The sequence below is a fragment of the Pantoea sp. RCC30.1 genome (assembly GCF_058148845.1).
The window spans coordinates 1-112223 of the sequence record NZ_JBXUHX010000002.1 but is presented as its reverse complement, the minus strand read 5'-3'; the positions used below and the strand labels follow the sequence as shown (position 1 = coordinate 112223).

Sequence of the window (112223 nt, the reverse complement as noted above, 5' to 3'; positions counted from 1 at the left end):
CTCCTCCTGCATAATCGCCATCTCCTGACGCACATGGGTTAGCAGCGTAGGCTGAAAGAAGAAGCCCTTATCCCCGGCGCGCTTGCCGCCCAGCACCACGTTAGCCCCGGCGGCGACCGCATCCGCCACTTTCTGCTCAACCCGATCCCGGGCTGCGGCTGTAATCAGCGGCCCCATGTCGATATCGCTGAGTTCGGCCGGATCGCCAAATGTCACCTGCTGAAACGCGGTGGTCAGCGCGCGGATAAAACGATCGTAAATACCTTCCTGCACATAGACCCGCTCTGCGCAGTTACAGACCTGGCCGCTGTTAATCATCCGCGAACTGACAATTGCCCGCACCGCCAGATCGAGATCCGCATCATCCATCACGATGGCGGGGGCTTTGCCGCCCAGTTCCAGCGACACTTTTGTGACGTTTTTAGCGGCGGCTTCCATGGTGGCGATACCTGCTCCGACGCTGCCGGTCAGGCTCACCAGCCCGACTTTTGGGTTTGCTGCCAGTTCCTGTCCCACTTCCGGCCCCAGTCCATAGACAATGTTGATCACGCCCGCAGGCAGGCCAATCTTTTGAATGATGTCGGCAAACAGGGCCGCATTATTCGGCGTCAGCTCACTGGGTTTAATCACGATGGTGTTGCCGGTGATCAGGGCAGGCGCCGCTTTGCGGGCAATAAGAAAGAAAGGGAAGTTCCACGGCAAAATCCCGGTGGTGACCCCTATTGCCTTTTTAAACAGGAAGATATTTTCGTTGGGGCGGTCGCTGTTAATGATCTCGCCTTCATAACGCCGCGCCCACTCTGCCATGTAATCGTGATAGTCAGCAGTAAACAGCACCTCCGTCTTCGCCAGTCCTTGCGTTTTGCCGCCCTCAGCCACGATGGTTGCCGTTAGTTCCGGCTCGCGGTCACGGATGGCGGTGGCGATTTTGTGCAGCCATAGACCGCGTTCAACCGCGGGCAGCGCTTCCCATCCCGGCTGAGCCGCCTCTGCGGCGTCGATGGCAAGGCAGGCATCCTGACGAGTGCCTTCGGGAATACGTGACAGTAGTGCCTCAGTGGCAGGATTGATCACCTCAATCCACTGGTCACCCTGATGGGCGGCGAACCCGCCATTAATGTAATGTTGATGATGTGTTGTCATTCGCTTAGCTCTCCGCTATCGATACGTTGCAGTAATGTAATAGCAGGGTGAAACAGAATGCTCAGCGTGACCTTTGGCCTATTGCCAGCTTGCAAGTCCGGCTGGCAGCCAATCACAGATATCGGTGAGTTCTGCGGCAAAAACGTCAATCTGTTGTAGATTTAAAGGAGTAAAGTCGTGAAAAAGGGGTTAAATAATGGCAAGCGGATGGGCGGCAGAAGGCGCAGTACAGGAACAGATTGATAGCACCGTTAACGACGGAATCGAGCGGGTAAGACAATCAATCGGGCAGGGTGAAAGCTCCACCGAATGTGAACTTTGCGGCGAACCGATTCCGGAAGCGCGTCGTCAGGCGCTGAAAGGGGTGCACTACTGCGTGACGTGTCAGGAAAAAATCGATAAACAGCAGCAGACCAGCAGCTTGTATAATCGTCGGGGCAGTAAAGATAGTCAGCTGCGCTAACGCTCAGGAGCCTGGCATCGCCAGGCCGCTGCCAATAAACCACGCCAGAAAGCCCACGCCCGCCACGATGATGGCGATCGGAAACAGAATTCCAATTCTCATATTCAACCTGCTGCAAACAGCGATTTCAGGGGCCACGATCTTATCATGAGATCTGGAGGACTGCGCGGTGGGTTTTCAGCAGGGTAAAGAGCTGGAACTGTGTGGCATCGTTCTCCTCTCGCAACACCTCGCCTTTTTTATAAAGAATATGACGCACATGGCCGAGCTGACGCCAGACCACAATCGCTGAGGCGATAAGCGCACAATGTTTCTCCGCCTGCAGACATTCAATGGTGGCGTAGTGCGTTTCATCCATGCCATTCACAAACACCTTTATCGCCTCTGCGGGTAATATCGCCCGCAGATCATCCAGCATCACCCGGCTGACTGACTGCGAAAGAAACAGTGTTAACCACTTTGATGTCATCCCAATCCCTGAATTAATTAATTTTCCCCAGTTTATACGGCCTTGCCCGCGTTAATAAAAGGCTTCTTTGCAGATTTGCCACCATACCAGCATCAATGGCAGCCAGATCAGAATTGTGCTGGGCCACACGGCAGAACGGTGAAAAATAGTGAATAATAAGGGAGTTAGCTAATTAATGGTCCGATTTTACAACAACTGTGAAATTGTGATCCCTGACGGGAATAACGGTCAGAAATTGCCACTTCGCTCCGGCTTCCGGCATTTATCCAAAGGCTGAGGAATTCCTGCAAAACGTAGACTGCCTGCTGAGCGGAAGCAGACAGGTTTCCGACAGGCCTCAACCTAACCGGGGAATAACAATGAACAGTGCCATTATTGCGGGTATCTTCTGGCATTTTGTCGGAGCTGCCAGCGCCGCGTGCTTTTACGCGCCTTTTAAGCAGGTGAAAAGATGGTCATGGGAAACTATGTGGTCGATTGGCGGCCTGATGTCGTGGCTGATCCTGCCATGGGCGGTGAGTGCCATTTTGCTACCGGACTTTATGGCCTATTACAGCAGTTTTACGCTGTCGCAGCTGACGCCGGTATTCCTGTTTGGCGCGATGTGGGGCATAGGCAATATCAACTACGGCCTGACCATGCGCTATCTCGGGATGTCGATGGGCATCGGTATCGCGATTGGTATTACCCTTGTGGTCGGCACGCTGATGACACCGCTGTTACAGGGGCGCTTTGGTGAGCTGTTCGCCTCGGCGGGTGGCCGGTTAACGCTGCTGGGCGTGCTGGTAGCGCTGATTGGCGTCGGGATTGTGTCACGCGCCGGGCTGTTAAAGGAGCGCGCGCTGGGGATTAACGCGGAAGAGTTTAATCTCAGGAAGGGACTGGTGCTGGCGGTGATGTGCGGCATTTTCTCGGCCGGTATGTCGTTTGCGATGGATGCGGCTAAACCGATGCATCAGGCCGCCGCTAATCTCGGCATCGATCCGCTTTATGTGGCTTTACCCAGCTACGTGATCATCATGGGCGGCGGGGCGCTGGTTAATCTGGCCTTCTGCTTCTGGCGGCTGGCCACCCGGCCAGAGCTGTCGGTGCGTAAAGACTTCTCCGTCGGGAAGTCGCTGCTGATTGCTAATACGGCTTTTGCCGTGCTCGGCGGCACCATGTGGTATCTGCAGTTCTTTTTCTACGCCTGGGGTCATGCCCGCATCCCGGCGCAGTATGACTATGTCAGCTGGATGCTGCACATGAGCCTTTACGTTCTGTGTGGGGGGCTGGTAGGCCTGCTGATGAAAGAGTGGAAGTCAGCGGGACGTCGCCCGGTGAGCGTATTATCTATCGGCTGTGTGGTGATTATCATTGCCGCCAATATCGTTGGTCTGGGTATGGCGGCCTGAGTGCTAATGCAGGTACTGTCTTTGTTTAGAACGGGCCTGCTAAGCAGGCCCGTTGCGTTAGCTGACCAGCGGTGAGGGCGAGCCCGCTTAGGGAGCACGGTCAGATCGGGAAACCGCAAAAGCCGCCATCCCTGGCACGCCTGGCGTTTTTGTCCATGTCGCGGGATGCTTTCATCTTCTGACCGTCTTCATGCGCTTTTTGGCTGATTTATTGCTGCTAATTTTGTGCAGTTAATGGCTCGTCGGCCTCAACCCAAGCCCGCTTTATTCAGACTCGGCACTCTTAATCGTCTGCCGTGGCGCAATAAAACGCTGACGCCAGGCGCTGGGCGTTAAACCGGTATCACGGGTGAAGACCACCGAGAAATAGTTACTGTCATCAAAGCCGCAGCGGGCGGCGACCTCACTAATCAGACAATCCTGGGTGCGCAGCAGATATTTAGCCTGACAGAGTTGCAGCTGACGCAGGTAATGACCAATGGTCATACCGGTCTGCTGACGGAAAAGCTGCCTTAGTGCCCGCTCGCTAAGCTGATTCTGCTGACAAAACGCTGCCAGATCGAAGGGGCGGGCAATCGCGCCCTGTAAGGCTGACATCAGCAGATCCAGCTGTTCGCCCTCTGGCAACGCCCACGGACGGTCGGCGGCATAGCCGTGACGACGCAGGATCAGCGCCAGCTGTAAAAAAAGCGCTTCTGACAGCTGAACCGACAGCGGATCGCTTTTACGGCTCTCACGCTCCAGCTGGCTGATCACGCCCCGGGCCAGCGCCATCCCTCGCGTGGTCAGCCGCCAGCAGCCCGGAACATCCGTGCCCTGTTGCGGCAGCAGCTGATTCCAGTCAAGGGCAAGACCAAAGCGGTCACGGCAGTAGAGGATGTTATCCAGCACCAGATCGTTAACGCTGTCGTAGCTATGGCAGTCACTGTCGCGGATATAAAAAACGTCGCCACAGGTAATCAGCCAGGGGCGATCGTTGAGGACGTGCAGGCCATTGCCGCGCCAGACAATCACGATTTCACTGAACTCGTGTCGGTGCGGCGGGAAAGAGGGTTGTGGCATCCTTTCGGCTACCGCCACCGGCAGAGTAGCGGCGGGAAAATAGTCATCCCGACTGAGTATCAACGCCATGTTCGACTCCTTTACATCATCTGCTGGCGCTCCGCTCGCGGTGCGCAGCCAAATTCGCGCCTGAACAGGGTTGAGAAATGGTTGCTGTCACCAAATCCACACTGGAAGGCGATATCAGTAATACGCATATCACTGTGACGCAGCAGATGACGAGCCTGCAAAAGCCGCAAACGGTTCAGATAGCGCTGCGGCGTACTGCCGGTCTGCTGTTTCATCTGCCGATGCAGAGTACGCAGAGAGAGCGAAAAGCGATCGGCCAGCTCATCCCAGACGATCTCGTCACTGTAATGATCACCCAGCCAGTCGAGCAGGCGATGCAGTCGCGCCTCCTGGTCCTGACTCTGTCCATCAATGCACGTTTCACGCAACAGCACCAGCAACTGTAAAAAAAGCTGTTCCTGCCGCGCCTGCTTTTCCAGCGACCAGGCATCATCGGGCTGCATCTGCGCCGCCACGCTCAACGCCTGCGCCATCACTTTTTGATTGATGCGCCAGTGAGAGCTGTATTGCCCATCCTGATCGCTGGGCAATAAAGCCTGCAGCCCGGAGAGAAAACGAAACGCGCCGGGGCTGCGATAAAGCACGTTGGTCAGGCAAAGATTATCGGTCTGCTCATAGAGATGACGATCGTGATCGCGAACAAAGCAGACACAACCTGCGCAGAGCGTTTGTGGCTGACCATTAAACACATGAATGCCGGAGCCTTGCTCAACCAGCACAATCTCATGGAAATCATGATGATGTTCCGGAAAGGCTGCCTGCGGTATCCGGGGTTCAATCGCTATCGCGTAATCGCCTTCGGGGAAGAAATCCGCACTGTGCAATATGGTCATGATCTTCTCTCGCTGATTAACAAAACCGTAACGCAGTCTAATCAGCACGTCGTCACCTTACCTTGAAATTTCAGCCTGACTCAGCAGGAATCCTGCTGATTTTTCAAGAAATCCTCAGCAGTTAACAGTTTTGCGGCAGGGGTCACATCCTCCTCACTGCTGCCTCTGTGATCTCTCTCACGAAGTTCTTTGCAAGTCTGCCAGGGCTGATTCGCCGCTGGCACTCCGGGGAAGGTGTTAAAGCGGCAAGGTTTTTACTCTGTGACCACTTAATCACAGGGAATTCTCGCCATGACCAGGAGAAACATTGTTGCTATCGATCTCGGCGCATCCAGCGGACGGGTCATGCTCGCCCGCTGGGATGCCGCACAGCGCCAGCTCGCACTGCGTGAGGTCCGGCGCTTTAAAAACAGGCGGCAGCGTTGTGCCGGTTATGACTGCTGGGATCTGACGATGCTGGAGCAGGAGATTCGAGCCGGGCTGAGTCAGTTAGATCAAGAAGGGATCGTGCCGGACAGTATCGGGATCGATACCTGGGGCGTGGACATGGTGCTGCTGGATGCACAGGGCGAGCCGGTGGGTGAGGCGGTCAGCTACCGCGATGCGCGCACCCATGGCCTGATGGAGCAGGCACAGCAGGAACTGAGCCGCAGTGCCATCTACGCCCGAACCGGCATTCAGTTTCTGCCGTTCAACACGCTCTATCAAATGCGCGCCCTGCATCAGCAGCAACCCGACTGGCAGGCCCGCGTGGCGCATGCGCTGATGATCCCGGACTACCTGTATTATCGCCTGACCGGCAAGCTCAACTGGGAATACACCAACGCCACCACCACGCAGATGCTTAATATTCACAGCGGCGAGTGGGATCGTGATTTGCTCGCCTGGGCGGGGGTTGATGCGCAGTGGTTCGGACAGCCGCAGGCTCCGGGCAATACCGTCGGCCACTGGATCACTAGTGCGGGCATCCCGGTTCCGGTGATCGCCGTCGCCACACATGACACGGCCAGCGCCGTGCTGGCAACGCCGCTGATGCAGGAGGATGCCGCCTATCTCAGCTCCGGAACCTGGTCGCTGATGGGCTTTGAAAGTCTTCAACCCTATGCCAGCGACGCTGCGCTGCGCGCCAATATCACCAATGAGGGCGGCGCAGAAGGCTACCGGGTACTGAAAAACATCATGGGCTTATGGCTGTTGCAGCGCATCTGCGGCGAACTGCAAATTGACGATCTCAGCGCGCTGATTGAAGAGACGGCCCGCCAGCCTGCCTGTGAGTCACTGATCAATCCCAACGATGCCCGCTTTATCAATCCCGACAGCATGGTCAATGAGATTCAGAATGCCTGCGCAGAACAGGGTATGCCAGTTCCGCAGTCTGCCGCTGCGCTGGCGCGCTGCATTTTTGACAGCCTGGCGCTGCTCTACCGCGAAGTCATTCACGAACTGGCCGCGCTGCGCGGCAAGGATTTCAGCCAGCTGCATGTGGTGGGCGGCGGCAGCCAGAACCGTTTTCTTAATCAGCTCTGCGCCGATGCCTGCCAGATTCCAGTCCTGGCCGGTCCGGTTGAAGCCTCCACGCTGGGTAACGTCGGTTGCCAGCTGATTGCGCTGGGCGAACTCATCGATGTGGCTGATTTCCGCTGCAGCGTCATCAACAACTTCCCACTCGAAAAATTCGAACCGCAAACTCACAGCGTCTTCGGTGCCAGTCAGGCACGCTTCACGACGCTGAGTCAACCCGCTAAGGAACCCGCTTATGACTAAGCAGATTGAACAGGCTTTTGAACTGGCTAAACAACGCTACGCCGACATTGGGGTTGATGTTGAACAGGCTATCCGTCAGCTGGACCGCATCCCGGTCTCGATGCACTGCTGGCAGGGGGATGATGTCCGGGGATTTGAGAATCCACAGGGCGCATTAACCGGCGGTATTCAGGCGACGGGTGACTATCCAGGGCGGGCAAGGAATGCCAGTGAATTACGCAGTGATATCGACAAGGCAATGTCGCTGATCCCCGGCGCAAAACGCCTGAACCTGCACGCCATTTATCTGGAAAGCGATAAGCCTGTAGATCGGGATGCCATTGAACCTGCCCATTTCGCCAACTGGGTCGCCTGGGCCAAAGAGCATAATTTAGGGCTCGATTTTAACCCCAGCTGCTTCTCGCATCCGATGAGCGCTGACGGCTTTACGCTGTCGCACAGTGATAAAACCGTGCGTCAGTTCTGGATCGATCACTGCAAAGCCAGTCGCCGCATCTCCGCGTATTTTGGTGAGCAACTGGGGACGCCGTCAGTGATGAATATCTGGGTGCCGGATGGCATGAAAGATATCACCGTGGATCGGCTTGCTCCGCGTCAGCGTCTGATGAGCGCGCTGGATGAGGTCATCTCAGAAAAACTCAACCCGCAGCATCATATCGATGCGGTAGAGAGCAAGCTGTTTGGCATTGGTGCAGAGAGCTATACCGTGGGCTCTAATGAGTTTTATCTCGGTTACGCAGCCAGCCGCCAGACGGCGCTTTGCCTGGATGCGGGGCATTTCCATCCTACCGAAGTGATCTCCGACAAAATTTCTGCCGCCATGCTCTATGTGCCACGCCTGCTGCTGCACGTCAGCCGTCCGGTGCGCTGGGACAGCGACCATGTGGTGCTGCTGGATGATGAAACCCAGGCAATCGCCAGTGAAATCGTCCGCCACCAGCTGTTCGGCAAAGTGCACATCGGACTCGACTTTTTTGACGCCTCGATCAACCGGATTGCCGCCTGGGTTATCGGCACGCGTAATACCAAAAAAGCGCTGCTGCGTGCCTTGCTGGAGCCGACCGACCGTTTGCGTCAGGCTGAAAACAGCGGTGATTACACCGCGCGTCTGGCCCTGCTGGAAGAGCAAAAATCGCTGCCTTGGCAGGCGGTATGGGAAGCCTGGTGCCTGCGCCATGACGTCCCGGCGGATGCCAGCTGGTTAGGCGATGTCCGTCATTATGAACAACAGATCTTGAGCCAACGTTAAGGATTTCACTATGCAAAGCATTCTTTCTTCCGGGTTTGTTAAGGGAATGGTCAAAGCGACCAGCGACATGTGGCTGAAGGGCTGGGACGAACGTAATGGCGGCAACGTCAGCCTGCGTCTGCTGGAGGAGGAGGTCAAACCCTTTGCCGCCGACTTCTGCAAAGCGCCGCGCTGCATTGAGCTGACACAACCCGCACCAGAACTGGCGAACGACTGGTTTCTGGTGACCGGATCAGGGAAATTCATGCGCAACGTCCAGCTGGATCCGGCGGATTGCCTGGCGCTGCTGCAGGTCGATGACAAAGGTCTTTCTTATAAAATTCACTGGGGGCTGTCGAATGGGGGCTTGCCCACGTCCGAGCTGGCGTCACACTTTCAGTCTCATGCGGTGCGTAAAGTGGTCAGCAAGGGCGCAGATAGGGTGATCATGCACTGTCACGCCACCAACTTTATGGCCCTGAGCTATGTGGTGGAGATGGATTCTGCCCGCTTCACCCGCCTGTTGTGGGAAGGCAGCACCGAATGTCTGGTGGTCTTCCCCGATGGCGTAGGTGTTTTGCCCTGGATGGTGCCTGGCACCGATGAAATTGGCACCGCAACAGCCGGTCAGATGCAGTCGCACACCCTGGTGATGTGGCCGTTCCACGGCGTCTTTGGTACAGGCCCGACGCTCGATGAGACTTTTGGTCTGATAGACACAGCGGAGAAATCGTCCGAAGTGATCGTCAAAGTGCTGTCGATGGGTGGGATTCGCCAGAGCATAACGACAGAACAACTGGTCGCGCTGGGTGAGCGCTTCGGCGTGAAGCCGTGGCAACAGGCGCTGGATGTGGGACCGGCTAATGCTGCGTAAAGCCTTTGTTATGCAGGTGAATGCCGACTGTCATGCGGAGTATGAGCGTCGCCACTCACCGATCTGGCCTGAACTGGCCGAAACCCTGAAAGCGCACGGCGCGCACAACTATGCCATCTGGCTGGATGCCGAACGGCATCTTCTGTTCGCCAGCGTTGAGATTGAATCAGAGGAGCGCTGGAACGCGGTGGCAAAGACAGAGGTGTGTCAGCGCTGGTGGGCCTCAATGAAAGATCTGATGCCATCGAATGCGGATAACAGCCCAATCAGTCAGCCGTTGAAACCGGTTTTCTTTCTGGAATAGAAGAGTATCAGGGCGGCAACGCCGCCCTGATACTCTACCGCTTAGCCTGACACAGGCCGGTCAGCGTCGGCCACATCGCCATCAGCGTATCAATAATGCTCTCCAGATCGTCTCGATCCACACCTTCACGCGCCCGCACCGACATGCCCTGCAGCATACAACCCAGATATCGGGACAGCGCCGGAATGTTCACGGACGCACTCAGTTCGCCACGCTGCTGACGCGCCAGCAGAAAATCTCTTAATACATGCTCCTGCGACTGATGCTGCTGGTGCAGCATGGTGGCAATCTCTTTCGACGCCGCCGACAGGGCGGTTGAGGTGCAGATAAAGAAACAACCGCCGGGAGAGTCGCGTTCGGTAAAACAGGCTGCGGTGGCGCGGAAATAGCCTTCAATCGCGCGATCCACCGGTAACTGGTCATCGCCTAACGCCGCTTCACGCCATGCGCTGAACTTCTCCACATAGCGCTCCATTGCCGCGCGAAACAGCCCCTCTTTATTCACAAACTCTGCGTAAAGGGTCGGCGCTTTAGCACCGGTTGCGGCGACAAGATCGGACAAAGAGGTGCCCTCATAACCGTGTGTCCAGAACAGAGTCAGTGCTTTATCGAGCGCAGCTTCGCGATCGAACACTTTGGGTCGGCCACGGCATTTCTTAACATCGTAATCCTGAACCTGACTCATACACCCTCACTGACAGTAAAACACCCTATTAAATTACCGATCATTATAAAAATGTGCAAGGGCCGCTATGGATGTCGCCAGCAGGGGTTGCCATTTTGTGCGCCAGCGCAATCTAACCGCCCCTATGGTTAAGTCTGAAAAGGGGGTGAAGCCCATAATCACGCCACTTCGCGATTAAAATAACGCTCATTAAATAAATATTGACGACAAGCCGCATCGGGGTCTATCATTTGTTTAACGGTCGTTAATTAAATAGCGGCAACCTGATTCAGTCCAACCGAATTCAATTACGGAATAGAGAGAATATTATGAAAACCATCAAAACCACCCTGGCAGCTCTGGCACTGACTACCCTGACTTTTGGCGCTTATGCCGCTGACCTCGTCACCAGCGAACCTTCTAATCAGCAGCCAGTAGGCACCATCTCTGTACAGGGCGGCACCAACCTGACCTCCCTTGAATCACAGCTAAGTGCCAAAGCGGATGAAGCCGGTGCGAAATCGTTCCGCATCACCTCAACCAGCGGCCAGAACAAACTGCACGGCACGGCTGTGATTTATCAGTAATTGTGGTTTTTCAACAGATAAAGTGAGAAGGGGTTCGTTATGAAACGTATCAACATGATGGTGGCGGCGGCTGTACTTAGCGGCCTCTCATTTGCCAGCGTGGCGGCCCAGCAGGTCAGCAGCACGCCACTGGATCAGCAAAAAATCGGCGTCATCAGCGCAACGGGCAGTACTAATCTGACCTCGCTGGAGCAGCAACTGTCAGAAAAGGCCAGCGATGTCGGGGCAAAGTCTTTCCGCATCACTTCGACCTCTGGCAGCAACAACCTGCATGGCACAGCCGTTCTATATAAGTAAAAGCACGATAAATATTCATAAACAGGCTTCAGATAAACCCACTTATCTGAAGCCTTTTTTTATTCTTAAGTCACGGCCTTATCCGTTGCTCCGCAACTGGGGATAACGACGGAAGATGTAAACACACCAGAGTAACGCCACCAGACCAATCATCCCGCCGACGTTCCCGACTTCCGCCATGCTCAGATGCAGACTGACCTGATTGCCCAGCAGCGCGCCCGCGCCAATACCGATATTGTAAATACCAGACATTAGCGACATCGCCACATCCGTGGCATCCGGTGCCAGCGATAACACCCGCACCTGCATCCCCAGTCCGATCATCATCATCGCCATGCCCCAGAAAATGCACAGCGTTGAAATAGCGGCAGGTCGGACGGCAGCAAAAATCAACAGTCCCATGCACAGGGTGATCAGCGCGATGGCGGCAATCAGCAGCCCGGAGGGGAATTTATTACCGAGGGTACTGAACAGCACGCTGCCCACAATACCGGCTGAGCCAAACAGCAGCAGCAGCAGGGTCGTGAAGTTGCCACTGGAATGAGCGACGTTCTGCATAAACGGTTCTATATAGCTGTAAGCGGTGTAATGTGCGGTCACCACCAGCGTCACCAGCAGATACATGCTAACCAGCGCAGGACGGCGGAACAGCATCGGCACACTGCTCAGCGAGCCGGTATGCTCACTCGGCAGACGCGGCAGGATCCGCACCAGCATAATCATCAGCACCAGCGCCGAAAGGCCAATCGCGCCGAAGGTGGTACGCCAGCCCAGATACTGACCGACCACGCGGCCAATCGGCACGCCGAGCACCATTGCCAGCGCGGTACCCGTCGCCAGCATACTCAGTGCCTGCGTTTTTTTACCGGCTGGCGCAACGCGAATCGCCAGCGAGGCGGTGATCGACCAGAACACCGCGTGAGACAGGGCGATGCCCACGCGGGACACCATCAGGGACCGGAAATCCCAGGCGACGGTTGAAAGCCCGTGGCTGACGATAAAGATCAGGAACAGCACACCCAGCAGCAGTCGTCGCTCAACATTGCGCGTCAGCAGCATCAGTGGCAACGAGAGCAGTGCGACCACCCAGGCGTAGATGGTCAGCATGATCCCGACATCCGCCGTCGGCATAGAAAAGTCCGCCGCGATATCGGATAGCAGGCCAACCGGCACAAATTCGGTGGTGTTGAACACAAAGGCGGCGATAGCCAGCAATACTACGCGTAGCCAGGCAGTTTTACGTGAAACAGTTGTTGATTGCATGAGGAGTCAAGTCAGTCAGAAAAGCGAATTTGGATGTCGCAGAAACACCCAGCGAAAGTGACCTGCGTCACAAATTAACCGCTATTGTAGTAAATAAACTGGGAAGAGAAACCTTATAAACGCCTTTTAATGCCGAATTTTTATTAACGCCCTGTTACAGGGCGATAGCCTGAGATTATTGAGCGCGATGACGAGTGCGATTCAGTCGCAGCAGGAGTTTGCCTTTACGCAGAAAGAGGCTGGACAGCGCAGCGGGAAGCGTTTCACCACTGCGTTGCCCAATGGTTTTAACGCGGCGTCTGAGTGTGCTTCAGGGCCACACTGAGCTGAGGGGCCTGCTGTCCGGTGTTATTGAGCGGACAGCAGTTTTCACAGCCGATTGCGCCTGCATAATATTTTTTTGCCTGCAGAATGGCGGCATTCACGTGATAAAAACTGCCCAGAAACAGCCTGTTATCCACGTTGGGAAGATGGGGGCACCCTGCCGCATGAACCACATGATTATTGTTATATCCCGATTGTTTATTGACGTAGTAGTAGAGAGCCACAGGCGTTCCTTGTTGCCGTGTTAAAAGGCAAAGCAGATGAATTATTACAATAAAAATGATTATAGCGGGAAACAGGCGTTTTGTTTTTTGTGGATCTGAATGAAATGTTCAGTGTGATGCGTCGCCAGGCCCGGTCAGGCCTGGCGAAAGAAGAGGTTGTCAGAGTTTTTTACTGTGCAGACGCCAGGCAACGGCCAGGGCCAGAATCAGCAGGATGCTGATAAACAGCGTAATCCCGCTCCAGCCAAAGTTATGCCAGAACAACCCGCCCAGTGTGCCCGCCACGCTGGAACCCACGTAGTAGCTGAACAGATAGAGTGAAGAGGCCTGGCCCCGCGCCCGGCGAGCACGCGGGCCAATCCAGCCGCTGGCGACCGCATGTGCAGCAAAAAAACCGGCGGTAAACAGCATCATCCCGGGCAGGATCAGCCAGAGGGAGTTAAAGGCCGTCGCCAGCAAACCCAGCAACATGATGGCCGTTGCGCCCAGCATCACTGGTCCGCGTCCGAGGCGGCTGGTCAGCGCGCCCGCTTTAGGCGAACTCCAGGAGCCGGTGAGATAGACCACTGACAACAGCCCGACCATGGCCTGACTGAGATGCCAGGGCGCGTCCAGTAAGCGATAGCCAATGTAATTGAACAGAGTGACGAAGGCGCCCATCAGCAGGAAGCCTTCGGCAAACAGCCATGGCAGGCCCGGATCACGCCAGTGCAGCCGGAAGTTAATCAGCAAATTACGCGGACGCAGAGTGATAGGTCTGAAATGCCGCGATGCCGGCAGAATTTTCCAGAACATCAGTGCCGAGGCCAGCGAGAAACAGCCGATCACCGCCACAGCGATCCGCCAGGAGAAAAGGTCGGTCAGCACACCGCTCAGCAGACGTCCGCTCATCCCGCCTATCGAATTACCGCTGATATACAAACCCATCGAAAAGGCGACGACTCGCGCATCTATCTCTTCGCTGAGATAGGTCATTCCCACCGCCGCCACACCGCTGAGCGACAGGCCCATCAGCCCCCGCATAATCAGAATGCCGTGCCAGCTGGTCATTGTTGCCGAGATCAGCGTGCAGATGGCGGCCAGCATCAGGGCGGTCACCATCACCGATTTACGCCCGACAGCATCAGAGAGCGGACCGGTGACCAGCAGGCCCAGCGCCATCAGGCCGGTAGAGATGGAGAGTGACAGGCTGCTGGTCGCAGGAGAAACACCAAACTGCTGAGAGAGCACCGGCAGAATCGGCTGCACACAGTAGAGCAGGGCAAAGGTTGCCAGTCCGGCGGAGAAAAGGGCCAGCGTCACACGCATAAATTTGGGTGTTCCCCGGCGGATATAACCTGAAGCGGCAGTGGACTCAGACGCGGCAGGCACCGCTTCCTCATCCACTGTTGCCTGTATTGAGCGACTCACACATCTTCCTCTATGTCAGAAAACCTGTCGTCAGCTTAGGAAAGCGGCATTATGATGTCTAATATATTAATAATCTCAAATAAGACGTTTTAAATATGAATATTGAGCTGCGTCATCTGTGCTACTTTATTGCGGTCGCAGAAGAGTTACATTTCGGGCGTGCAGCCCAGCGGCTGAACATTTCTCAGCCGCCGCTCAGCCAGCAGATTATTCAGCTGGAATCGGAGACAGGCGCAAGGCTGTTTAACCGTACCAACCGCAGTGTACAGCTCACCGCAGCCGGACATCAGTTGCTGAATGATGCCCGCGCGATTCTGTTACAGGTTGAGCAGGCCGCCAATCGCGCGGCCCGGTTGCATCGTGGTGAAGAGGGAGAGCTGCGGATCGGCTTTACCTCTTCGGCTCCGTTTACCGCCGTGGTTTCCGATGCGCTGTTCCGCTTTCGTCAGCGCTGGCCGCAAGTGCATATTCAGATGCAGGAGATCAATACCCGCCAGCAGCTGGCACCATTGCATGATGGACGGCTCGATCTCGGCGTAATGCGCAACACGCCGCTGCCAGCCGATCTGCGACATCAGCTGCTGCTGAGCGAGCCGCTTTATGCTGTGGTGCATAAGGCGCATTCGCTGGCTGACGCCGACAAAATCTCTGTAACTGCCCTGGCGACGGAACCCTTTGTCTTCTTCGATCCTCAGGGCGGAACCGCGCTCTACAGCGATATTCTGGCGCTGCTGCACCGCTATCACATCAAGCCCTATATCACCCAGGAAGTAGGTGAAGCGATGACCATCCTGGGGCTGGTAGCAACCGGTCTGGGCGTATCCATTCTGCCTGCCTCATTCCGGCGAGCGCGGCTGGCCGATCTGGTCTGGCTGCCGTTAACGGAAGAGGACGCCATTTCAGAGCTGTGGCTGGTCTGGTCAGCCGGACGCGAAATGAATGCCCAGATGGAGAACATGATGGCGTTGCTGCGGGAAAATCTGCCCTGAAGCTTCCGGTTCACCGCATCAATCTGTGCGATAAATCACATATTTAATCAAATATTTGACGCTGTCGCCTGATCTGCCTCACCATGGCGCATGTTTATTTAGAAGCGCGAAAATAACCGGGAGCAGGGTTGTGAATCCGGACAGTCAACCTGGCCACATTGACCAGATCAAGCAGACCAATGCAGGTGTCGTATATCGATTAATTGACCGTCACGGTCCCATTTCGCGTATCGAACTTTCCCGCCGTGCCCAGCTCGCCCCGGCCAGCATTACTAAAATTGTGCGTGAAATGCTCGACGCGCATCTGGTGCAGGAGACCGAGTATCAGGATCCCGGCAGTCGTGGCCGTCCGGCGATAGGCCTGATACTGGATACTGACGCCTGGCACTATCTGGCGATCCGTCTTCATCGCGGCGCAATGACTTTTACGCTGCGCGATCTCAGCAGCCGGGCGCTGGTGGAAGACAGCCTGCCGCTGCCTGATGAGTCCTCGCAGCCGTTACTCACCGCGCTGATTGAACAGGTTGATGCCTTCTTTATCCGTCATCAAAAGAAGCTGGAACGCCTCACGGCGATTGCCATTACGCTGCCGGGGCTGATCAACGCCGCGTCAGGTGTAGTGCATCGGTTGCCGGGTTACGAGGTGCGTGATATGCCGCTGGGCGATGCGCTGGCGGCGCGAACCGGCTTACCGGTGTTTGTGCAGCATGACATTTCAGCCTGGACGCTGGCGGAGTCGCTGTTTGGCGCCTCACGCGGTGCACAGGATGTGATTCAGATCGTGATTGATGAAACTGTGGGCGCTGGCGTCATCAGTGGCGGTCAGCTGCTGCATAAAAGTGGCAGGGCGCTGGTCGAGATTGGCCATACCCAGATCGATCCGTATGGTCAGCAGTGCTACTGCGGAAACCATGGTTGTCTGGAGACAGTGGCCAGCACCGGCAGCCTGTTGGCGCTGGCGGCACAACGTCTGCCTGCTCAGCCTGACAGTCTGCTTAATAATCAACCGCTGACGCTGGAGTCACTGTGCGCGGCCGCGCAGTCCGGCGACCGTCTGGCGCGCGATACCATCGCCAGCGTCGGTCATCACGTTGGACGGATTCTGGCGATGATGGTCAACATCTTCAATCCACAACATATTCTTATCGGTTCCCCTCTTAATGCCGCCGCTGATGTACTGTTTCCGGCTGTGAGCAACACCATTCTGCAGCAGTCACTGCCCGCCTACAGCGCGAGCATCCAGCTGGCACCTACTGAATTTAGCGAGCCGGGAACGCTGGGCGGTGCCGCGCTGATCAAAGACGCGCTCTATAACGGACATCTGTTAGTGAAACTGTTGCAAGGTTAAGCAGACCTGAACTTGCGCTAACGCAATCCGTTCTTATCCTCCATTCCTTAAAATGCCGTTACGCAGCAAGGTTAATCACCGATTAACCGCAACGGTTTGAGAGGAGAAGTTGAGTGAACAGACTATTCGTTACCGGTACCGATACCGCAGTGGGGAAAACGGTGGTGTCACGCGCCCTGTTACAAAGTTTTATCCAGACCCGACTCAGTGCAGTCGGCTACAAGCCCGTCGCGCGCTGTGCGGTCAAAACCGCTGACGGCCTGCGTAACAAAGATGCACAGGTTCTGCAAAGCGCTTCCTCCATCGACTTGCCCTATGAGGCGATCAATCCATTGGTTTTCCAGGAAGAGGAGATCTGCACCCATCCGGGGCAGAACATCGATTATGGTTTGCTGACCCGCGGATTAAGCAGCCTGACACAGCAGGCCGATCGCGTGGTAGTGGAGGGCACCGGCGGCTGGCGGAGCCTGATGAACGATGGCCGTCCGCTCTCCTGCTGGGTCGTTGAGCAGCAACTGCCGGTGGTACTGGTAGTCGGTATTCAGTCGGGCTGTATCAGTCACGCCCTGCTGACGGCAGAAGCGATAGCCCTGGATGGACTGCCGCTGGTCGGTTGGGTCGCGAATCGCATTAATCCGGGACTGGCACAGTACAGCGACATCATTGAAATCCTGCGCGAAAAAATCGGGGCGCCGCTGCTGGGTGAACTGCCTTATCTGCCGCGGGCAGAACAGCGTGATCTAACGCCTTACATCGATATTTCCCTGCTGGAGCCAGACACGCTGCACGCTGTGAGTGCAAAGATCGCCTGATTATGAAACAAAAAAGTCATCTGAGTCAGCGTTGAGCCTAAAGTTTCAGGTTCGCCGCTGGCTCTCTGTATAAATTTCCCCTTATATTTTAACGGCCTGGCTCGTAATACGCGAAAGAGGGACGGTATGGCGCAGAAAATGCATTAACTCCGCTTATCACACAGAGCTGGAGTTCCACCATGTCGCACTCACACGAGAAAGGTTTGTTATATGGGCTTGAAGCCCGCATTGGCCCCATCCCGGCATTTTTCGCTGCGCTGCAACATCTGCTCGCCAGCGTGGTGGGCATCATCACGCCACCGCTGATCATTGGTTCAGTGCTGGGGTTGCAAACCTATCTTCCTTATCTGATCAGCATGTCGCTGTTCGTCTCCGGCTTAGGCACCTTTATGCAGGCCAGACGCTTTTATGGCGTCGGGGCGGGGATGATCTGCCTGCAGGGCACCAGCTTCGCGTTTCTGGGCGTGATCCTCTCCGGTGGCCTGATGGTGAAAGGGCGCGGCGGTTCGCCGGAAGAGATTATGGCGATGCTGTTTGGCTGCAATCTGGTGGCGGCTCTGATTCCGGTTCTGATCAGCCGCTGCGTTGGCTCGCTGCGCAAGGTACTGACGCCGGTCGTGACCGGCACGGTGATCACCCTGATTGGCATCAGTCTGATCAAAGTGAGCATCACCGACTGGGCTGGCGGTCACAACGCCACCGATTTTGGCTCGCCGGGGAATCTGGCTCTGGGCGCGCTGACGCTACTGGTGATCGTGGCGCTAAACCGTTCGCGTAATCGCTGGGCGCGGCTTGTGGCGGTAGTGGCTGGCATCGCGGTGGGCTGTATTGCGGCAGCCTTAACCGGTCATCTGCAACTGAAAGTCGCGCCGGAGAGCAGCTGGCTGGTGCTGCCTGCCTTCTTCCGGTTTGGCTTCGCCTTTGACTGGACCATTTTCCTGCCGATTGCGCTGGTATCCGTCATCGCGGTGATTGAAGCGGTCGGCGATCTCACCGCCAACTGCCTGATTTCCCAGCAGCCGATCACCGGCAAGCCTTTTCAGCAGCGGCTGCAGGGCGGCATCGTCGCCGATGGCCTGAGCTGCGTGCTGGCAGCGGTGTTCTCCGCCTTTCCTAACACCACTTTTGCGCAGAATAATGGCGTGATTCAGATGACCGGCGTCGCCAGTCGTTATGTCGGTATGCTGCTGGGAATTATGCTGGCGCTGCTGGGACTCTTTCCCTTTGTTGGCTCGCTGCTGCAGCAGATCCCGCCTTCAGTGCTGGGCGGGGCAACCATTGTGATGTTTGGCAGCGTGGTCGCTGCGGGTATCCGGGTGATGACTCAGACACCGCTAGGCCGCCGTGAGATGCTGATTGTCGCCATTTCATTCGGGATTGGTCTGGGCGTGGAAGCGGTGCCGGAGGTGCTCAGGCAGTTCCCGCCGCTGATTAATAGTCTGTTTGGTCATGCGGTGACGACCGGCGGCATTCTGGCTATTGTGCTCAATCTGGTACTGCCAGACGAGGCACCTTCGGTGGAAGAGGTTGAGGCGGAAACACTGACTGAAAGCTAGATAATGCACAAGGCCGAAGTTGCTCTGACAGCCGGCTCAGAAATTCAAAGCGATGGGGGCATCCGCCTGTAGCAAAGCATCGCGGGCCAGGGATGGGCTACGCTGTCCCGGCGTGGGACGCTTTCCTCCTCTGACCATGTTCCCTTCGGGTTGAAATTTTGTATTGCTGTCAGCCTCACCCAGGCTGGGGTTATTCTTCGAAAAAAAGGGCCTGAGTGGCCCTTTTTGTCTGACTTATATCACTATGACGAAATTACGGATTCAGACGACGACGGGTTCGACCCGAGCTGAGGTAATCCGCAATATAATCCTGCGAAATCTCCCCGCTATAGCGACCCTCTTCATCGACAATCGGCATCCAGACCGTGTTGTGCTCATAGAGTTTTGACAGCACCACGCGAAGGTTCTCTTCGGCTTTACCGGTCACCTTAAAGGTGTGCAGCTTCTCTTCACAACGGCCACTCGCGTTACGCGCCTCACGACGTTTCACGAAGCCCAGCGGTTTGCCATCCTCATCGACCACGGTAATCGACCGCATGTCGTTATCATCCATCATGCCAAAAGCTTCATCCAGCGGGGTCGAGCGGCGCACGGTGATGGTCGGCTGCTGATCGGTCACGTCGCCCGCCTGCACCAGTAACAGACGCTTAAGCGTGCGGTCCTGACCGACAAACGAGCCAACGAAATCATTGGCTGGAGTGGCCAGCAACTCATCCGGGCTGGCGCACTGCACGATCTTACCCTGACCAAATACTGCGATGCGGTCGCCCAGCTTCAGCGCTTCGTCAATATCGTGACTCACCAGCATCACGGTTTTCTTCAACTGACGCTGCATGTCGAGAAATTCGTTCTGGATCACTTCTCGGTTAATCGGGTCAACGGCACCAAACGGCTCATCCATCAGCAGCACCGGTGGGTCCGCGGCCAGGGCACGAATCACGCCGATACGCTGCTGCTGACCACCGGACATCTCACGCGGATAGCGATGCAGGAATTTGGTCGGGTCCAGCGCGACCATGCTCATCAGCTCGGTTGCCCGCTCACGGCACTGCTTCTTGTTCCAGCCCAGCATGCGCGGCACCACGGTAATGTTCTCCTCGATGGTCATGTTGGGAAACAGACCTATCTGCTGGATAACATAGCCGATGTTGCGGCGCAGGGTGGTGGTGTCCTGGGTGCTGGTATCTTCACCATTAATCAGGATCCGGCCGCTGGTAGCGGGAATCAGACGGTTAATCATCTTCAGCGTGGTGGTCTTACCGCAGCCGGATGGCCCCAGCAGCACACACATCTCACCGGCTGGCACATGCAGGCTGACGTTATCGACGGCTTTATTGGTGGTGCCGTTTTTCTGAGTAAAGGTTTTCGTCAGGTTTTCCAGCGTAATCATTATCGAATCCCCTTTGGAGTGAGCGCCTGCTGCAAACGGTGCAGCAGCCAGTCAAGAAAAATAGCCAGCAGACAAATCATCAATGCCCCGGCAATCAACATACGAATATCACTACCGCTGATACCATCCAGCAGCAACTGGCCCAGACCGCCCGCGCCAATCACGGCGGCAATCGCCATCACGCCAACGTTCATCACCACGGCGGTACGGATGCCGCCGAAAATCACTGGCAACGCCATCGGGATTTCAACCCAGCGCAGACGCTGCCAGAAGGTCATGCCGATGCCCCGACCCGCTTCACGCAGACCGTCCGGCAGATTCTCCAGCGCGGTGTGGGTATTGCGCACAATCGGCAGCAGCGAGTAGAGGAACACGGCGGTAATCGCCGGCAGCGCGCCGATGCCCTGACCGATCAGTGAAAACACCGGAATCATCAGACCAAACAGCGCAATGGTAGGAATGGTCAGCACCACGGTGGCGATACCGAGAATCGGCGTTGCCAGCCATCTGACGCGTACAATCAGAATGCCAAGCGGTACGCCAATCACAATTGCCAGACCGACCGCCACCAGCACCAGCCAGCTGTGCTGCCAGCTCAGGGTGAGCAGGGTGCTCCAGTTATCCATGATGTAGTGAAGGGTATCCACAGTGCCTCCTTACAGCATGTTTTTGGATTGAAGGAAGTCACGCGCCACTTTTTCCGGTGACTCATGATCGATATCGACCCGCTTGTTCAGCTCCGTGATCGCCTCATCGGTGATCTGCGCAGAAAGCTGATTCAGTGCGGTATCCAGCCCAGGATGGCTCGCCAGCACATCCTGACGCACAACCGGCGTCACGTTGTAGCTCGGGAAGAAGTGTTTATCATCCTCCAGCACTTTCAGGTCGAAGCCTTTAACCCGGCCATCGGTGGTGTAGATCAGTCCGGCATCCACGAATCCGTCGCGAATGGCGTTGTAGACCAGTCCCGGATCCATCTGGCGGATTTGCGGACGGTCGAGTTCCAGGTTATAGGTCTTCTGCAGCGGCTTCATGCCGTCAGAACGACCGGAGAACTCCAGGTCCAGCCCCAGACGCCAGTTATGATCCGGGTCAGATTTCCGCACCTGCTCAATCTTCGCAACCAGCTGCGACATGGTGCTGATGCCTTCTTTCTCGGCCCGTTTACGGGTCATGGCAAAGGCATAGGTGTTGTTCATGGGTGCCGGGTTAAGCCAGACCAGCCCCAGTTTGGCATCCAGCCTTTTCACCGTCTCATACGCCTGCTGTGAAGACATGGGCTGATTGATATGGTTAAAGATGATCAGTGAAGTACCGGTATATTCCCAGACCATATCAATCTGCTTATTCAGCAGCGCATTACGACCAATAGTGGTGGCGATATTACGTTTAGGGACCACCTCAAAGCCTTTCTTCTGCAGCCACAGCACCGTCATCGCTGACAGGATATGCTGCTCGGTAAAACTCTTGGTTGCCATCACCAGCGGGGCAGCAGCCTGTGCCGTCTGGCTTAGCAGAAGCGTCGCGGTCAGCGCGACAACGCTTTTCTTAATCCACTTCGTTAGCATTACAAAGCTCCTTGTGGTCAGGCCGCAGCGTGCGGACTCAGAAAGCGGCCCAGCGCGGCCAGCATCATATCCAGTACCAGCGCCACCAGCGCGGTGGCAACGGCGCCCAGAATCAGCGTCGGGAAGTCATTCAGATAAATACCGGGGAAGATCAGCTCACCAAAGCTGCTGGCACCAATCAGGAAGGCCAGTGGAGCGGTACCGACGTTGATGGCGGTGGCGATGCGCACGCCTGCAAGGATCACTGGCATGGCATTGGGCAGCTCAACCTGACGCAGACGTTGCCATTTGGTCATGCCGATACCGTTGGCGGCCTCAATCAGCGAAGGAGGCACCGCGCTCAGACCAGAGAAGGTGTTGCGGACAATAGGCAGCAGCGACGCCAGAAACAGCGCAATCAGCGCCGGACGATCGCCAATGCCGAGAATCACCATCGCCAGCGCCAGCACGGCAAGCGGTGGCAGGGTGTTTCCCACATTGAAAATCTGCATCACATACTCGGCCCAGCGACGCGCAAACGGGCGACTGAGCAGGATGCCGCTGGGAATACCAACCAGCAGAGCGAACAACATTGACCAGAAAACTAAGAAGAGGTGTTGCTGCCCGAGATAGAGCAGATCGACTTTACGTGCGACCAGCTGATCCCAGCCTAAGCCCCAGATCAGTACTGCGATCACCGCGACCACTGCAAGCAGTGCCAGACCGGCGCGTTGGGCCAGTGAAGCATTTTGCATAGGAGAATCTCCCTGATGACGATCTCAATTGTTATAACAACCATAAACAGCCCGACAGGTGCGACAAAAATTGCCGCCGCGCCCAAAACCGAAACTGCGATAAAATGTAGATAAACTGACTGTTTATCCACTCTTTTCCAGCGAATACCGAATAAGATGGGGTAATGCTATAGCAGGCCTTTTTTGCACAAGCCAGCTTTTAAGCCATATATCAGTCAGATAGAAACAGGTTAAAATGGTGTTAAAGCCGCATAGCCGCTGGGCTAATGCGACAATAAAAAAAATTCATCGACTTTTAGTGACACCGTCACAGATGGCGCAGAAGATGCGCACGCGCGGGAAACTGCTTCGGCTGTTTTTGAGCTAGCCTTGCAGATTAAAAAAGGAACCCTATGACTGAAAGCGCACAACTCCAGACCGGACATCGCCACTGGATCTTAATTGCCTGCATGCTGGCGATGTTTATGGCGGCCATTGAAGTCACCATTGTGGCCACCGCGATGCCCACCATCATTGCTGACCTCGGCGGTTTTTCGCAGTTTGGCTGGGTCTTCTCCATCTATCTGCTGACTCAGGCGGTCAGCGTGCCGCTTTACGGGCGGCTGGCGGATATGGTGGGGCGCAAAACGATGTTTTTTGTCGGCACCTCCATCTTCCTGGTGGGATCGGTACTGTGTGGCTTCGCCCATACCATGACCTGGCTAATCCTGTTCCGGGCGTTTCAGGGCCTGGGAGCAGGCGCGATCATGCCGCTCAGCTCCACCATCGTGGCGGATATCTATTCGCCGCGCGAACGCGCCAGCGTGCAGGGCTGGCTCTCCAGCGTCTGGGGCGTGGCGGCGATAGTGGGGCCGCTGACCGGCGCCTGGCTGGTGCAGCATTTTAGCTGGTCGGTGATTTTCTGGGTCAATCTGCCGATTGGCCTTATCAGCATGCTGATGCTGGCGCGCTGGTTACCGGCGCACCAGAAGGAGGAGAAATCGCAGCCGCTGAATCTGGCAGGTAGCGGCTGGCTGATGCTCTGCGTGACCGCGCTGCTGGTTGCGCTGTTACAGGCAGAACAGCTGGGCGTCTGGCTGGTGCCGTTCCTGATTTTCTCACTGTTCGCGGGCTGGCAGCTTAAGCGCCATGAGCAGCGTTCAGCAGCACCGCTGTTTCCGCTGATCATCTGGCGCAGCCGGCTTATCGTGGCCGGTAATGCGGGCAATTTGATTATCGGGGCGGCCATGATGGGCATCAGCGCGTTTCTGCCCACCTGGATTCAGGGGATCCGCGGCGGCTCACCGCTACAGGCGGGCAGTGTGCTGGCGATGATGTCGATTGGCTGGCCGCTGGCCAGCACCCTCAGCGGCAGACTGATGCTGCACACCTCCTATCGCTTCACCGCCCAGCTCGGCGCGCTGTTGCTGGTCACCGGCAGCGCCTTGCTGCTGTTCTTACAGCCCGCAAGCTCTCTCTATCAGGCGGGCTTCACGGCGTTTCTGATCGGTACCGGCATGGGGATGACCAGCACCACGTTCCTGGTTTCCGTGCAGAACCAGGCGGACTACCAGATTCGCGGCATCTGTACTGCATCAATCATGTTCAGCAGGATGATCGGCTCGGCAGTGGGGACGGCAATTATGGGCGCGGTGCTGAATCTGAATCTGCAATGGCGACTGCCGCAGGTGCAGGATCCGGTGCAGCAGATTATGTCCGAACCCAGTCGTCAGCAGTTGCAGCCGGAAACCCTGCAGCAGATGGTGGCGGCGATAGCAACATCACTCCACTGGGTGTTCGTGGTGGCATTGGTGATTGCACTGTTTGCGGTGGGTGTGGCATGGATGATGCCGCGTCAGCGGCCGGAACAGGCGGACTAGCAGGCAGGGCGACAGGATGTCGCCCTGATGTGAATCTGACTACTGTGCAGGCGCGTCCTGCGAACTGCCGGCACTGGCGGGGACGCTTGCTTCGTCGTCACGGCCAGTGCGCTTATAAACAATTTTTTGTGTGTCGTTTTCACAATGTCCGACAACCTGACCGCCCGCCTGATCAACCTGATCGTTGGCGACGACGTCGAGACTAAAACCTGATTCAGGCACACCGTTCTGAATGATTTTCTGGCTGATATCGGCTTTCACCGATTCACAGGATGCCTGTGCCATCAGCGGCAGAGCTAAAAACGCCGCGCTTAACAAAACCCTCTGTAGCTTCATCACGTCTTCCTTATGTTAGTCGTCCGTCATTACTATAGCTCAAATTTACGGCGCTACCGGGCGACCTGAACGACGATCCAGGCAACGCAGGGTGTTAGGTTCCCAGTAGGCGTTGAGATTGAGGCTCTGCTCGCATTTATCGCGGGTATCAAAGGCGCGGTCGGTCTTATCAAACTCTTTTTCGACGCGGGTATTCACTTTATTACGCAGCATGCGCGTGTCATTCCATTGCTCTTTATCCTGGCGCGCTGCTTCATTGCCCAGCGCGGTGCTGCCATCTTCAATGATCAGACGATTCGTGTTCGCAGTGGCAGTCAATGCCGCAGAGGAGAGCAGAACCAACAGCACGGCAGGGATCATTTTTTTCATCACAATATCCTTTAGTTAACGCAAACATCGCCATCTGCGACGGCTGTTACAGCGAGTACTCTTAGAGCCTATCCCATCAGGCGTCATTGTTGCAGTCAGTCTGGACATGGTCAGCGCGGTACAATCCGGCGTGCATGCAGTACGTGAGGATTTTGAGCACTGCCCGGGTTCAGAGTGGTAAATAAAATAGCCTGATGGCATAAGTTCTTAGTATATCATCGCCGTTTCTTAGCTCACCAGTGGTGAGACGTTTGTTTACGTTCAGGAGAGGTAAGGGTGCTGATTAAGACCGCCTTGCTGTTTTTTGTTACCGCACTGGCGGAGATCACTGGCTGCTTTCTGCCATGGTTGTGGCTGAAAAAAGGCGGCTCAGCCTGGCTGTTACTGCCCGCAGCGGCCAGTCTGGCGCTGTTTGTCTGGCTGCTGACTCTGCATCCTGCTGCCAGCGGACGGGTTTACGCTGCCTATGGTGGCGTCTATGTGCTCACCGCACTGCTCTGGTTACGGGTGGTGGATGGCGTGAAGTTAAGCGCGTGGGACTGGAGCGGGGCACTGATCGCGTTCAGCGGCATGCTGATTATCGTCATGGGCTGGGGACGCGGCTAGCGCCAGCCGGGCGGGCTGGCGCTGTAGAGAATTACGGCTTGTGGACTTTCAGGCCCGCCAGCGTCTGACTGACCGGCATCATCTCAAGGCTATTGATGTTGACATGCTTAGGCAGCGTGGCGACCCACCAGACCGCTTCTGTCACATCTTCCGGCGTCAGCGCTTTAGCACCTTCATAAACCTGACCCGCTTTGTCATCATCGCCTTTAAAACGTACGTTGGAAAATTCAGTGCCGCCAACCAGACCCGGCTCGATGTCGGTTACGCGCAGCGCGGTGCCATGTAAATCGGTGCGCAGATTAAGGCTAAACTGACGGACAAAGGCTTTGGTCGCGCCATAAACGTTGCCACCGGCATAAGGCCAGCTACCGGCAATCGAACCGATGTTGATGATATGACCGACATCACGCTCCACCATTTGTGGCAGCAGGGCGCGAGTCATGTAGACCAGACCTTTGGTATTGGTGTCGATCATGTTTTCCCAGTCTTCAACGTTGGCCTTGTGCGCAGGCTCAATGCCCAGCGCCAGACCGGCGTTGTTAACCAGCACATCGATATTGCGCCATTCGGCCGGTAACTGTGCCACCGCCTCTTCAATGGCGGCACGGTTACGCACATCCAGCTGCACGGTATACAAATTCTCGCCCAGCTCATCCTTCAGCGCTTTTAAACGTTCGGCGCGGCGTCCGGTGGCAATCACTTTGTGACCATTCTCAATAAAGCGGCGGGTGATGCTTTCACCAAAACCGGCGGTCGCGCCGGTGACAAAAATAATCATCTCACTGTTCCTTATGCCATTTTCAAAGTCGATGGCTTCACCATAGCATTTCATTTCCGCTTCTGCGCGTGGAAAAGCGACCCGGCCTGTAAACGGATTTTACTATGCTATCCGCTGCGCCTTTTCGGGGCAGCCTGCACCTTAAAAGGGCAAATTTGCGGGCAGCAGGCCATACTCAGAATGATCAATGTGCCCCGGTTTCTTTAGCAACCGTTTGCATCGACTCCGCAAACGGTTGCTAAGCTACCAGAAGCCAGCTTTGTTGCGCAATGCCCTCTGTCCGGGGTTATTTTATTGATAAATAAGCAATTTATTTCATTCCGGTTCTGGCACGCAGGTTGCAAGGTTTTATAAAGATATCAGAGAGAATCACCGGCAAAATTAAATCGCGCATTCAGAAAGGACATACCCATGCTATCAGCAACCGACACGGCGATACGCGCCAGCTTCTTTGACTTTACTGGCGTGGTGGATCGTCCCGACGACCTGGCCGGGCAGGCGCGCTATCTGGAGGATGGGCTGCTGCTGCTGCGTGATGGACATGTGGCAGGGCTGGATAGCTGGGAGAACAGTGAAGCGATGCTGTCGGGTCATCTGGTGACCGATCTGCGCGGCAAACTGATCGTGCCGGGTTTTGTCGATACCCACATTCATTATCCGCAGACAGAAATGATTGGCGCTTTCGGGGAACAGCTGCTGGAGTGGTTGAATCACTACACTTTCCCGGTCGAAGCGCAGTATCACTGCCCCGATCACGCTGCAAAAATGTCCGCCTTTTTCCTGCATCAGCTGCTCTCTAACGGCACCACCAGCGCGCTGGTGTTTGGCACCGTCCATCCGCAATCGGTGGAGGCGCTGTTCAGCGCGGCCGAAGCCCTGAACATGCGACTGATCGCCGGTAAAGTGATGATGGATCGCAATGCGCCCGATAATCTCATCGAAACTCCGGAACAGAGCTACCAGCAGACACGGGCGCTGATTGAGCGCTGGCACCAGCGTGGACGGCTGAGCTACGCCCTGACGCCGCGCTTTGCGCCGACCTCATCCCCGCAGCTGCTGGCAAAAGTACAGCAACTGCGTCAGGAGTTTCCGGATACCTGGCTGCACACCCATCTCAGCGAAAACCCGCAGGAGGTCGCCTGGGTGAAAGCACTGTTCCCGGAGCGCGAGGGCTATCTGGATGTTTATCATCATCACCAGCTGACCGGCCGCCGCAGCGTCTTTGCGCACTGCCTGCACCTGGAAGAGAAAGAGTGGCAGTGTCTGCACGATACCGATTCTTCTATTGCCTTCTGTCCCACCTCGAACCTGTTCCTCGGCAGCGGCCTGTTTAACATTAAGCGCAGCTGGCAGCAGGGCGTGAAAGTGGGGATCGGCACCGATGTCGGTGCAGGTACCACCTTTAACATGCTACAGACCCTGGGCGAAGCTTACAAAGTCGGTCAGCTACAACACTACCGGCTCAGCGCCGCCGAAGCCTTTTATCACGCCACACTGGGCGGCGCGCGCGCACTGGATCTCGACCACGCGATCGGGAATTTCAACATCGGCAAAGAGGCGGACTTTGTGGTGCTCGACCCGGCGGTCTCTGCGCTGCAGCAGTTGCGCATCAGCAACAGCAAAGATATCTGGGAAAAGTTGTTTGTATTAATGACGCTGGGTGACGACCGCAACATTGCCCAGACCTGGGTCGGTGGTCGCCCGGTCTGGCAGCGCGATGCACAGGAGCAAGCCGCATGATCCAGTTTCTGTTAAACAACCAGCTGGTCAGCGAAGACGCGCTCGACCCTAATCTCACAGTACTCAACTACCTGCGCACCCGTCAGCATCGTCCAGGCACCAAAGAGGGCTGCGCTTCAGGCGACTGCGGCGCGTGCAGCGTCACTCTCGGCAAAGCCGTCGGGGGAGAGATGCAATATGAAACGGTCAACAGCTGCCTGACGCTGATCTCTGCGTTACAGGGCAAACAGCTCATTACGGTTGAGGATCTGCGTCATGGTCGCGCACTGCACCCGGCGCAGCAGGCGATGGTCGACTGCCACGGCTCGCAATGCGGATTCTGCACGCCAGGTTTTGTGATGTCGTTGTTCAGCCTGCAAAAAAATGCAGCGGGCTGGGATCGTCATCAGGCGGAGACCGCGCTGGCGGGCAACCTCTGCCGCTGCACCGGCTACCGGCCAATCATGGCTGCCGCTGAACAGCTCTGTTCGCAGCCGGTCACGGACCAGTTTGATCACAGCGCTGCCGACACTGTGCAGCGGCTGGAGGGGCTGGCAACCCCGGATATGCAGGAGATAGGCGGTGAGGGTCGCCGCTGCTTCCTGCCCAAAACCCCGTCTCAGCTGGCAGATATCTATCTGGCGCATCCTGATGCGAAGCTGATTGCCGGTGGCACCGATCTCAGCCTGCAGATTACCCAGCAGCATAAGAGAATACCGCTGTTGATTGCGCTGGAGCAGGTTACCGCGCTGAAAGTCTGCAGCGAATTTGACGACCACTACCTGCTGGGCGCAGGCGCATCGCTGCAGCAGGTCAGCGAGTTTCTTGCCAGCCGCATTCCCGGTGTAAGCGAGATGCTGCAACGCTTTGCTTCACTGCAAATCCGCCTGCAGGGCACACTCGGCGGTAACATCGGCAACGCCTCCCCGATAGGTGATGCCTCGCCGGTACTGCTGGCCCTGAATGCCAGCCTGTTGTTACAGCGGGGTGAGCAGCAGCGCAGCCTGCCGCTGGACCAGTTCTTTACCGGCTATCGCCAGACGCAGCTGGAAAAAGGGGAGTTTATTCGCGCCATTCGCATTGATAAGGTGACGGTGTCACCTGACTTTGTCGCCTGGAAGGTTTCTAAACGGCTGGATGATGATATCTCTGCTGTGTTCGCCGCCTTCAACCTGCAAATCGAACAGGGCGTGGTGAGTTCCGCCCGCATCGCCTTTGGCGGCATGGCGGCCACACCGCAGCGCGCCCGTCACTGTGAACAGGCACTCATCGGTCAACCGCTGAATGCCGTGACGGTGTCACGTGCTGCCGCCGCACTGGAAGCCGATTTCCAGCCGCTTTCCGATTTCCGCGCCAGCAGTGACTACCGCCTTCAGGTGGCAAGAAACCTGCTACGCCGCTACTGGCATCGCCACAACGGCGAAATCACCTGCCTGGAGGTCTCCCGCTATGTCTCATAACCGTCCTGAACTCAACGAAGAGGTGATCAAGGCGCAATATGCCGCGGATTTACAGAGCGGCGTGGGTCGCAGTAATCGCCATGAGAGCGCGGAAAAACATGTCTCCGGCGAGGCGCGTTTTATCGACGACAAGCCAGAACTGCCGGGACTGCTGCATCTCTGCCCGCGTCTGAGCGAGCACGCTCACGCGCGCATTCTGCATATTGATGTGCAGCCGTGCTATGCCATTCCCGGCGTCGTCAGCGTCCTGACCTGGCAGGATGTGCCGGGCATCAATGATGTTGGGCCTCTGGAGCCAGGCGATCCGCTGCTGGCCCATGACAAAGTGGAATATCTGGGACAGATCGTGATCGCGGTGGCGGCGGAATCCCCCGACGCTGCGCGTCTTGGCGCGGCCGCTGCGGTGATTGAATATGAGGTACTGGAACCGCTGCTGGATGTGGAACAGGCGCTGGCACAGGGCAGCTTTGTGCAGGAACCTCACATTCACCAGCGCGGTGATGTGGAAGCGGCACTGGCGCGTGCGCCGCATCGGGTCAGCGGGTCGTTTCATATTGGCGGCCAGGAGCATTTCTATCTGGAAACCCAGACGGCAATGGTCATCCCTGGCGAAGATCAGCAGTTGCAGGTCTTCTCCTCAACCCAGAATCCTACTGAAGTGCAGAAGCTGGTGTCGGAAGTGATGGGCATCAGCCTGAATCAGGTGACGATTGATATGCGCCGGATGGGCGGCGGCTTTGGTGGCAAAGAGACGCAGGCGGCCGGTGTCGCCTGTCTCTGTGCGATCGTGGCGCGTCAGACCGGCCGGGCGGCGAAGATGCGGCTCTCGCGCCGCGACGATATGCGCGTTACCGGCAAACGCCATCCGTTCTTTGTGCGCTACGACGCGGGTGTTGAAGAGGATGGTCGTCTGTGTGGCATCAAAATCGATCTGGCCGGAAACTGCGGTTATTCGCTGGATCTTAGCGGATCGATCGTCGATCGTGCCATGTTTCACGCCGATAACGCCTATTATCTCGGCGATGCGCGGGTAACCGGCTATCGCTGCCGTACCAACACTGCCTCGAACAGTGCCTATCGCGGCTTTGGCGGGCCACAGGGCATGGTGGCGATTGAACAGATCATGGATCATATCGCCCGTGAGCGCGGGCTGGATCCGCTGGCGCTGCGCAAGCGTAATTACTATGGCAAGCAGGATCGCAACATCACCCATTACCACCAGCAGGTCGAGGACAATCTGCTGGATGAGATCACTGAACAGCTGGAGCAGAGCAGCGACTATCAGGCGCGCCGCACGGAAATCACGGCGTTTAACGCCTGCAGTCCGTTGCTGAAACGTGGTCTGGCGCTGACGCCGGTAAAATTCGGCATCTCCTTTACCTCCAGCTTCCTCAATCAGGCGGGTGCGCTGATCCTGATCTACACCGATGGCACGGTACAGCTGAACCACGGCGGCACCGAGATGGGTCAGGGGCTGAACACCAAGGTGATTCAGATTGTGGCTGAAGTGCTGCAGATTGAGACCGATAAGATTCAGATCACCCCCACTGACACCGGCAAAGTACCCAACACCTCGCCGACAGCGGCCTCCAGCGGCGCTGACCTCAACGGGAAGGCGGCGCAGAATGCGGCTGAAATCCTGCGCGACCGCATGACCGCGATGCTTTGCGAACTGCATCAGTGCGACGCAGCGGCGGTGAGCTTCCGCAACGGCGTGGTGCGTGCCGGAGAGAAACATTATACCTTCGCCGAAGTGGCGAAGCTGGCCTGGCTGAATCAGGTGCCGCTCTCGGCCACCGGTTACTACCGCGTGCCCGGCATTCATTACGACCGCGTGGCCGGGTGCGGCACGCCGTTCTATTACTACGCCTATGGTGCGGCCTGCTGCGAAGTGGTGATCGATACTTTAACCGGTGAATCCCGCCTGCTGCGTGCCGACATCCTGCATGACGTTGGAGCGTCGCTGAATCCGGCCATCGACATCGGCCAGGTCGAAGGGGGCTTCGTGCAGGGCGTCGGCTGGCTCACCTGCGAAGAGCTGGTGTGGAGTGATAAAGGTCAGCTGCTGACCGATGGTCCGGCAAGCTACAAAATTCCCGCCATCAGCGACGTCCCGGCGGACCTGCGGGTGACGCTGGTGGAGAACCGCAAAAACCCGAAGGATACGGTGTTCCACTCCAAGGCCGTGGGCGAACCGCCGTTTATGTTAGGGATAGCCGCCTGGTGCGCACTGCAGGATGCGGTCGCCAGTGTGGCCGATTACCGGCAGCATCCGCTACTGGATGCGCCCGCGACGCCGGAGCGCATCTTCTGGGGCGTGCAGCGTCTGACGGGAGCCATTAATGATCTATCATGACTGGATCGGTGTACTGCATCAGCTGCGCGAAAAACGCCAGAGCTGCGTATTAATCACCGTGCTCAGTGATCGTGGTTCGGTGCCGCGAGACAGCGGCAGCAAAATGGTCGTCACGCAGCAGGAGAGCTTTCTTACCATCGGAGGCGGTCATCTGGAGTTTGCGTGCATCGCCCAGGCCAGGGCGATGCTGCAGAGCGGGGCAACCGCGCCACATACTGAGGATTTCAGCCTTGGCGCCAGACTCGGACAGTGCTGTGGCGGCAAAACCACGCTGCTGTTTGAGCCGCTGCTTCAGGCGCAGCCGGAAATATATCTGTTCGGCGCGGGCCACGTCGGACAGGCAGTCGTGAATCTGCTGGCGACGTTACCCTGTCACATAAACTGGATCGATAGCCGTCCGGGGCAGTTCAGCAGCGTTCCCGCTGGCGTGGTGACCTGGCAGCCGGAGGACCCGCTAGACTGCGTGACGCAGGCGCCTGCGGGTAGCTATTTTATTATCATGACCCACCATCATCCGCTCGACTTTGAACTGTGCGAAGCGGTGCTGAAACGCGGCGATTTCCGCTATGCCGGGTTGATCGGTTCTGAGACCAAAAACCAGCGTTTCCGCTACCGGCTGGCAGGCAAGGGCGTTCAGAGCGAACCGCTGGCACGCCTGCGCTGTCCGGTTGGCCTGCCAGATGTTAAAGGCAAGCTGCCCGCCGAGATTGCGGTGGCGATTGCCGGTGAAATCATCAGCGTTTATCAGCAGCAAATCGCCTGAGTTGTCGCCTGCGCGGCAACCTGTCAGGATAAGACTTTGCGATGCCCATCAGGAGCGAACCATGAACGCCCGTCAGAATCCCTTCTTTAGCGTCAGCACATTGCCTTACCAGGCACCTCCCTTTGACCAGATTGAGGAGCAGGATTTCCTGCCTGCGCTACAGGCGGGCATCGAGGAGAAGCGTCAGGAGATCGAGGCGATCGCCCTGAACAGCGAAGCGCCCACCTTTCTCAACACCTTTGAGGCGCTGGAGAAAAGCGGCCAACTGCTCAACCGGGTGAATCTGGTTTTCGGTGCCATGACCTCGGCTCACACCAGCCCCTGGCTGCAGCAGGTGGATGAGGAGGTCGCACCCCAACTTACCGCGCTCAACGATGACATCATGCTAAACCGCCCGCTGTTTTCACGGCTCGATGCGGTCTATCTGCAGCGCGCCAGACTGGATGCCGAATCAAAACGGCTGGTTGAGGTGATCTGGCAGCGCTTCCAGCTGGCGGGCGCCAATCTGCCGGAGGCGCAGAAGCAGCAGCTTAAAGCGTTGAACCAGGAAGCCGCCCGGCTCAGTACCCGTTTCACCAATAAACTGCTGGCCGCCACCAAAGCGGGCGGTCTTGTGGTCGATGATTTGCAGCAGCTGGCGGGGCTGTCACCGGCCGACCTTGCAGTGGCGCAGGCGGAAGCGCAGGCACGCGGTCTGGAGAAAAGCTGGCTGCTGGTGCTGCAGAACACCACTCAGCAACCCGCGTTGCAGAGCCTGACCGATCGCGCAACCCGTGAAGCGCTGTTCAAGGCGGGTGTGACACGCACGGAAAAAGGCGATGAGAACGACACCCGCGAGCTGGTGTTACGGCTGGCGCAGGTCAGGGCGGAGCAGGCGCGGCTGCTGGGATTTGCCAGCTATGCTGAGTGGAAACTGCAGGATCAGATGGCAAAAACGCCCAAGGCCGCGCTGGCGTTTATGCATAACATTGTGCCAGCCGCGCGCGCCCGTGCCGAACGTGAATCGGCGGACATCCAGCAAACTATCGACCAGCAGCAGGGTGATTTTACGCTGCAGGCCTGGGACTGGCGTTTTTATGCCGAACAGGTGCGGCGCGCCCGCTACGATCTCGCTGAGAGCCAGATTAAGCCCTACTTTGAACTGAATTCGGTGCTGCAGAATGGGGTGTTCTGGGCGGCGACGCAGCTCTATGGCATCCGTTTTACCGCGCGACAGGATCTGCCGGTTTATCATCCTGACGTGCAGGTCTATGAGATTTTCGATGCGGATGAGACACCGCTGGCGCTCTTCTACACCGACTTCTTCAAACGCGACAGCAAAGGCGGCGGTGCCTGGATGAGTAACTTCGTCAACCAGTCAACGCTGCTCGACAGCAAACCGGTGATCTACAACGTCTGTAACTACACCAAACCGCCAGCCGGTGAACCGGCGCTACTGAGCTGGGACGACGTCATCACGATGTTTCATGAGTTCGGCCACACGCTGCACGGGCTGTTTGCCAGCCAGCGCTATCCGAGCCTGTCGGGCACGGAAACCCCGCGCGATTTCGTCGAGTTTCCTTCGCAGATCAATGAGCACTGGGCCAGCGAGCCGGCGGTGTTCCGCAATTACGCCCGTCACTATCAGACTCACGAACTGATGCCCGCTGAGCTGCATGAAAAGATTGTCCGGGCTGCAACGTTCAACAAAGGCTATGAGATGAGCGAGTTGCTGGCTGCCGCGCTGCTGGATCTGCACTGGCATAGCCTTAACCGTGATTCCGCGCCGCAAAGCGTGGAGGGATTCGAGCAGCAGGCGTTGCAGGGCGACAATATGGCGCTGACAGCGGTGCCGCCGCGCTATCGTTCCAGCTATTTCCAGCACATCTGGGGCGGTGGCTATTCCGCAGGTTATTACGCCTATATCTGGACGCAGATGCTTGCCGACGATGGCTATCAGTGGTTTACGGAACAGGGCGGACTGACGCGTGAAAACGGCGACATCTTCCGGCAGAAGATTCTGTCGCGGGGGAACAGCAGCGATCTTAAAACGCTGTATGAAAGCTGGCGGGGCGCACCACCGCAGCTGGAGCCGATGCTGAAGAATCGCGGTCTGGCAGATTAATAATAACAAGGGCTGTCACGATGACAGCCCTTGTTTTTGGGGTTAACCCAGCGGGCCACCTTCAATGGTTTCGCACATTCCGGCCAGCACCCGCTCACCGGTTTCGTTTTTCAGTGACTGATACCACTCCGCCGTGACCGCCGGGTCGCGAGCATGGGTAACATCACAGCGTTTGCGTGCTTTCAGCACCAGATCTTTTACCCGCTCAACGCGACGCGCCTGATAGCGTAGCAGCGCATCTTCGATGCCCAGTGAATGGGACGCCAGCGTGGCGGCCAGCACCACGGCATCTTCCATCGCCGCGCAGCCTCCCTGACCAATATCGGGCGTGGTGCTGTGAGCCGCATCACCCAGCAGGGCAACACGTCCTTTGACAAAGCGGCTGAACGGTTCGATGTCGTGGATCTCTACCCGGTTGGTGGTGTCCGGATTAATCGCCGCGATCAGCTGCTGCACCGGCGCTGCCCAGCCCTGGAAATAGCCGGTTAAGTCCGCTTTCACGGTGCTGCGATCCTGCGGCAGTCCCTTCGGTAGCGGCACATCAAAGAAGAAGTAGAATCGATTGCCGCTGACCGGCATCAGTGACACGCGCTTGCCGTCACCGACAAACGTGGTCCACTGGTCGGCGGGCGCAATGCGCTCGTCAACGGTGACCAGACCATTCCAGTTAACGTAACCGGCGTAGCGGCGCTCCAGCTTCTCTTCCAGCACATACTCGCGGATCACCGAATGGGTGCCATCCGCGGCAATCAGAAAATCACCGCTGGCCTGACTGTTATCGGAGAAAGTGGCGATCACGCCGTCTGCGGTCTCTTCGACCTGGATCACCCGCTTACCAAACTGCACCCGCTCACGGCCAAAAGTATCAATCAGCATCGCCTGCAGTTCTGCGCGCGCCACCGGACAGGGATATTCGCCAACCTGTTTCACCATCGGCTCCATGCTGAAGCGGGTCAGGGGGGCACCGGTGGCGCCGTCGTGATAGGCCATAAAGGCCATATTGCCGCCCAGTTCGCGCAGTGCGGTTTTCATTCCCAGCGCATTCAGGCATTTAACCCCGTTGGGCCAGATGGAAATCGCGGCACCGACGGGCTTCATTTCCTGAACGGCTTCATAGACTTCCACATCAATTCCGGCTTTCTCCAGCGCAATGGCGCTGCTCATTCCGCCAATACCGCCACCAATCACGATTGCTTTCATAATGCTCTCCTGTCTGCATATCGTATTCCTGCAACTTTTGTACCAGAGAGGCGCTTAACAGGGAGGTTATGGTTAAAATCAATAAAATCATTAGATTGGATGGTATCGGTTACGTTACTGCCCACGTTGGGTTTCTGAAGTGATGCACTTAATTGTGGCAAATAAACGAGCTAAAAAGGTGCAGAGGCGAATAAGCTGCATCTTTCGTTTCATGCTTTAAGTCATTAACAGTGGACTATTTCAGGGCCAGTGATCCGTCAGAAGGCGCTATCGAACCCCTGTGCGTCTCACCCGGTTTCTTACGTTAAAAGTTATAAACTAAATTACCGTTTCGCTTTAATATAATTCCTGACAAATAATAAAACATTTACATAACAACTGGCGCGAATATTGTCTGAAGCATTCTCGCTATATTCAACAGTGAGTTAGCCAGACACAGTTACACACACCTGTTAATAAAAAACGCATATTCATAATCAGACACAACTATGACTGTTTTATCACCGGGCGTAATCATTAGAAAAACTGTCGAAGGCGCATCGGAAGGGGCTTTTAGGATATTGCTCAAACGTATCCACAGCGATCGCGTGATATAGATCACTCTGGACATAAAGGACTCTGGAAAACGATCATGAAAATTGGAATCACAAATAACCAGTATCCGGAGCAACGTAATATCTTAGTTAATCCGGATAACCAATATATCAATCTGAAAAAGAGCAATCTGTTCTACTTTATTAATCCGTTACGGACCCGATTGCTTAAAAAGAATAAAACCTTTGTCTTTCAGCCTGTGCCTTTTTCAGGGGCATCACGGGCTGACATCCTGCATCTGTTTAACGAAGTCGCGATCACCCAGCAGAAGTGGGTAGCGTCGTTCGAAACGGAGCTGCCGCGTGTGCTGCCGGTGGCGGGTGTTGCCAAGCAGGATAACCCTGAGCTGAAACGCCTGATCCCTTATCTGTTAAAAGATAACTGCCTGGGGCTGATTGCTATCTCGGACGCCACGCTGAACATTCAGATGAAACTGTTCAAACCGGATATCGCCCAGCAAATCCGCCGTAAAACCCTGGTGCTGCATCCGCCACAGAAGCTGTTCGTTCAACATAAAGCGCCGCGCCAGTCGGATGTGCTGAAACTGATTTTTGCCGGTAACGAGTTCTACCGTAAAGGCGGGGCCGAAGTGGTGCTGGCGATCAGCGAGCTGATTGAAGAGCGCAAAGTAGACGAGTCGCAGCTGGATGTGCAGCTGATTGGCGATCTCGCCAAGCGTCGTAACGTGGCTCATCGCCAGTTCCAGGATGATGACGCTTTTTACACGGACATTGAGAACCGCATCAAACGCTATCGCTGCTTCACGCATCATTCACAGATGGAAAACAGTACGCTGCTGCAGCTGTTCCGCCAGAGCGATGCCGGACTGTTACCGACCTGGCAGGAGACCTACGGTTTCTCGGTGCTGGAGATGCAGGCTAGCGGCTGCCCGGTGATCACCAGCAACGTTCGCGCATTGCCAGAGATCAATCCTGCCAGCGCGGGCTGGGTGATTGCGAGCCCGCTGAACGCTGACCGTGAATACAGTATTACCTCGGCAGAGCTGAAAATGCAGCTGCGCCAGTCGCTGGTGGAGGGTCTGAAATCAACGATCCTCGCCATCATCGAACGTCCTGAGATGCTGCAGGAGAAAGGCGAAGCGGCCATTCTGCGTATCAAAGAGCAGCATGATACCGATCGTTATATTGCCCGGCTCAACGATATCTACAGCCGTGGTGTGGTAAATGTCACTCAACATCCCCCTGTTGTCTCAATTTGATTAGATTTCTCTGACGGAGCGCGCCAGACTGGCCATACTTATGTGCTGCGTCCCACTGGAGAAATGTTATGAAAATTATCCTCACGCTGCTGCTGTCCGGATTACTGGGCAGCAGCGCTTTTGCTCAGCCCGCTCCGCTTTTTCCGGCCCGCGCGCCACTGGCCCAGCTAACGCCTGTCGCTGCACGCTGCGATCTCTCCGCCTGCCAGACCAACTGCTACACAGAACAATCCCACTGCAACACCCGGGACAACGGTGCCTGCAGTTCACAGGCTCAGATGTGCGTACAGGCCTGTGCCAGCCAATGTAAATAATCCGATTCCGTGAAGAAACCCTTAGTTGCCAATGAAAAAGTCTTTGTTTTACCTTGCGTTATTCTCTGTCTCTGCCAGCTGTGTTGCCGCCGATCTCTCTTCACAGCAGGTTACTTCTCTGGTTAAAACCGCGATCGAACCGCTGATGGAGCAGCAGGAGATCCCCGGCATGTCGGTGGCGGTACTTTATAAAGGCCGGGCGCAGTTTGTGAACTTCGGCGTGGCCGATCTCGGGTCAGGCCGCCGGGTCACGGAAAACACGCTGTTTGAGCTGGGTTCGGTGAGTAAAACCTTTACCGGCACGCTGGCCGGGATCATGATCCGTAACGGCGAAATGCGTCTTAACGATCCGGTACAGAAATACTGGCCGCAGCTGACCGGTGAGCAGTGGCGTCCGGTGCGAATGCTGCATCTGGCGACCTATACCGCGGGCGGCCTGCCTTTACAGCTGCCGGATGAGGTCACCGATCAGGCTTCGCTGCTCAGCTTCTATCAAAACTGGCAACCAGAGGCCACGCCGGGCACGCTGCGTCAGTACTCTAACGCCAGTATCGGTCTGTTTGGCTCGCTGATGGTGAAGGGTAATTATGAGCAGGCGATGGAGCGAAATGTGTTTCAGCCGTTGCGGCTGACGCGCACCTATATCACCGTGCCGCCATCAATGATGCCGGATTACGCCTGGGGCTATAAAAATCGTCAGCCGGTTCGGGTTTCCCCCGGCATGCTGGATGCCGAAGCTTACGGCATTAAATCCACCGCGCGTGACATGCTTACTTTTATGCAAGCCAACGTCGATCCCAACCGCTTATCCTCGGGCAATACCGTGCTGCGCAATGCCATCCGCACCGCGCAGTCGCGTTATTTCAAAGTCGGGAGTCTCTATCAGGGGCTGGGCTGGGAGATGTACGACTGGCCTGCTACTGCTGATACGGTAATCAGCGACAGTGACAATGGTGTGGCGCTAAAACCGCGTCCGGCGACCCTGATCAATCCGGTCAGGCCGTCGCAGAGCGCCAGCTGGGTGCATAAAACCGGTGCCACCAATGGATTTGGTGCCTATATCGCCTTTATTCCTGAGCAGAACAGCGGCATCGTGATCCTCGCCAATAAGAATTACCCCAATCCGCTGCGCATCAGGGCGGCGTGGCAGATTCTGCAGGCATTACAGCAGGGTGCGCCTGAATAACCCGCATCACGCCTGCTCATTGCGGGGCAGGCTGGCACCTTTTGTTCATTTGCGCTAAAATAAAAATCAAATGAACAGGAGGGCTGCTATGTCCATCGCCATCTATACACCCGCTCAGCATCGTCGCGATACGTCGCTGCTGCATGCCCTGAATCTGCCGGAAACACTTCCCGATGCACACCAGCGTATTGTGGTGGGGTTCAGCAGCGGCGTGATCAAACGCACGGCGTCATTGTCCACCTTTGATGAGGGCTGGTTATGCCGTCTGGCGGGCATCGATCGCACCACCTACAACCGCAAAGTGAAAGATCCGGAGCAGACTTTTTCGCCCGATCAGAGCGGACGCATCTATATGCTGATCCGCGTTCTCTCTGCTGCCAGCAAACTGTTTCGCGACGACAGAGAGCGTCTGGTGCAGTGGCTGGAAACGCCCGCCAAAGCGCTGGGCGGTAAAAAACCGGCGGAGATGACCACCACGGTGGCGGGTGCAGAAGCGGTGATTAACCTGATTGGTCAGCTTGAGCATGGCGTGATCACTTGATGGCGGTGCCTTTCTTTCGCTTGGTGAAAAGCGAATATGCGATGACCGCGTTTGATGGTTTTGGTGCCCGCACCTATGGCGGGCGCTGGAATTCTGTCGGAACGGTTTGTGTCTATATGGGATCGAGCCGGGCGCTCTGTGTGCTGGAGGCGCTGGTGCACCTCACCATTCAGGATCTGGCGCACGACTATTCGATGCTGGCGATTAGCGTCCCTGACTCGCTGATCACCGAGCTGTCGCTGGCGGCGTTACCTGATGACTGGCAGGCGGATCCTGCGCCCGCATCCACCCGGCAGATCGGCGACGACTGGCTCGCCAGTCCGGACAACGGCCTGGTGTTGAAAGTGCCGAGCACGCTGACCGGTGAATGGAATGCGCTGTTCAATCCCCGTCACCCGGCAGCGGCGGGCATCATCAATAAGGTCGTGGTGGAGCCGTTTTTCTTCGATCCGCGCTTCCGGCTTCAGTAGCGCGCTGAGTCGCCCCTTTCTTCAATGCCTCTGCTGACGTCTGCGATTCTGATAGCGCCTGCGCCGCGCAGATCAGCGCCAGATGGCTCAGACCCTGCGGCATATTGCCGCGCCAGCTCTGACTGCGGACGTCATACATCTCATTGAAAATATCGACGTTACCGTGGCCGTCCAGCGTATCCAGTATCTCCTGCATCGCCTGTTCTGCCCGGTTTACCTCGCCGATCTCTGCCCAGGCTTCCACCAGCCAGAAGGCGCAGGCAAGAAACGTACTCTCTTCCTGTCTGACCCCACTGTAGCGATAGAGCATGGCGCTGCCATCGCCCAGCTCCTGCTGAATGGTGCGGTAGGTCGAGAGCATCCGCTGTGGATTGACCGCATTGCCGTAGCTGTGAACCAGCGCCAGCGATGCGTCGAGGCGATCGTCACTGCCGGCGTAAAAGAGATAAGCCTGTTTCTGTTCTGACCAGCAATGCGACTCGATCCAGTCGCGGATACGGTCACGTTCCCGCTGCCAGCGCCCCAGCCAGGTCGGTTCGACATGCTGACTCTTTGCCAGCGCCACTGCCCGATCCAGCGCCATCCAGCACGCCATTTTAGAGTGGGTATAATGTTGCAGCTCGGGCAGTTCCCAGATGCCACAATCTTTCTGTCGCCAGTGATCGGCACAGCAGTTCGCCAGTTCGGCCAGCATGCGCGCGGTGGTAATATCCAGTACGTGTCCCGCCTCAATAAAGCGCTGCGCGGTGACCAGCATGTCGCCATACATACTGAGCTGCAGCTGATCGCGGGCATTATTGCCGACCCGCACCGGCTGCGAGTTCTGATAGCCGCTCAGCGGCGGATAACGCTCGGCAGGCACTTCATCACCGTTCAGGGCATAGCAGGCGCGCAGCCTGACGCCGTGACGCATAATGGTCTGTGACAACCACGAAAACGCTGCCTTACAATCTTCCAGCGCCCCGATATAAACAAAGGCTTTGATAATCAGGCAGGCGTCGCGCACCCAGGCGTAGCGGTAATCATAATTTTTGTCGCCGCCGATCCCCTCCGGTAAGGAGGTCGTCGCGGCAGCGGCCAGCGCGCCGGTCGGGGAGTACCAGAGAAACTTCAGCGACAGGGCAGAACGCTTCACCAGCGCCGGATAGCTGCCCTGATAACTCAGGCTCTCCACCCAGCCGGTCCAGCCGGTGTGGCTGGTTTCAATCCGCTGATCGATAGCCTCCAGCGGCGGCACCGCCAGCGGCTCTTTCTCCGTCACCAGCAGCGCGCAGAGCGAACGGGAACCGGCAGTGGATCGCACCGTGGCGCAGACCTGCTCGTCATCCAGCTGGGTAATCTGAATATCGTCACTGGTGCGGAACATTGCCATGATCTCCGCGATGTGAAATACCTTGCCTTTCTCATTGTCGGCTACCCAGGGCGAACGGGTTTCGGCAGCGGTGCCGAAGCGCAGGGTGATCGCTAATTCCATTTCACCGCTGACGCCCTCAATACGGCGTGCCAGTTCGCACCACGGCAGACGGCCCGCCAGCGTGCTGTTAATCGACTCGGTCAGCAGCACGGTGCCACTCTCCGTTTCGAAGCGGGTCTCCAGCACGTTGCTGTTGTCACGGTAGCGGCGCGAGACCTGGTAAGGCGCACACGGGGCGATCTGAAAGTAGCCACCGAGTCCGGCATCAAGCAGGCGATCAAACAGCGGCTTAGCGTCGAGGTTGGGCGCGCACCACCAGTCAATAGAACCATCCGGCGCAATCAGCGCGACCGAACGGCCTTCACCAATAGCGGCATAATCACCCAGACCCGCAAAGCCATCTTCTCTGACCGGCGAATGAAAGATCGGGTTTTTCATGGTCTGCTTCCTTATTTAACTTTTTCACTGTCGCGGGGTGTGTTGAGGGGCAAAAGCAGGACAAAAAAATGGCCGCGTTATGCGGCCATCAGCGTGTGATTACAGTGTGCCGGTGCCGCCATCAGAGCACCAGACCTGACCGGAGGAGTAGCTACTCTCGGTTGAGGCCAGGGTGACGTAGAGTGGGGCAATCTCCACCGGCTGGCCCGGACGGCCCATTGGGGTACCGGCACCAAACTGCTTCACTTTCTCCATCGGCTGGCCACCGCTGGACTGCAGCACGGTCCAGTATGGACCTGGCGCCACGGCGTTAACCCGGATACCGTCGCCACCCAGCTGCTGCGCCAGGGATTTGGTAAAGGCGACAATTGCCGCTTTAGTCTGCGCATAGTCGAGCAGAATATCGCTGGGTTTAAACGCCTGTACCGACGAGGTATTAATAATAGACGCACCGCGAGGCAGATATTCCAGCGCCGCTTTGGTAATCCAGAACATGGCATAAACATTGGTTTTAAACGTCGCGTCAAAATCTTCCGTACTCAGGGTACGAATGGACTCATTAAATTGCTGACGACCGGCGTTATTAACCAGAATATCGAGACCGCCTAATTTATCGGCGGCTTCTTTAACCAGTTGCTGACAGAATTCTTCAGAACGAATGTCGCCAGGAATAGCGAAAACTTTACGGCCTTCCGCTTCGATTAATTTAATCACTTCATCGGCGTCGGGCTGTTCTTCCGGCAGGTAGTTAATTACCACGTCTGCGCCTTCACGGGCATAAGCGATAGCCACTGCGCGGCCAATACCGGAGTCACCTCCGGTGATCAGCGCCTTGCGGCCAGTCAGTCGGCCCGTGCCGCGATAGCTGGTTTCACCGTGGTCGGGAACCGGGATCATCTTGCTGGCAAGGCCTGGCGCCTGTTGTGGCTGGTCCTCAAAAGGAGGCTTAGGGAATTGATCCAGATCGAGCGTCTTGTTAGTAGGTGTCGCCATTGTATGCTCCTTGAACAGAGTTATCTGAGACATTAAGCCTGGCACAAATGTGATATTTGTCACATCTGACTGCTGATTCATTGAGCAGGTAAAACCAGGGAAACTTAATAATGCAGATAAAGCGTAGTCATGAAATCGGAATTATGGGCCGCAGTGTCCGATTATTTTCAGAGCGGGAAGGGGATATTTAAAGCGAAGCGTGGAATTACGTGGGGATTATTTAAGCGAATAAAGCGCATCGACAGAAAATAAAACAGGGCGGTTAACCGCCGCGTACCGAACCCCGCCAGACCACATCCACCGGATATATTCTGCGCTCCTGTTGCTGTTCATTTTTGGGCATTAGTGTCTCCGGCTGCACTTCCGTCTCCACCAGCCAGGCAATGGCATCGCGGGCGAACTGCTCCACCGGCTGCGCAAAGGTGGTGAGGTTGTATGAGGCCCAGCCCGACTGCGGAATGTTGTCGTGCCCCATGATGCAGAGATCCTCCGGAATGCGCAGCGCAAAGCGGTGACGTGCCTCATCCATAAAGCCGCAGGCGAGCAGGTCGGTCGCGCAGTAAACCGCATCAGGGCGGACTTTACGCGTCAGCAGTCGCTGGGCCAGAATCTGTCCGCTTTCATAGGAGGTCGAGCCGAACTGCTCCACCTGAACCGTGACGCCCGCTTTTTGCGCCGCCGCCAGAAAATCGGCTTCGCGCTTCAGCAGGCTCGGCGTGCCCGCCAGTGAATTCACAAAGGCGATGCGACTGCATCCCGCCCGGACAAAGGCGTTAACCGCCATTTCGGCGGCAGGGCGGGAGTCGAGATTAATATTGAGCGTGCCGGGCAGGGATTCGTCGCGGTTAATCAGCACCAGATGCTGACCATGTTTGTAGCAGAGCCGGGTAATGCCGCTGTCCGGCATACCGGAGAGAATAATCGAGGCGTCGGCGCGGAAATTAATTGCCTGTTGCAGCGCAGCGGAAACCCTCGCATCTGAACGGTCGGTGTTAATCAGCATCGCCACTTTTCCCGCTTCCTGCAGGTACTGGGTCATCCAGCGCACCAGGCTGGCACGGTAGGGCGTATCCACCTCGGAGGCGATTAAGCAGACGATGCCGCTGCGGTTGCGCACCAGACCCCGCGCCAGATGATTGACGTGATAGCCCAATTCTTCTGCCGCTTTCATTACCCGCTGACGGGTGGCCGCCGACACGCTGGCACCTGGCGTAAAAGTGCGGGAGACCGCTGAACGGGAGACGCCCGCCCGATCAGCCACATCCTGCGCACTCACCACCGCTTTAAGCTGCTGCATCTTTTTTCCCTGTCCCACCGTTGTCTGCACTGAGTCTGCCTGAAATTGCAAAGCTGTGCAAAGTATGGCTGCACGTAAAGTGTTTCAAATTTGTGACATCGCCTGACAATTGCGTAACAAGTGAATTGACACTGTCGGCGGGTCACCGTACTACTTTGCGCATACGTTTGCACACATGTGCAAAAGCTGGCGCGCCTGCGCCATCCAGCCCCAGGAGAACATCATGCGTTATTCCTCTCTGCTCGCTGCTGTCATTGTCTGCCCTATGATGCCATTTGCTGCCTCGGCGGCTGGCAACCTGAATATGATCTGTTCTGCGGATGTGGTGGTGTGCGAACAGATGACGACGCTGTTCAGCCAGAGTCATCCCGACATCAAACTCAGCATGGTGCGGCTCTCTGCCGGTGAAGCCTATGCCCGTATCCGCAGTGAAGCGCGCAATCCCCGTACCGATATCTGGTGGGCGGGCACCGGGGATCCCCACATGCAGGCTGCCGAAGAGGGACTAACTCAGGCCTACAAATCCCCCCTGCTTGATCAGCAGCAGCCCTGGTCACAAAAAGTGGCGGAGATCTCCGGTTATCGCACCGTGGGCGTCTATGCCGGTGCGCTGGGCTGGGGCTACAACACCAGGCTGCTGGCGGAGAAAAAACTGAAAGTCCCGGCCTGCTGGGCTGACCTGCTCGACCCAGGCTTTAAAGGCGAGATTCAGATCGCCAATCCCAACTCGTCCGGCACGGCTTATAACACCCTGGCGACGCTGGTGCAGATCATGGGCGAAGACAAAGCCTTTGATTACCTGAAGAAGCTCAACGCCAACATCTCGCAATACACCAAATCCGGCTCGGCGCCGGTCAAAGCCGCCGCCCGCGGTGAAACCACCATCGGCATTGTCTTTATGCACGATGCAGTGGCCATGGAAGTGGATGGCTTCCCGATTAAGCCCGTCGCGCCCTGTGAAGGCACCGGCTATGAGATTGGTTCTATGTCGATCATCAAAGGGACACGTAACCTGGCAAACGCTAAAGCCTGGTATGACTGGGCGCTCAGTGCTGAGGCGCAGTCGCACATGAAAGAGGCAAAATCGTTCCAGCTGCCCTCCAATCGCAAGGCGGAGATCTCTGAATATGCGCCGCGTTTCGAGAACATCAAGCTGATCGATTATGACTTCAAAACCTACGGCGACTCGGCAAAACGCAAAGCGCTGCTGGGCCGCTGGGATAAAGAGATTGGTGCCAGCGCACAATAACGGTGGCGTTCTCCCGGCCGCCTGAGCCGGGTTTGTGCCAGACCGCGGTGGCGTAAGCCTGATGTCCGCTTCCTGATTGAGGTGATTTATGAATGCGCACAATCGTCGCTTAACCGGCGCGCTGCTGGCGGGAGCCGTCGCGCTGACGCTGCTGCCCTGGTATAGCCTGGAGCAGGGCTTCTTCAGTGGAGACTGGCTGTTCAGCTTATGGGGTGATGAAAACAACGCACCGGCGCTGGGGCAGCTCGCGTTACATCGCTGGCTGGGCATCGCCGTGGCGCTGTGGCTGCTCTCTGCTGCCAGCGCTTTTCTGCCGCCGGGTCGGACGCGCAGCGCGCTACTGCTGCTGTTCAGCGTCGCGGGAATCCTGTTTCTGGTGCTGGAAGGGCATGCCATCGGGTTCAGTGGCTGGAGCTGGCTATGGCTGGAAAATTTCTTTGGCCCGCTGGCGCAGGGACAACCGGCGATGGGCGCGGGCGCGCTGTTGCTGCTGACCGTATTTTTGCTGATCTTCGCCTTTGCGCTGGCGGAGCGCGGCGTGCTGAAAGGTGATGCCTTTGTGGTGGCGTCGATTGTGCTGCTGGTAGCGCTGGTCACCACCTTTGTGCTCTATCCGGTGTTAAGCCTGTTTGTCGCCTCGGTGCAGGATATTGATGGCGGCTTCAAACCGGACGGACTGATTGCCAATATGCAGGACCCTGCAATCTGGAGTCTCTCCTGTTTGACCGGTGGCACCTGCGGCACTGCCTGGCGCACGCTGGGACTGGCGCTGATGACCGCCAGTGGTTCTACGCTGCTGGGCCTGGCGTTTGCGCTGGCGGCCACGCGCACCTCGCTGCCGTGCAAGAAAGCACTGCGGATGCTGACCATTCTGCCGATTATCACGCCACCGTTTGTTATCGGGCTGGCGCTGATCCTGCTGTTTGGCCGCTCCGGCGTGGTGACAGAATCGCTGGCGACGCTGTTCGGCATCGAACCGGGCCGCTGGCTCTATGGCATGACCGGCATCTGGATTGCGCAGGTGCTGTCGTTTACCCCGATCGCTTTCCTGGTGCTGATTGGCGTGGTTGAGGGCGTTAGCCCGTCACTGGAAGAGGCCTCTCAGACACTGCGCGCCAGCCGCTGGCGTACTTTCTCCCGCATCTCGCTGCCGCTGATGGCGCCGGGTCTGGCCAACGCCTTCTTAATCAGCTTTATCGAAAGCATGGCTGATTTCGGTAACCCGATGGTGCTGGGCGGCAGTCATGGCGTGCTCTCGACAGAAATCTTCTTCTCTGTGGTCGGCGCACAGAACGACCCGAGCCGCGCGGCGGTGCTGGCGATGATCCTGCTGGGCTTTACGTTGACCGCGTTTCTGGTGCAGCGCGTCTGGCTCTCCGGAAAAAGCTTCGCCACCGTGACCGGTAAAGGCGACGGTGGCCGTCACGTGATGCTGCCACGTCCGGTGCGCTACAGCGTCTATGGCATGGTCATTCCGTGGGGGCTCTTCACCCTGGTGATCTACGGCATGATCATGATTGGCGGCTTTGTGCAGTCCTGGGGGCTGAATAACAATCTGACGCTGGATCATTACATCCGCGCCTTCAGCATCAGCGTGAATCAGGGTCAGCTGGTCTGGAGCGGCGTCGCCTGGAACTCCTTCTGGACCACGCTGGAGATTGCCCTGATCGCTGCGCCGCTCACCGCTATTGTGGGGCTGCTGACGGCCTGGCTGATTGTGCGGCAGAAGTTTGCCGGCCGTCAGACCTTTGAATTTATGCTGATGCTGAGCTTCGCCATTCCCGGCACGGTCATCGGCGTGAGTTATGTGATGGCCTATAACCTGCCACCGCTGGAGATAACCGGCACCGCGATGATCCTGATCGCCTGCTTTGTCTTTCGTAATATGCCGGTGGGCGTGCGTGGCGGGATTGCGGCGATGAGCCAGCTGGATAAAAGCCTGGATGAAGCCTCACTGACGCTGGGTGCTAACAGCTTCAGGACGCTGCGCAAAGTGGTGCTGCCGCTGCTGAAACCGGCGATCAGCGCCGCGCTGGTCTACGCCTTCGTGCGGGCCATTACCTCAATCAGCGCGGTGATTTTCCTGGTCAGCGCCCAATACAACATGGCGACCTCTTACATTGTCGGGCTGGTGGAGAACGGGGAGTATGGCGTCGCGATTGCCTACTCTTCGGTATTGATCGTGGTGATGCTGCTGATCATTGGCCTGTTCCAGCTGCTGGTGGGCGAACGTCGCCTGCGCCGTGTTACCCAACCGGCGGTGATTGTTGCCGCACCCTCTGCATCCACTCTGACTCAGGAGAGAGCCGTATGACGACCATTAACGCCGGATCGGTGGTGTTTGAACATGTCGCAAAGCGTTTTGCCGGTTTTACTGCAGTGCCGGATCTGTCGCTCACCGTAGAGCCGGGCACGCTGGTGACGCTGCTCGGGCCCTCCGGCTGCGGCAAGACCACCACGCTGCGGCTGCTGGCCGGACTGGAGCATCCCACCTCGGGGAGGATTCTGATTGGCGGCAAAGATGTGACGCATTTGCCCGCCAACGAGCGTGACGTGGCGATGGTGTTTCAGTCCTATGCGCTGTTTCCCCACATGAACGCCATCGACAATATTCTTTACGGGCTGCTCTCCTCGGGCATGAACAAACGCGAGGCGCAGGACAGGGCGCGCGAAGGGCTGAAGCTGGTGGGGCTGGAGAATCAGGGACAGCGGCTGCCGTCTGAACTTTCTGGCGGACAGCAGCAGCGTATTGCGGTGGCGCGTGCGCTGGTGCTGGAACCGCAGGTGCTGCTGCTCGATGAGCCGCTGTCGAACCTCGATGAGCGTCTGCGCCGTCGGGTGCGCACCGATATCCGTGATCTGCAGCAGCGGCTCGGGTTTACCGCCGTCTACGTGACCCATGATCAGGAGGAGGCGCTGGCGGTCTCCGATAAGATTATTGTCATGAAAGAGGGGGATATTGCCCAGCAGGGCGCACCGGAGACGCTCTACCATTCGCCCAATTCGGTCTTCATCGCCGACTTTATGGGGGAAGCGAATATTCTGCCCTGTGAAGTGGAACAGGCGGATGCAGATGATGCGCTGGTCCGTCTGGGTAATCAGCGTTTCCGGGTGCGGGGTGCGGGCGCTAAAACCGGCAGTGCCCAGCTGGCAGTGCGGCCGCAGTTTATTACCCTGTCCGGTGACGGTCAGGGGGCGTTGCGGGGAGAAGTCATCCACAGCACCTGGCTGGGTGACCATATTGAATATGAAGTCGCTACCGAGCTGGGCGCGCTGTTCATTATCGACCCGCAGATGGAACAGCGTCTGCCGCTTGCCACCCTGGTCGGCGTCAACTTTAAGCCGCAGGGCCTTGCCCTGATTGCCCGTTAATCTGATTAACCCGAGGAGTAAGCATGGAATCGCATGATGAAATAATGGCGCGACTGGCTTTAGCGGAGGCCGTGGCCCGTGAAGGTGGTGCGACGGCGTTATCCTACTTTAATCGCCGCGACACGCTGGTGGTGGAGACCAAGTACGATTTGCAGGATGTGGTATCGATTGCCGACCGTGAAGTGGAGCAGCTGATCGCCCGCCGCATACAGGATGCGTTTCCCGATGACGGCTTCCTGGGCGAGGAGTCGGGGCTGCACGCGGGAACCTCTGACTATACCTGGGTGGTTGATCCGATCGATGGCACCAGCCCATTTCTTAATGGGATGCCGAGCTGGTGTGTTTCAGTCGCGGTGCTGCGCGGCGATGTGCCGGTTATCGGGGTGATTTTCGCACCCACCTATGAAGAGTGCTATGTGGCGGCACTGGGGCAGGGCGCGACGCTGAACGGTCGTCGTCTGCAGGTCGATCCCACACGCACGCTGCAAAACCACGTCACCGGCTTTGGCGCTAACAGTTATGTCAGTCCGCAGCAGGTTGGCGAGATTGTGGCGGCGCTGCTGTCGGCGGGCGGTAACTTTATCCGCATTGGCTCGGGCGCGCTGATGCTGGCGTGGGTCGCCGCCGGTCGGGTCGTGGGTTACTACGAACCTTATATGCACGCCTGGGATTGCCTGGCAGGTTATTGCCTGGTGAAAGAGGCGGGCGGCTGGTACCACCCGTTCAACACCGAAGGCGACCGCATCACCAAAGGGGCGCAGGTGCTTGCTGTAGCGCCCGGTGCCGAAGCAGACCTGCGGCGCATCGCCGGTTTGTGACCCTGTAACGCTGACTGCATTGATTACGGTCAGCGTTATTCTTTTAACCTAAGCGTTTTCGTCAGGTAATGACGCTGCATCCCGGTCTGTGGAAAATCGGGCAGGGACATCTGCTGCTGATAACCCTGTTTCTGATAAAACGGCAGAGCCTGAAAGCTGAAGGTGTCTACCAGCGCAAAGAGACATCCCATCTTAATCGCCTTCTGTTCCGCGGCTTCCATCAGCGCGCGACCCAGACCGCTGCCTCGCACTGTTTCGTCCACCCAGAGAAAATCAATGCAGAGCCAGTTTCCTTTGCGCGAGGCGATCAATCCTCCGCGCAACGCGCCCTCTGCATCTCTGTGAGAAACCGACAGCGGGCCCCAGTTCTCGCGGCTGATAAACTGCCGATTGTAAGCCCCTAATCCTGCCAGCAGCGCTTCCCGGTCATTGTCGTTTTCATGATGTATAAGGGTAAATGTGCTCATCCTGTTCCTCTCATCTCCATGGGTATTTTTATCCCCTATAAAGGATAATTGTCATTTTATCCTCTAAAGGGTATAAAGTAATTATTATCCTTCTCAGAGGATAAGCGGCAATTTATACCCTGTCAGGGATAATGCGCCTGCGCTATGCTTACAGCCTGTGATCCTGAAGGAGTCACCCCATGATATACAGCCCGCTACAGCTGGCAAACCGGCTGAAGCTTATCCGCCAGCGCAATGGCTGGACCCAGAGTGAGCTGGCGAAAAAGGTCGGCCTGAAACAGGCCACCATCTCTCACTTTGAAAATGCGCCTGACAGCACCTCGCTGGCCACGCTGTTTAAGTTGTTACAGGCGCTGGAAGTGAGTCTGGATGTTCAGGAGAAAGAGGAGGTCACAGCACCTCCATTGCATGATGAGGACGAGTGGTAATGCAAAGGCTGATTGCGTGGATGAACGGCGAGCGGGTGGGTGTGCTGACCCGGCAGCGAAACGGCGCTCATGAGTTTCAGTACGATACTGGCTGGCTGAGTAATCCGCTCTCCAGGCCGCTGTCACTCTCAATGCCGTTGCAGGTTAAGGCGATCACCTCACACGCCGTGATTAATTTCTTCGACAACCTGCTGCCGGATAGCCCCTTGATTCGCGACAGAATCGTGGCGCGCTACCAGATTAAATCCCGACAGCCCTTTGACCTGTTGCAGGAAGTGGGACGTGACAGCGTCGGGGCGACCATGCTACTGCCGCCCGATATGCCGCTGCCTGCACTCCAGGCCCGCTATCAGGTGCTGGACGAAGCCCGGCTCGAAAGCGTGCTGTCGGCCTATCAGTCCGATATTCCGCTGGGGATGCTGCGTGAAGAGACCGATTTTCGCATCTCTGTCGCGGGGGCTCAGGAGAAAACCGCACTGCTGCTGACGGAAGAAGGCTGGAGCATTCCTGCCGGGGCCACACCCACGTCGCACATCATTAAGCTGCCGATCGGTGAGATTAAACAACCGGCCGCGACGCTGGATATGCGTGAAAGCGTCGAGAATGAGTATCTCTGTCTGGCGCTGGCCCGCGCACTGGGTATCGACGTGCCGCAGGCGACGATTATCCGGGCCGGAAAGATGCGCGCCCTCGCCGTTGAGCGCTTTGACCGCCGCTGGTCACGCGATAAAACCCGGCTGATCCGTCTGCCGCAGGAGGATTTCTGTCAGGCGCTGGGACTGCCTTCGTCCACCAAATATGAGTCGGACGGCGGGCCGGGCATTGCGGAGATCATGCAGATACTGATGGGATCGAGTAACGCCCTTGAAGATCGCTATCGTTTTATGATGTTCCAGGTGTTTCAGTGGCTGATTGGCGCGACTGACGGTCACGCCAAGAATTTCTCGCTGTTTATTGAGCGCGGCGGCAGTTATCGCCTGACACCCTTTTATGATGTGATCTCCGCATATCCGGTGCTGGGCGGCAACGGCCTGAACAAGCGCGCGTTGAAACTGGCGATGGGACTGCGTGCCACTAAAGGGAAGAAGACGGAGATCGACAAAATCTTCCCACGTCATTTTATCGCCACGGCGAAACAGGTGAATTTTGATCGTGACAGCCTGCAGCAGATTTTCGACTTCTTTATTAAGGGGTTTCCCCAGGCGGTGGTCTCGGTACGCGATGCCTTGCCGGCCGGGTTTCCGCAACATATCGCCGATGCCATCTTCAGCCACTCACTGATTATGCTGGAGCGGTTGCGGCATAGAGAGTGATGGCTGGCACTATCCTGAAAAGCCTGTGCTTCCATGTATCGCTAAGAGCCTGTCAGCTATGCTTATCTGACAGATTGAACAGGGGAGTCAAGGTATGAAGTGTCCGGGATGTGAAGGAGAGGCGTTTGTCTACGCCACGCGTGACGTCAGTCTTAATACGGGGGATCCCGATGACGTGGTGCCGGATGTGAAGGGCGATCACTGCATTCGCTGTGGAGCGGTGATCCTGAATGCCGGCACGGCAGAGCTGTATCCCGAAAAGGCTGAAGCGCTGGAGAATGCAGGCGTGCCTGTCAAATAACATCCGGAGCCCGCTTAGTGCGGGCTTTCTTTTTTTCGGTTTACCCTGTTCTGCTCTGTAAAGCGGCGAATCACCCATAAAAAAGCCTGCACACGGCAGGCAAATCGTTACAACGGAATGTCCATCTATTGATAACACGCAACGAGTAAGTTGTGTGAGGGTGGCACCCTACAGGAGAAACATCAGGTTTACCCTGGGAACGGAAATTATCACACCTTCAATCTGGCCACTGGAGTGCATTATGGATGCCAATCGCTATGCCCTGGAAGTCATCCCTTCGCCGCCGGTATTTCCCGGAGCCGCCAGCCCGGTGATGTCTGATGAAACGCTGCATCGCCGTCTGGCCGCCATTATTCAGCGGATGCAGCAGCAGCAGATTGCGCAGCTGATTATCTATGCCGATAAAGAGCACGGCAGCAATTTTGAATATCTGGTGGGATTCATTCCGCGCTTCGAGGAGGCGTTGCTGGTGGTGAATCAGCAGGGCGAGCTCACTTATATCATGGGTAATGAGAACCTGAAGCTGGTGCCTTTTGCCCGCAATCCGGGTCGCTGTCTGCATGCGCCGGTCTTTTCGCTGCCCAATCAGCCGATGCGCGGTGAGCAGCCGCTGGATCAGTTGTTAACCGAGGCCGGGATTGTAGCGGGAGAACGCACCGGGCTGGTGGGCTGGAAGTTGCTTACCGGCAGAATGTTCGATCTGCCGCATTTCATCTGTGCCGCAGCGGCTCAGGCGGCGGGTGGTGATGCGCAGCTGGTTAACGCGACCGGATTGTTTATCTCGTCTGACAACGGGGTGCGCTGCATTAATTGTGCCGATGAAGTGGCGTTTTATGAGGCTGGTGCCAATCTGGCTTCAACCGCAATGATGGCTGCGCTGGATAGCGTGGAGCCAGGCATCACGGAGAAGGCGTTAGGCGCACGTCTTAACGCAGAAGGTCAGCCGAACACGGTCGTGACGATTGCGGCGACCGGCGAGCGTTTCGCCTATGCCCGGCTTTATCCTTCAGATAAACGGATTGCAGAGGGCGATAAGCTCTCGCTGACCACCGGCTACAAAGGCGGGCTGAGCAGCCGTGCCGCGTATGTCGTCAGTGAGGCTTCTGAGTTACAGTGTCACGTTAACAACTGGTTAACCCGTCTGGCCATCCCCTATTATCACGCGGTGGTCAGCTGGCTGGAGCAGTTGCGTATCGGGATCACCGGCGGCGAACTCTATTCGCTGATAGAAACGGTACTGCCCAGGGCGCAGTATGGCTGGCATCTTAATCCGGGGCATCTGGTGGCGGATGAAGAGTGGCTGAGTTCGCCCATCTATCCCGATTCAGCCGTGACACTGAAGAGCGGTATGTTGCTGCAGATCGACATTATCCCGTCGGTGCCAGGCTATGGCGGCTGCAGTATCGAAGATACCGTTGGACTGGCCGACGCTGCACTGCGTGATGAGCTGGCGCGCGCTTATCCGGATGTCTGGCAGCGTATGACGCAGCGCAAAACTTACCTGACAGAGGTGCTGAAGATTCGGTTGCCGGAAGAGGTGATTTTGCTCTCGAACACGGTAGGGTATTTGCGCCCTTTTTTACTGGATAAGCGCCGTGCGCTGGTGCGCCAGTAGGCAATTAACCGGCCTGATGCGGCCGGTAATAATTTGTATAATTTAACTGAGAGTAAAACGCAGGCGCATCTGTCAGGATACGCGCCTCAGAAAGTTCCTGGTTGCTCTCATTAGATGAAATGGTTTACCAAAAACGCGGTTTTGTTTGCCTGCAAAACCTCTCTTGCCGCGTTTATCGCACTCTCTGTGGCGCTATTACTTAACTTTGAAAAACCCGCCTGGGCGCTGACCACCGTGTTTGTCACCTCGCAACTCTATGCGGCATCAACCGTCTCGAAATCGCTGTTTCGGCTGTTGGGCACGCTGCTTGGTGGCATCTTTATTCTGCTCATCTATCCCGAAACCGTGCAGTCGCCGGTACTGTTCAGCCTCTGTGTGTCGCTGTGGGTGACGGTCTGCCTTTATCTTTCTCTGCATGACCGCACGCCAAAGAGCTACATCTTTATGCTGGCCGGCTACAGCGCGGCCATTATGGGCTTTCCCGACGTGGAGTCGCCGTCGGCGATCATCAACACCGTGATTTCACGTATTGAGGAGATCACGCTGGGGATCCTCTGCAGCACACTGGTTCACCGGCTGGTGTTTCCGGTGTCGATGCATCATCTGCTGGGGCAGAGCGTCAATCTCTGGTTTCAGAACGCGCGCAAACTCTGTGATGAACTGATTAGCGGGATGGCAAAGAACAAATCACTGGAGCGGGAAGATATCCTGGTTCAGATGGCGGGCTATCCGCTGAATGTTGAAACGCTGCTGACGCACTGCGTCTATGAGGGTGAGGCGGCGCGCAATGTCATCCGTCTGGTCAGCGTGCAGTATCAGCATCTGACTTATCTGCTGCCGACCCTCACCGCGATTGAGTCACGGCTGGGCGTACTGGCCGAACTGAACATTCGTTTTCCGCAGAGCGTTACCGACGTTTTTCAGGAATTTCTGTTGTGGCTGCACCACGACCGCATTAATGATATCGCCGGGCTGCGAGAAGCGATTGCCGCCAGCCAGGCGTCACTGGAAGAGGAATGGCGGGCAGGGCAGCTGGCAACAGAAGAGAGCCTGCTGCTGATTGGCCTGCTGGAGCGGATGGCTAACTTTGTGCGTATTGCCGATGCCTATGAGAATGTCAGCGCGCGCGCTGGAGATCTCTATAGCCACGGGGATGGAGCGGCAATCCGCAATATCCGGGAACATCGTCATATCGATAAAGGTCTGCTGAGACTGTCCGCGCTGACCGCTTTCCTGGCGACCTTTCTCTCCAGCCTGTTCTGGATTGGCAGCGGCTGGGCTGACGGCGCGAATGCGCCTTTAATGGCGGCGATCATCAGCTCATTCTTTGCCAGTGTCGATTCCCCGGTGACGCCGATGAAGCTGTTCGTTAAAGGCGTGGTGATTGCGCTGGTGGTGAGTCTGTTCTACATCGCTTTTCTGATCCCGCAGGCCAATACTTTGCAGGCGCTGATGATCTGTCTGCTGCCCGGTCTGATGCTGCTCAGTCTGGTAATCGCCAATCCTGCGACCAATATGATTGGGCTGAGTGTTGCCATTCAGATTCCTGGTTTTATCGGTTTAAGCCATCACTTTGTGCCGAACCTGATCGTTACCCTGAATGCGGCCATCTCGTCAATGGTAGGGATCATGTTCGCGGTGGTGCTGACGGCGCTGATCCGCAACAAACGACCGTCATGGATAGCAAGAAGAGCGGTGCAGCGTGGGCTGCGCGACCTGTTAGGGTTTGTCAAAATGGTGGAGCGCAACTCCGCTACGTTGTTGTCACGTCAGCAATTTATTGCCCGAATGCTCGACAGAGTGAACATCATTCTGCCGCGTAAACGGCTCGATCCGGTGCCGGATATCGTGGTGGGAGGGTATCTGATTACTGAGACCTGGCTGGGTGCTAACTGTTACGACTTCTATGCACGGTATCGCGACGTGCTGGAGAGTCACCGGATTGATAGCGGGCAGATGTTTCACGAGCTGGCGCTCTATCTGAAGCGCAAGATGAAATCGCTGCAGTTAGCGCCGCATCAGGATCTGCTGGAAGAGCTGGATCTGTTGCTGCTGCGGCTGGAGCCGATTGCCCGACAGGAGAGTACAGCGGTCGCGCCATTAATCCATCTGTTTAATATCCGTGTGTCGTTGTTTCCGCATCAGCGCTGGCCGGAGTAACGGGAGAAGAGTGAGCGGGTGGTGTTTAGTGCTATTTGGGTAAGGAAGGACTAATAGCCATCCATTTAGTTACATCATACATTAGATCTAAAATTAATATAAGGTCAGGCATCGTGCCTGATTATCTGGTCTGGTAATGAAAGGGGGCAGGCTTAAGGGAAAGGCTGTGATGACGAAGCGTTGGCTTAAGCAGCTATTATACCCATTGATAATCAGTATGTTGCATACTATTTCCTGTCCGCCAGAGACAGGCGCAATCATTTGGGTATTGAGGTCAAACGCGCATCCGGTAGCTGCTGAAACCAGCAATAAGAGCAGGGCGCGCGCATCTCTGTGCGGGTCAGGAAGATGCAGCTGTTTACTGGGGTGGCTGGAGCTGATAAATCCACGCGGTGTAATGCTGATTTTCCCCGGCAAAAACGCGAACTTCGACGCGATCATAGCCATCTTCAAACGCATCAAGCATTGGCCAGTGAGCATCCAGCTGATCGGAGACAAACAGATATCCCGGCACGTCGGGGCCATGTTCATCCAGAACGATGCCAGGAAAATCGGCCGCCGCACCCCAGCCACGCTCATAGAAGATTCCGTTCACCGAACCGGCCAGCCATTCTCCGCCAATGTTTTCCAGGATATGGGCATTCTCACGGCCCGGGCAGAGCGTGCCATAAACAAATAAGCGTTTCATTTTCTCTCATCATGGAATCCGTCGAAGCCAGCAACTTTAACGTGCCTGAAATCTGATGTCATGTGGCTGTGGGGATTTTCTGGGATGGGTAGATAAAGGGGCAAGAAACGCATGTCGAAATGACGCGCTGTGATAAATTCTGCGGCCAGAGAGCCACATGGGCATCTCAGAATTCATGTAGCGTTGCCATTTTAGTTGAGCATAATACCGGATCTGGTCAGTGAAGCGGGAGATTCCTGAGGCGATGGCCAGTGCGGCATTTTCGTTATCAAACCTGATTGCATGACGATGAGCTGCGGGGTGACAAGCAGAAAAGTGCAAAGCCATAAGAACAGCGTGCTCAGCATGGAAAGGTTTCAGACAACAACGAACACCCAAAAATGACAGAGCGGGATTTGCTGTGAAAAGAAGGTGGAGAGCAATCATGAAGCCTGCGAAAATCGCGCGGTCTGATGTGTGATAAGCTGGCTGAGTGGCTGAGTGGCTGAGTGTCATAGAGGGTCAGAATCCGGGAATTCAGCGATGTCCGGGTATCATAATGAAGTACGCATCAAAGAGCGCATAATGTATATTATGTTAAATTGGATATCTGGTTAGCCTTTCAGCCTTATTATTCTGTTCCCTGCCGTGCCGTTATCCTCGTTGATCATCATTGTCCTCAAGGGCTATTGCCGCTGGCAGTCAGATAAAACGTCATCGCATCTTCTGCCCGAACCTCCGCCATCATTCACGACATTCACATTAAATGACTGGCACCCAAACACGCACTCACTGTTTCTCCTGCGCACCCGCTAAATGAAATGTCATCACGTAACTGTGAGTATGCCGGGTTTAATGACCTGCCGAACCCGAGGCTTTATTGATCGCCGCCTGCAACATCTCTTCCATCGCACCACCTAGATAAATCGTCACCGTCTCTGCGGTCGCACCTGACAGAGGCATAACAATCATTTCCGGCGTTCCCTGAAAACCGGTATTTTTCGCGAGGATATCCGTGCGGGATAATGTGCCGAGCATATCGCTGTTTTTTAGCTTACCGGCGCCGGCTGCAGACGCAGCTTTAGTGACATCTTTTTGAGTCAGCGCGCCTTCAACATGACCACTGGCAAACAGTGCATCGTGGTACTTCAAATAGGCATCACCGCCCTTTTGTTGCCAGATTCGTAATCCGGTTTCGGCCGCCTGGAAAGACGGTTTCCAGCGATAACCAAAAATGGGCCACTCTTTGAAGATAAAGCGCACCTGAGGATTATGTTTCATAAGAGATTGAATGATCGGTGCCTGACGCGCGCAGACGCTGCACTGATAGTCGAAGAATTCTATCACCGCGACTTTTGCCTTTTCAGGCCCTATTGCTGGCACAGTTTTATCATTCAGCAGTTCATCCTGATGCTGAAGAGCCGCTTTGCTCATCGCTTTCATCTGCTCGTCATACTGAATTTTCTGCAGTTCCTGATCCACTTCGATCAATAATTTCGGATGCTTTAGCAAATAGGCTTTCGCCAGCTCACCAATACGTGCTTCCTGTTCAGGCGTAAACAGCGCTTCATCGGCTGGCGTCTGTGCGGGCTTTTGCGTGGCATCCAAATCGGTTACTGCTGGCTGTGGCTCACTTTTTTCTGCTCTGGAAGCTGCCTCTGCGGGCGGATTAACGGCCGTTGAAGGCTGATTTCTCTGAGGCTGTACCTGAACTGGCGCAGTCGCGACGGACTGCTGCTCTGCCGAAGCCGGATTGGATGAGGTTGTCGCCACGGAATCATCCGGTTGCTGCGATGGCTCACGGGTAGCTGGCGCTTCAGAGCTGGCTGGCTGCTGATCCGGGAGCGAAATAGCTGAAGCAGCCGCTGGTTCTGCCGCTATTGCAGTTGAAACGCCGGAAGCGCCAGCCAGTAACATCATGGCCAGCGCCAGTTTATTCATTCTCATTTCTTCTCGTCCTGAATATGGGATCGCTCACGTGTGATGGCGATTTCGGCAGCGCCGCGCTGGCTATTTTCATTAGTGAGGTTTGTAACTCATTGACTCACGTCATATAAAATCGATTTAAGCCTGTTGCCGCCCTGCTATCTCTGCTGAATGTAAAGACGATTTAATCTGTCGCCTTTGTTTCCTGGCTAGCTATGATTGCACCAATGCTGAATGATGGTTTTATAGAGTCATTGTATGATGTAACTAAAGGCATCCCTTTTTCTCGGAAATTTCACATTTCTCCCTGTTAATTATCCCTTTGCCCTCACTCGCATTACTCTCTCTGCACTGTCACCCGACTTCAGACAATCAATAAAGGAAACGTTGATGAAAACTTCATATGCTTTGATCGCAACATTACTGATGACCTCTGGCGCATCCGCTATCGCAGCCCAGCCGGCTGCTGCTAAAAACCCGTTGAGCGTGCACGTTCTTAACCTGCAAACCGGACAGCCAACGGCAGGTATTGAGGTTGAACTGGATCAAAAGCAGCAGGATAACTGGGTGAAACTGGCATCAGGTGTCACCGATAATAACGGTCGCATCAGCGCCCTGTTCCCGCAGGACAAAACCGCCAGCGCGGGCAATTACCGCGTGGTGTTTAAAACCGGTGACTTCTATAAAAAGACCAACCAGAAAACTTTCTTCCCGGAGATTCCGGTTGAGTTCAGCATGGAAGCCAGCGGCGAGCACTACCATATCCCGTTACTGCTGAGCCCGTTTGGTTACTCAACCTATCGCGGCAACTAATCTGCCAATCCGGCACTCAGGTGCCGGATTCCCCCGCTACCCGCGCCGGAAAGCACTCCACCAGCCAGTCAATAAACACCCGTAGCCGTTGGGTCACGTGCCGGTTTTGCGGATAAACAAGATGAAACGGATAACCCTCAGGACGCCAGTCTCGCAGGATCTCCACCATATCGCCCTGCGGCAGAATCGACGACAGCGAATAACTGAACGTCTGAATGATCCCCAGCCCGGCCAGTCCCGCCGCCAGATGCGCATTACTTTCATTTACGCCAATGCGATGCGCGCTGGTGATCTCAATTTTCTCGCCCTGACATTCAAATCGTAACGGAAATGGCTTGCCGGTTTGCGGCGAAAGATAACTCACCAGCCGGTGTCCGTTGCGCAGTTCATCAGGATAAGCAGGAACACCAAATGCTTTCAGATAGGCGGGTGTCGCGCAGGTGATCAGCGTGGCGTGCCCTATCAGACGCGCAATCAGTGTGGAATCGACCAGCGGGCCACCACGGATCACACAATCAATGTTGTCGCTAATCAGGTTGGCCGGGCGGTCAGAGACGCCAAGGTCCAGCGTAATGTCCGGATAGCGGGCAAAGAAATCGGGCAGCAGCGGAATGAGAATATCTCTGGCGGTAGACCCGCCGATATCAACGCGTAATTGCCCGCGCGGTTTACTGCGCCGCGCATTAAAACAGGCATCAATATCCTCGAGATTGTGCATGATACGCAGCGCCTTCTCATAGTATTCCTGCCCTTCTGCGGTGACGGTCACACGCCGGGTGGTGCGTTGCAGTAGCCGGACGGAGAGATGCGCTTCCAGCTCCTGGACCAGCTTGCTCAGCGTCGCTTTCGGCATGTTCAGCGAATCCGCCGCCCGGGTAAAACTGCCGCTTTCCACCACCCGTGAAAAGGCTTTAATCGCCAGCAGCTGATCCATTTAATCCCTCCTATTATCCACCCACATGGACAGTCATTTTCATTTTAGCCGATTTATCCGGCAATCCTCCTCTCTTAAAGTAGCAACCAGTCCGGCAGCACCTCTGACCGGAAAGAGATAAATCTGTCAAAGAAACCATCCGGAGAAAAGCACATGAACGCATCACTCGCAGGAAAAATTGCACTGGTTACAGGCGGAACAAGCGGAATTGGCCTGGCTACCGCACGGGAACTGGCGGCACAGGGCGCACAGGTTTTTATCACCGGCCGGCGCCAGGCGGAACTGGATGCCGCCATCGCTGAAATTGGCGGGACCGTAAGTGGCATTCGCGCAGACGCTTCACAACTGCACGATCTCGACGAAGTTTACTCCCGCATAGCGGCCCAGGCCGGACGACTGGATATTCTGTTCGCCAACGCCGGTGGCGGTGACATGCTGCCGCTGGGCGCGATTACTGAAGAGCACTTTGACCGTATCTTTGGCACCAACGTGCGCGGCGTACTGTTTACCGTGCAGAAAGCCCTGCCTTTACTGGTTGATGGCGCGTCGGTGATTCTGACCGGTTCAACCGCCGGGACACAGGGAACAGAGGCGTTTAGCGTCTACAGCGCCAGTAAAGCGGCGGTACGTAACTTTGCCCGTTCCTGGGCGCTGGATCTGAAAGATCGCGGCATCCGGGTCAATGTCGTGAGTCCCGGCCCGGTTCGTACGCCTGGGCTGGGTGATCTGGTCAGTGAAGATCAGCGTCAGGGCTTGTTTGATGCGCTGGCCGCACAGATACCGCTTGGCCGTCTGGGTGAGCCACAGGAAGTTGCCCGAACTGTGGCGTTTCTCGCGTCTGATGCCGCCAGCTTTATTAACGCGACAGAACTGTTTGTCGATGGTGGAATGGCGCAGGTCTGAGTTCTGATAAAAAACCCAGTTTTAACGGCAGCGGGTTCTTCACCTCGCTGCCTTAGCGCAGCGGTTTACTCTGTTAAGCCCAGCCGCATTCACAAAAAGTCACGTTGCATTCATCCCGCCCGGTAAATCCCCCGCTATAGTTATTGCCTGTCACGTCCGTCATAACACCATGGAGATAACATGAGCCAACTTTTTTCCACTGTCTCGCTGGGCGAACTTACGCTGGATAACCGCATTGTGATTGCACCGATGTGCCAGTACTCTGCTGAATCAGGCAATGCGACTGCCTGGCATCGGATCCATCTTGGCCAGCTGGCCTTTTCCGGTGCCGGTCTGATGATTATTGAAGCCACTGCCGTCGAGGACATTGGCCGCATCTCTCCCGGCGATCTCGGGTTATGGAATGATGACAATGAAGCCGCGCTGAAAACAGTTCTGGAAGATGTGCGCCGCTACTCCTCTATTCCGATCGGTATGCAGCTGGGACATGCGGGACGCAAAGCGTCGTGCGCCGTTCCCTGGGAAGGCGGTAAGCAGATTGCGCCTGAGGCCGGTGGCTGGCAAACCGTGGGCCCGTCAGCAGTGAGCTACAGCGAGGGTGAAGTTAAACCGCTGGCCATGAGCATTGACGATCTGCAGCGGGTGAAACAGGCCTTTGTCGATAGCGCCCGTCGCGCGGTGCGCCTGGGTATTGAACTGATCGAAGTACATGCCGCGCACGGCTATCTGCTGCATCAGTTCCTTTCTCCATTGTCGAATCAGCGCAGCGATGAATATGGCGGTTCGCTGGAAAACCGACTGCGCTTCCCGCTGGAAGTCTTCAAAGCCGTTCGTGAGGCCGTACCTGCTGCCGTGCCGGTCGGCGTGCGCATTTCCGCGACTGACTGGGTTGAAGGCGGCTGGGAAATCGAGCAGTCGATCGACTTCTCCCGTGAGCTGGAAGCGCTGAAATGCGCCTATATTCACGTCTCAAGTGGCGGCCTGTCGGAAAAACAGAAAATCAGCGTCGGCCCGAATTATCAGGTGCCGTTCGCCCGCGATATTCGTGAGCAGGTGTCGATTCCGGTCATTGCTGTTGGCTTAATCACTGAGCCGCAGCAGGCAGAAGATCTGCTGCAACAGGGCGAAGCTGACCTTGTGGCGCTGGCACGCGGTATCCTCTATGACCCACGCTGGCCGTGGCACGCTGCCGCCGCGCTGGATGGCAAAGTGCAGGTTCCGCCGCAGTACCTGCGTTCTGAACCGCATGATGTAAAAGGCATCCTGACGCAGGATCAGTAACGCTAAACGGGCAGACCGCATAAACGGCGGGCTGCCCGCTCTCTTATAAAATGCCTTTCAGCCGCAGATGCTGCAGCAGCATGATAGTTTTGGCATCCACAATCTCTCCCTGACCAATCGCCTGTAGTGCCTGGTCGAAACCGATCTCCAGCACCTCGATATCCTCGCCCTCTTCCGCTATTCCGCCGCCTTCCCCGCTGCGCTCCTGATCACCATATTCAGCAGTGAAGAAGTAAAGCTTCTCGGTCACCGAACCGGGGCTCATGAAGGCTTCAAACACCTTCTCCACCCGGCTGACGCGAAATCCGGTCTCCTCTTCCGCTTCGGCAACAATACGCGCTTCCGGCGAGGCGTTATCCAGCAGACCGGCGGCCGCTTCAATCAGAAAGCCATCATGCCCGTTCAGAAAAACCGGAAAGCGAAACTGTCGGGTCAGTACCACCGTGCGTTTATCACGGTTATAGAGCAGGATCACCGCGCCGTTACCCCGGTCATAGGCTTCGCGGCTCTGCTCCTGCCAGCGACCATCCCGGCGCAGCAGCGAGAAGGTATATTTCTTCAGGGTATACCAGTTATCTGACAGCAACTGCTCGTTGATGATGCGCACGCGGGGATGGTTCTGCTGCATGATGTTCTCCAGGATGAGTAGACAGCCTTTACGCTATCATGCAAAATCGTGCAAACTCAAGAAAAAACATGCAGAGACAAATAATGCTATCCAGCCAGAGAAAACAGACAATCCTCGCCCTGCTCGACCAGGAAAAACAGGTACAATCGCGCGACCTCAGTCAGCGCTTTGGCATTTCAGAAGACTCTATCCGCCGTGACCTGCGTGAACTGGCGGCCGAAGGATTGCTGCAGCGGGTGCATGGTGGCGCGCTGCCGGTTTCGGCTGCACTGGGCAACATTGAAACACGCAAAAGCGTGCAGACTGCGTCTAAACAGGTTATAGCGCAGAAGGCGGTCTCGCTGATCCAGCCTGGACAGATTGTGCTGATCGACGGCGGGACCACTAGCGCGGAACTGGTGCGACGGTTACCCGCAACGCTCAATTTTACCGCCGTAACCCACAGTCCCAGCGTGGCGCTGGCGCTGGCCGATCATCCACTGGTGGAGATCATACTGATTGGCGGGCAGCTCTATAAGCATTCGGTGGTGACAGTGGGCGCAGCGATGCTGGAGTCGATCAACCGCATCAACGCCGATCTCTTTTTTATGGGCGTCACCGGTGTGCATCCGGCGGCGGGCCTGACCACCGGGAATTTTGAAGAGGCGACCGTGAAGCGTGCGCTGGCAGGACGCGCAGCGGAAACCGTGGTGCTGGCGTCCGCCGAAAAGCTGAATTCGGCTTCGGCGTTTGCCATTGGCGATCTGTCGCTGGCGAGTACGCTGGTCGTGGAAACACAGCCGGACGAGGCGCTGCAACAGGCGCTCAGCCAGCATAGTGTGACGATCATCTGAGTGTGTAGCAGGCCTGCAGCGCAAGATGCGGGCCGGTCAACGGTCGCTGCGTATCGGGAAACTGCTGTGCGACGGGCGTCATTGAGCTTTGCGCCAGAGCAACTGCAACGGCTCCCTGCTGATAAGCCCGCTCTGCTGCTGCCGCAATCAGGGCAAAATATCGCGTTGTATCCTCCGCTTTAAACGCCGCCCAGGCTCCCTCCACCAGCGCAACTTCCACCTGGCTGCCGTGCTGACAGAAAAGTGCCTGCGTCGCCGCAAGGGTCGATTCAGCCGCGCAGAGCGCAACTGTGCGCCCTGCCTGACGCTGCAGCGCCTCTGCTAACATCCTGTCGGTGCGCATGACCCCATCCTGCGCACGGAAATCATCGGCAACCGGCCCCAGCGTCGAGCAGGTAATCAATACGGCATCGAACTGCGGCAGCAGCGCCTTTATGAGTTGTGCGATACGAAGGCGTAACTCCGGCGTCATCCCGCCGCTGCGTTCCGCCTCGGCCAGCAGCGCAGGCATCACCAGATGATTCAATGGCTGTCCATCACGTGCCAGTGCGCGGGCGGCATCATCAAATATCGCAATATTGCTGGCCGCGGTGTGAAAGCAAAGAATGTTCAGGGTAAGCTCCGGTTCGTCATAAGGTCAGCGTGCGGGTGGCCATATGGCATGCTGAATAACAACACGATAACCATCAGCATCCATAAATGTCACGCCCCGTTGGTCCCAATAGGAATTAAATGAAGGCACCCGATGGAATCCTGCGTCCTCCATACAGCCACATCGGGTCAGCCAGTCAGGCTGTTGCGGAATGTAGAGCACCAGCAGATCGTCATCGGTTGGTGATGGCCGGATGGGATGTGTATGGCAGAGCGTGAATTCGAGATGCCAGCCCAGCCCTTCAGCACCCAGCATCACGCCACTGAACCCCTGATGGTCAGAAAACTCACCGATTTTTTGCAATCCCAGACAGTGGCAATAGATTTGACTGCTTTGCGTCAGGTCAGTCACAGGTCGGGCAATACGCAGATGCGGGATAGTCATGGTTTATCTCCCTGTAAATTTCGCTGATATTTATCACAATCTTCAGAGTTTCCCGTGGCGCTGGATGCGGAACGGATTTTTCTTAATGTCTTCATTGACTGCCCGACTTTTTGCAAGAGAATGTGAATATCATTGAGGGCCATCCCGTGTCGTTATTTGTCCTGCACTCGCTGTGCCTCACCGGTTTAATTCTTTATCTGACATGGTCACTAATATCTGGATGTTCTCGCAATAGAAAGAGTTCATGGCAATATCGGACACCCGGTGTTAGGGTGAATTTGGCCACAGTGAACCAATAGGGATGGGATATTCAGGATGAGTAAGCGATCAGAAATAATTGATGGAAATAAAGCAGCAACTGAAAAGTATGGTCTGGTTTATACGGAGGTACTTGGCTGGGTAGACTTAGGTCATGCACAGGGGACCGACATCAGAAACCTGCTGTCTCAGATGACGCAAGGTGAAGCATCAGAAAAAGAATTTTATGACGTTCGGTATTCTCAGGGTATGGCCGGAATCTGGGGTCAGGTCCGGTCAGGAAAAGTGATGACGTGGCGTATTCGGCGCAGACGACCTTACTGGGAACAGAAGAGCATTGCGCTGGCCATGATGATGAGTATGGCGCGAAAGTTTGAAACTTTTCAGGGTTCATTTCCCCATAATCTGGTGACTGACAGTGGCTTAAGCGGCGAAGATCTGGTTTCAGACTTGCTGGGTTTTTACCGGGTTGTGTCGGCTCAGAACCCTTTCGGGATGCTTCGCCCTGTAAGTAAAGAAGAAGCCCTGAAACGATGGGACTACTACGGTAAAATTGGCAGCTGGAAAAACGATACATTTCAGCCTTTGCTGTTCCCCGATCCGAAAAAATTTCCAAATTCACGTTCCCTCAAAGGATTGCTACCGCCATTCATGCAGACGGTTGTCCCCTACAACGATTTTCTGTCCGGGAATGTAATACTCCCCCGACATGACAAAACATTTGTGGTTCTGGGTGCCGGAAATGGCAGGATGGGACTGTGAAGAAATTTATAACCGTATCTGTCGTGCTGGGGCTTGTTGGCGTGGCACTGGCTTTTGGCTGGCCATATATAAAAATGGGATTTGCCAGCAGTGCGTATTATACCGAGAGAGATAAACCGGAATACGAGTATTACACGCCTGAGCTTCTTAAAAAAATGCCACGTATATCTGATGATTATGCATTTGAATTTGGGAATGTAAGTGGGCCCGAGGCTAGTGTTTTTACAGTTAGATATCATGGAACATCTGAAACCAGAAACATACATCGTTATTTGGTATCCGCTGGTTATAGTCCACAATCTCAATGTGATGTTGAAGCTGAATGTTGGCGTTCTCAGGACTCCAAAGACATTGTCACAGTGATTAAATACACATCCCCGGACAGTATTGTTGTGCAAATTTATCGTAGTCCATACAATTATTAGCTATTTATTTAATCAGTATGCTGCATCTGTTATTCGGTAAATCAGCTTACCGCTCACAGCGCTAAACGCATTCCCGCCGATGTCATCTACACTTTCCTTGTATTCATAGGGTGATGCCCTGAGCATTGCCCGGCTATAAAAGGATGACAATATGACTGAACAAGCAACCCAGAACCACGCCTGGTTACTGGCTTCACGCCCACACGGTGAGCCGACCAAAGAGAATTTCCGCCATGTGGCGCAGCCATTGCCGGAAATCAAAGAGGGTGAAGTGCTGCTGAAGACCATCTACCTCTCGCTTGACCCCTACATGCGTGGCCGGATGGACGAAGGTAAATCCTACGCTGCGCCGGCAGAGCTGGATCAGCCAATGGTGGGCGGCACCGTCTGTCAGGTCGCCGAATCGAAAAACAGTGACTTTAAGACCGGTGACTGGGTGCTGGCGCAGAGTGGCTGGCAGGAATATGCCGTCTCCGATGGTAAAGAGATTGCGAAGCTGGGCAACGATATGCCACATCCTTCATGGGCACTGGGCATTCTCGGTATGCCAGGCTTTACCGCCTATATGGGTCTGATGGATATCGGTCAGCCGAAAGCAGGTGAAACCCTGGTGGTTGCCGCTGCAACCGGTCCGGTGGGCGCAACGGTAGGCCAGCTGGGTAAACAAAAAGGCTGCCGAGTCGTCGGTGTTGCGGGCGGTGAAGAGAAATGCCGTTATGCGGTCGATACGCTGGGCTTTGATGCCTGCCTCGATCACCATAGTGCCGACTTTGAAGAACAGCTGAAAAACGCTTGCCCGGATGGCATCGATATCTACTTCGAAAACGTCGGTGGCAAAGTGTTTGATGCGGTATTCCCGCTGCTGAATACCGCGGCACGTGTGCCGGTCTGTGGTCTGGTCTCCGCCTACAGCCAGCGTGAACTGCCGCAAGGCCCGGACAGAACCTCACTGATCATGGCGGGGATTCTGAAGCGTCGTATCCGTATGCAGGGCTTTATCATCTTCCAGGATTACGGCGATCGCTATCCGGAGTTCCTGAAGGCCATGACTCCCCTGGTGGAAAGCAAAAAAATCCACTATCGCGAGCACATGATTGAAGGTTTAGAGAACGCGCCACAGGCGTTTATCGATATGCTGAACGGCAAGAACTTCGGTAAAACCGTGGTGAACGTCGGCGCATAATGGCGTTAGCGTGCCGCGTCACTGACGTGGCACGCCATTAATTAGTGCGGCTGCCGGGAAACGTGTTCGGCAGCAGCACAGTTAGCTTCACTGACCGCCTCTCCCAGCGTTGCGCCGACACTCAGGCGCTGACACAACACCCCGACAAAACAATCCCCGGCACCGTGCGTGCTGACCAGTTTTACTTTCTGCGCCGCCAGTGTGTGGGTTTGTCCCGCCTCGCTGTAAGCCACACCGTGTTCACCCGCTGTCACCACCACTCTGGCAAAGCGTCCCGCCAGCGATTCCGCGGCTGTGCGTGCTGAGTTCAGATCCTGCACGCTAATCCCGCACATATCGCGTGCCTCGATGGCGTTCACCACCAGCAGATCGATACAGCCCTCAAACGCCGCCGACAATGCGCGGGCGGGCGCGGCATTAACACAAACCGTAATCCCCCGCTGCTGTGCCGCCTGGGCCGCACAGAGATTGACCGCTTCCGGGACTTCATTTTGCAGCACCAGCAGAGAGACATTCTGCCAGAAGCCGGACTGTTCAAAGGTCTCCAGCGGGATCTGCTGATTGGCATTAGAGACCACGACCGCACCGTAATCCCCTTCGGCATCGGTAATCGCCACGCTCATTCCGGAGGGAAGCTCATCGATCACACTCACCTGCGTGCAATCGACCCCGGCCTGCTGCAGATGATCCAGCAGGAATTGCCCCTGCTGATCGCGACCCACCGAACCGGCGAAGCGCACCGCTGCACCCGCACGGGCCGCCGCCACTGCCTGATTACCGCCCTTGCCGCCAAACTTATAGTGACAGGCGCTGCCCATCACCGTTTCACCTTTCTCCGGACGATGATGCGCGTCCAGCATAATGTCGTAATGAAGACTGCCGGTGACTGCAATTTTGCTCATAACTAGAATTCCCGCAGATCCTGAACCGCATGCTGGGTTTTCATCAGGTTCTTCTCCGCCCGCTTCAGGTCTTTCTTTGCGATAGCGACAAACAGCGCATCCAGTATATTGAGCTGGGCGATGCGTGACGCGGCGTTTTCACCCAGCAGATGCGATCCCTGAGAGGTTGAATTGAGGACCACATGCGCACTCTGCGCGATCGGAGATTCAGCGTAGTTGGTAATGGCGATCACCTTCGCGCCATTCTTTCCCGCCAGTTTGACCGGATCGTTCACCGCACGTGTCGCACCCGAATGGCTGATGGCGATAACCACATCGTCATCAGATAACACGGCGGCGGACATCAGCATAATGTGGGCGTCGTCATAGGCGGTCGACTTGATGCCAATCTTCAGCATCTTGTGCGACAGGTCCCGCGCCACGGCGGCAGAACCGCCCACGGCATAGAGATCGATATGACGCGCTTTAAAGATGATGTCCGCCGCACGATTAAATTCAGAGACATCCAGAATCGATAAGGTTTCTTCGATTGCCTGGATAGAGGTTCTGAACACTTTGGCCAGCAACTGCTCCGAGGAATCATCCGGCTCAATTTCCGCATGCAGTCCCGCCACTTCAGACTGGTTGTAATAGATCAGGCCACTTCTGAAATGCCTGAAGCCAGTGAAGTTAAGTTTTTTAGTAATCTTAACGATCATCGCTTCAGAGACATTATTCTCCTGCGCAATCTCCTTGAGAGATGACTGCTCGGTAATGTCGGTTCGGGCAATGATTGCCTCCGCCACACGTCGTTCTAACGGCGTCAGCTGGGGCAAACGCATACGAATCTGAGCGCCAATGGCTCGCGGATCTTGCTTCATTACTTGCCTCGGGTCGCCCGGTCAATCAACATCGCTATGATAATAATAAGGCCGGTAGCGAGCAATTGGTAAAAGGCCTGAATGTTCAGTAAGGTCAAGCCATTACGTAGCACCCCGAGGATCACCACGCCAATCAGCGTGCCGAAGATACTGCCCTTGCCGCCCATCAGTGATGCACCACCAATGGCCGCCGCCGCAATAGCGTCCAGTTCCCAGAGGTTGCCGATTGTCGGCTCAGCAGCACCCAGACGACCAATCAGAATCAGCGAGGCCAGTGAGGCCAGCAGACCGGAGAAGATGTAAACCGTGACCTTGGTGCGCTTCACCGGCACACCGGCGACCCGCGCCGCCTCTTCATTACCGCCAATCGCCAGAATATATTCCCCCAGCGGGGTCTTATTCATCACCGTCCAGAGCACCAGCGCAATCACCGCGACAATCACAATCGGCGTCGGAATACCCAACAGCACGCTGTTAATCAGCGTGCGGAACTCCAGCGGAATACCGAAGACCGGATTGCCGCCGGTATAGATCAGCGCGATGGCCCGGAATAGCGACAGGCCGCCCAGCGTAACGATAAACGGCTGCAGCCCGGCATAGGCGATCAGTGAACCGCTGAACAGCCCGCACATCGCACCGACGCCCAGCGTCGCGAGGATCGCAAGCGGCACCGGCACACCCGAGGTCATCAGCGTGGCACCCAGCACCGCCGAGAGCGCCGCGGTGGGGCCGACCGACAGATCAATCCCGCCGGAGATTATGACCAGCGTCATGCCCAGGGCAATCAGGGCGTTGATCGAAGACTGCTGCAGAATATTCAGCAGATTGGGCACTGTGAAAAAAACCGGCGACAGAAACGAAAATGTCACCACGATAATCAGTAAGCCAATTAAGGTACCGGCATCACGTACGTTAAATTTAAGCCGCAGCGCGGGTCGGGTACCCGGCCCGGTAGATGTCTGAGTCGTCATAGTTATAACCTTAAATAGTGTCAGGTAAGCGGTCAGGCGGTCTGGTCGATATCTTTAATGGCATAGCGGGCGATGTTCTCTTCGGTGATCGCGCTGCCGGTGAGCTCTTTGGTGATCCGCCCCTCGCGCATCACCAGAACCCGGTCAGAGATGCGCATGATCTCGGTCATCTCTGACGACACCACCACAATGGCTTTGCCCGCCTGGGCCAGTTTTTCGATCAGGTGATAGATTTCAGACTTGGCGCCAATGTCGATACCGCGCGTCGGCTCATCAAACAGAAACACATTGGCATCTGCTGCCACCCAGCGGCCGATGATCACTTTCTGCTGATTGCCGCCGCTCAGCGTGCCGATGGTTTTCTCAATGTCGAGCGGGCGCAGCTTCAGGTCGCCCATGACCGTCAGCGCCTCGCGGTCCAGTCTGGCCTGACTGATCAGACCCGCCGACGTGAAGCGGTGCATCGACGGCAGTGCCATATTCATCTTCACCGCCCGCTCTTTGATAATGCCCTCTTTTTTGCGGTCTTCCGGTACCAGGCCAATGCCCGCTTTAATCGCCGCACGCACGTTGTGGTTCTTCACCGCTGCACCGTTGACGCTCACCGTGCCACGGGTGCGCCTGTCGATACCGGCAATCAGCTTCAGCAGTTCCGTGCGCCCTGCGCCGACCAGCCCCGCAATGCCCAGCACTTCGCCAGCACGAACGCTGAAGTTTGCCGCCACCACCTCATTGCCACGCGTCAGATCCTCAACCCGCAGCACTTCGCGATCGGTGACAAATGCCTGATGGTCGAGCTTGTCGATCTTCCGTCCGACCATTTTGGCGACGATGCTCTCCTCATCCTCATCACTGATGTTGACCACCCCCACCTGCTTTCCATCACGCATAATGGTGGCGCGGTCGCAGACCCGGAAAATCTCATTCATCTTGTGCGACACATAGATCAGCGAAACGCCGGTCGATTTCAAGTCACCAATCAGTTCCGCCAGCCGGTCAAACTCGCGGGGCGTCAGGCTGGAGGTCGGCTCATCCATGGCGATGATTTTCGCGTCATCCAGTAGCGCCCGGGCGATCTCCACAATCTGCTGCTGAGACACTTTAAGGTTTCTGATCGGCGTATCGGGATCGATAGTGGGATCCAGCGTCTTCAGAATCAGAGTAGCCCGTGCCAGCTGGGCTTTCTTATCCACCCACCAGCCGCCAGCGCGGGTCAGCGGGCGACCCAGAAACATGTTCTGCGCCACGGAAAGCTCAGGCACATGCTGCAACTCCTGGTGGATCATCGCGATCCCTGACTGACGGGCGCTGAGCGGACTGCGGATTTGCACCCGGTTTCCGTTGACGCTAATCTCCCCGCTGTCCGCGCCGCGCACGCCGGAGAGGATATTCAGCAGCGTCGACTTACCCGCGCCGTTTTCCCCAATCAGCGCGTGCACCTCGCCGGGCCGCACTGAGAAATCGACATCCTGCAGCGCGGCGGCGTTACCGTAACTTTTGCTGATGCCACGCATCATTAAGCGAAACTGTTCCATACCCGCTCCCGCTGACCTATTGTTGAGCCAGCAACTGACGCAACCGGTTGTTGTCTTTAGTTGAGAACGCCTCGACATTCTCTTTGGTGATCAGCGCCTGGGGTGTGGAAATAACTCGCGACAATTTCTGTCCATTGATCAGACGGATCACCACGTCCATGGCCACTTCACCGGTCAGCACCGGGAAACTGTCTACCGTGCCGGTAAGCTCACCGCGCTTAATCGAGGCGTAGGCATCGGAAATGCCGTCGGTGCCAAAGATCGCCACCTGTGACGCTTTGTTCTGCGCGCGTACCGCCTCTACCACGCCCAGCGCCATGGTGTCGTTGTTGGCGTAGAAGCCGATGAGATCAGGATGCTGTTGCAGAATGGTCGATGCGGCGTTAAAGGCCTGCTCGCGACTCCAGTTAGCGGGCACGCTGGCCACGATGGTGAACTTGCCGGCGCTGTCCAGCGTCTCTTTAAAGCCACGGGTACGCTGTCCGGCGGCATAAACCCCTGCTTGCCCTTCAATCACCGCCACTTTGCCGCCCTGCGGATGATGCTGAATAAACCATTTCGCGACCCGCACGCCATTATCCTTCTGGACGTTGCCGACGTAGTAACGCGCATTCGGCATCACCGCATCATTAACATTCACCACCGGGATATTTTTACTGTTGGCGCTCTCCAGCGCAGGCTCCAGGTTGATGTCGGTCTGCGGCGAGACCAGCAGGCCGTTAAAGCCCTGCGAGATCAGGGTTTCCGCAATGGAGAGTTGACCGAGCTGATCGTCTTCATTAGCCGCTGCCTGATAGGCGACGGTAACGCCATATTTTTTCGCCGCGACCTCGTAGCCCTGACCGAGCAGGCGCCAGTATTCATTGGTCAGGGTTTTCGATACCCCACCAATCTTCAATGATTTATCCACTTTCGGCAGTGCACCATATTTAGTATCGAGCTGGGTCCAGTCGGTGCGATCCGGTTCAGTGTCTGACTGCAGCGGAGCCAGTTCTGCCGCATAGACGGTGCTGCAGAGCAGTGAAGAAGCGATAAAGGCAAGCAGGCGTTTTTTCATTTTTATAGTCTCAGCATGTGGGTAGAGGTGTGATGTTCTTATGCTTAATCGGCTGTCAGCGGGCCAGCATGATGTCGTTGACGATCTGCTGTGAGGCGACCGCATCCTGACGCTCAATAGCAGCCTGTAACTGCGCGTTACCGTGCAACTGGTCACAGAGTCTGAGCAGGCGCTTAACGGTGGCGATGTTGCTCTCCGCTTCACGAATCGGGTCAAGCCCGCTGGCATCCGGGAAGGTATCGAAGTAGTAGGCCCCGCGGTAGCCGTCGCGCTGCATCTGCCAGAGAAACTCCAGCGTGGCGCGCGGATTAACGGAGGCGACCATCAAGCCGTCGTCACGTTTGCCCCAGCCATCATTCAGGTCCAGCCCCAGCAGCCGTGAGCGGCGTGCCACCATCGCAGCAGCGTAAGCCGGGATCTCATTGGCAAACAGCACGTGCGCAAAATCCAGGGTGATCCCCAGATTGGCGCAGCCCGCCTCTTCCACCGCCAGCAGACAGGTGGTGGCGTTGGGGAAGATGCTGTAGGCGCGCGGCTCATTGGGTTTGTATTCGATGCTGACATCAACGTCCGGGGCATACTCCGCCACTTCGCGCACGGCGCTCACCGCATCCTCCCAGATCTTCTTATAGTCCGCCTGAAAGCAGTAATCGAACCCGTCCTGCCCCATCCACAGCGTCATCAGCCGTGAACCAAATTCCCGACCGGCGTCAATGCCGCGCTTGGTCAGCTCAATCGCTTCGCGACGCACTTTCGCGTCGGGATGAGTAAACGCGCCGATTTTGAACTGCGGAGCATCCCAGCGCATCTGCATGCCGTTGACGGCCAGACCCGCATCACTGATCGCCTGGCGCAGAGTGGGAATATCGCTGGTCAGATGCTGAGGAAAGTTGAGGTCGAGATGCGTTAAGCCTTTTACCTTGCCTGCACGGGCAACCATCTGCAGTACAGAGGGCTTGCCCTGCTGATCGGGCCAGTAGAGATGTGCGCCCGAGGCGAACGAGTTGAGACGGGTAGCAAATTTCAATTCCGACATGAGCATCAATCCTTCCGAGTGCGTATTGTGAAGTACTTTTCATATTCACGATTAATTGTGAAGTTATATATTAATCTACGCCTCGCGGCTTAATGCGCAAGTCTGTCAGGCCGGGGAAATCCTTAAACCGGGAGCGCGGTCACGAAATAGTTTCGGTCCGTTATCAGAAGGTGTGCAGGCAATGGTGGAGGAATTAAACATGAAAACAACAAGTTGTGTCGCGTAGCAGGGAGGGCGGTCTGGCAGGCAGAAGGGTAAAAAAAAGCTGAGCGCCAGGGCGGCGCTCAGCAGGTCAGAATGACTTCAGACGATTATTTCAGACGGAAAGCGACAACGCTGTCGCCCGCCGTGGTGCCGAGCGAGCCGTGGCCGCCTGCGGCAATCACCACATACTGCTTGCCATCTTTACCCATAAAGGTGGATGGCGTGGCCTGCGCCCCGGCACTGAGTTCAGTCTGCCACAGCAGTTCGCCGGTGGTGCTGTCGTAAGCACGGAAGAAGTTATCTGCCGTTGCGCCGTGGAACACCAGATCACCGGCCGTCAGCAGCGGTCCGCCGTGCGCAACCATTCCCATCGGGAAGCCGAGCGGGAAGCGGCCAGGCAGGAAGCTGGTCTTCAGGTTTTTGGTGGTGCCGACGCGACGCAGCCATTCGGTTTTGCCGGTGGTCAGATCCACACCCACCATCCGTCCCCACGGTGGCGCGATGCAGGGAATACCCAGGCCCGACGCCATCTGCTGGATGTGAATAGCGTAGTCACCGTGGAAGTTCTCATTCCAGTACGGCGTGCCATCTTTGGTGAAGGTACGCTGGGTTTCGGTTTCCGGCGTGCGCTTAATCAGGTTGTATTTGTAAGCCAGGCGCACCGGTGCCGCAATCAGCATCTGACGCTGTGGATCAACGGCCACGGAACCCCAGTTAAACACCCCGATATTGCCCGGGAAGATCAGCGAGCCTTTCTCGGTTGGCGGCGTCCACGGGTTACCGTCATAACGCAGCTCACGGAAGGTGGTGCGGCAGGCCATCTGGTCAAACGGCGTGATGCCCCACATCGACTTCTCAGTCAGCGGCTGCGGAATGAAGTTCAGGCTGGAGACCGGCTGGGTCGCCGCATACTGCTCGCCCTTAATGCCATCCGTGGAGACCTTAACCTGCTCTACCGGGTAAACCGGTTCGCCTGTCAGACGGTTCAGCACAAACAGGTTGCCGGTTTTGGTCGGCAGGATCACTGCAGGTTGCGGTTTGCCCTGATAGTTGATGTCCACCAGCGACGGCTGTGACGGGTTATCACGATCCCACAGGTCGTGGTTCGAACTCTGATAACGCCATTTGAACGCACCGGTTTTCAGATCCAGCGCCACCAGCGCATCACGGAATTTCTCGGTGTTGCTGGCCGGATCGCGTTCAATCCCCACTTCATCCGGCGAGGCGTTACCAAACGGCACATAGACCAGGCCGTTTTTCAGGTCCGCGCTCAGGGTAGCCCAGGCAATCGGGGTATCCTGAGGATAGGTTGCTCCTGCAGCGACCGGTGCGGTGTTATCCGGGTTAGCCGGATCGAAGTTCCACACCAGACGACCGCTGACGGCGTCATAGGCACGGATCACACCCGATGGGTTGCCGCTGTTGAAGCCGTTATCCATCACTGAGCCGCCGACAATCACCAGATTGCCTGCTACCAGCGGTGCTGCGGTCTGCATCAATGCGTGCGGGCGCACCTCGCCCATATTGGCACGCAGGTTCACCACACCATTGTCACCAAAGTCAGCGCATGGCTTGCCAGTATCGGCATCCAGCGCCAGCAGGCGGGCATCGGTGGTCGCGTTAAATATCCGCTTGCGGCAGAGGGCCGGCGTTGCGCCCGTCTGCTGCTGCGCCTGCTGACCGGCATCGAAGTAGCTCACGCCACGGCAGGTCTGATGCTGTTGCAGATAGGAGCGGTTTTTATCCGGCAGGGTTTTCCACTTCACCGCACCGGTTTCCGGGTCGAGAGCATGGACTTCGTTGTGCGGCGTACAGAAGTAGAGCATGCCGTTGGCTTTCAGCGGCGTCGCTTCAAAGGTGTATTCAGTCGCATCATCACCCTGACGCAGATCGCCGGTGTGATAGGTCCAGGCCACTTCCAGATCGTTGACGTTATCTTTGGTGATCTGCTTCAGTGCCGAGAAACGCTGGCCATCCGCCGTTCCGCCATAGGCGCTCCACTCTTCAGCGGCACCGCCGGTCGCAGAGGCGTTGCGCGGCGTAGTGATGGTGCCCTGCTGCGGCAGCGGATCGTAGAAGCAGAGACCGATAACCAGCAGCACCATCAGCACCACCGAACCACCGAGGAAAGGATGGAAGCGACGCTGCCCCTGATAGAGCGGACGAACCACCCATGGCAGAGCCAGCCAGACGCCCAGCACACCAAACAGGTCGCCGCGTGGGATCCACTGCCACTTGTCGAAGCCCACTTCCCAGATAGTCCAGAAGAGCGTGACCCACATCAGCAGCGCATAGAGCGTCAGCGCACTGCGTTTGTTCATCATCAGCAGAATCGCGCTGAGCAGAACGCCCACGCCCATCAGCGCATAGAACGCGCTGCCTCCTGCGAGCAGGAGTTGTACTCCCATGTACATCAGGGCGATAGCAAATATCACCATGATTATACTGGTTATTTTATTGATCATGATCCTTCCTCGGGTCATTAGCGGCGATAAGTAAGTTAAGCAGGAAACATAAATTCAACGAGATTTTAACTTACGCTCGAAATATGTAAAAACGTGTATAAGCGTTAATCATTAGAAATATTTATTATAAATGTCACCGGTTCAGGCGGTCAGGCCGCTTTTTTTACTTTCTGAAGGGTTAAATACGGGATATCCATCACAAAAAATTAACCATAGGCTGCTAACGACCGCACCTTTTGTTCAAAGGCGATCAATTATCAAACAAGCCACGCTTCTGTAACGCCGGCTTAAGTGTGCACGACGAAAGATTTTTAGTGTCAAATAATCATAATGGCTTATTCGCCTTGCCCTGCAATAACTCTTAATGCTGAAATCAGGAAAGAAATTGCCCTGCTGTTTCTATCAGGATAATCATCAATGCTGACGCGGTGTGATGAATTTTAAAATCATTTAATGGTGCCGGGCATGTCGCGATTTTATTAATTTTCAGGAAAATAAAAACAGGGAATAGATTAATGAAAAAAGGAATTTTGCTGATGAAAACCATTTCAGATATTCCGTAGCATGACGCTTATTTTATCTGTGATATATATCAGCTCTCTTATATTCTTTTATCCGGCCAGCAGGCGGGGTTTTTCTGGCAGCAATGACCCAGGCAGGTTAACTATGTCCGCACTTCACGCTATTTATCGCAAGTTTCGTTTCCCTTTTAAGTTTCTTAATGCTGCCATTCGCTATCCTGCTGCGCAGGCACGGGTAAAGCGTTATTCCGTCATGTCGATAGAAGAGACTGTCGATCTGTTATTACGTAACCCACAATTATCCCTGGCCCGTTACGGCGACGGTGAACTGGAAATGACCTGGTATAAAAACATCGGCTTTCAGCCATTTGACCCCAATCTCTCTGCACGGCTCAAAGCCTTGCTGCAGCAGGATTCAGGAGCCAACCCGAACTGTCTGATCTGTCTGCCGGATGCCTTTCGTACTACCCATAATATGCGGGGCGGGTCGGCCCTGTTCTGGTTCTTCCATAAATCATTTTATTTTAAATATTATGAGGCTCTGCTGAATAAACAGTACCAGTATGGAAACACTTCGGTGACTCGTCCCTATCACGATTATAAAGGCAAGCAATTATCCCGGACGATATTTGATAAATTCAAACAGCTCTATCAGGGCCGCCGGGTATTAATTGTGGAAGGCAGTGGCACGCGACTGGGATTAGGCAATAATTTACTGGAGGGAGCCAGCGACGTTAAGCGTATTACCACGCTGAACCGTAATGCCTTTTCTGTTTATGATCGTCTGTTTGACACTGTATCACAGCATGCCGTCAACTTTGACCTGGTCTTAATTTCATTAGGCCCGACTGCCACCGTACTGGCGTATGATTTAAGTCAGCACGGAATTCGCTGTATTGATAGCGGCCACGTGGATATTGAATATGAGTGGATGCTGGACAGTGCCACTACAAAAATAAAAGTGGAAGGTAAAAACGTCAATGAAGCGGGCGTGTTGCTGAGTGAAGAGACCACGGTGGCCGATGCCACTTATCAGCAGCAGATTTTGCTGCACGTTGGCGACATGCCGCAGAGCAAGACCGCTGAAGAGGTCGCGATCGATGAAGCCGTGGTTATCCTGTTGCCACACGTCAGCACCACGCATCATAACGCCGCCTGAGATTCACCATTGACAGGCAGCGGCTGCACCGCATTGATGCGCAGGCGAATAATTAGCGGGCTCAGTTAACACAACTGAGTGCGGGCTTTGCGGCCCGCATCCACTACCCGCCCCCTGTTTGCCGGATAAAGGCCCTTCCGGCATCAATTTTGCTTCTGTTTTCCTGAGACACTTAATCAGGAGAAGTCAGATGACATCCAGCCGTTACCGTTACACCATATTTTCACTGCTGTTCCTGATCGCCCTGATCAACTACATCGATCGCGGCGCCCTGTCATTTGCGGCCAACGCCATCGCGGCGGAGTACCACTTCAGCAAAGTGCAGCTCGGCGCGGTGCTGGGCTACTTTGGTTTTGGCTATCTGTTTGGTTCATTGTGCGGCGGCTTCCTTGCCGACCGTATCGGCACGAAAAAGGTCTGGCTGCTGGCCGGCGTGCTCTGGTCACTGCTGGAAATCGCTACCGCCTGGGCGGGTGAACTGGGCATGGCGCTGTTTGGCGGTTCAGCCATTATGGGCTTTGCTGCCCTGCGCATCCTGTTTGGTTTCTCCGAAGGCCCGGCCTATGCGCTGATGAACAAGGCGATTGCCCACTGGGCACCCGATAACGAACGTGGCTTTGCGCTGGGCATCGGCCTGCTCTCGACGCAGGTTGGCGCGCTACTGACTGCGCCGATTGCGGTTGGCCTGCTGCTGCTGACTCATGACTGGCGCATGATGTTTATCCTGCTGGGGGTGTTCTCGCTGCTGGCGATGGCGCTGTTTGCCCGCACCTTCAGTGACAGCCCGGATAAGAGTCCCCATACTGATGCCGCAGAGCGCGCGCTGATCCAGAACGGTCAGCGCCGCAGTGCGGGCGACAGCATGCCACTGCCCTGGTGGCGCTTCTTCACCAGCCGCACGCTGGTCTGCAACGCACTGGGCTACTTCTCCTTCCTCTACATCACCTTTACCCTGGTGACCTGGATGCCGAAATATCTGCAGGATAATTTCCATTACGATCTGCATTCGCTGTGGTACGTCGCGATGATCCCGTGGAGCGGCGCCTGCATCACGGTGCTGCTGGGTGGCCGCATTGCCGATGCCCTGCTGGCGCGCTTCCGTAATTTGCGCCTGGCACGTAATCTGTTTGCCGCCGTCACGCTGTGCGGCACCGCCTGCTGCTTTATGGCGATCCCCTATGTGCAGTCGGCCGCCGGAATCATTGCGCTGATGACCCTGGGCAATGCGCTGAATGCGCTGGTGAATAATGTCTACTGGTCGGTAGTGATCGATGTCACACCGAAAGCGTCGGTCGGCACCTACAGCGGCATGACGCTGGCGATAGCCAATCTGGCGGCAATTATCTCTCCGATGCTCTGCGGCTGGCTGGCGGAATATTACGGTTACAACGCGATGTTTACTGTCACTGCGGTAATCGCCTTCGGCAGCATGCTGGCGATGACGCTGCTACAACCAGAGAAGCCGCTGGTGGCCGAAGCGCAGACCGGTGCGGCGGATGTTTCAGCCGCCTGATTTTAAACGCTCAGACGTCCTGACACGCGGGTGATCACTCACCCGCGCAGGCGGCTTAATCCTGTTATACAGCGGGATAAATTGACTTTTCAGGTGTGCCACGGCGATCCCAGCGGCTGGCGATAAGCCATAACAGTGCCGTCGCAAACCAGCCGACGATCCACGAGACATCATTACCGGCAAAAATCCAGGTCAGCGATCCGTGGTGCAGCGGATTATCGATAAACGGCAGTTGCACCAGCACCCCAAGAAAATAGACGGTAATACCGGCCAGGTTCCAGCGTCCGTAGCGTCCGTCCGGCTGCGACAGTGCCGGGACATCAACCCTGCCTTTGGTGATCAAATAAAAATCGGTCAGGCTGATCGCGCTCCAGGGTACAAAGAAAGCCAGCAGAAAGAGCAGGAAGTGGGTGAAGGACTTCAGGAAGGCCGGTTCACTGAGCAGAGCAATGACGCAGGCCAGCGCCACCATCAGCACCACAAACAGAATGCGCGCCCCCCGGCTCAGCGTAGTTTGCTGCCGGAAGCCAGACACAATGGTCGTCAGTGACATAAAACTGCCGTACGCATTCAGCGTGGTAAACGTGATTTTTCCAAAGCAAATCGCGAAATAAATCACCATAGCCATGGCTGCCGTGCTACCCATACTCACGATGTAACCGACCTCATTGCCTGCAAACGCACTTCCGGCAATGGCAGCGACGATCACCCCCAGCGTCATTGACGCCTGGGTGCCCAGTACGGTGCCCAAAAAGACCGAGCTGAAGAGTTTCTTCGCGGAGACATCTGCTGGCAGATAGCGCGAATAGTCCGAGACATAAGGACAGAAGGCAATCTGCCAGGAAGAAGAAAGAGAGACCGCCAGCAGGAAATTTGCCGGGGTAAAGTGCTGATTCTGCCACACGGCGGATAAGTCATGCGAAGTGAACAGCGTGATAAACAGATAAGCAAAGGCTAAAACGCCAATGACGCTCGCCACCTTCCCCAACTGATGAATCACGCGATAGCCCAGCACCGCTATGATCACGATGAGGGTGCTGAACAGGATCATCCCGGTTGCATTGCTGACACCGATAAGTTTAGCCATCGCCTGCCCCGCCAGGACCGTCCCGCTGGCTGAAAACCCCACATACATCATGCACACCAGCACCAGAGGAATGACGGCACCAAACACGCCAAACTGCATACGGCTGGTGATCATCTGCGGTAAACCCAGGCGCGGGCCCTGGATAGCATGCAACGACATGATCGCTGCGCCCAGAATCTGTCCCACCAGTAAGCCGATCAGCGACCACACGACGTCACCCCCCAGCACCACGGCCAGCGCCCCCGTTACAATGGCAGTGATTTGCAGGTTGCCACCAAACCAGAGCGTAAACTGGCTAAAGGGATGACCGTGACGTTCACGCAACGCGATGTAATCAATGGAACGGGTTTCTGACAGGCGCGGTTTCTCTGCGCCTGAATAATCTGATACAGATGATTTGACCGACATAGATTCCTCGCTGAAACAGTGAGAGACGCGTTAACTGAAAGAGTGATGTGCCCTATCTATGGTTGAAGGTACATGTCTATACAATTAGCGAGGATGTCATGCGAATTGGCAAGTTACAAGGCAACCTGTCATTGGAAAATGTGATGATATCGACAGGCCGACAACGCTGATCGGGCTCGCGTTCGATGCCAGGCCTGTCAGGTTCAGCGTACAGGGAGGAGTCAATACTCTGACGGTTAACCTTCAGCAATTACCCGCTGACGATGGCAGTCTGCGGGATCCAGTTTCTGCCCCTGAGACGAGTAAACGTCAAGACGCGGCAGCGGCTTGCCTTCCGCATTATCCAGCAGCACCGAGTGGGTCTCGCCCTTTTCAAACAGATAGCGTTCGCCCCACTGGCGCATAGCCACCACAATCGGAAACAGTGAACGGCCTCTTTCGGTCAGGACATATTCGCTGTAGGCACTGCCATCCGAGGCCGGCGCAATCTCAAACACCCCAATATCCACCAGCTGCTTCAGGCGCGACGCCAGGATATTTTTCGCCAGCCCTAAGTTGCGCTGGAAGTCACTGAACCTGCGGACGTCATCAAAGGCTTCACGCACGATCATCATGCACCAGCGCTCACCTATCGACTCCAGGGTTCTTGCAACCGGACACTCGCTGGTTCTCAGGGATTCCTGCTTAGCCATTTTATTCTCTCACTCTGCCTGTCTGATGAAGCCAGCTTAGCCACCCTGAAAAGAAGTTGCAAAAAAAAACCAGCCCGGTTAATGATATTGCCAATCCAGTTTCAAATAAAAACCAGAAGGCGTAATCATGACTACGACGACATGCAAGACTCCGGAAGCCGATCCATCGCCCGCCGCGATGCCGGTGCTCTCGCCCCGGATGATCTTTTTGTTCTCACTCACCTCTGCGCTGGCGGTCGCCAATGTTTATTCGGCGCAGCCGTTGCTGGAATCGATAGCCACCAGCCTGCAGGTTTCTCCCGGCACCATTGGCACAGTGGTCACGGTCACCCAGACCGGCTACGCCCTCGGATTACTCTTTCTGGTGCCGCTAGGCGACTGCATCAACCGCAAAAAACTGGTGCTCACCCAACTGCTGCTTTCCGTGCTGGCGTTAACCGCAGCGGCTTTCGCGCCCGACCTGATGACGCTGCTCTGTGCGATGCTGCTGGTGGGGTTAATGGCGGTAGTCACGCAGCTGATGGTGGCCTGGGCCGCCATGCTGGCATCGCCAGAACAGCGTGGACAGGTGGTGGGCAGCGTGACCAGTGGCATCGTGATCGGCATCCTGCTGGCGCGCTTTATTGCCGGGATGATTGCCGACCTGGCGGGCTGGCGCGCGGTCTATCTGACGGCCGCCTGCCTGTTACTTCTGATCTCGCTGGTACTGGTGAAAGTGCTGCCCGTCACAACCGGGCAGCCGCAGCGCACCGCTTACCCTCAGCTGTTACTGTCGGTTTTCCGGCTGTTCCGAACGGAACCGCTGTTGCGCAGGCGAGGCATTCTCGCGCTGCTGATTTTTGCGGCCTTCAGTATGCTCTGGTCTTCGATGGTACTGCCACTTACCGCCCTGTCACTGTCACACACCCAGACCGGGATGTTCGGCCTGGCCGGCCTTGCCGGTGCGCTGGCAGCCTCCAGGGCAGGTGCATGGGCTGACCTGGGCCTGGGGCAGCGTGCCACCGGCCTGGCACTGGCGTTGCTGACCTTCTCCTGGCTGCCGATAGCCGCGCTTCAGACCTCGTTACTGTTGCTGATTTTCGGGGTGATCCTGCTCGATTTCGCCGTCCAGACGGTACATGTGATTAATCAGAGCCTGATCGTGGCCGCCCGACCTGAGGCGGCAAGTCGTCTGGTCGGCGCCTATATGTGCTTTTACTCGCTGGGCAGTGCGCTGGGGGCTATAGCCGCCACTCAGCTTTATACGCACTGGGGATGGCAGGCTGTCTGCTATGCAGGTGCAGCGGTCAGTGCCTCTGCCTTTCTCTGCTGGTCCGGAGTACGTCACTCATGAAATTAACGCATCTGCTGCTCGCCGTCATGATCACCGCCATCTGGGGGGTTAACTTTTCGGTTATCAAACTCGGCCTGCAGGCGGTCGACCCGTTTATCCTGGCAGGCATCCGCTTTACGCTCTGCGCCCTGCCAGCGCTGTTCTTTATTAAGAAACCGGATGTACCGTGGCGCTACCTGATCAGCTATGGCCTGGTCTTCGGGATTGGCCTGTGGGGTCTGGTGAATCTGGGAATTAAAACCGGACTGTCGGCGGGCATCGCCTCGCTGCTGCTGCAGTTCAGCGCCTTCTTCACGCTGCTGCTCGGTGGCTGGGTATTTAAAGAGCGCCTCAGCCGCTATCAGCTCGCCGGGTGTGGGCTGGCCTGCACCGGTCTGCTGAGCATTTTTTTCATTACCGATGGCTCTGTGACGTTTTCCGGCATGCTGCTGGTGCTGGCAGGCGCGGTCGCATGGAGTATTGCCAATATCATCAATAAAAAAGCGGGCACCCGACAGGTTTTTGCTTTTCTGGTCTGGTCGAGCGCCTTTGCACCCATTCCGCTCTTCCTGCTGGATGGACTGGTCAATGGCAGCGCGGGCTATCACGCACTCTTCACCCAGCTGGATGTGAAGGCGGTGTTGTCGATACTGTTTCAGGTCTATCCCAATACCCTGCTGGGCTACTGGGTGTGGAACTGGCTGCTGAAACACTATCCGGTTTCAACGGTCGCGCCACTGTCGCTGCTGGTGCCGGTTTTCGGCATCCTGGGTTCAGTGGCGATATTTGGCGAAACGGTTTCACCTCAGAAAATCGCGGCGCTGCTGCTGATCGTCGCCGGACTGGCCGTCGGGCTCTATGGGCAGCGGGTTGTGCGCTATTTCGGCGTACAAACCGGCTGACGGCGCCGTGGGGTGGCTATGCACCGTGCCTCTGGCAGAACGCTTCGATGTCTCCGTGCTGAAAGTCGGGCAGATTGGCGAGCAGTTTCTCCAGCGGCCAGTTCCACCAGGCAATACGCTGCAGGCGGGCGGCAATCGCTGGCGTAAACCGCACCCGCAATGGTCTGGCTGGCACACCGCCGACCACACTGTAAGGCGCGACGTTTTTGGTCACCACCGCGCCTGCGGCCAGCACCGCACCATCACCAATGGTGACGCCGGGCAGCACAATCACACCGTGTCCGATCCAGACATCATTACCTATCACCACCCGATCGGCGCGACGGGCCGCAAAGAAGCCCTGATCGCGGCGGGCGTCGGGATCGTAATATTCCGGGCAGTAGGTAAAGCGATGCTGTGAGGCGCGGTCCATAGGATGATTAGGCGCGCCGATCCGCACCTGATTGGCGATGGCGCAGAATCGCCCCACCTGGGTGTCGGCCAGGCAGCAGTGCTCGCCCACATAAGAGAAATCACCCAGCTCGCTATATTCCAGCGAACTGTGCGCCAGGATCTCACACTGCTGACCCACGGTGGTTTCCCGCATCTTCACACTCTCATCAATCCAGGTGTGCGCTAATCGGGCGGGCATAACGGCGGCAATGGACATAGAACTCCCGGTCTGAATAAGCAGCGCTCCGGCGGCGTGCTTTTGCCGCACCACCTTACCCGCCCCTGATGACAGAGAATTGACACAGAAAAAAGGCGGAGTGGTTAGCTCCGCCTTGTTTCAAGTTCCGGTTAACCTGCGTGACCGGTCAGTTGCATAAGGGCAACGATGATCTGCAAGATGACCCGGATAAGATCCAGAATCAGCTTAGTCAGTTCCATCACTTTCCTTCTCCTTTTACAGGAGCGCGCTGTTCGGCAACCAGGGCTTTGACTCTACCCGCCGGGCGCCTAAGCACATCTTTGTGGAGAGGGCTGAGCGGCACTCATGGTTAAAGCCACAGGCCAGCACCACCTGATGCCTGCCGGGATTTTAAAACCGTGCCCCTGGGAGCGGCCAGTCGACAATGAGGCGATGCTCAACACCCAACACCTGTATAAACATACAGCATTTTGGCGAAACTTGAAATCCTTAGCCGCACATTTTACAATCTTGTTTGTGGAGAGTGCTGAGCACCTCGTTCGCAGCGCGGTTACCAGCCGGGTAGCGAACAAAAAATAAAGGATTTGGCGAGATGCCAAATCCTTTTTTTATGCCTGCTACCTGCTCAAAAAATCAGCGCAGAACCTATTTCGCGGCGCTGATACGCCAGACGGTGTTCCCCGCATCATCAGCAATCAGCACACCGCCCTGTTTGTCGCTGGCCAGACCCACCGGCAAACCACGCACCTGCTTTTCATCATCCGTCAGAAAGCCCGAAACCACCGTCTGCGGCTGACCCACCGGCTTGCCGTTTTCGAATTTCACCCACACCACTTTGTAGCCATTTAGCGGCGTCCGGTTCCAGCTGCCATGTTCGCTGATAAACGCGCCGCCCCGATATTGCGGCATGTTATCGGCACCGTAGAACAGCAGGCCCAGCGGCGCGACATGCGAGCTGAGGGCATAATCGGGCTTGATCGCCTTCTCTACCAGGTCGGGACGCTGCGGTTCGGCACGGGTATCGACATGCTGGCCATAGTAGCTGTAGGGCCAGCCGTAAAAACCTTTATCCTGCACCGAGGTCATGTAGTCAGGCACCAGATCGGAGCCGATTTCATCACGCTCATTGACGATGGCCCACAGTTTTCCACTCTGTGGTTCCCACTGTAAGCCGGTCGGGTTGCGCAGTCCGCTAGCGTAGATCCGGCTGGCACCGCTGGCCGCGTCTACTTCCAGTACCGCGGCACGGCGATACTCCGCGCCAATGCCGTTCTCGGTGACGTTACTGTTAGAACCGACACCCACGTAGAGTTTGCTGCCATCGGGGCTGGCTAACAGCGATTTCGTCCAGTGGTGGTTAATCGGTCCGCCGGGCAGTTCCGTCACCTCTTCAGGCGCGGTGCGGATCTCCGTCTCCCCTTCGCGATAGGGGAACTTCACCAGGCTGTCAGCATTCGCCACGTAGAGCGTATTGCCGATCAGCTGCATACCAAATGGCGAGTGCAGATTCTCAATAAAGCGGTGCTGCTCCCATTTGCCATTGACGTTGCGCAGCAGCGTAATGCGGTTGCCGCCGTCACCGCCCTTGCCTGAGGCTTTCTGCACAATGCCCATAATCAGCTGTTTAGGGCGAGTGGTCGGCTTAGGTGGCCCGTTGGATTCGGCCACCAGCACATCGTTATTCGGTAGCACATAGACCTGACGCGGATGCTGCAGATTCTCAGCGATCTTTTCAATCTTCAGCCCGTCAGCCACTTTTGGCATTTCGCCCGCTTTCCAGGGCGTGCCTTCCGGCACCTGCATCGGCGGCATAAAGAAGTTCTGCGCCTGCGGCAGTTCGGGGTTCGGTCCAGTCTGCTTTTGCGGATCGACCAGCGCACCATCATCACAGCCTGCCAGCAAGGTGGTCAGGGTCAGCGCGAGCAGCGTTTTATGCGGTATGTTCATGATGGCTCCTCCTTAAGCGCTACGCTGACGTAACGCAAGTTGCACATTCGCCAGCAGCAGCAGCGCTACCACCAGCGTCGAAAGCGTCACGCCCAGCGGGATCACAGCGGCGGCATCACGGCTGTGAATAAACGCATTGACGATAGCGATCAAAATCGCCACCAGCCAGAGCCAGAAATGGCCCTTCTCCGCACTGTCACTGCCGCGAAACAGATAAACCAGCGCGATGATTCGCGGCACAATCGCCAGTATCAGTCCCAGCGCAATCAGCCAGCTGGCGGCATCCGTCCAGAACTGCACATAGGTCTGCATGTAGAGAATGTCGAACAGCCAGCCCGCCACAAAAAAGCCCAGCGGCACAGGCTCCAGCAAGGCGTACAGTGTCACGGCAAAGGCCGATCTTCCCAGGGTATTGCGCATGTTTCTCTCCATTTTTAACGTGAATGCGGATTGGGTCAGACGTCGCGCTGCTCAGAGCAACCGACCCCGCGCCTGTAAAAGATTAGTAAATCTGAAGAGAAACAGAGGGTTTATTCGGAGGGAATTGCAAATCAGGCGGATGACGTCCCTGTCATCGCCGGTCAGTCAGGGCTTATCAGCGGGTAACGTCACCCAGTATCCTGGCTGGTAAGGCAGCGGCAGGAACTTCTCGTGGAACGTGCGGAAGGTGGCGTCCGGATCCACATCGGCAAAGAGATCGGGATGCAGCCATTTCGCCAGCGCCTGGATAGCCACAAACTGATACGGGCTGTCGTAGAACTGATGCCAGATGGCATGAACGTTGCCGTTGTGTGCGACCGGGAGGGTTTTAAAGGCATCACGCATCATCAGCGCTTTCAGACGCGCCGTGGCTTCGGTGACATTGGCACCCGGACCGACGCCGACCCATTTGCCCACCGTGTTGTAGTTCTTCCAGTTCGCGCCAGTCACGACCACCACATCCGGCTGGCTGGCGATGATCTGCTCCGGGTTAACGGTGCCAAAAGTGCCAGGGATCAGATCTTTAGCGATGTTGCGACCGCCTGCGATCTCCACCATCTGACCAAAATTCTCATTGCCGAACGACATGCAGCACTCGTCGCTGTAGCCGCCTGCGCGGTCAATCATCACTTTCGGGCGGTAGCCGGTAAAGTTCTTCAGACGCGAAGTCACAAGATCAATCTGCTGCTGGCGGAAGTTGATGATCTCCTGCGCACGCGCCGGTTTGTTCACCAGCTCGCCCATGATGCGGATACTTTTCTCCGCGTTGACCATTGGCGCTTCGCGGAAATCGATAAACACCACCGGCACGCCGACCGCCTGCAGTTTTTCAATCAGCTTGCCTTCATCGGTGGCGGCTTTGGATTCCAGATTCATCAGCACCAGATCGGGCTTCAGCGTTAACGCCTGCTCGACGTTGAAAGTGCCATCTTTTGCACCGCCAAAGGTCGGTAATTTTTTGATTTCCGGATAGCGTCTCTCATAAGCCTGATACCCATCCCAGTCCGCTTTATGCAGGTCATCACGCCAGCCAATCACCCGCTTAAACGGCGCATCGGTATCAAATGCGGCCAGCAGATAGATCTGACGGCCCTCACCCAGGATGATGCGTTTGGCCTCCTGCGGCACCTCGACCTGACGGCCTGCGACATCGGTAATCATTTTGGCCGAAGCCGTCCCTGCCAGCGTGAGAAGCCCCAGCGCTAAAAACCATTTTTTCATTGTAAAAACCCGCGCAAATGATAATGAGAATTATTAATGTAAAGCGGCGTTACTATCACCTAAAAGCGCGGTCAGGGGAAGTCCCGGCTAAATGTTTTTTGCGCCTGAGATTAAAAGGCGGGGAGGAAGCAGGACAAATAGCCAAAGGTGGACGAAAGCGCAGCGTGTCACTGCTCACAAAACGGGCAGCTTTCGTGAATATGCTCACAACGACCTGGGCGGCTGCACATATTTTAGCCGTCAATCGTATCGTTTTGGCTAATGCGTTAATGAATTGTGAACGCTAGATTGAAAATGAAACAGCGTTTTAATAATTCAACAGGACAGCCTGCTACAGGAGCTTAACCGTGAAGATCAGCGCCATTGATGTCACCCTTTTTACCTATCCCACCCAGCGCTGCGCCGACAGCGCTGGCCACTCCCATCCCGGTCCGGAAAATGATGCGCAGATGGCGCTGTTGACCCTGACCAGCGAGGATGGCGACTGCGGTTACGCCTTTGCGCCGCCGGAAGTGGTGCGCTCCCACGTGGTTAGCGGCTTCTTCCGCAAAGTGCTGATCGGTCAGAACGCCTTTGATCGGGAGCGTTTGTGGCAGGAGCTGGCGCACTGGCAGCGCGGTAGCGCCCACCAGCTCACCGAGCGGGCGCTCTCTGCGGTGGAGCAGGCCCTGTGGGACCTGATTGGGCGCAAATTGAAACAGCCGGTCCACAAGCTGCTGGGCGGCTATCGCGAGAAGATCCCGGCTTACGGCAGCACCATGTGTGGCGACGAGCTAAGCGGCGGTTTATCAACGCCGGATGAGTATGCACAGTTCGCTGAAAAGCTGGTGGCGCGCGGTTATCAGGCGATCAAGCTGCACACCTGGATGCCGCCGGTCTCCTTTGCCCCCAGTCCGGCGATGGATATTAAAGCCTGTGCGGCAGTCCGCGAAGCGGTCGGTCCCGATATCGCGCTGATGCTGGATGGCTACCACTGGTACAGCCGCAGTGACGCGCTGACCATCGGCAAAGCGCTGGAAAAGCTTAACTTCGCCTGGTTCGAGGAGCCAATGGAAGAGGAGAGCATGGCCTCTTACGCCTGGCTGGCTGACAACCTCTCTATCGACGTACTCGGCCCGGAAAGTCTGGGCGGCAAGCACCACAGCCGCGCCGACTGGGTTCGCGCCGGAGCCTGCGACATTCTGCGTGCCGGAGCCAACGGCGTGGGCGGCATTTCCACAACCCTGAAAGTGGCGAACCTGGCTGAAGCCTTTGGCATGGATTGCGAAGTACACGGCAACGGTGCGGCCAGCCTGGCGGTGGTCGGGGCGATTCGTAACTGCCGCTGGTATGAGCGCGGCCTGCTGCATCCCTTCCTGGATTATGAGACACCGCCTGCTTATCTCAATAGCCTGATTGATCCAATGGACGATCAGGGCTTCGTCACCCTGCCCACCCGCAGCGGACTGGGTGAGGATATTAACTTCAGCTGGATTGAGACCCATACCCTGAACCGCTGGTAATGAAGTACGGCAAATAATAATAACCCCGTTACCGCGCAGCCGTGACGACGCGGTAAACGGGAAAAACCTCTGACCTGCTGGACTTTACCTATGACCCTGACACAACGATGTGGCGCGTGGCTGATCACGCTGCTGGTGCTGACGGGCAGCGCGTCAATCCAGGCAAAGACCCCGGATGACCAGCTGATCGTCGGCATGAACATGAACAATCTGCTCACCCTGGATCCGGCCGCTATGACCGGCAACGAGGTGGTCGGCATTGTAGTGAATCTCTATGACGGTCTGGTGGAGCTGAACCCGCAGCAGCTCTCCGAGGTGCGCCCGGCGCTGGCCGAACGCTGGTCAGTCAGCCCGGATAACCGCACCCTGACCTTTCACCTGCGCGACAACGTCAGGTTTCACTCCGGCAATCCGCTCACCAGCGCCGATGCGGTCTGGTCGATGCGGCGGGTGCTGCATCTGAACCTGGCGCAGGCGTCGGTGTGGAAATCGTACGGCTTCAGCCGCGACAACGTTGACCAGATGATCACCGCGCCCGACGACCGCACGCTGGTGATCACCCTGCCTAAGCCGAACGATCCGCAACTGGTGATCTACTCGCTGGCGGCGCTGGGCAGCATGGTGGTGCTGGACCGCAAAACGGTGCAGCAGCATGAGGTCGATGGCGACTGGGGCAACCGCTGGCTGACCACGCATGAAGCGGGTTCCGGCCCGTTCCGGCTGGATGTCTGGCAGGCAAAAGATGTGCTGCGGATGAGTCGCTCGGCAGACTACTGGCGCGGCGAGGCGAAGATGTCGCGGGTGGTGTTCCGCCACCTGCAGGAGTCGCAGACCCTGCGGCTGATGATGGAGAAAGGCGACCTGGATATCGCCAGTAACATGGCGATCCCCGACGTGCGCGCCCTGCGTCACGATCCCGACCTCACCATCGACGCGGTCAGAAAAGGAACCATCTACTATCTGGCGATGAGCATGAAAGATCCGCACTTCAACAATATCAAAGTGCGTGAGGCGGTCCGCTATCTGGTCGATTATCAGGGCATCAATAAGAGCCTGATGACCGGCTACGGCGAACTCCATCAGCGCCCGATTCAGGCCGGTATGCCCGCCACGCTGCCCGACCCCGGTTACCGGCTCGATGTGCCGCGCGCCCGTGCACTGCTGGCTGAAGCGGGTTATCCGGACGGCTTCGACACCACGCTGCGGGTGCTGGCCGATCAGCCGTTCCTGAATATCGCTATCGCGGTGCAGTCAACGCTGCTGCAGGGCGGGATTCGCGCAAAAATCATTACCGGCACCGGCAACCAGATTTATGGCGCGATGCGCGATCGCCAGTTCAATCTGCTGGTCGGACGCGGCGGCAGCGGCGTGGAGCCGCATCCCCACTCCAGTCTGAGGTCGCTGGTTTACAACCCCAACAATGCGGACAGTGCCCGGCTGACCAACTTCCAGGGCTGGCGCACCGGTTTCTACGACGCGCAGCTCAACCGCATGATCGATCAGGCGCTGGTGGAACGCGACAAAACCCGCCAGCAGCAGGACTATTTCGCCATCCAGCAACGCTATGACCAGCTGGTGCCTGCACTGATGCCGCTTTCACAAATGCTCGACTCCGTGGTGGTCAGTAACCGGGTACAGGCGTATCAGCCCCATCCCTCCGCGACCACCTTCCTGCGCGACGTCTGGAAAACCCCTGAAGCCCTGGCGGGAGGCCCCCCATGATTCTGACCCTGACCCGACATCAGTGCCGCCGCATCAGCCATCGCGCGGTGCAGGTGCTGATTACGCTGTTCGGCCTGCTGCTGCTGACCTTTTTTATTGGCCGGGTGATGCCGCTGGACCCGGTGCTGGCGATTGTCGGCCCCGACGCCGATCAGGCCACTTATCAGCAGGTCTATCATCAGCTCGGCTTTGATAAACCGCTGTGGATGCAGTTTGGCATCTATCTTAATGCGCTGCTGCATGGCGATCTCGGTCATGCGCTGTTGACCGGCCAGCCGGTAGTGCATGACATCCTGCGTGTCTTTCCCGCCACAGTAGAGCTGGCCACGCTGGCAATTGTGATTGGCGCGGGCCTCGGCGTGCCGCTGGGCGTGCTGGCGGCGGCGCGTCGTAACAGCGTCGTCGACTATGTGGTGCGGATGCTCAGCCTGGCCGGTTACTCCACGCCGATCTTCTGGGTCGGCATGATGGGCCTGCTGCTGTTCTATGCCCATCTCGGCTGGGTCGGCGGCGCAGGACGGGTAGACTTCAGCCTGGATGGCATCGTGCCACATCGCACCGGCTTTATGCTGATTGACGCCCTGCTGGCCGGCAACAGCCAGGTGTTCCGGAACGCGCTGAATCATCTGGTGCTGCCCGCCTCGCTGCTCGGCTTTCACTCCATGGCCTACATCAGCCGTATGACGCGCAGCTTTATGCTGGCGCAGCTGTCACAGGAGTTCATTCTCACCGCGCGGGTCAAGGGCCTGACCGAATGGCAGGTGATCTGGCAGCACGCCTTCCGCAATATCCTGGTACAACTGCTGACCGTGGTGGCGCTGGCCTATGGTTCGCTGCTGGAAGGCGCGGTGCTGATCGAAACGGTCTTCTCCTGGCCCGGCTTTGGTTCCTACCTCACCGGCAGCCTGATGCTGGGCGATATGAATGCGGTAATGGGCTGCGTGCTGGTGGTAGGCCTGATTTTTGTGCTGCTTAACCTGATCTCCGACCTGCTCTATCAGGTGTTCGATCCGAGGACCAAAGTATGACGATCTCGTTTGATGCTGCATCTGTGAGTCATTCCCGCGAGCGACTGGCGCGCTGCCAGCGTTTTGCTGCCCGCTGCGGCTATTTCCTCTGGCGCATGGTCTGTAATCCCCTGACTGCCATTGGCGGCGGTATTGTGCTGCTGCTCTGCATCGTGGCGCTGTTTGCGCCCTGGATCGCGCCGTATCATCCGCTGATACAGGATCTGAACAACGCCTTAACGCCACCCGGCGCGGCCCACTGGTTCGGCACCGACGAGTTTGGTCGGGATATCTTCAGCCGTCTGGTATGGGGCGCGCGGATCACGCTCTACATCGTGCTGCTGGTATCGGTCACTGTCGGGCCGCTCGGCCTGCTGCTGGGCGTCACCGCCGGTTACTTCGGCGGCAAAGTCGACGGTGTACTAATGCGCGTCACTGATATCTTTATCTCTTTCCCGAGCCTGGTACTGGCGCTGGCGTTTGTAGCTGCCCTGGGTCCGGGTCTGGAGCATGTGGTGATTGCCATTACGCTCACCGCATGGCCGCCCATCGCCCGTCTGGCGCGTGCCGAAACGCTGTCGCTGCGTCAGGCGGACTTTATCTCGGCGGTACGTTTACAGGGCGCGTCGCCCTTGCGGGTGCTGTGGAAACATATTATTCCGCTCTGCCTTCCGTCGGTGATTATCCGCATCACCATGAACATGGCGGGCATTATCCTCACCGCCGCCGGGCTGGGATTTCTCGGGTTGGGCGCGCAGCCGCCCGATCCGGAATGGGGCGCGATGATCGCCAGCGGCCGCACCTACATGCTGGAGTGCTGGTGGGTGGTCACCGTGCCCGGTCTGGCGATCCTGATTAACAGCCTGGCATTTAACTTCTTAGGAGATGGCCTACGTGACCTGCTTGATCCCCGCAGTGAGTAACGCCTCGCCGTTGCTCGACGTGCGCGATTTGCACGTGAACTTTGTTAACGGACGCCAGGCAACCCCGGCGGTGCGCGGCGTCTCCTTTCAGCTCGGTCAGGAGAAGCTGGCGATTGTCGGTGAGTCTGGCTCCGGTAAATCAACCGTAGGCCGCGCCCTGCTGCAGCTGCATCCGGCGAAGGCGCGCATCGAGGCGAGCCGGATGCAGTTTGGCGATATCGACCTGCTGCACGCCAGCCCGGCACAGATGCGCGCCATTCGCGGCAAACGCATCTCAATGATTATGCAGGACCCGAAATATTCGCTGAATCCGGTGATTCGGGTTGGCGAGCAGATCGCCGAGGCCTGGCGCAGTCACCATCGCGACCAGAAATCGGCGGCACGTCAGCGGGCGCTGGCGATGCTGGAGGAGGTGCAGATCCGCGATCCTGAACGGGTTTATCAGCTCTATCCTCATGAGATTTCCGGCGGACAGGGGCAGCGCGTGATGATCGCCATGATGCTGATTACCGAACCGGAACTGGTCATTGCCGATGAGCCGACCTCTGCGCTGGATGTCTCGGTGCGTCTGCAGGTGCTGGCGCTGCTGGATGATCTGGTAAAAGCGCGTGGACTGGGGCTGATTTTTATCAGTCACGATATCAATCTGGTGCGCAGCTTCTGCGATCGGGTGCTGGTGATGTATGCCGGGCGCGTCGTGGAGTCGCTGGCCGCCAGTGAACTCGACAGTGCGCAGCATCCCTATACGCAGGGCTTGCTGGCGGCGCTGCCCGACCTTGATCATCGCCGTACACGCCTGCCGGTGTTACAACGTCACGCAAGCTGGTTAACCGACTAAGGAGTGGTGATGATTGATGTAAAAAACCTCAACCTCAGCTTCGGCGATGAGGGCACGCTTAATCAGGTGCTGTTCGACGTGAATCTGCAGGTGAAACAAGGTGAAATCTTTGGGCTGGTCGGTGAGTCGGGATCGGGCAAAACTACGGTGCTGAAGTGTCTGGCGGGCCTGTTTACTCACTGGCAGGGAGAGCTGACGATTGATAATCAGCCGCTGACGCATCGAATCGATCGGGCGCGCTGTCGGCAGGTGCAGATGGTGTTTCAGGACCCTTACGGTTCGCTGCACCCGCGTCACACGCTGGGCGATATCCTTGAAGAGCCGTTGCAGATTCAGGGCATCGGGCAGCGCCAGCAGCGGGTGGTGGCAATGCTGGATAAGGTCGGGCTGAATCGCGCCTGGCAGACGCGCTATCCCCACCAGCTTTCCGGCGGTCAGCGTCAGCGTGTGGCGATTGCAAGGGCGCTGATTCTGGAGCCGCGCGTGCTGCTGCTGGATGAGCCGACCTCTGCACTGGATGTTTCGGTGCAGGCGGAAATCCTGAATCTGCTCAGTGATCTGCAGCAGCAGGAGAACCTGACCTATTTGATGGTGACGCACGACCTCGGCGTGGTGGCGCATCTCTGCCATCGCGTGGCGGTGATGCAACAGGGCAAGGTGCTGGAGACGCTGGATGTGCCGACGCTGGTGGCCGATCGCGCCGCGATGCCCTACACGCGGATGCTGGTGGAGGCGAGTCGCCACAACCATGCGGTGCTGGCGCAGCAGAGCTGAATAGGCGCGGACGCAGAGAGAAGATAAAAAAAGGGCCGGTGAGATCGGCCCTGTCAAATCGGAGGGCTTAGTGAGTCAGCTGACGCACAAAAGCAACGATCTCCTGATTTTTGCCATGCTCAAACAGGCACTGCTGGAAACGCGGGCCGCTGACGGCGGTGCGTACCAGTTCAGGATCGATGGCGCGCAGGGTGTCGAGATAGTTTTCTTTGATCACCGCAGCCTTGACCTGATTCAGCAGGCCGGCGTTGCGCACCTGCGGCTCTTTACGCTCTGGCGGATAGCCATTGCCCTTCTCGCCCGTGAACGCTTTTTCAAAGATAAAGCGCAGGTTCAGCTCAGCTCCCCAGCCAAACCCTTTGGCGAATGGCAGGGATAAGGCATTACCGTTGTTGATTTGCGCGAACAGGTAAGCATCCGCCGGATCGATACAGTAGCCGCAGACCACGCCCGGATGAATGTTCAGCGACATCAGCGCACCTTGCCCGGTGCCGCAGCCCGCGACCACGAAATCCACCGCCTGGCTGTTCAGCAGCACGCTGGCCTGGATGCCGAGGTGAATGTAGGTCAGATGGTGATCCTGTTCATCGCTCATCCCGACGTTGAAGACCTGATGGCCCAGCGGCTGCGCGACGCCTTCCAGTTCTTTCAGCACGGTTACGTTCTTAGCGGCCTGGCTGTTTTCCATCATTAACGCGATTTTCATGATCTACCCTCATAAAATAAATGAAACACTGTTTCATTTTAGAGAAAAACCACTAAAGTGCATGGACTAATTCACCCTGGTGCTGTGAGACCCATCACAAAACGGCGACTACAGCGCCCACTACCGTGTGAGGATAAAGATGTTTATCTACCATAAAGAGCGACCACTGGAAGATCTGGGTAACGGTGTGACCCGCCGCGTACTGGCGCATGGCGGCACGATGATGGCGGTTGAAGTGAGTTTTGAAAAAGAGGCTGTCGGCCCGCTGCATCATCATCCTCACGAGCAACTGACTTATGTGCTCAGCGGACGCTTCGCCTTCACCATTGAGGGTGTAACACGTGAAGTGGGTGCGGGCGATACACTCTATAAAGCGCCCAATGTGGTTCATGGCTGTGTCTGTCTTGAGGCGGGTGTCCTGCTGGATACCTTTACACCACAGCGCGAAGATTTCCTGTAAGCAAAACAGCCTGAGCGGCCTGCCGGGCCGCCTGGCGAAGGATTAAGATTACTGCCGCTTTTTTCTTCCCAAAATCCCCTGAAACGCATTACCGGATTAAACAGTTAACTAACAGAAAGTTAGTCTGCATCCGCGCTACGCTTAGCTTCGACTAAAAAATCAACCTGGCTCACTCCTGTACAAAACCCGGATCGTTGTATAAGTTTAATAGCAACATCAGCGCGTTTTTTAACCCGTATAAGGATAATAATATGCCAATGCAAAACACCCTCACATTGCCTCTGAACCACAGCGTCCCGGTTAAAAATGAGTTCCGTTCATCCTTTGCTGCATCTGAGCAGGACAAAATCAATTTTTTGATCGAAGAGTTGATGGAAGCGGGTAAGGAAAAGAGCTGTATGGAACTGCTGCGTCATCTGGCTTCTGCGAACAGTGCCGAAGAAGAAGCCTGCTGCCGTGAACTGCTGACGTTACTGATGGCCCAAAAATGAAGCCTGTGGCTGGCTGTTCAGCGCAGATTCAACACATAACATCACCACAAAAACCCGCCTGACCGTACTTCCCCGTTCAGGCGCGTCATCTCTCCAGTAAAAGCCGCCTTTTTCCTTTGCGCCGTAATGCTCACCGAAGCGGATGCTGATACGCGCGTTAAATCCGCTTAAACCGACCTCACGACTCTCATTGCTTCTCTCTCAGCTCTTTTGTTAGCCTGAATTTTCCCCGATTCATTATCAGGTTCCACAGGAGTGATATGACCATGACCTCTTCCCCCGCCACACTGCATCTGCTGTGTGGAAAAATGGCTTCAGGGAAATCAACGCTGGCAGCTCAACTGGGCGCTTTACCGGGTTACGTGGTGATCAGCGAGGATCAGTGGCTCGCCGCGATCTGGCAGGATGAGATGCAATCGGTGGCTGACTACGTGCGCGTTGCGGCAAAACTCAGAAAGGCGATGACGCCTCATCTGGTGGCGTTGCTAAACGCGGGCGTGTCGGTGGTGCTTGATTTCCCTGCCAACACCCGGGCGAATCGCGACTGGATGATGTCGGTGATTAAGGCATCCTCTGCCGACCATTGCCTGCATTATCTGGACGTGCCGGATGCGCTGTGTAAATCGCGGCTGCACGCCCGTAATCAGGGCGGCGAACACGCCTTTGCCGCAACAGACGAGCAGTTCGCGTTGATTACCCGCTATTTCGAACCGCCGCAGGAGGAGGAAGGCTTTAACCTGGTGCGCCACGGTTAACGCCTTCTGAATTTAAGAGAGATCGAGTGCCGCGAGCACGTCAGCTATCTGCCTGCAATCCGCATCAGGGAGTGGCAACAGTGGACGCGGCAGGCAGTCGCGTTCGGTCAGGCCCAGCAGCCCCGCCGCCGCACTGATCACCCGGAAACTGCCGCCGTGCTGGCGGAACAGCGCCCACAACGGCTGGAGGCGATCGGACTGCGCCCTGACGCTCTCATGATCGCCTGCGGCTGCCGCGTCGGTCATCGCTTTTGCGACATGCGGAAACAGCCCGCCGCACACCGAATACCAGCCATCACATCCGGCAATCAACGCATTGGCGGCAGAGGCGTCACCGCTGACACCAATCGACATGGAAGCAGGCAGCGTACCGCGCAACTGAGCAAGGCGCTCATTCGCCGCGGACTGCTCCGCCGGAACACCCGGAATTTTCACTGAGCCAACGCCGGGCAGCGCAGCGATCCGGCTCAGCAGCACATCAGAAAACGTAAAATGGGTCGTGCCCGGATTGTCATAAATGCAGATCGGCACCGAGGCGTGGCGCGTCACGCTCTCAAACAGCCCAAACACCTCATCCTCTTTCAATGCCTGATAACCCAGCGGCGGCAGCAGTAACGCGGCGGCTCCCGCCTGCTGCGCATCCTCCGCCAGCGCCAGCACCTCGTCGGTGCTCACCGCGCCAATGCAAATCATCACCGGAATCGAATCTGCATGTTCTACCGCCAGCTCTGCGATACGCCTGCGCTGTGGGCGGGTCAGATAGGCATAGCTGCCGGTAGAACCCAGCACGCCCAGTGAGTCGACTTTCGCCTCAGTCAGCCTGCGTAGCAGCCGCAGAAAGGCCGCTTCATCGGGCTTGCCATCAGCAAAGGGAGTAAGGGGAAAGGCACTGAGTCCGCTGAACATAGGGTCTGCTCCATGGTGAGGCTGAGTGGGTGGGTTGGCTGACCTCACCCGCACAGCCATATTTCGTTACTGGCCGAAGCATCAACTCGCCCCGCCCGCTATTTTGGCGCTATCACCCAAAGGAGGATAGCAATGATTGCCGTACTATTTGAAGCCGAAGCCCGCCCCGAACACCAGATGCGTTACCTGCAACTGGCTGCCGACCTTAAACCGCTGCTGATGCAAAACAGCGGGTTTATCTCTCTTGAGCGTTTTCAAAGCCTGACCGATGAGAAAAAAATTCTCTCACTCTCCTGGTGGCGCGATGAAGAATCGGTACTGGCCTGGAAGCGCAACCTGTGCCATCAGGCCGCACAGCGTGAAGGCCGCGAGACCCTTTTTGCCGGTTACCGTCTTCGCATCGTCACGCTGGTAAGAGAATATGCCTCACAACAGGGAGTAAATTAACATGTTCGATATTCATGTCATCCTGCAAAATAGTCCAGGCACACTTTCACGACTCACCACGCTGCTGGGTCGTCATGGCATCGGACTGGAAGGCGGCGGTCTGTTCTCTTTTGATGAGCAGAGCCACGCCCATTTTCTGGTCGCGGAAGGCGAACGGGCGCGGGCCGTGCTGGAAGCCGAGGGGATAGCCGTCGAGGCCGTCAGTGCCCCGCTGATTCGCAGGCTACCGCAGCAGCGTCCTGGCGAGCTGGGGGCGATCACGGCACGCCTTGCCGATGCGGGAATCAACATCCTGGTGCAATACAGCGATCACGCTAACCAGCTTATCCTGATCACCGATAACAACGGCTCAGCCGCCGGGCTGACCACAGAATGGGCACCGTAATATGATGGCAACACCGCAAGCGGAAAATGAACCAGACGACAGCGAATCACTTGAGCACGCGATAGTGGCCGTCGCGGCAGCGATGGCCGATCCGTCACGGGTGAAAATGTTGTCAGCACTGATGGATGGCCGCGCCTGGACCGCCACGGAACTCAGTGCCGTCACCGACGTGGCACCCTCCACTGCCAGCGCTCATCTGAACCGGTTGATCAACAGCGGCTTGATCGTCTGTGTGGCGCAGGGCCGTCACCGTTATTACCGACTGACCGGCAGTGACATCGCTGCGCTGATTGAGAACATCATGGGCGTGTCGTGGCGACGGGTCGCCGCGCCGGCGAGCACTACGCCGACATCGCTTCGCACGGCCCGCACCTGTTACGACCATCTGGCGGGTGAGATTGCGGTTCAGATCTACGCCGCCATGATGCAACAGGGCTGGATCACGCCGGAGGGCAGCGCTGTCACCGTTTATGGTCAGCAGCAGTTTGCGGCGTTGCAGATTCATCTGTCGCAGTCAGGACGCCGCAAGGCGTGCTGCGGCTGTCTCGACTGGAGTGAGCGCCGGTTCCATCTCGGCGGCTACGCGGGCGCCGCGCTGCTGACCGGCTTTGAACAACAGGGCTGGCTGACCCGTCAGCCCGGTTATCGTGAAGTCGCGTTTACCGAAGCGGGCGTCCGGCATTTACGTCAGGTTTTCGATATCACTCTTCGCTGAAACAGCACGCCTGAGTTCAGAGCCCCTTTGCCGCCAGGCGCTACGCGGGTGGCGGCAGATTGCCCGGGATCCCCTTATCAGCGCGTAACAGGCTTATGAATTCTGTCACATTTCCGCAAACTCGGCTCAGAGCCGATAACACGCCGGCAAAGCCGACCCTCTCGATAACATACTGAATTAAAATGCTTTTAAAGGGCAACCCTGGGCAATCATGCGGCCTGCACATCAATCAATGCCCTTTTTGCACTTATCTGGCGCGGAGTGCTGATCCACTCTTCAGTCACAGGCGCGGCAAAAAGCGTCATACCTACTGGAGCTACTGATGCAGACAACCTCACCCATGACTCACCGTGCCAGGATTGGCGCAATATTCCGTGTGACCTCAGGCAACTTTCTCGAACAGTTCGATTTCTTCCTGTTCGGTTTCTATGCCACCTATATCGCCCATACTTTCTTCCCGGCCAGCAGTGAGTTCGCCTCACTGATGATGACCTTTGCCGTGTTTGGTGCAGGATTCCTGATGCGCCCGATTGGCGCGGTAGTGCTGGGCGCGTACATCGACAAGGTTGGCCGTCGTAAGGGGCTGATCGTCACGCTCTCCATCATGGCAGCAGGCACCTTTATGATCGTGCTGATCCCCTCTTACCAGAGCATTGGCCTTTGGGCACCGCTGCTGGTGCTGGTTGGCCGACTGCTGCAGGGCTTCTCCGCCGGTGCAGAGCTGGGCGGTGTTTCGGTCTATCTGGCGGAAATTGCCACACCAGGCCGCAAAGGCTTCTACACCAGCTGGCAGTCGGGTAGTCAGCAGGTCGCAATTATGGTCGCGGCAGCGATGGGCTTTATCCTCAACGCCGTGCTGGAAGAGAATGCTATCCGTGAATGGGGCTGGCGTATTCCGTTCCTGTTTGGCTGCCTGATTGTGCCATTTATCTTCTTGCTGCGTCGCAAGCTGGAAGAGACACAGGAGTTCAACAACCGTCGCAGCCATCCTGATGTGAAACAGGTGTTCCGTATCCTGCTCAATAACTGGCAGGTGGTGATTGCCGGGATGCTGATGGTGGCGATGACGACAACAGCCTTTTACCTGATTACGGTTTACGCGCCGACCTTTGGTAAGAAAGTGCTGCTGCTGAGCGCCTCTGACAGCCTGCTTGTGACCTTGCTGGTGGCGGTGTCGAACTTCATCTGGCTGCCGATTGGCGGCGCGATCTCCGACCGCTTTGGCCGTAAGCCAGTGCTGGTCGCCATGACCCTGTTGGCGATTGTCACCACCTATCCGGCCCTGAGCATGCTGGCGGCAGCACCGGGCTTCTTGATGATGCTAGGCGTTTTGCTGTGGCTTTCGATGATTTACGGTCTCTACAACGGCGCGATGATCCCGGCGCTGACCGAAATCATGCCGGCGGAAGTCCGCGTGGCGGGCTTCTCGCTGGCCTACAGCCTGGCAACGGCGCTGTTTGGTGGCTTTACCCCGGTGATGTCAACCGGACTGATTGAGCTGACCGGTGATAAAGCGTCGCCAGGCTACTGGATGAGTTTTGCGGCAGTCTGCGCCCTGGGTGCGACGCTTTACCTCTATCGTCGCACCCGCAGTACCGTATCGCCTGCCCACGAAACTGTTAGCTGAGGAACGGAAGATGAAACTGAAAACGATATCGCTTTATGCAGCCCTGCTGTTCAGCGTGGCGGGCAGCGCCACAGCGCAGGCAAAAGAGCTGACGGTGATGATCTCCGGCGGGTTTAAAGCAGCGTGGGACACGCTCTCGCCACAATTCGCAAAAGAGGAAGGGATTACCATCAACACGGTCGCTGGCCCATCTATGGGTAAGACGCCGCAGGCGATTCCGGCCCGACTGACGCGCGGCGAACCAGCTGATGTGGTGATTATGGTCGGCGACGCGTTAAGCGATCTGCAAAAAAAGGGCGAAACGCTGCCGGGTTCACGGGTTGAGCTGGCGGACTCCCGCATCGGCGCGGTCATTAAAAAAGGGGCCACGCCGGTTAAAATCGGCAGCGAAAGCGAGCTGCGTGCGGCCCTGCTGAACGCCCCTTCTATCGCCTACTCCGACAGCGCCAGCGGCAAATATGTCAGCAGCCAGCTGTTCAGCCGACTGGGCATTGAGGATCAGGTGAAGGCGAAAGCGGTAAAGGTTGAGCGCATCCCGGTGGCATCAGAAGTCGCGGCCGGTAAATACGCTATCGGCTTTCAGCAGGTCAGTGAGTTGCTGCCTGTCTCTGGCGTAACCTTTATTGGCGAACTGCCGGACAAGCTGCAATACACCACCCGCTTCGCCGGTGCCGTGGTGCGCAGGTCAGCGCAGCCGGACGAAGCAGCGAAGCTGCTGCACTGGCTCGCCTCGGCCGAGGCTCAGCAGGCGGTGCACGCCAGCGGACTGCACACAGTGAAGGCATCAAAACCGGTTAAAGTCGCTGATACTGTTCAATAATCAGGTTTTCGAGTTCGCTGGCGATATGTGACAGCGTGCGGCCATTTTTACGCAACAGACCCACGGTGCGTTTTACCTCCGGATCGGTTAACGGCACCGCCATCAGCAGGGCATGTTCGTATCCAGGCATCGACATCGCGGGGACGGCAGCAATGCCGAGCCCCGCTTCAACCATCCCCAGCATGGTGGTCACGTGCCGGGTTTCACAGACACAGGGCTTCTCCGGCATGATCGCCTGCAACGCCTGGTCCAGCAGGTTGCGATTGCCGGAAGTTTTATCCAGCCCGACCCATTCCTGTTGATAAAATGCCTGCCAGCTCAGACTCTTTTTGCCTGCTATCGGATGGTCACGCCGACAGGCCGCCACGTAGGGATCCTCCATTAGCGGCTGGAAATGCACATCCGGCTGTGAGCGGCTCGAAAAACTGATGCCGAAGTCGGCCTGCCCGCCAATCACCGCGTCATAGACGTTGGCCGCACTGCTGTCGATCATTTTGACCCGCACCTTGGGATAGCGCGCCTGGAACAGCCGGATAATGTTGGGCATAAAGTAGTAGGCGGCTGACGGCACGCAGGCCACGGTGATGAGGCCGGTGCGGGCTAAGCTCACCTCACTCAGATCGGCCATGACCTCTTCAAAATCGGCCAGCAGCTTTTCCGATCGCTGCGCAAACGCATGCCCTTTCAGCGTCAGCGTGACGCGGCGCGTGGTCCGCTCAAACAGTTTAATTCCCAGCGTGGTTTCCAGCTTATCTATCCGGCGGCTCAGCGCTGACTGAGACAGGCAGATCGATTCCGCCGCCAGGCGAAAATTTCCAAACTCCACCAGCGCGCGAAATGCGTAGAGATCGTTGAGATCAAAATTAACCGGCATGGGCACCCCTTCCCTTAAACCGCATCACGCTTATCCTCATTTTCATCGCCTTCCGTCTGAGTGAAATCGGTAACGAATCTGCTGAGTAACTGCTCCAGCGCCTCGCGATCGCACTCCGGCCAGTGCTGGAAAACACGCTGATAGACCTGCACACGTTGCGCATCGATTTTATCAGTCATCGCCCTGCCATCCGGGGTGATTGCCGCCTCGTTAATCCTTTTGTCCTGGCGGTTTTTCTGGCGCACGACCAGCCCGGTTTCCTCTAATTTCGCCACCTGACGACTGACCGTGCTGTAATCACGCCCCACCCGATCTGCCAGCTCACCCACGCCGATCGGGCCGAACCGGCTGACCTGAACCAGCAGCGGAAACAGCGCCCGATCCAGCTCAATACCCGACGCTTTAATCATCGCCATATCGCGCTGGGGCCGGTTAAGGGCGCCTGCAATTGTCAGCAGACAATTGTGCAGCGCATCGTATTTATGTGTATTTTGCACACTTTTCATTGACGCCATCCTGAGGCTGGAATAATGTGTGTACTTTACACTCAATCACCGATCATTAGAAGGACAACTCCCTATGAAAGCAGCCATCATTACTCATGCCGGTCAAAAACCGCACTATGGTGATTTTCCCGATTCCCTGCCCGCTGAAAACCAACTGCTAGTTCACGTGAAAGCCGCCGCCATCAGCCAGTTGGTCAAAGCACGGGCTGCAGGCACGCATTACAGCGCCGCTGCGCCCTATCCTATGGTGCCAGGCATTGACGGTACCGGTTACCTCGAAAACGGCGATCCGGTTTACTTTCTGACCTTTGGTACCGCGTCGGGCAGCATGGCGGAACGCGTGGTGGTCAATGCCCGCTGCGTCATTCCGCTTCCTGCGTCGCTTGATCCCGTGGTCGCCGCCGCGCTTGCCAATCCGGGCATGTCTTCATGGGCCGCACTCACCCGCCGGGCTGAACTGCGCAAAGGCGAAACCGTGCTGATCAACGGCGCAACCGGCACCTCCGGCCGCCTGGCGATTCGTATCGCCCGCAGTCTCGGCGCGGGTAAAATTATTGCGACCGGCCGGAACCCGGAGATACTTCAACAACTGCTTAATGAAGGCGCAGACAGCGTCATTACACTTGATGCTCTGGCCGCTGAACTCCCTGCCCTGATGGCAGACGGCATTGATGTGGTGCTGGATTATCTATGGGGAGAGAGCGCGCTGGCGATCATGGAAGCGGCGGTGCGGGGCGGTGATCATGTCGTTCGCTTCGTTCAGATTGGCTCACTCAGCGCACAGGAGATCCCTTTGCACAGTCATTTGCTGCGTGCATCCGGGCTGACACTGATGGGGAGTGGACTGGGCAGTGTATCCAACGCAGACCTGATTGGCTCGCTGGCTGAACTACTACAGGCTGCCGGACAGCACGCATTTTCTGTGCCTTTTAAGGCACGTCCCCTTTCTGATGTGGATACAGCATGGGATGAGGATGACAGCCGCTGTCGGACGGTGTTTACGCTGTAGTCACCCGGAACATGAACAGCGCGGGCCTGCCTGTCGGGCAGACCCGCCACTAACCTACGGACGGCATCGGATGCAGAAAACGGTCGGGATAATCAGGTGTGAGAGCGTGCTGGCTACTGTAACGGCCAAACAGCTTATAGCGGTTTAACGCGATGCGGTCGTAGGCGAAGTTACTGACCCTATCCGGGAAGTGGCGCAGTACTGCCAGTCCGCGCCAGGGGGCCGGCAGATGCTGCATCACGCGGAACACTGCCTGCGCCCGCAGCCAGTGCTGATTACCGTCAATGTAGACAATAGTGCTGACGTTCTCTTCCGGCAATCCGGCCCAGCGCAGCAGCGCTTTGCCCTGCTCGCTCTGCACCGAGGCAAAACGGACCTGCCGCGCCAGATGGTGACGCAGCAGAAACTGAACCCAGCCGTTACACAGCTTACAGACGCCGTCATAGAGCACGGCGCTCTCACCGGTTTGCAGATACGGGGGCGACGACATCCTGCAACTCCTCACTCCTCTGATGATGAGCTGAAGTGTAGCGGATTCTGGACAGTTGTTGTTGCAGCCAGTGGATAACGGCAGCGTGATCCTGGGCGCAGGCATCCACCTCATACACCGCTCCCAGCGCCATCGGCCTGGCCTGTTGCGCCAGCTGGCGCAGCTCCGGCAGATACTCAGCGCCCGGATGGCCCGGCAGCCGCTGCGACAGACGCGCCTGATAGCGCGCCACCGCCACCTCCGGCTCTATCTTCAGCCACAGCTCCAGCACCTCTTCGATGCCCGCCTGTTTCACTCCCTGTTCAAGCAGCGTGCGCGGCTGAAAACCAAACCAGGCATCGATCAGCCAGACCTGACTGGCGGGTGCCTGTTCGACGATGTTCCAGATTGCCTGATAGGCCGCGCAACCAAGTTGCCGGTTACGCAGGCGATCGACCGGCGCAAAAGCGTGCATAAACGGCTCTTTCAGGCTGTCGAGCGTCAGCACCGGCCAGCCAAAGTGTTGTGACAGCGCGTGCGTCAGGGTGCTCTTTCCCGATGCCGGAATACCGTTAACCAGCACCACGCGTTTGGGGGGGATGTTTTGCGTCATAAGATATCGATAACCTCCGCGACACTGCTGGCCTGACGTAACCGGACCAGCGTCTCCTCATCCTCCAGCAGCGACACAATCGCGCGGATCCCCTCTTCGATATGTGCATTGCTGTCACGTGCGCCAAACATAATCACAATGTCCGCCTTATCACTGCCCTCAAACGAGATCGGTTCATTCAGCAGGATCATACTGAAACAGTCGCGGATCACCCCCGCTTCCGGGCGCGCATGGGGGATGGCGATCCCCTCCTCAAACACATAATAAGCGCCATGGGCCAGCGTATTGGCGATCACCGCATCCGGATAGGAGGCAGCGAGATAGCCGCCGCTAACCAGCGGTTCGGCGGCCAACGCGATAACCTGACGCCAGTCCGTGGCGTCGATGCCAATCTGAATGGCGTTGGCCTCTTGCAATAACTGCTTAATCGTCATCAGCTCTCCTTAAATCGACTGGCGAACCACATTGCGTAATTCATCGATTTTGACAAACAGCGCATCAATTTCATTGCGGTAGCGACGGCTTTTCGCAAATAAACTTAATGCCCGGTTATATTCCAGCATTAATTGTTTTTGCGTTTCGCCATCACGTGGATTTATAGCCAGCTGCTGCTCCAGTTGCGTTATTTTCTCGCGGCTTAATTCCGCCAGATGATCCTGCTGCTGCTCGCTGGGTTGTTCCACAGCCGGAGACTTTTTTAAGAATCCAAACATAGGCTCTCCTGCCCCCTATCATGTCGGGGTGGCTAAGATTAATAGTGATGATAAAAACGTTTAACGCAATAACCCGGTGATGGCGACGCGGGCAATTACCGGAATAACTGCATTTTCTCTACCAGCACATTGGTGACTGCATCATTGGCCGGCACCAGGAAATTACGCACGCTGTCATTAACCTTGCCTTTCTCGAAGGTCGATTTGCACTGCGCCACCCATTGAACATTCATTTCGGTACCGACATTGACCTTCTCAATCCCGCTGCTTACCGCCAGCCGCATATCTTCATCGCTGACGCCGGTGCCGCCGTGAAGCACCAGTGGCGTGTGGGTTGCCGCTGTAATATCCGCCAGACGCTGATGCTGAATATGCGCCTTACCGGTGTAAAGCCCATGTACGGTGCCGATAGAGATCGCCAGCATATCGACGCCGGTCTCTTCAACGAAACGGCGTGCATCTTCCACCGGCGTAAACGCGATCGCCTCCATCTCCACACATTTACCATCTTCCGAGCCGCCAATCGCGCCCAGCTCCGCTTCTACCGAGACATTATGTGGCCGCGCCATATCAATCACCCGGCGGGTATTGGCAATATTCTCTTCAATCGACAGATGTGATCCGTCATACATCACAGAACTGAATCCGGCATCTATCGCCGTCTGAATCGCGGCTAAATCGGAACAATGATCGAGATGCAGACAGGTCGGCACATTCATACTCTCTGACAGCGATTTAATCGCATCGACCAGCAGCTTATGGCCGAGATATTTTGCCGTGCCGGTAGAGATCTGAATCATTAACGGACTGTTGGTTTTCTCTGCCGCTTTAAAATAGGCGGGCAGCATCTCCAGGCAATGAAGATTAAAAGAACCCACCGCTTTAAAGTCACGCTGTTTAGCCAGCTTTAACAGGTCGGCGAAATTATAAAGTTTCATGGATTTTTTCCTCTTGAGGTTTGGTGGTTTTGCCGTTAACAAACCAGGCAAGTGCGGTAACAAAGGCAATAAACAGGGCGACGAACAGCCAGTTGTTCTGGAAGGCATGGCCGAGCACCAGGCCGGTACTGATGACGTCTGAATCACTGAAGGTCACGCCGGTAAAGCCATAGCTCTCCAGCATCGGCACCAGGATGGCGGGCAGAATGGTGATAAAGAGTCCGTGGACGAAGCCGCCGATTATCGCGCCGCGCCGTCCGCCCATGGCATTACCAAATACCCCGGCGGTGCCACCGGCAAAGAAGTTAGTCAGCAGGCCAGGCAGGATCATCGCCAGACCGAACATCGGGAAGACCAGCATGCCGACGATAGAGCCAAGCGTAGTGGCGAGGAAGCCGACGATCACCGCGTTCGGGGCATAAGGAAACATCACCGGGCAGTCCAGCGCCGGTTTGGCATCCGGCACGACACGCATGGCGATCCCCCGGAAAGCAGGCACCAACTCGTTAAGCAGCAGACGGACGCCGCTGTAGAGCACGAAGACCCCGGCCACGAACTGAATCGACTGCATAAAGGCGTACATCAGGTAGTTCATGCCGTTGCTGTACTGGGCAATGAACGTCGGACCCGCAGCCACGGCCGGGATCAGGTACATCGGCACCATCACCAGCGCCATCGACAGATAGGTATCCTGCAAAAACTTAAAGTTATCTGGCAGCTTCAGATCTTCGGTGGAGCGCGATCCTTTGCCGACCACTTTGGCGACCGCCGCTGTGACCAGATAACCAATGGTGCAGAAGTGACCCAATGCCACGTCGTCCGAGTCGGTAATCCGCCGTACCACTGGCTGCGCCAGCGCTGGCATCACCACGGCCATGATCCCGCCAAAGATACCGCCGGTCAGGATCAGTGGCAGGCCGGTCAGCCCCGCTTTGTAGCCGATCACCGCGCCAATCGTCGCCATCCACAACAAGGCCTGGCCGGTAAGGAAGATGTACTTAAAGGGCGTCAGTCGCGCGATGATGATATTGACGATAAAGATCACCAGCAGCGTCAGCGCCACTTCAGAACCCAGCTCACGGTTAGCCAGCCCGGCAATAGCGGCAACATCGGTGATATAGCCACGCATGCCAAAGCCGTGAGTAAAAATGGTATTGAGGAACGTCAGCGTCCCCACAATAATATTGATACCCGCCATCATAATTAAAAACCCGAGCAGGGTTTTAAAGGTGCCTTCCACCACCTTGCCTGCCGATTTTTTTTGCAGCAGCAGACCAATCAGGGCAATAAAGGCGATCAGAATGGATGCCTGCCCCAGCAGATCTTTTACCAGGAAGTCGATCACACTATTCATGGGCGGCGACCTTCTCGTTGCGTTCTTTTAAGAAGGCCAGGATCTTCTGCTCTATTTCCGCTTTATCGGTGAGCCGGTTAAGAATAATGACCCGTTTAATTTCTTCCGGACTGGCGTCGGCGTTTAATACATCGGCAAACGCTTTTTGTGTCAGGATCATATCTGACTTAAATGCATTCGCTTCTGAAATGGTGGTGTGATCGATATCGGCCTCAATCTCCAGTTTTTTTAATACCGCCTTTGCGCTCATCTCAATCGCAAAGCTGGAGCCTAATCCACAACCACAGACACATAATATTTTCAGCATGGTTTTGTCCTCACACTATATTGAGTTGTTTAGCGAGTTTGTAATGGTGCCCGTCAATATCGACCAGGCGTTTTTGCATGCTTATTAAATCAATCGGGATCGGTTTATTGCTGCCATTAATAATGACCGCTTTATTCCGCATGCCTGACTGAATACAACGCACCACTTCACTGGCCATAATGGTGCCCTGATAAATTTCTTCGCAGGTAGGATCACCATTGCGCAGTCCATAACCGAGAATGGTTTTACGGATGCGGACGCCAATAAGCGGCTCAAGCTGTTTGATCAAGGTGTCGATCGCCCCCTGAAAGCCGGGCGAATATTCACGGGTGTAGCCTTCTGAACAGAGGATGACCACGCTGTTCTGTTCAGCCAGCCGCCCTGTGATGCGCTGCGCCAGTTGTGGCAGGGGGATCTGGCACTCGGGGATTAACGCGATATCCGCATTGGATTTAATCGCCGACTGCAGCGTTAATTCACCGCAGTAGCCGCCGAGCAACTCCAGCATAAACACCCGGCCTGGTAAGGCGCGGCCGGTATTGCGCAGTTTCGCGACCTCTTTTAATACCTGCTCGCAGGCGGTGGAAAAACCCAGCGTGTAATCACTGCCAAAGACATCATTATCGATGGTCATGCCGACGCCGAAACAATTAACACCGGATTCCGACAGAATGTGGAGAAATTGCAGCGAGCCGTCACCACCCGCCATGATTAATACGTCAATGCGGGCGCTTTTCAGCTGGCGCGCAATTAACTCATATTCGCTACGCACCAGTTTCTTTTGCGTGCGCCCCGATTGCATAACGGGAATCGGGGCGATGGAGAAGTCGAGCAGATCGCGCTGGCTGATATCACGATAGTTATTTGCCAGCAGACCGGGAATGCCGCCGTCAAATATCACCATCTCAGCCTGAGCGAGACGCCCTATCTGGAAGACAAAGTTATTTATTCCGGTCACATCCCCGCCACTGATCACCATTCCAATGCGCATTTCCCTCACCTCGCTGGCTTAATCTGCTGAAGGCCATTCTTCCGCTTAGTGGGGTTGCTATTTGCAGAGGAGATCACAGTTACGCGCGGTAATTTTCGGGCGGGAATATTGACAGGCAGGTAAATCAGGATTTATTTGTGAGATTCATCACAATTTAATTTTTGCGCGAGACTGGAGGGAATTCATATAAATCAGGGAGTTAGTGATTCACCCGACGCATGAAGAACATCGGTCAGTTACTCACTTCAACAACAACGATATGCTGTTGCAAATTTGTGATTACCGCCGCATTTTTTCCGGTTCTGTGACGCTTTCAGCCTGCACTAACCAGATAAGCGCAGCTAAAACGCCCTGCCGCCACGTTTTATATTACGCCGGGAGTGACCGACGATTGACGGTGGAAGATGACTGATGACGCGGTTTAATCCGTGAAGAATTTAAACCGCCCGGTATTTCCGCTAAGGGTTCACCTCGATTCCCATTTTTTTCATCCTGGATAATAACGTGGTGCGTTTCAGTCCCAGACGGACTGCAGCACCGCGCGGCCCCGCGACTACGCCATTGGTTTCTTTCAGCACGTCAATAATGTGCTGGCGTTCATCCACTTCATGTATGGAAGAAAATGATGCAGGCGGTGGCGCGCTGACCGCGGCTCTCGACGCAGAAAGGGGGAATGAATGATTTAATTCGTCTGGTTGCATCTCCAGTACGGTTCCCCGTGTCAGCAAGACGGCCCGCTCAATCACATTTTCCAGTTCACGCACATTTCCCGGCCAGGGCATACGACTTAGCACACGCAACGTTTCTGCAGGAATACTGTCGATAGTGCGCTTCATCCGTTTCGCAATTTTACCGGTGAGGAATTTTACCAGTTGTGGAATATCCTCCGGCCGCTCGCGTAAAGGCGGGATCACAATCGGGAACACGTTAAGCCGGTAATAGAGATCACTACGAAATTCTTTATCAGCGACCATCTGTTTTAAGTCACGGTTAGTGGCGGCGATCATCCGCACATTGACTGAAATCAGTTTATTACCGCCTACCCGCTCGAACTCCTGCTCCTGCAAAATACGCAGCAGTTTAGGTTGCAACTCCAGTGGGATTTCACCGACCTCATCAAGAAATAAGGTCCCCTGATCAGCCAGCTCAAAGCGCCCCATTCTTTGCGCCGTTGCGCCCGTAAAGGCGCCTTTTTCGTGACCAAACAGGTCGCTTTCCATTAGCCCGGCAGGCATCGCTGCACAGTTCATTTTTACCATCCGTCGATCGCGACGATCGCCAAGATTATGAATTGCGCGTGCAATCAGCTCT

At 56.4% G+C, this 112223-nt stretch carries 113 protein-coding genes (1 of these 113 running past the window's edge); 59 read left to right on the top strand and 54 right to left on the bottom strand.

The genetic code is table 11. From position 1 onward, the window contains the following. Positions 1-1143, bottom strand: the 5' portion of a protein-coding gene (gene aldA, locus AC2LB6_RS03050) for an aldehyde dehydrogenase (RefSeq protein ID WP_490092401.1). The gene continues 294 nt to the left of window position 1, outside the view; only the first 1143 of its 1437 coding nucleotides appear in the window; its start codon is at positions 1141-1143; its stop codon lies beyond the left edge, outside the window. 196 nt (positions 1144-1339) lie between these two features. On the opposite strand from aldA, the gene AC2LB6_RS03045 reads away from it, so the two are divergent. Continuing rightward, on the top strand, positions 1340-1606 hold the full coding sequence (locus AC2LB6_RS03045; RefSeq protein WP_490092400.1) for a DksA/TraR family C4-type zinc finger protein: 267 nt from the start codon (positions 1340-1342) through the stop codon (positions 1604-1606). A 3-nt stretch (positions 1607-1609) separates the two neighbouring features. Here the strand turns inward: AC2LB6_RS03045 and AC2LB6_RS03040 are convergent, their stop codons facing one another. Continuing rightward, on the bottom strand, positions 1610-1708 hold the full coding sequence (locus AC2LB6_RS03040) for a YoaK family small membrane protein (protein WP_008925225.1): 99 nt from the start codon (positions 1706-1708) through the stop codon (positions 1610-1612). A 43-nt stretch (positions 1709-1751) separates the two neighbouring features. After that, a complete protein-coding gene (locus AC2LB6_RS03035) occupies positions 1752-2075 on the bottom strand; it encodes a hypothetical protein (RefSeq protein ID WP_490092399.1) in 324 nt (107 codons plus the stop codon). A 359-nt stretch (positions 2076-2434) separates the two neighbouring features. Between AC2LB6_RS03035 and rhaT the strand changes: the two genes are divergently transcribed. After that, complete coding sequence (rhaT, locus tag AC2LB6_RS03030; protein ID WP_090960865.1) at positions 2435-3469, top strand: L-rhamnose/proton symporter RhaT; 1035 nt, start codon at positions 2435-2437, stop codon at positions 3467-3469. A 264-nt stretch (positions 3470-3733) separates the two neighbouring features. On the opposite strand, the gene rhaR is transcribed toward rhaT, so the two are convergent. Continuing rightward, entirely contained in the window at positions 3734-4600 is an 867-nt protein-coding gene (gene rhaR, locus AC2LB6_RS03025; RefSeq protein ID WP_490092398.1) for an HTH-type transcriptional activator RhaR, read from the bottom strand. 11 nt (positions 4601-4611) lie between these two features. After that, complete coding sequence (rhaS, locus tag AC2LB6_RS03020; protein WP_490092397.1) at positions 4612-5433, bottom strand: HTH-type transcriptional activator RhaS; 822 nt, start codon at positions 5431-5433, stop codon at positions 4612-4614. Positions 5434-5724: 291 nt separating this feature from the next. Here rhaS and rhaB point away from each other — a divergent pair, with 291 nt between their 5' ends. Genes rhaB through rhaM form a run of 4 tightly spaced genes read left to right on the top strand, consistent with a single transcriptional unit; the run spans position 5725 to position 9603 of the window. Further along, positions 5725-7197 carry a rhamnulokinase gene (gene rhaB, locus AC2LB6_RS03015; RefSeq protein ID WP_490092396.1) on the top strand — a complete coding sequence of 491 codons (1473 nt, stop codon included), beginning with the start codon at positions 5725-5727 and terminating at the stop codon, positions 7195-7197. After that, entirely contained in the window at positions 7190-8446 is a 1257-nt protein-coding gene (locus AC2LB6_RS03010) for an L-rhamnose isomerase (RefSeq protein ID WP_490092395.1), read from the top strand. Before rhaB ends, AC2LB6_RS03010 begins: the two co-directional genes overlap by 8 nt. Positions 8447-8456: 10 nt before the next feature. Then, on the top strand, positions 8457-9299 hold the full coding sequence (rhaD, locus tag AC2LB6_RS03005; protein WP_490092394.1) for a rhamnulose-1-phosphate aldolase: 843 nt from the start codon (positions 8457-8459) through the stop codon (positions 9297-9299). Beyond that, positions 9289-9603, top strand: coding sequence for an L-rhamnose mutarotase (gene rhaM / locus AC2LB6_RS03000; RefSeq protein ID WP_419138229.1), 315 nt, complete (start codon positions 9289-9291; stop codon positions 9601-9603). The genes rhaD and rhaM overlap by 11 nt, the downstream gene beginning before the upstream one ends. 34 nt (positions 9604-9637) lie before the next feature. Here rhaM and AC2LB6_RS02995 read toward each other — a convergent pair whose 3' ends face one another. After that, a complete protein-coding gene (locus AC2LB6_RS02995) occupies positions 9638-10288 on the bottom strand; it encodes a TetR/AcrR family transcriptional regulator (protein ID WP_490092393.1) in 651 nt (216 codons plus the stop codon). A 308-nt stretch (positions 10289-10596) separates the two neighbouring features. On the opposite strand from AC2LB6_RS02995, the gene bhsA (AC2LB6_RS02990) reads away from it, so the two are divergent. Then, positions 10597-10854, top strand: coding sequence for a multiple stress resistance protein BhsA (bhsA, locus tag AC2LB6_RS02990; protein ID WP_003853680.1), 258 nt, complete (start codon positions 10597-10599; stop codon positions 10852-10854). Positions 10855-10893: 39 nt separating this feature from the next. Then, positions 10894-11151 (top strand): multiple stress resistance protein BhsA, encoded by a 258-nt coding sequence (bhsA, locus tag AC2LB6_RS02985; protein ID WP_090960886.1) that lies wholly within the window; start codon positions 10894-10896, stop codon positions 11149-11151. 78 nt (positions 11152-11229) lie between these two features. Here the strand turns inward: bhsA (AC2LB6_RS02985) and AC2LB6_RS02980 are convergent, their stop codons facing one another. From AC2LB6_RS02980 to AC2LB6_RS02970, 3 genes are all read right to left on the bottom strand, one after another. Next, the gene (locus tag AC2LB6_RS02980) at positions 11230-12414 is read right to left on the bottom strand and encodes a sugar transporter (protein ID WP_490092392.1); all 1185 of its coding nucleotides are present in this window, start codon (positions 12412-12414) and stop codon (positions 11230-11232) included. Positions 12415-12701: 287 nt separating this feature from the next. After that, the gene (locus AC2LB6_RS02975; protein WP_490092391.1) at positions 12702-12962 is read right to left on the bottom strand and encodes a hypothetical protein; all 261 of its coding nucleotides are present in this window, start codon (positions 12960-12962) and stop codon (positions 12702-12704) included. A gap of 159 nt (positions 12963-13121) precedes the next feature. After that, on the bottom strand, positions 13122-14372 hold the full coding sequence (locus tag AC2LB6_RS02970; RefSeq protein ID WP_490092390.1) for an MFS transporter: 1251 nt from the start codon (positions 14370-14372) through the stop codon (positions 13122-13124). A 95-nt stretch (positions 14373-14467) separates the two neighbouring features. Between AC2LB6_RS02970 and AC2LB6_RS02965 the strand changes: the two genes are divergently transcribed. The 4 genes from AC2LB6_RS02965 (at position 14468) to AC2LB6_RS02950 (ending at position 19077) form a co-directional block, all read left to right on the top strand. After that, positions 14468-15361: a LysR family transcriptional regulator gene (locus tag AC2LB6_RS02965; RefSeq protein WP_490092389.1), complete on the top strand. Its 894-nt coding sequence runs from the start codon at positions 14468-14470 to the stop codon at positions 15359-15361. Positions 15362-15491: 130 nt separating this feature from the next. Continuing rightward, positions 15492-16709, top strand: coding sequence for a sugar metabolism global transcriptional regulator Mlc (mlc, locus tag AC2LB6_RS02960; RefSeq protein ID WP_490092388.1), 1218 nt, complete (start codon positions 15492-15494; stop codon positions 16707-16709). Positions 16710-16822: 113 nt separating this feature from the next. Beyond that, positions 16823-17521 (top strand): dethiobiotin synthase, encoded by a 699-nt coding sequence (gene bioD, locus AC2LB6_RS02955; protein ID WP_490092387.1) that lies wholly within the window; start codon positions 16823-16825, stop codon positions 17519-17521. Positions 17522-17700: 179 nt separating this feature from the next. Next, the gene (locus AC2LB6_RS02950) at positions 17701-19077 is read left to right on the top strand and encodes a nucleobase:cation symporter-2 family protein (protein ID WP_490092386.1); all 1377 of its coding nucleotides are present in this window, start codon (positions 17701-17703) and stop codon (positions 19075-19077) included. A gap of 253 nt (positions 19078-19330) precedes the next feature. On the opposite strand, the gene osmV is transcribed toward AC2LB6_RS02950, so the two are convergent. The 4 genes from osmV to AC2LB6_RS02930 are packed head-to-tail and all read right to left on the bottom strand — an operon-like array spanning position 19331 to position 22769. Further along, complete coding sequence (osmV, locus tag AC2LB6_RS02945; protein WP_490092385.1) at positions 19331-20467, bottom strand: osmoprotectant ABC transporter ATP-binding protein OsmV; 1137 nt, start codon at positions 20465-20467, stop codon at positions 19331-19333. Further along, positions 20467-21114 (bottom strand): osmoprotectant ABC transporter permease OsmW, encoded by a 648-nt coding sequence (osmW, locus tag AC2LB6_RS02940; protein ID WP_003853661.1) that lies wholly within the window; start codon positions 21112-21114, stop codon positions 20467-20469. The genes osmV and osmW overlap by 1 nt, the downstream gene beginning before the upstream one ends. Positions 21115-21123: 9 nt before the next feature. Then, complete coding sequence (locus AC2LB6_RS02935) at positions 21124-22035, bottom strand: glycine betaine ABC transporter substrate-binding protein (RefSeq protein ID WP_490092384.1); 912 nt, start codon at positions 22033-22035, stop codon at positions 21124-21126. A gap of 17 nt (positions 22036-22052) precedes the next feature. Continuing rightward, on the bottom strand, positions 22053-22769 hold the full coding sequence (locus AC2LB6_RS02930; protein WP_490092383.1) for an ABC transporter permease: 717 nt from the start codon (positions 22767-22769) through the stop codon (positions 22053-22055). A 392-nt stretch (positions 22770-23161) separates the two neighbouring features. Between AC2LB6_RS02930 and AC2LB6_RS02925 the strand changes: the two genes are divergently transcribed. Continuing rightward, on the top strand, positions 23162-24628 hold the full coding sequence (locus AC2LB6_RS02925) for an MDR family MFS transporter (RefSeq protein WP_490092382.1): 1467 nt from the start codon (positions 23162-23164) through the stop codon (positions 24626-24628). A gap of 39 nt (positions 24629-24667) precedes the next feature. Here the strand turns inward: AC2LB6_RS02925 and AC2LB6_RS02920 are convergent, their stop codons facing one another. Both AC2LB6_RS02920 and AC2LB6_RS02915 read right to left on the bottom strand, forming a co-directional pair. Beyond that, positions 24668-24964 carry a DUF1161 domain-containing protein gene (locus AC2LB6_RS02920; RefSeq protein ID WP_179895728.1) on the bottom strand — a complete coding sequence of 99 codons (297 nt, stop codon included), beginning with the start codon at positions 24962-24964 and terminating at the stop codon, positions 24668-24670. A gap of 45 nt (positions 24965-25009) precedes the next feature. Continuing rightward, a complete protein-coding gene (locus AC2LB6_RS02915; RefSeq protein ID WP_490092381.1) occupies positions 25010-25333 on the bottom strand; it encodes a DUF1283 family protein in 324 nt (107 codons plus the stop codon). Positions 25334-25612: 279 nt separating this feature from the next. On the opposite strand from AC2LB6_RS02915, the gene AC2LB6_RS02910 reads away from it, so the two are divergent. Next, complete coding sequence (locus AC2LB6_RS02910; RefSeq protein WP_090963536.1) at positions 25613-25939, top strand: YnfA family protein; 327 nt, start codon at positions 25613-25615, stop codon at positions 25937-25939. 31 nt (positions 25940-25970) lie between these two features. Here the strand turns inward: AC2LB6_RS02910 and ydfG are convergent, their stop codons facing one another. Further along, positions 25971-26717: a bifunctional NADP-dependent 3-hydroxy acid dehydrogenase/3-hydroxypropionate dehydrogenase YdfG gene (gene ydfG / locus AC2LB6_RS02905; RefSeq protein WP_090963538.1), complete on the bottom strand. Its 747-nt coding sequence runs from the start codon at positions 26715-26717 to the stop codon at positions 25971-25973. Positions 26718-27128: 411 nt separating this feature from the next. On the opposite strand from ydfG, the gene guaD reads away from it, so the two are divergent. From guaD to dcp, 5 genes are all read left to right on the top strand, one after another. Next, entirely contained in the window at positions 27129-28457 is a 1329-nt protein-coding gene (gene guaD / locus AC2LB6_RS02900) for a guanine deaminase (protein ID WP_490092380.1), read from the top strand. After that, on the top strand, positions 28454-29896 hold the full coding sequence (gene xdhA / locus AC2LB6_RS02895) for a xanthine dehydrogenase small subunit (protein WP_490092379.1): 1443 nt from the start codon (positions 28454-28456) through the stop codon (positions 29894-29896). Before guaD ends, xdhA begins: the two co-directional genes overlap by 4 nt. Then, on the top strand, positions 29886-32252 hold the full coding sequence (xdhB, locus tag AC2LB6_RS02890; protein ID WP_490092378.1) for a xanthine dehydrogenase molybdopterin binding subunit: 2367 nt from the start codon (positions 29886-29888) through the stop codon (positions 32250-32252). The genes xdhA and xdhB overlap by 11 nt, the downstream gene beginning before the upstream one ends. Then, entirely contained in the window at positions 32239-33015 is a 777-nt protein-coding gene (xdhC, locus tag AC2LB6_RS02885; RefSeq protein ID WP_490092377.1) for a xanthine dehydrogenase accessory protein XdhC, read from the top strand. Before xdhB ends, xdhC begins: the two co-directional genes overlap by 14 nt. Positions 33016-33076: 61 nt before the next feature. Continuing rightward, on the top strand, positions 33077-35119 hold the full coding sequence (gene dcp, locus AC2LB6_RS02880) for a peptidyl-dipeptidase Dcp (protein ID WP_490092376.1): 2043 nt from the start codon (positions 33077-33079) through the stop codon (positions 35117-35119). A gap of 42 nt (positions 35120-35161) precedes the next feature. Here dcp and hpxO read toward each other — a convergent pair whose 3' ends face one another. Then, positions 35162-36319, bottom strand: a complete 1158-nt coding sequence (gene hpxO / locus AC2LB6_RS02875; RefSeq protein ID WP_490092375.1) for an FAD-dependent urate hydroxylase HpxO — start codon at positions 36317-36319, stop codon at positions 35162-35164. A 631-nt stretch (positions 36320-36950) separates the two neighbouring features. On the opposite strand from hpxO, the gene AC2LB6_RS02870 reads away from it, so the two are divergent. The 5 genes from AC2LB6_RS02870 to AC2LB6_RS02850 all read left to right on the top strand — a co-directional run bounded on the left by AC2LB6_RS02870 (position 36951) and on the right by AC2LB6_RS02850 (position 40643). Next, positions 36951-38132, top strand: a complete 1182-nt coding sequence (locus tag AC2LB6_RS02870) for a glycosyltransferase family 4 protein (RefSeq protein WP_490092374.1) — start codon at positions 36951-36953, stop codon at positions 38130-38132. A gap of 68 nt (positions 38133-38200) precedes the next feature. Next, positions 38201-38446 carry a hypothetical protein gene (locus tag AC2LB6_RS02865; RefSeq protein WP_490092373.1) on the top strand — a complete coding sequence of 82 codons (246 nt, stop codon included), beginning with the start codon at positions 38201-38203 and terminating at the stop codon, positions 38444-38446. A 31-nt stretch (positions 38447-38477) separates the two neighbouring features. Further along, the gene (ampC, locus tag AC2LB6_RS02860) at positions 38478-39632 is read left to right on the top strand and encodes a class C beta-lactamase (RefSeq protein ID WP_490092372.1); all 1155 of its coding nucleotides are present in this window, start codon (positions 38478-38480) and stop codon (positions 39630-39632) included. An 88-nt stretch (positions 39633-39720) separates the two neighbouring features. Next, positions 39721-40173, top strand: a complete 453-nt coding sequence (locus AC2LB6_RS02855; protein ID WP_490092371.1) for an Xre family toxin-antitoxin system antitoxin — start codon at positions 39721-39723, stop codon at positions 40171-40173. Further along, a complete protein-coding gene (locus AC2LB6_RS02850; protein WP_490092370.1) occupies positions 40173-40643 on the top strand; it encodes an RES family NAD+ phosphorylase in 471 nt (156 codons plus the stop codon). The genes AC2LB6_RS02855 and AC2LB6_RS02850 overlap by 1 nt, the downstream gene beginning before the upstream one ends. Here the strand turns inward: AC2LB6_RS02850 and AC2LB6_RS02845 are convergent. The 3 genes from AC2LB6_RS02845 to AC2LB6_RS02835 form a co-directional block, all read right to left on the bottom strand. Next, on the bottom strand, positions 40588-42495 hold the full coding sequence (locus tag AC2LB6_RS02845) for a glycoside hydrolase family 15 protein (protein ID WP_490092369.1): 1908 nt from the start codon (positions 42493-42495) through the stop codon (positions 40588-40590). The two genes, AC2LB6_RS02850 and AC2LB6_RS02845, sit on opposite strands and share 56 nt — an antisense overlap. 99 nt (positions 42496-42594) lie before the next feature. Then, entirely contained in the window at positions 42595-43488 is an 894-nt protein-coding gene (locus AC2LB6_RS02840) for an SDR family oxidoreductase (RefSeq protein WP_490092368.1), read from the bottom strand. Positions 43489-43750: 262 nt separating this feature from the next. After that, positions 43751-44785 (bottom strand): LacI family DNA-binding transcriptional regulator, encoded by a 1035-nt coding sequence (locus AC2LB6_RS02835; RefSeq protein WP_490092367.1) that lies wholly within the window; start codon positions 44783-44785, stop codon positions 43751-43753. 223 nt (positions 44786-45008) lie between these two features. On the opposite strand from AC2LB6_RS02835, the gene AC2LB6_RS02830 reads away from it, so the two are divergent. From AC2LB6_RS02830 to AC2LB6_RS02815, 4 genes are all read left to right on the top strand, one after another. Then, on the top strand, positions 45009-46034 hold the full coding sequence (locus AC2LB6_RS02830) for an ABC transporter substrate-binding protein (RefSeq protein ID WP_490092366.1): 1026 nt from the start codon (positions 45009-45011) through the stop codon (positions 46032-46034). An 88-nt stretch (positions 46035-46122) separates the two neighbouring features. Continuing rightward, complete coding sequence (locus tag AC2LB6_RS02825; RefSeq protein WP_490092365.1) at positions 46123-48348, top strand: ABC transporter permease; 2226 nt, start codon at positions 46123-46125, stop codon at positions 48346-48348. After that, the gene (locus tag AC2LB6_RS02820; RefSeq protein ID WP_490092364.1) at positions 48345-49406 is read left to right on the top strand and encodes an ABC transporter ATP-binding protein; all 1062 of its coding nucleotides are present in this window, start codon (positions 48345-48347) and stop codon (positions 49404-49406) included. The genes AC2LB6_RS02825 and AC2LB6_RS02820 overlap by 4 nt, the downstream gene beginning before the upstream one ends. A 23-nt stretch (positions 49407-49429) precedes the next feature. Continuing rightward, on the top strand, positions 49430-50224 hold the full coding sequence (locus tag AC2LB6_RS02815) for an inositol monophosphatase family protein (protein WP_490092363.1): 795 nt from the start codon (positions 49430-49432) through the stop codon (positions 50222-50224). A gap of 35 nt (positions 50225-50259) precedes the next feature. Here AC2LB6_RS02815 and AC2LB6_RS02810 read toward each other — a convergent pair whose 3' ends face one another. Beyond that, positions 50260-50691, bottom strand: coding sequence for a GNAT family N-acetyltransferase (locus AC2LB6_RS02810; protein ID WP_490092362.1), 432 nt, complete (start codon positions 50689-50691; stop codon positions 50260-50262). Between the two features lie 179 nt (positions 50692-50870). On the opposite strand from AC2LB6_RS02810, the gene hipB reads away from it, so the two are divergent. The 5 genes from hipB to AC2LB6_RS02785 all read left to right on the top strand — a co-directional run bounded on the left by hipB (position 50871) and on the right by AC2LB6_RS02785 (position 56508). Beyond that, the gene (hipB, locus tag AC2LB6_RS02805) at positions 50871-51119 is read left to right on the top strand and encodes a type II toxin-antitoxin system antitoxin HipB (RefSeq protein WP_490092361.1); all 249 of its coding nucleotides are present in this window, start codon (positions 50871-50873) and stop codon (positions 51117-51119) included. Continuing rightward, entirely contained in the window at positions 51119-52432 is a 1314-nt protein-coding gene (locus AC2LB6_RS02800) for a type II toxin-antitoxin system HipA family toxin (protein WP_490092360.1), read from the top strand. Before hipB ends, AC2LB6_RS02800 begins: the two co-directional genes overlap by 1 nt. A gap of 94 nt (positions 52433-52526) precedes the next feature. Further along, complete coding sequence (locus AC2LB6_RS02795; protein WP_490092359.1) at positions 52527-52733, top strand: type II toxin-antitoxin system MqsA family antitoxin; 207 nt, start codon at positions 52527-52529, stop codon at positions 52731-52733. 241 nt (positions 52734-52974) lie between these two features. After that, positions 52975-54348 carry a M24 family metallopeptidase gene (locus AC2LB6_RS02790; RefSeq protein WP_490092358.1) on the top strand — a complete coding sequence of 458 codons (1374 nt, stop codon included), beginning with the start codon at positions 52975-52977 and terminating at the stop codon, positions 54346-54348. A 114-nt stretch (positions 54349-54462) separates the two neighbouring features. Next, entirely contained in the window at positions 54463-56508 is a 2046-nt protein-coding gene (locus tag AC2LB6_RS02785) for an FUSC family protein (RefSeq protein ID WP_490092357.1), read from the top strand. Positions 56509-56866: 358 nt separating this feature from the next. On the opposite strand, the gene AC2LB6_RS02780 is transcribed toward AC2LB6_RS02785, so the two are convergent. The 3 genes from AC2LB6_RS02780 to AC2LB6_RS02770 all read right to left on the bottom strand — a co-directional run bounded on the left by AC2LB6_RS02780 (position 56867) and on the right by AC2LB6_RS02770 (position 59122). Continuing rightward, positions 56867-57196: a gamma-glutamylcyclotransferase family protein gene (locus tag AC2LB6_RS02780; RefSeq protein ID WP_490092356.1), complete on the bottom strand. Its 330-nt coding sequence runs from the start codon at positions 57194-57196 to the stop codon at positions 56867-56869. A 36-nt stretch (positions 57197-57232) separates the two neighbouring features. Then, complete coding sequence (locus tag AC2LB6_RS02775; protein ID WP_490092355.1) at positions 57233-57691, bottom strand: hypothetical protein; 459 nt, start codon at positions 57689-57691, stop codon at positions 57233-57235. 336 nt (positions 57692-58027) lie between these two features. Further along, the gene (locus AC2LB6_RS02770) at positions 58028-59122 is read right to left on the bottom strand and encodes a thioredoxin domain-containing protein (protein WP_490092354.1); all 1095 of its coding nucleotides are present in this window, start codon (positions 59120-59122) and stop codon (positions 58028-58030) included. Between the two features lie 369 nt (positions 59123-59491). Here AC2LB6_RS02770 and uraH point away from each other — a divergent pair, with 369 nt between their 5' ends. Beyond that, on the top strand, positions 59492-59914 hold the full coding sequence (gene uraH / locus AC2LB6_RS02765; RefSeq protein ID WP_490092353.1) for a hydroxyisourate hydrolase: 423 nt from the start codon (positions 59492-59494) through the stop codon (positions 59912-59914). A gap of 16 nt (positions 59915-59930) precedes the next feature. Here uraH and AC2LB6_RS02760 read toward each other — a convergent pair whose 3' ends face one another. Then, the gene (locus AC2LB6_RS02760; RefSeq protein ID WP_490092352.1) at positions 59931-60848 is read right to left on the bottom strand and encodes a LysR family transcriptional regulator; all 918 of its coding nucleotides are present in this window, start codon (positions 60846-60848) and stop codon (positions 59931-59933) included. Positions 60849-61001: 153 nt separating this feature from the next. Between AC2LB6_RS02760 and AC2LB6_RS02755 the strand changes: the two genes are divergently transcribed. Both AC2LB6_RS02755 and AC2LB6_RS02750 read left to right on the top strand, forming a co-directional pair. Then, positions 61002-61751: a glucose 1-dehydrogenase gene (locus AC2LB6_RS02755; protein WP_490092351.1), complete on the top strand. Its 750-nt coding sequence runs from the start codon at positions 61002-61004 to the stop codon at positions 61749-61751. Between the two features lie 180 nt (positions 61752-61931). Continuing rightward, positions 61932-63032, top strand: coding sequence for an NADH:flavin oxidoreductase/NADH oxidase (locus AC2LB6_RS02750; RefSeq protein WP_490092350.1), 1101 nt, complete (start codon positions 61932-61934; stop codon positions 63030-63032). 43 nt (positions 63033-63075) lie between these two features. On the opposite strand, the gene AC2LB6_RS02745 is transcribed toward AC2LB6_RS02750, so the two are convergent. Continuing rightward, entirely contained in the window at positions 63076-63660 is a 585-nt protein-coding gene (locus tag AC2LB6_RS02745; protein ID WP_490092349.1) for an NUDIX domain-containing protein, read from the bottom strand. Positions 63661-63743: 83 nt separating this feature from the next. Here AC2LB6_RS02745 and AC2LB6_RS02740 point away from each other — a divergent pair, with 83 nt between their 5' ends. Next, positions 63744-64493, top strand: a complete 750-nt coding sequence (locus tag AC2LB6_RS02740) for a DeoR/GlpR family DNA-binding transcription regulator (RefSeq protein ID WP_490092559.1) — start codon at positions 63744-63746, stop codon at positions 64491-64493. Here AC2LB6_RS02740 and AC2LB6_RS02735 read toward each other — a convergent pair. Continuing rightward, positions 64486-65004, bottom strand: a complete 519-nt coding sequence (locus AC2LB6_RS02735) for a glutamate racemase (RefSeq protein WP_490092558.1) — start codon at positions 65002-65004, stop codon at positions 64486-64488. The two genes, AC2LB6_RS02740 and AC2LB6_RS02735, sit on opposite strands and share 8 nt — an antisense overlap. 126 nt (positions 65005-65130) lie before the next feature. After that, complete coding sequence (locus AC2LB6_RS02730) at positions 65131-65529, bottom strand: VOC family protein (protein WP_490092348.1); 399 nt, start codon at positions 65527-65529, stop codon at positions 65131-65133. 315 nt (positions 65530-65844) lie between these two features. Here AC2LB6_RS02730 and AC2LB6_RS02725 point away from each other — a divergent pair, with 315 nt between their 5' ends. The 3 genes from AC2LB6_RS02725 (at position 65845) to AC2LB6_RS02715 (ending at position 68157) form a co-directional block, all read left to right on the top strand. Then, entirely contained in the window at positions 65845-66549 is a 705-nt protein-coding gene (locus AC2LB6_RS02725) for a hypothetical protein (protein WP_490092347.1), read from the top strand. Continuing rightward, a complete protein-coding gene (locus AC2LB6_RS02720; protein WP_490092346.1) occupies positions 66546-66974 on the top strand; it encodes a hypothetical protein in 429 nt (142 codons plus the stop codon). The genes AC2LB6_RS02725 and AC2LB6_RS02720 overlap by 4 nt, the downstream gene beginning before the upstream one ends. A gap of 151 nt (positions 66975-67125) precedes the next feature. After that, a complete protein-coding gene (locus AC2LB6_RS02715) occupies positions 67126-68157 on the top strand; it encodes an NADP-dependent oxidoreductase (protein WP_490092345.1) in 1032 nt (343 codons plus the stop codon). Between the two features lie 41 nt (positions 68158-68198). Here the strand turns inward: AC2LB6_RS02715 and AC2LB6_RS02710 are convergent, their stop codons facing one another. The 7 genes from AC2LB6_RS02710 to AC2LB6_RS02680 form a co-directional block, all read right to left on the bottom strand. Continuing rightward, complete coding sequence (locus tag AC2LB6_RS02710; protein WP_490092344.1) at positions 68199-69059, bottom strand: PfkB family carbohydrate kinase; 861 nt, start codon at positions 69057-69059, stop codon at positions 68199-68201. Positions 69060-69061: 2 nt separating this feature from the next. Then, positions 69062-69919: a MurR/RpiR family transcriptional regulator gene (locus tag AC2LB6_RS02705; protein ID WP_090961029.1), complete on the bottom strand. Its 858-nt coding sequence runs from the start codon at positions 69917-69919 to the stop codon at positions 69062-69064. Then, positions 69919-70890, bottom strand: coding sequence for an ABC transporter permease (locus AC2LB6_RS02700; RefSeq protein ID WP_490092343.1), 972 nt, complete (start codon positions 70888-70890; stop codon positions 69919-69921). The genes AC2LB6_RS02705 and AC2LB6_RS02700 overlap by 1 nt, the downstream gene beginning before the upstream one ends. 32 nt (positions 70891-70922) lie before the next feature. Then, the gene (locus AC2LB6_RS02695) at positions 70923-72425 is read right to left on the bottom strand and encodes a sugar ABC transporter ATP-binding protein (RefSeq protein WP_490092342.1); all 1503 of its coding nucleotides are present in this window, start codon (positions 72423-72425) and stop codon (positions 70923-70925) included. A gap of 16 nt (positions 72426-72441) precedes the next feature. After that, complete coding sequence (locus AC2LB6_RS02690) at positions 72442-73482, bottom strand: sugar ABC transporter substrate-binding protein (RefSeq protein ID WP_490092341.1); 1041 nt, start codon at positions 73480-73482, stop codon at positions 72442-72444. A 55-nt stretch (positions 73483-73537) separates the two neighbouring features. After that, on the bottom strand, positions 73538-74518 hold the full coding sequence (locus tag AC2LB6_RS02685; protein WP_490092340.1) for a TIM barrel protein: 981 nt from the start codon (positions 74516-74518) through the stop codon (positions 73538-73540). Between the two features lie 311 nt (positions 74519-74829). Beyond that, positions 74830-77187 carry a membrane-bound PQQ-dependent dehydrogenase, glucose/quinate/shikimate family gene (locus AC2LB6_RS02680; RefSeq protein ID WP_490092339.1) on the bottom strand — a complete coding sequence of 786 codons (2358 nt, stop codon included), beginning with the start codon at positions 77185-77187 and terminating at the stop codon, positions 74830-74832. 666 nt (positions 77188-77853) lie between these two features. On the opposite strand from AC2LB6_RS02680, the gene AC2LB6_RS02675 reads away from it, so the two are divergent. Then, positions 77854-78867: a GT-D fold domain-containing glycosyltransferase gene (locus AC2LB6_RS02675; protein ID WP_490092338.1), complete on the top strand. Its 1014-nt coding sequence runs from the start codon at positions 77854-77856 to the stop codon at positions 78865-78867. Positions 78868-79057: 190 nt separating this feature from the next. Next, positions 79058-80380 carry an MFS transporter gene (locus AC2LB6_RS02670; protein ID WP_490092337.1) on the top strand — a complete coding sequence of 441 codons (1323 nt, stop codon included), beginning with the start codon at positions 79058-79060 and terminating at the stop codon, positions 80378-80380. 64 nt (positions 80381-80444) lie between these two features. Here the strand turns inward: AC2LB6_RS02670 and AC2LB6_RS02665 are convergent, their stop codons facing one another. Then, positions 80445-81875 (bottom strand): purine-cytosine permease family protein, encoded by a 1431-nt coding sequence (locus tag AC2LB6_RS02665; RefSeq protein WP_490092336.1) that lies wholly within the window; start codon positions 81873-81875, stop codon positions 80445-80447. A 236-nt stretch (positions 81876-82111) separates the two neighbouring features. Further along, positions 82112-82567 carry a winged helix-turn-helix transcriptional regulator gene (locus tag AC2LB6_RS02660; RefSeq protein ID WP_490092335.1) on the bottom strand — a complete coding sequence of 152 codons (456 nt, stop codon included), beginning with the start codon at positions 82565-82567 and terminating at the stop codon, positions 82112-82114. A 127-nt stretch (positions 82568-82694) separates the two neighbouring features. Between AC2LB6_RS02660 and AC2LB6_RS02655 the strand changes: the two genes are divergently transcribed. Next, positions 82695-83900: an MFS transporter gene (locus tag AC2LB6_RS02655; protein WP_490092334.1), complete on the top strand. Its 1206-nt coding sequence runs from the start codon at positions 82695-82697 to the stop codon at positions 83898-83900. Then, complete coding sequence (locus tag AC2LB6_RS02650; protein WP_039386654.1) at positions 83897-84781, top strand: EamA family transporter; 885 nt, start codon at positions 83897-83899, stop codon at positions 84779-84781. The genes AC2LB6_RS02655 and AC2LB6_RS02650 overlap by 4 nt, the downstream gene beginning before the upstream one ends. Positions 84782-84797: 16 nt before the next feature. Here the strand turns inward: AC2LB6_RS02650 and AC2LB6_RS02645 are convergent, their stop codons facing one another. From AC2LB6_RS02645 to AC2LB6_RS02630, 4 genes are all read right to left on the bottom strand, one after another. Further along, positions 84798-85430 carry a DapH/DapD/GlmU-related protein gene (locus tag AC2LB6_RS02645; protein WP_490092333.1) on the bottom strand — a complete coding sequence of 211 codons (633 nt, stop codon included), beginning with the start codon at positions 85428-85430 and terminating at the stop codon, positions 84798-84800. A 627-nt stretch (positions 85431-86057) separates the two neighbouring features. Beyond that, positions 86058-87359 carry a PQQ-dependent sugar dehydrogenase gene (locus AC2LB6_RS02640; protein WP_490092332.1) on the bottom strand — a complete coding sequence of 434 codons (1302 nt, stop codon included), beginning with the start codon at positions 87357-87359 and terminating at the stop codon, positions 86058-86060. A 12-nt stretch (positions 87360-87371) separates the two neighbouring features. Beyond that, positions 87372-87779, bottom strand: a complete 408-nt coding sequence (locus AC2LB6_RS02635) for a DUF2231 domain-containing protein (protein WP_090961072.1) — start codon at positions 87777-87779, stop codon at positions 87372-87374. Positions 87780-87944: 165 nt separating this feature from the next. Next, positions 87945-89060, bottom strand: a complete 1116-nt coding sequence (locus AC2LB6_RS02630; RefSeq protein ID WP_490092331.1) for an ABC transporter substrate-binding protein — start codon at positions 89058-89060, stop codon at positions 87945-87947. Positions 89061-89407: 347 nt separating this feature from the next. On the opposite strand from AC2LB6_RS02630, the gene AC2LB6_RS02625 reads away from it, so the two are divergent. The 6 genes from AC2LB6_RS02625 to AC2LB6_RS02600 all read left to right on the top strand — a co-directional run bounded on the left by AC2LB6_RS02625 (position 89408) and on the right by AC2LB6_RS02600 (position 95826). Beyond that, positions 89408-90562 carry a mandelate racemase family protein gene (locus AC2LB6_RS02625; protein WP_490092330.1) on the top strand — a complete coding sequence of 385 codons (1155 nt, stop codon included), beginning with the start codon at positions 89408-89410 and terminating at the stop codon, positions 90560-90562. A gap of 90 nt (positions 90563-90652) precedes the next feature. Beyond that, positions 90653-92284 carry an ABC transporter substrate-binding protein gene (locus AC2LB6_RS02620; RefSeq protein ID WP_490092329.1) on the top strand — a complete coding sequence of 544 codons (1632 nt, stop codon included), beginning with the start codon at positions 90653-90655 and terminating at the stop codon, positions 92282-92284. After that, on the top strand, positions 92281-93312 hold the full coding sequence (locus AC2LB6_RS02615; RefSeq protein ID WP_490092328.1) for an ABC transporter permease: 1032 nt from the start codon (positions 92281-92283) through the stop codon (positions 93310-93312). The genes AC2LB6_RS02620 and AC2LB6_RS02615 overlap by 4 nt, the downstream gene beginning before the upstream one ends. Further along, positions 93309-94214 carry an ABC transporter permease gene (locus AC2LB6_RS02610; protein ID WP_490092327.1) on the top strand — a complete coding sequence of 302 codons (906 nt, stop codon included), beginning with the start codon at positions 93309-93311 and terminating at the stop codon, positions 94212-94214. Before AC2LB6_RS02615 ends, AC2LB6_RS02610 begins: the two co-directional genes overlap by 4 nt. Beyond that, positions 94186-95052: an ABC transporter ATP-binding protein gene (locus AC2LB6_RS02605; RefSeq protein ID WP_490092326.1), complete on the top strand. Its 867-nt coding sequence runs from the start codon at positions 94186-94188 to the stop codon at positions 95050-95052. Before AC2LB6_RS02610 ends, AC2LB6_RS02605 begins: the two co-directional genes overlap by 29 nt. 9 nt (positions 95053-95061) lie before the next feature. After that, on the top strand, positions 95062-95826 hold the full coding sequence (locus AC2LB6_RS02600) for an ABC transporter ATP-binding protein (protein WP_490092325.1): 765 nt from the start codon (positions 95062-95064) through the stop codon (positions 95824-95826). A 67-nt stretch (positions 95827-95893) separates the two neighbouring features. Here the strand turns inward: AC2LB6_RS02600 and AC2LB6_RS02595 are convergent, their stop codons facing one another. Then, positions 95894-96532, bottom strand: a complete 639-nt coding sequence (locus AC2LB6_RS02595) for an RpiB/LacA/LacB family sugar-phosphate isomerase (RefSeq protein WP_003853539.1) — start codon at positions 96530-96532, stop codon at positions 95894-95896. 139 nt (positions 96533-96671) lie between these two features. Here AC2LB6_RS02595 and AC2LB6_RS02590 point away from each other — a divergent pair, with 139 nt between their 5' ends. The 3 genes from AC2LB6_RS02590 to AC2LB6_RS02580 all read left to right on the top strand — a co-directional run bounded on the left by AC2LB6_RS02590 (position 96672) and on the right by AC2LB6_RS02580 (position 98238). After that, entirely contained in the window at positions 96672-96992 is a 321-nt protein-coding gene (locus tag AC2LB6_RS02590; RefSeq protein WP_490092324.1) for a cupin domain-containing protein, read from the top strand. Positions 96993-97243: 251 nt separating this feature from the next. After that, positions 97244-97483: a hypothetical protein gene (locus AC2LB6_RS02585; protein WP_490092323.1), complete on the top strand. Its 240-nt coding sequence runs from the start codon at positions 97244-97246 to the stop codon at positions 97481-97483. 260 nt (positions 97484-97743) lie between these two features. Further along, on the top strand, positions 97744-98238 hold the full coding sequence (locus AC2LB6_RS02580) for a P-loop nucleotide/nucleoside kinase family protein (RefSeq protein ID WP_490092322.1): 495 nt from the start codon (positions 97744-97746) through the stop codon (positions 98236-98238). A 12-nt stretch (positions 98239-98250) separates the two neighbouring features. Here AC2LB6_RS02580 and AC2LB6_RS02575 read toward each other — a convergent pair whose 3' ends face one another. Further along, positions 98251-99144 (bottom strand): dihydrodipicolinate synthase family protein, encoded by an 894-nt coding sequence (locus AC2LB6_RS02575; RefSeq protein ID WP_490092321.1) that lies wholly within the window; start codon positions 99142-99144, stop codon positions 98251-98253. Positions 99145-99276: 132 nt separating this feature from the next. On the opposite strand from AC2LB6_RS02575, the gene AC2LB6_RS02570 reads away from it, so the two are divergent. The 5 genes from AC2LB6_RS02570 to AC2LB6_RS02550 all read left to right on the top strand — a co-directional run bounded on the left by AC2LB6_RS02570 (position 99277) and on the right by AC2LB6_RS02550 (position 103138). After that, positions 99277-99591 carry an antibiotic biosynthesis monooxygenase family protein gene (locus AC2LB6_RS02570; protein ID WP_031592353.1) on the top strand — a complete coding sequence of 105 codons (315 nt, stop codon included), beginning with the start codon at positions 99277-99279 and terminating at the stop codon, positions 99589-99591. 1 nt (position 99592) lies between these two features. Further along, positions 99593-99976, top strand: a complete 384-nt coding sequence (locus tag AC2LB6_RS02565) for an amino acid-binding protein (protein WP_490092320.1) — start codon at positions 99593-99595, stop codon at positions 99974-99976. A gap of 4 nt (positions 99977-99980) precedes the next feature. After that, positions 99981-100691: an ArsR/SmtB family transcription factor gene (locus AC2LB6_RS02560; RefSeq protein ID WP_490092557.1), complete on the top strand. Its 711-nt coding sequence runs from the start codon at positions 99981-99983 to the stop codon at positions 100689-100691. Between the two features lie 319 nt (positions 100692-101010). Then, on the top strand, positions 101011-102318 hold the full coding sequence (locus AC2LB6_RS02555; RefSeq protein ID WP_490092556.1) for an MFS transporter: 1308 nt from the start codon (positions 101011-101013) through the stop codon (positions 102316-102318). A gap of 10 nt (positions 102319-102328) precedes the next feature. Then, the gene (locus AC2LB6_RS02550) at positions 102329-103138 is read left to right on the top strand and encodes a molybdate ABC transporter substrate-binding protein (RefSeq protein WP_490092319.1); all 810 of its coding nucleotides are present in this window, start codon (positions 102329-102331) and stop codon (positions 103136-103138) included. On the opposite strand, the gene psrA is transcribed toward AC2LB6_RS02550, so the two are convergent. Both psrA and AC2LB6_RS02540 read right to left on the bottom strand, forming a co-directional pair. Continuing rightward, positions 103113-104012, bottom strand: coding sequence for an L-proline-binding transcription factor PsrA (psrA, locus tag AC2LB6_RS02545; RefSeq protein ID WP_490092318.1), 900 nt, complete (start codon positions 104010-104012; stop codon positions 103113-103115). The two genes, AC2LB6_RS02550 and psrA, sit on opposite strands and share 26 nt — an antisense overlap. Before the next feature lie 14 nt (positions 104013-104026). Next, positions 104027-104518 carry a MarR family winged helix-turn-helix transcriptional regulator gene (locus AC2LB6_RS02540; protein WP_490092317.1) on the bottom strand — a complete coding sequence of 164 codons (492 nt, stop codon included), beginning with the start codon at positions 104516-104518 and terminating at the stop codon, positions 104027-104029. 73 nt (positions 104519-104591) lie between these two features. Between AC2LB6_RS02540 and AC2LB6_RS02535 the strand changes: the two genes are divergently transcribed. Then, positions 104592-105527 carry a quinone oxidoreductase family protein gene (locus AC2LB6_RS02535; protein WP_490092316.1) on the top strand — a complete coding sequence of 312 codons (936 nt, stop codon included), beginning with the start codon at positions 104592-104594 and terminating at the stop codon, positions 105525-105527. A 49-nt stretch (positions 105528-105576) separates the two neighbouring features. Here the strand turns inward: AC2LB6_RS02535 and AC2LB6_RS02530 are convergent, their stop codons facing one another. The 9 genes from AC2LB6_RS02530 to AC2LB6_RS02490 form a co-directional block, all read right to left on the bottom strand. Then, positions 105577-106017, bottom strand: coding sequence for a thiol-disulfide oxidoreductase DCC family protein (locus tag AC2LB6_RS02530; protein ID WP_490092315.1), 441 nt, complete (start codon positions 106015-106017; stop codon positions 105577-105579). Next, positions 105986-106609: a P-loop nucleotide/nucleoside kinase family protein gene (locus AC2LB6_RS02525; RefSeq protein ID WP_490092314.1), complete on the bottom strand. Its 624-nt coding sequence runs from the start codon at positions 106607-106609 to the stop codon at positions 105986-105988. The genes AC2LB6_RS02530 and AC2LB6_RS02525 overlap by 32 nt, the downstream gene beginning before the upstream one ends. Beyond that, the gene (locus AC2LB6_RS02520; protein WP_090961123.1) at positions 106606-107043 is read right to left on the bottom strand and encodes a PTS sugar transporter subunit IIA; all 438 of its coding nucleotides are present in this window, start codon (positions 107041-107043) and stop codon (positions 106606-106608) included. The genes AC2LB6_RS02525 and AC2LB6_RS02520 overlap by 4 nt, the downstream gene beginning before the upstream one ends. Positions 107044-107052: 9 nt before the next feature. Next, the gene (locus AC2LB6_RS02515) at positions 107053-107322 is read right to left on the bottom strand and encodes a hypothetical protein (RefSeq protein ID WP_010245053.1); all 270 of its coding nucleotides are present in this window, start codon (positions 107320-107322) and stop codon (positions 107053-107055) included. A 95-nt stretch (positions 107323-107417) separates the two neighbouring features. After that, on the bottom strand, positions 107418-108260 hold the full coding sequence (locus tag AC2LB6_RS02510) for a class II fructose-bisphosphate aldolase (RefSeq protein ID WP_136198029.1): 843 nt from the start codon (positions 108258-108260) through the stop codon (positions 107418-107420). After that, positions 108247-109614: a PTS sugar transporter subunit IIC gene (locus tag AC2LB6_RS02505; protein WP_490092313.1), complete on the bottom strand. Its 1368-nt coding sequence runs from the start codon at positions 109612-109614 to the stop codon at positions 108247-108249. Before AC2LB6_RS02505 ends, AC2LB6_RS02510 begins: the two co-directional genes overlap by 14 nt. After that, positions 109607-109921 carry a PTS sugar transporter subunit IIB gene (locus tag AC2LB6_RS02500; RefSeq protein ID WP_490092312.1) on the bottom strand — a complete coding sequence of 105 codons (315 nt, stop codon included), beginning with the start codon at positions 109919-109921 and terminating at the stop codon, positions 109607-109609. Before AC2LB6_RS02500 ends, AC2LB6_RS02505 begins: the two co-directional genes overlap by 8 nt. A gap of 10 nt (positions 109922-109931) precedes the next feature. Next, positions 109932-110912 (bottom strand): 6-phosphofructokinase, encoded by a 981-nt coding sequence (locus tag AC2LB6_RS02495; RefSeq protein ID WP_490092311.1) that lies wholly within the window; start codon positions 110910-110912, stop codon positions 109932-109934. Positions 110913-111370: 458 nt separating this feature from the next. Continuing rightward, on the bottom strand, positions 111371-112223 hold an 853-nt coding region (locus AC2LB6_RS02490), incomplete at its 5' end, for a sigma 54-interacting transcriptional regulator (protein ID WP_490092310.1).

What these genes read in the sequence shown, in the direction of transcription:
- ydfG (WP_090963538.1), bottom strand. Translation starts at nt 26,717, where the DNA reads ATGATTATTTTTGTCACCGGCGCGACCGCCGGTTTTGGTGAAAGCATC.
- AC2LB6_RS02780 (WP_490092356.1), bottom strand. Translation starts at nt 57,196, where the DNA reads ATGAAACGCTTATTTGTTTATGGCACGCTCTGCCCGGGCCGTGAGAAT.
- AC2LB6_RS02930 (WP_490092383.1), bottom strand. Translation starts at nt 22,769, where the DNA reads ATGCAAAATGCTTCACTGGCCCAACGCGCCGGTCTGGCACTGCTTGCA.
- uraH (WP_490092353.1), top strand. Translation starts at nt 59,492, where the DNA reads ATGAAAACTTCATATGCTTTGATCGCAACATTACTGATGACCTCTGGC.
- AC2LB6_RS02740 (WP_490092559.1), top strand. Translation starts at nt 63,744, where the DNA reads ATGCTATCCAGCCAGAGAAAACAGACAATCCTCGCCCTGCTCGACCAG.
- AC2LB6_RS03010 (WP_490092395.1), top strand. Translation starts at nt 7,190, where the DNA reads ATGACTAAGCAGATTGAACAGGCTTTTGAACTGGCTAAACAACGCTAC.
- bhsA (WP_003853680.1), top strand. Translation starts at nt 10,597, where the DNA reads ATGAAAACCATCAAAACCACCCTGGCAGCTCTGGCACTGACTACCCTG.
- rhaD (WP_490092394.1), top strand. Translation starts at nt 8,457, where the DNA reads ATGCAAAGCATTCTTTCTTCCGGGTTTGTTAAGGGAATGGTCAAAGCG.
- AC2LB6_RS02685 (WP_490092340.1), bottom strand. Translation starts at nt 74,518, where the DNA reads ATGTCGGAATTGAAATTTGCTACCCGTCTCAACTCGTTCGCCTCGGGC.
- AC2LB6_RS02980 (WP_490092392.1), bottom strand. Translation starts at nt 12,414, where the DNA reads ATGCAATCAACAACTGTTTCACGTAAAACTGCCTGGCTACGCGTAGTA.
- AC2LB6_RS02695 (WP_490092342.1), bottom strand. Translation starts at nt 72,425, where the DNA reads ATGGAACAGTTTCGCTTAATGATGCGTGGCATCAGCAAAAGTTACGGT.
- xdhA (WP_490092379.1), top strand. Translation starts at nt 28,454, where the DNA reads ATGATCCAGTTTCTGTTAAACAACCAGCTGGTCAGCGAAGACGCGCTC.
- AC2LB6_RS02735 (WP_490092558.1), bottom strand. Translation starts at nt 65,004, where the DNA reads ATGCCTGCGCTGCTGGCCGAGGCGGAACGCAGCGGCGGGATGACGCCG.
- AC2LB6_RS02760 (WP_490092352.1), bottom strand. Translation starts at nt 60,848, where the DNA reads ATGGATCAGCTGCTGGCGATTAAAGCCTTTTCACGGGTGGTGGAAAGC.
- AC2LB6_RS02495 (WP_490092311.1), bottom strand. Translation starts at nt 110,912, where the DNA reads ATGCGCATTGGAATGGTGATCAGTGGCGGGGATGTGACCGGAATAAAT.
- AC2LB6_RS02710 (WP_490092344.1), bottom strand. Translation starts at nt 69,059, where the DNA reads ATGAGCAAAATTGCAGTCACCGGCAGTCTTCATTACGACATTATGCTG.
- AC2LB6_RS02715 (WP_490092345.1), top strand. Translation starts at nt 67,126, where the DNA reads ATGACTGAACAAGCAACCCAGAACCACGCCTGGTTACTGGCTTCACGC.
- AC2LB6_RS02700 (WP_490092343.1), bottom strand. Translation starts at nt 70,890, where the DNA reads ATGACGACTCAGACATCTACCGGGCCGGGTACCCGACCCGCGCTGCGG.
- AC2LB6_RS02580 (WP_490092322.1), top strand. Translation starts at nt 97,744, where the DNA reads ATGACCATGACCTCTTCCCCCGCCACACTGCATCTGCTGTGTGGAAAA.
- AC2LB6_RS02620 (WP_490092329.1), top strand. Translation starts at nt 90,653, where the DNA reads ATGACCCTGACACAACGATGTGGCGCGTGGCTGATCACGCTGCTGGTG.
- AC2LB6_RS02645 (WP_490092333.1), bottom strand. Translation starts at nt 85,430, where the DNA reads ATGTCCATTGCCGCCGTTATGCCCGCCCGATTAGCGCACACCTGGATT.
- rhaS (WP_490092397.1), bottom strand. Translation starts at nt 5,433, where the DNA reads ATGACCATATTGCACAGTGCGGATTTCTTCCCCGAAGGCGATTACGCG.
- AC2LB6_RS02570 (WP_031592353.1), top strand. Translation starts at nt 99,277, where the DNA reads ATGATTGCCGTACTATTTGAAGCCGAAGCCCGCCCCGAACACCAGATG.
- AC2LB6_RS02935 (WP_490092384.1), bottom strand. Translation starts at nt 22,035, where the DNA reads ATGCTAACGAAGTGGATTAAGAAAAGCGTTGTCGCGCTGACCGCGACG.
- AC2LB6_RS02830 (WP_490092366.1), top strand. Translation starts at nt 45,009, where the DNA reads ATGCGTTATTCCTCTCTGCTCGCTGCTGTCATTGTCTGCCCTATGATG.
- dcp (WP_490092376.1), top strand. Translation starts at nt 33,077, where the DNA reads ATGAACGCCCGTCAGAATCCCTTCTTTAGCGTCAGCACATTGCCTTAC.
- AC2LB6_RS02705 (WP_090961029.1), bottom strand. Translation starts at nt 69,919, where the DNA reads ATGAAGCAAGATCCGCGAGCCATTGGCGCTCAGATTCGTATGCGTTTG.
- AC2LB6_RS02595 (WP_003853539.1), bottom strand. Translation starts at nt 96,532, where the DNA reads ATGAAAATCGCGTTAATGATGGAAAACAGCCAGGCCGCTAAGAACGTA.
- AC2LB6_RS02560 (WP_490092557.1), top strand. Translation starts at nt 99,981, where the DNA reads ATGGCAACACCGCAAGCGGAAAATGAACCAGACGACAGCGAATCACTT.
- AC2LB6_RS02600 (WP_490092325.1), top strand. Translation starts at nt 95,062, where the DNA reads ATGATTGATGTAAAAAACCTCAACCTCAGCTTCGGCGATGAGGGCACG.
- rhaM (WP_419138229.1), top strand. Translation starts at nt 9,289, where the DNA reads ATGCTGCGTAAAGCCTTTGTTATGCAGGTGAATGCCGACTGTCATGCG.
- AC2LB6_RS02920 (WP_179895728.1), bottom strand. Translation starts at nt 24,964, where the DNA reads ATGAAGCTACAGAGGGTTTTGTTAAGCGCGGCGTTTTTAGCTCTGCCG.
- AC2LB6_RS02925 (WP_490092382.1), top strand. Translation starts at nt 23,162, where the DNA reads ATGACTGAAAGCGCACAACTCCAGACCGGACATCGCCACTGGATCTTA.
- AC2LB6_RS02950 (WP_490092386.1), top strand. Translation starts at nt 17,701, where the DNA reads ATGTCGCACTCACACGAGAAAGGTTTGTTATATGGGCTTGAAGCCCGC.
- AC2LB6_RS02690 (WP_490092341.1), bottom strand. Translation starts at nt 73,482, where the DNA reads ATGAAAAAACGCCTGCTTGCCTTTATCGCTTCTTCACTGCTCTGCAGC.
- AC2LB6_RS02865 (WP_490092373.1), top strand. Translation starts at nt 38,201, where the DNA reads ATGAAAATTATCCTCACGCTGCTGCTGTCCGGATTACTGGGCAGCAGC.
- AC2LB6_RS02850 (WP_490092370.1), top strand. Translation starts at nt 40,173, where the DNA reads ATGGCGGTGCCTTTCTTTCGCTTGGTGAAAAGCGAATATGCGATGACC.
- AC2LB6_RS02965 (WP_490092389.1), top strand. Translation starts at nt 14,468, where the DNA reads ATGAATATTGAGCTGCGTCATCTGTGCTACTTTATTGCGGTCGCAGAA.
- AC2LB6_RS02870 (WP_490092374.1), top strand. Translation starts at nt 36,951, where the DNA reads ATGAAAATTGGAATCACAAATAACCAGTATCCGGAGCAACGTAATATC.
- AC2LB6_RS02810 (WP_490092362.1), bottom strand. Translation starts at nt 50,691, where the DNA reads ATGAGCACATTTACCCTTATACATCATGAAAACGACAATGACCGGGAA.
- AC2LB6_RS02535 (WP_490092316.1), top strand. Translation starts at nt 104,592, where the DNA reads ATGAAAGCAGCCATCATTACTCATGCCGGTCAAAAACCGCACTATGGT.
- AC2LB6_RS02995 (WP_490092393.1), bottom strand. Translation starts at nt 10,288, where the DNA reads ATGAGTCAGGTTCAGGATTACGATGTTAAGAAATGCCGTGGCCGACCC.
- hpxO (WP_490092375.1), bottom strand. Translation starts at nt 36,319, where the DNA reads ATGAAAGCAATCGTGATTGGTGGCGGTATTGGCGGAATGAGCAGCGCC.
- AC2LB6_RS03045 (WP_490092400.1), top strand. Translation starts at nt 1,340, where the DNA reads ATGGCAAGCGGATGGGCGGCAGAAGGCGCAGTACAGGAACAGATTGAT.
- AC2LB6_RS02670 (WP_490092337.1), top strand. Translation starts at nt 79,058, where the DNA reads ATGACATCCAGCCGTTACCGTTACACCATATTTTCACTGCTGTTCCTG.
- AC2LB6_RS02745 (WP_490092349.1), bottom strand. Translation starts at nt 63,660, where the DNA reads ATGCAGCAGAACCATCCCCGCGTGCGCATCATCAACGAGCAGTTGCTG.
- AC2LB6_RS02650 (WP_039386654.1), top strand. Translation starts at nt 83,897, where the DNA reads ATGAAATTAACGCATCTGCTGCTCGCCGTCATGATCACCGCCATCTGG.
- AC2LB6_RS02635 (WP_090961072.1), bottom strand. Translation starts at nt 87,779, where the DNA reads ATGCGCAATACCCTGGGAAGATCGGCCTTTGCCGTGACACTGTACGCC.
- AC2LB6_RS02820 (WP_490092364.1), top strand. Translation starts at nt 48,345, where the DNA reads ATGACGACCATTAACGCCGGATCGGTGGTGTTTGAACATGTCGCAAAG.
- AC2LB6_RS02640 (WP_490092332.1), bottom strand. Translation starts at nt 87,359, where the DNA reads ATGAACATACCGCATAAAACGCTGCTCGCGCTGACCCTGACCACCTTG.
- AC2LB6_RS02565 (WP_490092320.1), top strand. Translation starts at nt 99,593, where the DNA reads ATGTTCGATATTCATGTCATCCTGCAAAATAGTCCAGGCACACTTTCA.
- AC2LB6_RS02610 (WP_490092327.1), top strand. Translation starts at nt 93,309, where the DNA reads ATGACGATCTCGTTTGATGCTGCATCTGTGAGTCATTCCCGCGAGCGA.
- hipB (WP_490092361.1), top strand. Translation starts at nt 50,871, where the DNA reads ATGATATACAGCCCGCTACAGCTGGCAAACCGGCTGAAGCTTATCCGC.
- AC2LB6_RS02775 (WP_490092355.1), bottom strand. Translation starts at nt 57,691, where the DNA reads ATGACACTCAGCCACTCAGCCACTCAGCCAGCTTATCACACATCAGAC.
- AC2LB6_RS02530 (WP_490092315.1), bottom strand. Translation starts at nt 106,017, where the DNA reads ATGTCGTCGCCCCCGTATCTGCAAACCGGTGAGAGCGCCGTGCTCTAT.
- rhaR (WP_490092398.1), bottom strand. Translation starts at nt 4,600, where the DNA reads ATGGCGTTGATACTCAGTCGGGATGACTATTTTCCCGCCGCTACTCTG.
- AC2LB6_RS02525 (WP_490092314.1), bottom strand. Translation starts at nt 106,609, where the DNA reads ATGACGCAAAACATCCCCCCCAAACGCGTGGTGCTGGTTAACGGTATT.
- AC2LB6_RS02785 (WP_490092357.1), top strand. Translation starts at nt 54,463, where the DNA reads ATGAAATGGTTTACCAAAAACGCGGTTTTGTTTGCCTGCAAAACCTCT.
- AC2LB6_RS02770 (WP_490092354.1), bottom strand. Translation starts at nt 59,122, where the DNA reads ATGAGAATGAATAAACTGGCGCTGGCCATGATGTTACTGGCTGGCGCT.
- AC2LB6_RS02575 (WP_490092321.1), bottom strand. Translation starts at nt 99,144, where the DNA reads ATGTTCAGCGGACTCAGTGCCTTTCCCCTTACTCCCTTTGCTGATGGC.
- AC2LB6_RS02505 (WP_490092313.1), bottom strand. Translation starts at nt 109,614, where the DNA reads ATGAATAGTGTGATCGACTTCCTGGTAAAAGATCTGCTGGGGCAGGCA.
- AC2LB6_RS02510 (WP_136198029.1), bottom strand. Translation starts at nt 108,260, where the DNA reads ATGAAACTTTATAATTTCGCCGACCTGTTAAAGCTGGCTAAACAGCGT.
- rhaB (WP_490092396.1), top strand. Translation starts at nt 5,725, where the DNA reads ATGACCAGGAGAAACATTGTTGCTATCGATCTCGGCGCATCCAGCGGA.
- AC2LB6_RS02515 (WP_010245053.1), bottom strand. Translation starts at nt 107,322, where the DNA reads ATGTTTGGATTCTTAAAAAAGTCTCCGGCTGTGGAACAACCCAGCGAG.
- xdhB (WP_490092378.1), top strand. Translation starts at nt 29,886, where the DNA reads ATGTCTCATAACCGTCCTGAACTCAACGAAGAGGTGATCAAGGCGCAA.
- rhaT (WP_090960865.1), top strand. Translation starts at nt 2,435, where the DNA reads ATGAACAGTGCCATTATTGCGGGTATCTTCTGGCATTTTGTCGGAGCT.
- AC2LB6_RS02730 (WP_490092348.1), bottom strand. Translation starts at nt 65,529, where the DNA reads ATGACTATCCCGCATCTGCGTATTGCCCGACCTGTGACTGACCTGACG.
- AC2LB6_RS02540 (WP_490092317.1), bottom strand. Translation starts at nt 104,518, where the DNA reads ATGAAAAGTGTGCAAAATACACATAAATACGATGCGCTGCACAATTGT.
- xdhC (WP_490092377.1), top strand. Translation starts at nt 32,239, where the DNA reads ATGATCTATCATGACTGGATCGGTGTACTGCATCAGCTGCGCGAAAAA.
- AC2LB6_RS02795 (WP_490092359.1), top strand. Translation starts at nt 52,527, where the DNA reads ATGAAGTGTCCGGGATGTGAAGGAGAGGCGTTTGTCTACGCCACGCGT.
- AC2LB6_RS02520 (WP_090961123.1), bottom strand. Translation starts at nt 107,043, where the DNA reads ATGACGATTAAGCAGTTATTGCAAGAGGCCAACGCCATTCAGATTGGC.
- AC2LB6_RS02665 (WP_490092336.1), bottom strand. Translation starts at nt 81,875, where the DNA reads ATGTCGGTCAAATCATCTGTATCAGATTATTCAGGCGCAGAGAAACCG.
- AC2LB6_RS02660 (WP_490092335.1), bottom strand. Translation starts at nt 82,567, where the DNA reads ATGGCTAAGCAGGAATCCCTGAGAACCAGCGAGTGTCCGGTTGCAAGA.
- AC2LB6_RS02680 (WP_490092339.1), bottom strand. Translation starts at nt 77,187, where the DNA reads ATGATCAATAAAATAACCAGTATAATCATGGTGATATTTGCTATCGCC.
- AC2LB6_RS02790 (WP_490092358.1), top strand. Translation starts at nt 52,975, where the DNA reads ATGGATGCCAATCGCTATGCCCTGGAAGTCATCCCTTCGCCGCCGGTA.
- AC2LB6_RS02915 (WP_490092381.1), bottom strand. Translation starts at nt 25,333, where the DNA reads ATGAAAAAAATGATCCCTGCCGTGCTGTTGGTTCTGCTCTCCTCTGCG.
- AC2LB6_RS02755 (WP_490092351.1), top strand. Translation starts at nt 61,002, where the DNA reads ATGAACGCATCACTCGCAGGAAAAATTGCACTGGTTACAGGCGGAACA.
- AC2LB6_RS02835 (WP_490092367.1), bottom strand. Translation starts at nt 44,785, where the DNA reads ATGCAGCAGCTTAAAGCGGTGGTGAGTGCGCAGGATGTGGCTGATCGG.
- AC2LB6_RS02590 (WP_490092324.1), top strand. Translation starts at nt 96,672, where the DNA reads ATGTTTATCTACCATAAAGAGCGACCACTGGAAGATCTGGGTAACGGT.
- psrA (WP_490092318.1), bottom strand. Translation starts at nt 104,012, where the DNA reads ATGCCGGTTAATTTTGATCTCAACGATCTCTACGCATTTCGCGCGCTG.
- AC2LB6_RS02550 (WP_490092319.1), top strand. Translation starts at nt 102,329, where the DNA reads ATGAAACTGAAAACGATATCGCTTTATGCAGCCCTGCTGTTCAGCGTG.
- AC2LB6_RS02840 (WP_490092368.1), bottom strand. Translation starts at nt 43,488, where the DNA reads ATGGCGACACCTACTAACAAGACGCTCGATCTGGATCAATTCCCTAAG.
- AC2LB6_RS02655 (WP_490092334.1), top strand. Translation starts at nt 82,695, where the DNA reads ATGACTACGACGACATGCAAGACTCCGGAAGCCGATCCATCGCCCGCC.
- AC2LB6_RS02800 (WP_490092360.1), top strand. Translation starts at nt 51,119, where the DNA reads ATGCAAAGGCTGATTGCGTGGATGAACGGCGAGCGGGTGGGTGTGCTG.
- AC2LB6_RS02500 (WP_490092312.1), bottom strand. Translation starts at nt 109,921, where the DNA reads ATGCTGAAAATATTATGTGTCTGTGGTTGTGGATTAGGCTCCAGCTTT.
- osmV (WP_490092385.1), bottom strand. Translation starts at nt 20,467, where the DNA reads ATGATTACGCTGGAAAACCTGACGAAAACCTTTACTCAGAAAAACGGC.
- AC2LB6_RS02675 (WP_490092338.1), top strand. Translation starts at nt 77,854, where the DNA reads ATGTCCGCACTTCACGCTATTTATCGCAAGTTTCGTTTCCCTTTTAAG.
- AC2LB6_RS02815 (WP_490092363.1), top strand. Translation starts at nt 49,430, where the DNA reads ATGGAATCGCATGATGAAATAATGGCGCGACTGGCTTTAGCGGAGGCC.
- AC2LB6_RS02615 (WP_490092328.1), top strand. Translation starts at nt 92,281, where the DNA reads ATGATTCTGACCCTGACCCGACATCAGTGCCGCCGCATCAGCCATCGC.
- bhsA (WP_090960886.1), top strand. Translation starts at nt 10,894, where the DNA reads ATGAAACGTATCAACATGATGGTGGCGGCGGCTGTACTTAGCGGCCTC.
- AC2LB6_RS02630 (WP_490092331.1), bottom strand. Translation starts at nt 89,060, where the DNA reads ATGAAAAAATGGTTTTTAGCGCTGGGGCTTCTCACGCTGGCAGGGACG.
- AC2LB6_RS02750 (WP_490092350.1), top strand. Translation starts at nt 61,932, where the DNA reads ATGAGCCAACTTTTTTCCACTGTCTCGCTGGGCGAACTTACGCTGGAT.
- AC2LB6_RS02825 (WP_490092365.1), top strand. Translation starts at nt 46,123, where the DNA reads ATGAATGCGCACAATCGTCGCTTAACCGGCGCGCTGCTGGCGGGAGCC.
- AC2LB6_RS02585 (WP_490092323.1), top strand. Translation starts at nt 97,244, where the DNA reads ATGCCAATGCAAAACACCCTCACATTGCCTCTGAACCACAGCGTCCCG.
- ampC (WP_490092372.1), top strand. Translation starts at nt 38,478, where the DNA reads ATGAAAAAGTCTTTGTTTTACCTTGCGTTATTCTCTGTCTCTGCCAGC.
- AC2LB6_RS03040 (WP_008925225.1), bottom strand. Translation starts at nt 1,708, where the DNA reads ATGAGAATTGGAATTCTGTTTCCGATCGCCATCATCGTGGCGGGCGTG.
- guaD (WP_490092380.1), top strand. Translation starts at nt 27,129, where the DNA reads ATGCTATCAGCAACCGACACGGCGATACGCGCCAGCTTCTTTGACTTT.
- AC2LB6_RS03035 (WP_490092399.1), bottom strand. Translation starts at nt 2,075, where the DNA reads ATGACATCAAAGTGGTTAACACTGTTTCTTTCGCAGTCAGTCAGCCGG.
- AC2LB6_RS02725 (WP_490092347.1), top strand. Translation starts at nt 65,845, where the DNA reads ATGAGTAAGCGATCAGAAATAATTGATGGAAATAAAGCAGCAACTGAA.
- AC2LB6_RS02855 (WP_490092371.1), top strand. Translation starts at nt 39,721, where the DNA reads ATGTCCATCGCCATCTATACACCCGCTCAGCATCGTCGCGATACGTCG.
- AC2LB6_RS02845 (WP_490092369.1), bottom strand. Translation starts at nt 42,495, where the DNA reads ATGAAAAACCCGATCTTTCATTCGCCGGTCAGAGAAGATGGCTTTGCG.